This is a genomic window from Carnobacterium viridans, assembly GCF_900102725.1.
GTDB lineage: Bacteria > Bacillota > Bacilli > Lactobacillales > Carnobacteriaceae > Carnobacterium_B > Carnobacterium_B viridans.
On record NZ_FNJW01000008.1, the window covers coordinates 1,762,501 to 1,877,843 of the forward strand.

98 protein-coding genes, 16 tRNA genes, 6 rRNA genes, 1 other RNA gene, 3 riboswitches and 1 other annotated feature (2 of these 125 only partly in view) are annotated in these 115,343 nt (G+C 36.9%); of the genes, 98 read left to right on the plus strand and 23 right to left on the minus strand.

From position 1 onward, the window contains the following. The 13 genes from BLT48_RS09925 to BLT48_RS09985 form a co-directional block, all read left to right on the plus strand. Window positions 1-1,536: ribosomal RNA gene (locus BLT48_RS09925) — 23S ribosomal RNA — on the plus strand; it begins 1,385 nt to the left of the window's first position. Between the two features lie 90 nt (window positions 1,537-1,626). Beyond that, window positions 1,627-1,742: ribosomal RNA gene (rrf, locus tag BLT48_RS09930) — 5S ribosomal RNA — on the plus strand. A gap of 27 nt (window positions 1,743-1,769) precedes the next feature. Further along, window positions 1,770-1,845: transfer RNA gene (locus tag BLT48_RS09935), tRNA-Val, on the plus strand. Window position 1,846: 1 nt separating this feature from the next. After that, window positions 1,847-1,919 (plus strand) — tRNA-Lys (locus tag BLT48_RS09940). Between the two features lie 41 nt (window positions 1,920-1,960). Continuing rightward, window positions 1,961-2,045 (plus strand) — tRNA-Leu (locus BLT48_RS09945). Window positions 2,046-2,080: 35 nt separating this feature from the next. Beyond that, window positions 2,081-2,153, plus strand: a tRNA-Thr gene (locus tag BLT48_RS09950). 7 nt (window positions 2,154-2,160) lie between these two features. Continuing rightward, window positions 2,161-2,232, plus strand: a tRNA-Gly gene (locus BLT48_RS09955). Window positions 2,233-2,282: 50 nt separating this feature from the next. Next, window positions 2,283-2,371, plus strand: a tRNA-Leu gene (locus BLT48_RS09960). A 3-nt stretch (window positions 2,372-2,374) separates the two neighbouring features. Then, window positions 2,375-2,448 (plus strand) — tRNA-Arg (locus BLT48_RS09965). A 30-nt stretch (window positions 2,449-2,478) separates the two neighbouring features. After that, a tRNA-Pro gene (locus BLT48_RS09970) sits at window positions 2,479-2,552 on the plus strand. A gap of 375 nt (window positions 2,553-2,927) precedes the next feature. Beyond that, window positions 2,928-3,389, plus strand: coding sequence for a CtsR family transcriptional regulator (locus tag BLT48_RS09975; RefSeq protein ID WP_089977673.1), 462 nt, complete (start codon window positions 2,928-2,930; stop codon window positions 3,387-3,389). Between the two features lie 24 nt (window positions 3,390-3,413). After that, the gene (locus tag BLT48_RS09980) at window positions 3,414-5,906 is read left to right on the plus strand and encodes an ATP-dependent Clp protease ATP-binding subunit (RefSeq protein ID WP_035021186.1); all 2,493 of its coding nucleotides are present in this window, start codon (window positions 3,414-3,416) and stop codon (window positions 5,904-5,906) included. A 127-nt stretch (window positions 5,907-6,033) separates the two neighbouring features. Beyond that, complete coding sequence (locus BLT48_RS09985; protein WP_035021187.1) at window positions 6,034-6,417, plus strand: hypothetical protein; 384 nt, start codon at window positions 6,034-6,036, stop codon at window positions 6,415-6,417. A gap of 68 nt (window positions 6,418-6,485) precedes the next feature. On the opposite strand, the gene BLT48_RS09990 is transcribed toward BLT48_RS09985, so the two are convergent. Beyond that, window positions 6,486-7,349 (minus strand): helix-turn-helix domain-containing protein, encoded by an 864-nt coding sequence (locus tag BLT48_RS09990; protein WP_089977676.1) that lies wholly within the window; start codon window positions 7,347-7,349, stop codon window positions 6,486-6,488. A gap of 123 nt (window positions 7,350-7,472) precedes the next feature. On the opposite strand from BLT48_RS09990, the gene tadA reads away from it, so the two are divergent. After that, window positions 7,473-7,997 (plus strand): tRNA adenosine(34) deaminase TadA, encoded by a 525-nt coding sequence (gene tadA, locus BLT48_RS09995; protein ID WP_089977679.1) that lies wholly within the window; start codon window positions 7,473-7,475, stop codon window positions 7,995-7,997. Window positions 7,998-8,031: 34 nt separating this feature from the next. On the opposite strand, the gene proC is transcribed toward tadA, so the two are convergent. Further along, window positions 8,032-8,844, minus strand: a complete 813-nt coding sequence (proC, locus tag BLT48_RS10000; protein ID WP_089977683.1) for a pyrroline-5-carboxylate reductase — start codon at window positions 8,842-8,844, stop codon at window positions 8,032-8,034. 624 nt (window positions 8,845-9,468) lie between these two features. Between proC and BLT48_RS10005 the strand changes: the two genes are divergently transcribed. The 5 genes from BLT48_RS10005 (at window position 9,469) to BLT48_RS10025 (ending at window position 14,216) form a co-directional block, all read left to right on the plus strand. After that, complete coding sequence (locus tag BLT48_RS10005; protein ID WP_089977687.1) at window positions 9,469-10,437, plus strand: tocopherol cyclase family protein; 969 nt, start codon at window positions 9,469-9,471, stop codon at window positions 10,435-10,437. 17 nt (window positions 10,438-10,454) lie between these two features. Continuing rightward, window positions 10,455-10,991: a methylated-DNA--[protein]-cysteine S-methyltransferase gene (locus tag BLT48_RS10010; RefSeq protein WP_035021199.1), complete on the plus strand. Its 537-nt coding sequence runs from the start codon at window positions 10,455-10,457 to the stop codon at window positions 10,989-10,991. Window positions 10,992-11,150: 159 nt separating this feature from the next. Next, entirely contained in the window at window positions 11,151-13,352 is a 2,202-nt protein-coding gene (gene nrdD / locus BLT48_RS10015; RefSeq protein ID WP_089977690.1) for an anaerobic ribonucleoside-triphosphate reductase, read from the plus strand. A 1-nt stretch (window position 13,353) separates the two neighbouring features. Beyond that, complete coding sequence (nrdG, locus tag BLT48_RS10020) at window positions 13,354-13,914, plus strand: anaerobic ribonucleoside-triphosphate reductase activating protein (RefSeq protein WP_081896465.1); 561 nt, start codon at window positions 13,354-13,356, stop codon at window positions 13,912-13,914. A gap of 92 nt (window positions 13,915-14,006) precedes the next feature. Next, entirely contained in the window at window positions 14,007-14,216 is a 210-nt protein-coding gene (locus BLT48_RS10025; RefSeq protein ID WP_035021206.1) for a YwbE family protein, read from the plus strand. A 94-nt stretch (window positions 14,217-14,310) separates the two neighbouring features. Here the strand turns inward: BLT48_RS10025 and BLT48_RS10030 are convergent, their stop codons facing one another. Together BLT48_RS10030 and BLT48_RS10035 are read right to left on the minus strand one after the other, a co-directional pair. Beyond that, entirely contained in the window at window positions 14,311-14,841 is a 531-nt protein-coding gene (locus tag BLT48_RS10030; protein ID WP_226776739.1) for a biotin transporter BioY, read from the minus strand. A 29-nt stretch (window positions 14,842-14,870) separates the two neighbouring features. Beyond that, a complete protein-coding gene (locus tag BLT48_RS10035; protein ID WP_035021208.1) occupies window positions 14,871-15,857 on the minus strand; it encodes a biotin--[acetyl-CoA-carboxylase] ligase in 987 nt (328 codons plus the stop codon). A gap of 209 nt (window positions 15,858-16,066) precedes the next feature. Between BLT48_RS10035 and BLT48_RS10040 the strand changes: the two genes are divergently transcribed. Continuing rightward, on the plus strand, window positions 16,067-18,025 hold the full coding sequence (locus BLT48_RS10040; RefSeq protein ID WP_089977692.1) for an ABC transporter ATP-binding protein/permease: 1,959 nt from the start codon (window positions 16,067-16,069) through the stop codon (window positions 18,023-18,025). A 119-nt stretch (window positions 18,026-18,144) separates the two neighbouring features. Here the strand turns inward: BLT48_RS10040 and alr are convergent, their stop codons facing one another. Beyond that, entirely contained in the window at window positions 18,145-19,317 is a 1,173-nt protein-coding gene (gene alr, locus BLT48_RS10045) for an alanine racemase (RefSeq protein ID WP_089977695.1), read from the minus strand. 255 nt (window positions 19,318-19,572) lie between these two features. Here alr and BLT48_RS10050 point away from each other — a divergent pair, with 255 nt between their 5' ends. The 17 genes from BLT48_RS10050 to rsmI all read left to right on the plus strand — a co-directional run bounded on the left by BLT48_RS10050 (window position 19,573) and on the right by rsmI (window position 31,165). Further along, window positions 19,573-19,806, plus strand: a complete 234-nt coding sequence (locus BLT48_RS10050; RefSeq protein WP_035021216.1) for a hypothetical protein — start codon at window positions 19,573-19,575, stop codon at window positions 19,804-19,806. 73 nt (window positions 19,807-19,879) lie between these two features. Further along, window positions 19,880-20,248, plus strand: coding sequence for a polysaccharide deacetylase family protein (locus tag BLT48_RS10055; protein ID WP_176944113.1), 369 nt, complete (start codon window positions 19,880-19,882; stop codon window positions 20,246-20,248). Then, window positions 20,245-20,469: a hypothetical protein gene (locus BLT48_RS10060; RefSeq protein WP_035021218.1), complete on the plus strand. Its 225-nt coding sequence runs from the start codon at window positions 20,245-20,247 to the stop codon at window positions 20,467-20,469. Before BLT48_RS10055 ends, BLT48_RS10060 begins: the two co-directional genes overlap by 4 nt. Window positions 20,470-20,602: 133 nt before the next feature. Beyond that, window positions 20,603-20,689: signal recognition particle sRNA small type (gene ffs, locus BLT48_RS10065), an RNA gene on the plus strand. Window positions 20,690-20,885: 196 nt separating this feature from the next. Then, entirely contained in the window at window positions 20,886-22,703 is a 1,818-nt protein-coding gene (dnaX, locus tag BLT48_RS10070) for a DNA polymerase III subunit gamma/tau (RefSeq protein WP_089977698.1), read from the plus strand. 29 nt (window positions 22,704-22,732) lie between these two features. Beyond that, window positions 22,733-23,044: a YbaB/EbfC family nucleoid-associated protein gene (locus BLT48_RS10075; RefSeq protein ID WP_013709924.1), complete on the plus strand. Its 312-nt coding sequence runs from the start codon at window positions 22,733-22,735 to the stop codon at window positions 23,042-23,044. Window positions 23,045-23,144: 100 nt separating this feature from the next. Continuing rightward, entirely contained in the window at window positions 23,145-23,741 is a 597-nt protein-coding gene (gene recR, locus BLT48_RS10080) for a recombination mediator RecR (protein ID WP_013709925.1), read from the plus strand. A 28-nt stretch (window positions 23,742-23,769) separates the two neighbouring features. Continuing rightward, window positions 23,770-24,009 (plus strand): YaaL family protein, encoded by a 240-nt coding sequence (locus BLT48_RS10085; protein ID WP_035021222.1) that lies wholly within the window; start codon window positions 23,770-23,772, stop codon window positions 24,007-24,009. Between the two features lie 23 nt (window positions 24,010-24,032). Next, window positions 24,033-25,463 carry an aminotransferase class I/II-fold pyridoxal phosphate-dependent enzyme gene (locus BLT48_RS10090; RefSeq protein ID WP_089977701.1) on the plus strand — a complete coding sequence of 477 codons (1,431 nt, stop codon included), beginning with the start codon at window positions 24,033-24,035 and terminating at the stop codon, window positions 25,461-25,463. Window positions 25,464-25,566: 103 nt separating this feature from the next. After that, a complete protein-coding gene (gene tmk, locus BLT48_RS10095; protein ID WP_035021225.1) occupies window positions 25,567-26,202 on the plus strand; it encodes a dTMP kinase in 636 nt (211 codons plus the stop codon). 20 nt (window positions 26,203-26,222) lie between these two features. Continuing rightward, window positions 26,223-26,552: a cyclic di-AMP receptor DarA gene (gene darA, locus BLT48_RS10100; protein WP_035024045.1), complete on the plus strand. Its 330-nt coding sequence runs from the start codon at window positions 26,223-26,225 to the stop codon at window positions 26,550-26,552. 12 nt (window positions 26,553-26,564) lie between these two features. Beyond that, window positions 26,565-27,551: a DNA polymerase III subunit delta' gene (gene holB / locus BLT48_RS10105; protein WP_089977704.1), complete on the plus strand. Its 987-nt coding sequence runs from the start codon at window positions 26,565-26,567 to the stop codon at window positions 27,549-27,551. Between the two features lie 53 nt (window positions 27,552-27,604). Next, window positions 27,605-27,949 (plus strand): initiation-control protein YabA, encoded by a 345-nt coding sequence (locus tag BLT48_RS10110; protein WP_035021230.1) that lies wholly within the window; start codon window positions 27,605-27,607, stop codon window positions 27,947-27,949. A 187-nt stretch (window positions 27,950-28,136) separates the two neighbouring features. Further along, a complete protein-coding gene (locus tag BLT48_RS10115) occupies window positions 28,137-29,123 on the plus strand; it encodes an NAD(P)H-quinone oxidoreductase (RefSeq protein WP_089977706.1) in 987 nt (328 codons plus the stop codon). Between the two features lie 120 nt (window positions 29,124-29,243). Beyond that, window positions 29,244-29,966, plus strand: a complete 723-nt coding sequence (locus BLT48_RS10120) for a tRNA1(Val) (adenine(37)-N6)-methyltransferase (RefSeq protein WP_089978755.1) — start codon at window positions 29,244-29,246, stop codon at window positions 29,964-29,966. Further along, entirely contained in the window at window positions 29,953-30,309 is a 357-nt protein-coding gene (locus BLT48_RS10125; protein ID WP_089977709.1) for a GIY-YIG nuclease family protein, read from the plus strand. The genes BLT48_RS10120 and BLT48_RS10125 overlap by 14 nt, the downstream gene beginning before the upstream one ends. After that, window positions 30,287-31,165, plus strand: a complete 879-nt coding sequence (rsmI, locus tag BLT48_RS10130) for a 16S rRNA (cytidine(1402)-2'-O)-methyltransferase (protein ID WP_089977712.1) — start codon at window positions 30,287-30,289, stop codon at window positions 31,163-31,165. Before BLT48_RS10125 ends, rsmI begins: the two co-directional genes overlap by 23 nt. 115 nt (window positions 31,166-31,280) lie before the next feature. Here the strand turns inward: rsmI and mscL are convergent, their stop codons facing one another. After that, on the minus strand, window positions 31,281-31,688 hold the full coding sequence (mscL, locus tag BLT48_RS10135; protein WP_089977715.1) for a large conductance mechanosensitive channel protein MscL: 408 nt from the start codon (window positions 31,686-31,688) through the stop codon (window positions 31,281-31,283). Window positions 31,689-31,925: 237 nt separating this feature from the next. Here mscL and BLT48_RS10140 point away from each other — a divergent pair, with 237 nt between their 5' ends. After that, complete coding sequence (locus tag BLT48_RS10140) at window positions 31,926-32,786, plus strand: hypothetical protein (protein ID WP_089977718.1); 861 nt, start codon at window positions 31,926-31,928, stop codon at window positions 32,784-32,786. 32 nt (window positions 32,787-32,818) lie between these two features. On the opposite strand, the gene BLT48_RS10145 is transcribed toward BLT48_RS10140, so the two are convergent. Then, window positions 32,819-33,949 (minus strand): NAD(P)/FAD-dependent oxidoreductase, encoded by a 1,131-nt coding sequence (locus BLT48_RS10145; protein WP_089977721.1) that lies wholly within the window; start codon window positions 33,947-33,949, stop codon window positions 32,819-32,821. A gap of 219 nt (window positions 33,950-34,168) precedes the next feature. Then, complete coding sequence (locus tag BLT48_RS10150) at window positions 34,169-35,590, minus strand: aspartate ammonia-lyase (RefSeq protein WP_089977724.1); 1,422 nt, start codon at window positions 35,588-35,590, stop codon at window positions 34,169-34,171. A 262-nt stretch (window positions 35,591-35,852) separates the two neighbouring features. Between BLT48_RS10150 and BLT48_RS10155 the strand changes: the two genes are divergently transcribed. After that, the gene (locus BLT48_RS10155; RefSeq protein WP_035021249.1) at window positions 35,853-36,290 is read left to right on the plus strand and encodes an Lrp/AsnC family transcriptional regulator; all 438 of its coding nucleotides are present in this window, start codon (window positions 35,853-35,855) and stop codon (window positions 36,288-36,290) included. A gap of 66 nt (window positions 36,291-36,356) precedes the next feature. Here the strand turns inward: BLT48_RS10155 and BLT48_RS10160 are convergent, their stop codons facing one another. The 4 genes from BLT48_RS10160 to BLT48_RS10175 all read right to left on the minus strand — a co-directional run bounded on the left by BLT48_RS10160 (window position 36,357) and on the right by BLT48_RS10175 (window position 42,970). Beyond that, complete coding sequence (locus BLT48_RS10160) at window positions 36,357-37,601, minus strand: glutamate-5-semialdehyde dehydrogenase (protein WP_089977726.1); 1,245 nt, start codon at window positions 37,599-37,601, stop codon at window positions 36,357-36,359. Between the two features lie 18 nt (window positions 37,602-37,619). Next, complete coding sequence (proB, locus tag BLT48_RS10165; protein WP_089977728.1) at window positions 37,620-38,441, minus strand: glutamate 5-kinase; 822 nt, start codon at window positions 38,439-38,441, stop codon at window positions 37,620-37,622. 835 nt (window positions 38,442-39,276) lie between these two features. Continuing rightward, window positions 39,277-41,919 (minus strand): cation-translocating P-type ATPase, encoded by a 2,643-nt coding sequence (locus BLT48_RS10170; RefSeq protein WP_089977731.1) that lies wholly within the window; start codon window positions 41,917-41,919, stop codon window positions 39,277-39,279. A gap of 532 nt (window positions 41,920-42,451) precedes the next feature. Continuing rightward, window positions 42,452-42,970: a type 1 glutamine amidotransferase domain-containing protein gene (locus tag BLT48_RS10175; protein ID WP_089977734.1), complete on the minus strand. Its 519-nt coding sequence runs from the start codon at window positions 42,968-42,970 to the stop codon at window positions 42,452-42,454. Window positions 42,971-43,139: 169 nt separating this feature from the next. Between BLT48_RS10175 and mgsA the strand changes: the two genes are divergently transcribed. Continuing rightward, window positions 43,140-43,568 (plus strand): methylglyoxal synthase, encoded by a 429-nt coding sequence (mgsA, locus tag BLT48_RS10180; protein WP_035021260.1) that lies wholly within the window; start codon window positions 43,140-43,142, stop codon window positions 43,566-43,568. A 41-nt stretch (window positions 43,569-43,609) separates the two neighbouring features. Here the strand turns inward: mgsA and BLT48_RS10185 are convergent, their stop codons facing one another. The 5 genes from BLT48_RS10185 to BLT48_RS10205 form a co-directional block, all read right to left on the minus strand. After that, window positions 43,610-46,159 carry a vitamin B12-dependent ribonucleotide reductase gene (locus tag BLT48_RS10185; protein ID WP_089977736.1) on the minus strand — a complete coding sequence of 850 codons (2,550 nt, stop codon included), beginning with the start codon at window positions 46,157-46,159 and terminating at the stop codon, window positions 43,610-43,612. A gap of 212 nt (window positions 46,160-46,371) precedes the next feature. Further along, entirely contained in the window at window positions 46,372-47,571 is a 1,200-nt protein-coding gene (locus BLT48_RS10190) for an amidohydrolase (RefSeq protein ID WP_089977739.1), read from the minus strand. Window positions 47,572-47,619: 48 nt separating this feature from the next. After that, a complete protein-coding gene (locus BLT48_RS10195; protein ID WP_089977740.1) occupies window positions 47,620-48,444 on the minus strand; it encodes a MetQ/NlpA family ABC transporter substrate-binding protein in 825 nt (274 codons plus the stop codon). Window positions 48,445-48,465: 21 nt separating this feature from the next. Then, entirely contained in the window at window positions 48,466-49,146 is a 681-nt protein-coding gene (locus tag BLT48_RS10200; RefSeq protein WP_089977743.1) for a methionine ABC transporter permease, read from the minus strand. Window positions 49,147-49,159: 13 nt separating this feature from the next. Beyond that, on the minus strand, window positions 49,160-50,233 hold the full coding sequence (locus BLT48_RS10205) for a methionine ABC transporter ATP-binding protein (RefSeq protein ID WP_035021272.1): 1,074 nt from the start codon (window positions 50,231-50,233) through the stop codon (window positions 49,160-49,162). Between the two features lie 56 nt (window positions 50,234-50,289). Next, window positions 50,290-50,545 (minus strand) — a binding site (T-box leader). Between the two features lie 514 nt (window positions 50,546-51,059). Further along, window positions 51,060-51,162: riboswitch (THF riboswitch) on the plus strand. A gap of 41 nt (window positions 51,163-51,203) precedes the next feature. Here BLT48_RS10205 and BLT48_RS10210 point away from each other — a divergent pair. Together BLT48_RS10210 and BLT48_RS10215 are read left to right on the plus strand one after the other, a co-directional pair. After that, window positions 51,204-51,719 carry a folate family ECF transporter S component gene (locus BLT48_RS10210; protein ID WP_035021273.1) on the plus strand — a complete coding sequence of 172 codons (516 nt, stop codon included), beginning with the start codon at window positions 51,204-51,206 and terminating at the stop codon, window positions 51,717-51,719. A gap of 126 nt (window positions 51,720-51,845) precedes the next feature. Then, window positions 51,846-52,313 (plus strand): NUDIX hydrolase, encoded by a 468-nt coding sequence (locus BLT48_RS10215; RefSeq protein WP_089977745.1) that lies wholly within the window; start codon window positions 51,846-51,848, stop codon window positions 52,311-52,313. Window positions 52,314-52,370: 57 nt separating this feature from the next. Here BLT48_RS10215 and BLT48_RS10220 read toward each other — a convergent pair whose 3' ends face one another. Further along, window positions 52,371-52,811 carry an organic hydroperoxide resistance protein gene (locus tag BLT48_RS10220; protein ID WP_089977747.1) on the minus strand — a complete coding sequence of 147 codons (441 nt, stop codon included), beginning with the start codon at window positions 52,809-52,811 and terminating at the stop codon, window positions 52,371-52,373. Between the two features lie 165 nt (window positions 52,812-52,976). On the opposite strand from BLT48_RS10220, the gene thmT reads away from it, so the two are divergent. Beyond that, the gene (gene thmT, locus BLT48_RS10225) at window positions 52,977-53,156 is read left to right on the plus strand and encodes a 2-hydroxymuconate tautomerase (RefSeq protein WP_035021281.1); all 180 of its coding nucleotides are present in this window, start codon (window positions 52,977-52,979) and stop codon (window positions 53,154-53,156) included. A 41-nt stretch (window positions 53,157-53,197) separates the two neighbouring features. Here the strand turns inward: thmT and yidA are convergent, their stop codons facing one another. Genes yidA through BLT48_RS10240 form a run of 3 tightly spaced genes read right to left on the minus strand, consistent with a single transcriptional unit; the run spans window position 53,198 to window position 56,294 of the window. After that, the gene (yidA, locus tag BLT48_RS10230) at window positions 53,198-54,037 is read right to left on the minus strand and encodes a sugar-phosphatase (protein ID WP_035021284.1); all 840 of its coding nucleotides are present in this window, start codon (window positions 54,035-54,037) and stop codon (window positions 53,198-53,200) included. Further along, window positions 54,034-55,428 (minus strand): HD domain-containing protein, encoded by a 1,395-nt coding sequence (locus BLT48_RS10235; RefSeq protein ID WP_089977750.1) that lies wholly within the window; start codon window positions 55,426-55,428, stop codon window positions 54,034-54,036. The genes yidA and BLT48_RS10235 overlap by 4 nt, the downstream gene beginning before the upstream one ends. Next, the gene (locus BLT48_RS10240; RefSeq protein WP_089977753.1) at window positions 55,425-56,294 is read right to left on the minus strand and encodes a lipoate--protein ligase family protein; all 870 of its coding nucleotides are present in this window, start codon (window positions 56,292-56,294) and stop codon (window positions 55,425-55,427) included. The genes BLT48_RS10235 and BLT48_RS10240 overlap by 4 nt, the downstream gene beginning before the upstream one ends. A gap of 207 nt (window positions 56,295-56,501) precedes the next feature. Between BLT48_RS10240 and BLT48_RS10245 the strand changes: the two genes are divergently transcribed. From BLT48_RS10245 to BLT48_RS10320, 16 genes are all read left to right on the plus strand, one after another. Beyond that, a complete protein-coding gene (locus BLT48_RS10245) occupies window positions 56,502-56,933 on the plus strand; it encodes a YwiB family protein (RefSeq protein ID WP_035021291.1) in 432 nt (143 codons plus the stop codon). Window positions 56,934-56,977: 44 nt separating this feature from the next. Then, window positions 56,978-57,595: a DNA-directed RNA polymerase subunit delta gene (gene rpoE, locus BLT48_RS10250; protein ID WP_035021294.1), complete on the plus strand. Its 618-nt coding sequence runs from the start codon at window positions 56,978-56,980 to the stop codon at window positions 57,593-57,595. 255 nt (window positions 57,596-57,850) lie between these two features. After that, the gene (pyrG, locus tag BLT48_RS10255; protein ID WP_035021296.1) at window positions 57,851-59,449 is read left to right on the plus strand and encodes a CTP synthase; all 1,599 of its coding nucleotides are present in this window, start codon (window positions 57,851-57,853) and stop codon (window positions 59,447-59,449) included. A gap of 133 nt (window positions 59,450-59,582) precedes the next feature. Further along, on the plus strand, window positions 59,583-60,440 hold the full coding sequence (gene fba, locus BLT48_RS10260) for a class II fructose-1,6-bisphosphate aldolase (protein ID WP_035021298.1): 858 nt from the start codon (window positions 59,583-59,585) through the stop codon (window positions 60,438-60,440). A 272-nt stretch (window positions 60,441-60,712) separates the two neighbouring features. Next, the gene (murA, locus tag BLT48_RS10265; protein WP_089977755.1) at window positions 60,713-61,981 is read left to right on the plus strand and encodes a UDP-N-acetylglucosamine 1-carboxyvinyltransferase; all 1,269 of its coding nucleotides are present in this window, start codon (window positions 60,713-60,715) and stop codon (window positions 61,979-61,981) included. 13 nt (window positions 61,982-61,994) lie between these two features. Continuing rightward, on the plus strand, window positions 61,995-63,290 hold the full coding sequence (gene rho, locus BLT48_RS10270; protein WP_035021303.1) for a transcription termination factor Rho: 1,296 nt from the start codon (window positions 61,995-61,997) through the stop codon (window positions 63,288-63,290). Window positions 63,291-63,431: 141 nt separating this feature from the next. Next, the gene (locus BLT48_RS10275; RefSeq protein WP_035021306.1) at window positions 63,432-63,701 is read left to right on the plus strand and encodes a type B 50S ribosomal protein L31; all 270 of its coding nucleotides are present in this window, start codon (window positions 63,432-63,434) and stop codon (window positions 63,699-63,701) included. 589 nt (window positions 63,702-64,290) lie between these two features. Beyond that, window positions 64,291-64,989: a hypothetical protein gene (locus BLT48_RS10280; protein ID WP_244885818.1), complete on the plus strand. Its 699-nt coding sequence runs from the start codon at window positions 64,291-64,293 to the stop codon at window positions 64,987-64,989. A gap of 854 nt (window positions 64,990-65,843) precedes the next feature. Next, window positions 65,844-66,941 (plus strand): D-alanine--D-alanine ligase, encoded by a 1,098-nt coding sequence (locus BLT48_RS10285; protein ID WP_089977761.1) that lies wholly within the window; start codon window positions 65,844-65,846, stop codon window positions 66,939-66,941. A 106-nt stretch (window positions 66,942-67,047) separates the two neighbouring features. Further along, on the plus strand, window positions 67,048-68,436 hold the full coding sequence (locus BLT48_RS10290; protein WP_089977764.1) for a UDP-N-acetylmuramoyl-tripeptide--D-alanyl-D-alanine ligase: 1,389 nt from the start codon (window positions 67,048-67,050) through the stop codon (window positions 68,434-68,436). Between the two features lie 86 nt (window positions 68,437-68,522). Then, on the plus strand, window positions 68,523-69,233 hold the full coding sequence (locus BLT48_RS10295; protein ID WP_035021315.1) for a Bax inhibitor-1/YccA family protein: 711 nt from the start codon (window positions 68,523-68,525) through the stop codon (window positions 69,231-69,233). A gap of 844 nt (window positions 69,234-70,077) precedes the next feature. Then, window positions 70,078-71,658 carry a degradosome RNA helicase CshA gene (gene cshA, locus BLT48_RS10300; protein ID WP_035021318.1) on the plus strand — a complete coding sequence of 527 codons (1,581 nt, stop codon included), beginning with the start codon at window positions 70,078-70,080 and terminating at the stop codon, window positions 71,656-71,658. Window positions 71,659-71,894: 236 nt separating this feature from the next. Beyond that, window positions 71,895-72,245, plus strand: a complete 351-nt coding sequence (gene acpS, locus BLT48_RS10305) for a holo-ACP synthase (RefSeq protein WP_035021320.1) — start codon at window positions 71,895-71,897, stop codon at window positions 72,243-72,245. A gap of 283 nt (window positions 72,246-72,528) precedes the next feature. Next, window positions 72,529-72,777, plus strand: coding sequence for a hypothetical protein (locus tag BLT48_RS10310; RefSeq protein ID WP_035021322.1), 249 nt, complete (start codon window positions 72,529-72,531; stop codon window positions 72,775-72,777). A 27-nt stretch (window positions 72,778-72,804) separates the two neighbouring features. After that, window positions 72,805-73,155 carry a type II toxin-antitoxin system PemK/MazF family toxin gene (locus BLT48_RS10315; RefSeq protein WP_035021324.1) on the plus strand — a complete coding sequence of 117 codons (351 nt, stop codon included), beginning with the start codon at window positions 72,805-72,807 and terminating at the stop codon, window positions 73,153-73,155. 109 nt (window positions 73,156-73,264) lie between these two features. Then, window positions 73,265-73,310: riboswitch (PreQ1 riboswitch) on the plus strand. Window positions 73,311-73,319: 9 nt separating this feature from the next. After that, on the plus strand, window positions 73,320-73,811 hold the full coding sequence (locus BLT48_RS10320; protein WP_089977766.1) for a QueT transporter family protein: 492 nt from the start codon (window positions 73,320-73,322) through the stop codon (window positions 73,809-73,811). Window positions 73,812-73,860: 49 nt separating this feature from the next. On the opposite strand, the gene cbpA is transcribed toward BLT48_RS10320, so the two are convergent. After that, window positions 73,861-74,502: a cyclic di-AMP binding protein CbpA gene (cbpA, locus tag BLT48_RS10325; RefSeq protein WP_089977769.1), complete on the minus strand. Its 642-nt coding sequence runs from the start codon at window positions 74,500-74,502 to the stop codon at window positions 73,861-73,863. 231 nt (window positions 74,503-74,733) lie between these two features. Here cbpA and BLT48_RS10330 point away from each other — a divergent pair, with 231 nt between their 5' ends. From BLT48_RS10330 to BLT48_RS10430, 21 genes are all read left to right on the plus strand, one after another. After that, window positions 74,734-75,438 carry an O-methyltransferase gene (locus tag BLT48_RS10330; RefSeq protein WP_089977772.1) on the plus strand — a complete coding sequence of 235 codons (705 nt, stop codon included), beginning with the start codon at window positions 74,734-74,736 and terminating at the stop codon, window positions 75,436-75,438. Between the two features lie 461 nt (window positions 75,439-75,899). Further along, window positions 75,900-77,461 (plus strand): 16S ribosomal RNA (locus BLT48_RS10335). A gap of 103 nt (window positions 77,462-77,564) precedes the next feature. Further along, window positions 77,565-77,637: transfer RNA gene (locus BLT48_RS10340), tRNA-Ala, on the plus strand. Window positions 77,638-77,799: 162 nt separating this feature from the next. Continuing rightward, a 23S ribosomal RNA gene (locus tag BLT48_RS10345) occupies window positions 77,800-80,720 on the plus strand. A gap of 91 nt (window positions 80,721-80,811) precedes the next feature. Then, a 5S ribosomal RNA gene (rrf, locus tag BLT48_RS10350) occupies window positions 80,812-80,927 on the plus strand. The 16S, 23S and 5S rRNA genes sit together here with 3 tRNA genes alongside, the layout of an rRNA operon. A gap of 12 nt (window positions 80,928-80,939) precedes the next feature. Then, window positions 80,940-81,013 (plus strand) — tRNA-Asn (locus tag BLT48_RS10355). A gap of 38 nt (window positions 81,014-81,051) precedes the next feature. After that, window positions 81,052-81,124 (plus strand) — tRNA-Thr (locus BLT48_RS10360). Between the two features lie 171 nt (window positions 81,125-81,295). Next, complete coding sequence (locus BLT48_RS10365) at window positions 81,296-82,291, plus strand: zinc-dependent alcohol dehydrogenase family protein (RefSeq protein WP_035021332.1); 996 nt, start codon at window positions 81,296-81,298, stop codon at window positions 82,289-82,291. Window positions 82,292-82,381: 90 nt separating this feature from the next. Beyond that, a complete protein-coding gene (locus tag BLT48_RS10370; RefSeq protein WP_035021334.1) occupies window positions 82,382-82,660 on the plus strand; it encodes a GNAT family N-acetyltransferase in 279 nt (92 codons plus the stop codon). A gap of 207 nt (window positions 82,661-82,867) precedes the next feature. Beyond that, window positions 82,868-82,939 (plus strand) — tRNA-Glu (locus BLT48_RS10375). Between the two features lie 22 nt (window positions 82,940-82,961). Next, window positions 82,962-83,034 (plus strand) — tRNA-Thr (locus tag BLT48_RS10380). A gap of 41 nt (window positions 83,035-83,075) precedes the next feature. Beyond that, a tRNA-Tyr gene (locus BLT48_RS10385) sits at window positions 83,076-83,159 on the plus strand. 4 nt (window positions 83,160-83,163) lie between these two features. Then, window positions 83,164-83,235 (plus strand) — tRNA-Gln (locus BLT48_RS10390). A gap of 39 nt (window positions 83,236-83,274) precedes the next feature. Next, a 5S ribosomal RNA gene (gene rrf, locus BLT48_RS10395) occupies window positions 83,275-83,390 on the plus strand. A 17-nt stretch (window positions 83,391-83,407) separates the two neighbouring features. After that, window positions 83,408-83,480: transfer RNA gene (locus BLT48_RS10400), tRNA-Lys, on the plus strand. A gap of 435 nt (window positions 83,481-83,915) precedes the next feature. Then, on the plus strand, window positions 83,916-84,755 hold the full coding sequence (gene cdaA, locus BLT48_RS10405; protein ID WP_035021336.1) for a diadenylate cyclase CdaA: 840 nt from the start codon (window positions 83,916-83,918) through the stop codon (window positions 84,753-84,755). Continuing rightward, window positions 84,755-85,915, plus strand: a complete 1,161-nt coding sequence (locus tag BLT48_RS10410) for a CdaR family protein (protein ID WP_051923359.1) — start codon at window positions 84,755-84,757, stop codon at window positions 85,913-85,915. Before cdaA ends, BLT48_RS10410 begins: the two co-directional genes overlap by 1 nt. A gap of 53 nt (window positions 85,916-85,968) precedes the next feature. Further along, entirely contained in the window at window positions 85,969-87,327 is a 1,359-nt protein-coding gene (glmM, locus tag BLT48_RS10415; RefSeq protein ID WP_089977775.1) for a phosphoglucosamine mutase, read from the plus strand. Window positions 87,328-87,550: 223 nt separating this feature from the next. Continuing rightward, window positions 87,551-88,237 (plus strand): DUF554 domain-containing protein, encoded by a 687-nt coding sequence (locus tag BLT48_RS10420; protein WP_089977778.1) that lies wholly within the window; start codon window positions 87,551-87,553, stop codon window positions 88,235-88,237. Window positions 88,238-88,322: 85 nt separating this feature from the next. After that, a riboswitch (Lysine riboswitch) is annotated at window positions 88,323-88,502 on the plus strand. 99 nt (window positions 88,503-88,601) lie between these two features. Next, a complete protein-coding gene (locus tag BLT48_RS10425; RefSeq protein WP_089977781.1) occupies window positions 88,602-90,323 on the plus strand; it encodes a Na+/H+ antiporter NhaC family protein in 1,722 nt (573 codons plus the stop codon). Window positions 90,324-90,456: 133 nt separating this feature from the next. After that, window positions 90,457-90,882: a hypothetical protein gene (locus tag BLT48_RS10430; RefSeq protein ID WP_089977784.1), complete on the plus strand. Its 426-nt coding sequence runs from the start codon at window positions 90,457-90,459 to the stop codon at window positions 90,880-90,882. 235 nt (window positions 90,883-91,117) lie between these two features. Here the strand turns inward: BLT48_RS10430 and BLT48_RS10435 are convergent, their stop codons facing one another. Further along, window positions 91,118-91,807: a zinc metallopeptidase gene (locus BLT48_RS10435; RefSeq protein WP_035024051.1), complete on the minus strand. Its 690-nt coding sequence runs from the start codon at window positions 91,805-91,807 to the stop codon at window positions 91,118-91,120. A gap of 225 nt (window positions 91,808-92,032) precedes the next feature. Here BLT48_RS10435 and BLT48_RS10440 point away from each other — a divergent pair, with 225 nt between their 5' ends. The 18 genes from BLT48_RS10440 to BLT48_RS10525 all read left to right on the plus strand — a co-directional run. After that, window positions 92,033-94,705 (plus strand): cation-translocating P-type ATPase, encoded by a 2,673-nt coding sequence (locus BLT48_RS10440; RefSeq protein WP_089977787.1) that lies wholly within the window; start codon window positions 92,033-92,035, stop codon window positions 94,703-94,705. A 195-nt stretch (window positions 94,706-94,900) separates the two neighbouring features. After that, window positions 94,901-96,265 (plus strand): DUF1576 domain-containing protein, encoded by a 1,365-nt coding sequence (locus BLT48_RS10445; protein WP_226776735.1) that lies wholly within the window; start codon window positions 94,901-94,903, stop codon window positions 96,263-96,265. A gap of 279 nt (window positions 96,266-96,544) precedes the next feature. After that, window positions 96,545-97,936 carry an L-cystine transporter gene (locus BLT48_RS10450; RefSeq protein ID WP_089977793.1) on the plus strand — a complete coding sequence of 464 codons (1,392 nt, stop codon included), beginning with the start codon at window positions 96,545-96,547 and terminating at the stop codon, window positions 97,934-97,936. Between the two features lie 240 nt (window positions 97,937-98,176). Continuing rightward, complete coding sequence (locus BLT48_RS10455; RefSeq protein ID WP_034538156.1) at window positions 98,177-98,911, plus strand: metallophosphoesterase; 735 nt, start codon at window positions 98,177-98,179, stop codon at window positions 98,909-98,911. A gap of 35 nt (window positions 98,912-98,946) precedes the next feature. After that, the gene (locus BLT48_RS10460) at window positions 98,947-99,927 is read left to right on the plus strand and encodes an ABC transporter ATP-binding protein (protein ID WP_034538157.1); all 981 of its coding nucleotides are present in this window, start codon (window positions 98,947-98,949) and stop codon (window positions 99,925-99,927) included. Window position 99,928: 1 nt separating this feature from the next. Further along, window positions 99,929-101,446 carry an ABC transporter permease/substrate-binding protein gene (locus BLT48_RS10465; RefSeq protein WP_023176777.1) on the plus strand — a complete coding sequence of 506 codons (1,518 nt, stop codon included), beginning with the start codon at window positions 99,929-99,931 and terminating at the stop codon, window positions 101,444-101,446. Window positions 101,447-101,496: 50 nt separating this feature from the next. Further along, complete coding sequence (locus tag BLT48_RS10470; protein ID WP_035021353.1) at window positions 101,497-102,324, plus strand: metallophosphoesterase; 828 nt, start codon at window positions 101,497-101,499, stop codon at window positions 102,322-102,324. 144 nt (window positions 102,325-102,468) lie between these two features. After that, window positions 102,469-104,646 (plus strand): Tex family protein, encoded by a 2,178-nt coding sequence (locus BLT48_RS10475; RefSeq protein WP_035021355.1) that lies wholly within the window; start codon window positions 102,469-102,471, stop codon window positions 104,644-104,646. Between the two features lie 165 nt (window positions 104,647-104,811). Continuing rightward, window positions 104,812-105,291: a SprT family protein gene (locus tag BLT48_RS10480; RefSeq protein WP_023176783.1), complete on the plus strand. Its 480-nt coding sequence runs from the start codon at window positions 104,812-104,814 to the stop codon at window positions 105,289-105,291. 5 nt (window positions 105,292-105,296) lie between these two features. Then, window positions 105,297-106,715 carry a glycosyl hydrolase family 28-related protein gene (locus BLT48_RS10485; protein ID WP_035021357.1) on the plus strand — a complete coding sequence of 473 codons (1,419 nt, stop codon included), beginning with the start codon at window positions 105,297-105,299 and terminating at the stop codon, window positions 106,713-106,715. 87 nt (window positions 106,716-106,802) lie between these two features. Next, window positions 106,803-108,269 carry a nicotinate phosphoribosyltransferase gene (locus BLT48_RS10490; RefSeq protein WP_034538167.1) on the plus strand — a complete coding sequence of 489 codons (1,467 nt, stop codon included), beginning with the start codon at window positions 106,803-106,805 and terminating at the stop codon, window positions 108,267-108,269. A 119-nt stretch (window positions 108,270-108,388) separates the two neighbouring features. Then, window positions 108,389-109,216 (plus strand): NAD(+) synthase, encoded by an 828-nt coding sequence (nadE, locus tag BLT48_RS10495; protein ID WP_035021361.1) that lies wholly within the window; start codon window positions 108,389-108,391, stop codon window positions 109,214-109,216. Window positions 109,217-109,343: 127 nt separating this feature from the next. Beyond that, window positions 109,344-110,312 carry a glycosyltransferase family 2 protein gene (locus tag BLT48_RS10500; RefSeq protein ID WP_034538795.1) on the plus strand — a complete coding sequence of 323 codons (969 nt, stop codon included), beginning with the start codon at window positions 109,344-109,346 and terminating at the stop codon, window positions 110,310-110,312. Window positions 110,313-110,321: 9 nt separating this feature from the next. Beyond that, the gene (locus tag BLT48_RS10505; protein WP_035021362.1) at window positions 110,322-112,223 is read left to right on the plus strand and encodes an LTA synthase family protein; all 1,902 of its coding nucleotides are present in this window, start codon (window positions 110,322-110,324) and stop codon (window positions 112,221-112,223) included. A gap of 72 nt (window positions 112,224-112,295) precedes the next feature. Continuing rightward, window positions 112,296-113,426: an N-acetylglucosamine-6-phosphate deacetylase gene (nagA, locus tag BLT48_RS10510; RefSeq protein ID WP_089977797.1), complete on the plus strand. Its 1,131-nt coding sequence runs from the start codon at window positions 112,296-112,298 to the stop codon at window positions 113,424-113,426. A 33-nt stretch (window positions 113,427-113,459) separates the two neighbouring features. Further along, window positions 113,460-114,167, plus strand: coding sequence for a glucosamine-6-phosphate deaminase (nagB, locus tag BLT48_RS10515; protein ID WP_089977800.1), 708 nt, complete (start codon window positions 113,460-113,462; stop codon window positions 114,165-114,167). Window positions 114,168-114,177: 10 nt separating this feature from the next. Beyond that, entirely contained in the window at window positions 114,178-114,894 is a 717-nt protein-coding gene (locus tag BLT48_RS10520) for a GntR family transcriptional regulator (protein ID WP_089977804.1), read from the plus strand. Window positions 114,895-115,034: 140 nt separating this feature from the next. Beyond that, window positions 115,035-115,343 carry the 5' end (the start) of a glycosyltransferase family 4 protein gene (locus BLT48_RS10525; protein ID WP_280513135.1) on the plus strand. The gene runs 771 nt beyond the window's last position, so 309 of the gene's 1,080 nt are visible here — the first part of the coding sequence; its start codon is at window positions 115,035-115,037; its stop codon lies off the right edge, out of view.

Consider the following 115,343-nt stretch of genomic DNA (forward strand, 5'->3'; position numbering starts at 1 on the left):
CGGGACCTAAGTCGAGGCCGAATGGCGTAGACGATGGACAACAGGTTGAGATTCCTGTACCAGTTGGTTTTGTTTGAACAATGGAGGGACACAGTAGGCTAAGGAATACGCGCTGTTGGATATGCGCGTCCAAGCAACAAGTTTTGAAGTGAGTCAAATGCTTGCTTCTTTAAGAACAAGTTGTGATGGGGAGGGAAATTAAGTACCGAAGTTCCCGATGTCACACTGTCAAGAAAAGCTTCTAGTTAGAAACCAACTGCCCGTACCGCAAACCGACACAGGTAGTCGAGGAGAGAATCCTAAGGTGTGCGAGAGAACTCTCGTTAAGGAACTCGGCAAAATGACCCCGTAACTTCGGGAGAAGGGGTGCTGACCAATTGGTCAGCCGCAGTGAATAGGCCCAGGCGACTGTTTATCAAAAACACAGGTCTCTGCAAAATCGTAAGATGACGTATAGGGGCTGACGCCTGCCCGGTGCTGGAAGGTTAAGAGGATGGGTTAGCTCTCGGGCGAAGCTCAGAATTGAAGCCCCAGTAAACGGCGGCCGTAACTATAACGGTCCTAAGGTAGCGAAATTCCTTGTCGGGTAAGTTCCGACCCGCACGAAAGGCGTAACGATCTGGGCACTGTCTCAACGAGAGACTCGGTGAAATTATAGTACCTGTGAAGATGCAGGTTACCCGCGACAGGACGGAAAGACCCCATGGAGCTTTACTGCAGTTTGATATTGAGTGTTTGTACAGCTTGTACAGGATAGGTAGGAGCCATTGAAGCCAGGACGCCAGTCTTGGTGGAGGCGTTGGTGGGATACTACCCTTGCTGTATGACCACTCTAACCCACAGCCCTTATCGGGCTGGGAGACAGTGTCTGACGGGCAGTTTGACTGGGGCGGTCGCCTCCTAAAGTGTAACGGAGGCGCCCAAAGGTTCCCTCAGAATGGTTGGAAATCATTCGCAGAGTGTAAAGGCATAAGGGAGCTTGACTGCGAGACCTACAAGTCGAGCAGGGACGAAAGTCGGGCTTAGTGATCCGGTGGTTCCGCATGGAAGGGCCATCGCTCAACGGATAAAAGCTACCCTGGGGATAACAGGCTTATCTCCCCCAAGAGTCCACATCGACGGGGAGGTTTGGCACCTCGATGTCGGCTCATCGCATCCTGGGGCTGTAGTCGGTCCCAAGGGTTGGGCTGTTCGCCCATTAAAGCGGTACGCGAGCTGGGTTCAGAACGTCGTGAGACAGTTCGGTCCCTATCCGTCGCGGGCGTAGGAAATTTGAGAGGAGCTGTCCTTAGTACGAGAGGACCGGGATGGACACACCTCTGGTGTACCAGTTGTTCTGCCAAGGGCATTGCTGGGTAGCTATGTGTGGACGGGATAAACGCTGAAAGCATCTAAGCGTGAAGCCCCCCTCAAGATGAGATTTCCCATCACGTAAGTGAGTAAGACCCCTGAGAGATGATCAGGTAGATAGGTTGGAAGTGGAAGTATAGCGATATACGGAGCGGACCAATACTAATCGGTCGAGGACTTAACCAAAGCAATACCCGGTGTACGAAGGTAAGCAAACGAAAGACACTTTAGACTTTATCCAGTTTTGAGAGTCCAACGGACTTTCGATTGAAATTGTGTGGTGATGAGGGCAAGAAGGTCACACCTGTTCCCATGCCGAACACAGAAGTTAAGCTTCTTAGCGCCGATGGTAGTGAAGGGTTTCCCTTTGTGAGAGTAGGACGTTGCCACGCAGATTCAATTAAAATTTTATTTCCCATGGAGGTTTAGCTCAGCTGGGAGAGCATCTGCCTTACAAGCAGAGGGTCGGCGGTTCGATCCCGTCAACCTCCACCATGAGTCATTAGCTCAGTTGGTAGAGCATCTGACTTTTAATCAGAGGGTCGCAGGTTCGAATCCTGCATGACTCATAACTAATCATTCAAGTAAGGTTAGTTATGCCAGACTTTATGCGGGTGTGGCGGAATTGGCAGACGCACTAGATTTAGGATCTAGCGTCGAGAGACGTGGGGGTTCAAGTCCCTTCACCCGCACCATTTTTTAGTTGAATGATTAGTGAAGTACCACTTTAGCCGGCTTAGCTCAGTTGGTAGAGCATCTGATTTGTAATCAGAGGGTCGAGGGTTCAACTCCTTTAGCCGGCATTTTTTTGCGAAAGTAGTTCAGTGGTAGAACATCACCTTGCCAAGGTGGGGGTCGCGGGTTCGAATCCCGTCTTTCGCTTACTAGTTCAACTAGTGAGGTCATTTGTAAGAATGAAAAGCTGTTCTAATGCCGGGGTGGCGGAACAGGTAGACGCACAGGACTTAAAATCCTGCGGTGAGTGATCACCGTGCCGGTTCGATTCCGGCCCTCGGCACCATTTGCACCCATAGCTCAATTGGATAGAGTACTTGACTACGAATCAAGGGGTTAGAGGTTCAAGTCCTCTTGGGTGCATTTCTTTTGAAAAAAAGAACAACTCAGTAACGGGAAGTAGCTCAGCTTGGTAGAGCACTTGGTTTGGGACCAAGGGGTCGCAGGTTCGAATCCTGTCTTCCCGATAAATATTTAAAAAGATAATTTCTCTAATATTAGAGAAATTATCTTTTTTTGTCTATTTTTTATATGAGTATGATTGTGAACAGAGGGGATTTACAAGCAGAATTAGGAGAAAGTGAGTAGAGATGCTTTTCAAATCTTCTTATTTCTCGTATAATAAAAGTCAGTATTAGTCAAGAATGCTCCAGAAGCTAACTGGCAGCATCCTCCACTATTAGTTTAATTTGCTTTTAGCAATTTTAAGGGTAAGCTAAATAATACGTCTAGTGTTAGGACTAAAAGAAAAGGAGTGTTACTAAAAAAACACCATTGCAATGTAGAGTAATTAGAGCTAAAATTCTTACCATACATTAACATGTTTTAGTAACAAGTACCCCATGCACAATCAAAACATGTCGGATATCATTGAAGCTTATTTAAAAAAAGTTTTAGGCCAAGATGAACAAGTCGAAATTAGGCGGAGTGAAATGGCAGATCGCTTTAATTGTGTTCCTTCTCAAATAAATTATGTGATAAATACTCGCTTTACGGTACAACAAGGCTATTTAGTTGAAAGTAAACGTGGTGGCGGCGGGTATATAAGAATCATTAAAGTGAAATTGTTAGATGAAGCTGAAATGCTGGATATGATGATCGATATTATTGGAAAAAAAATTTCTCAAAAGAATGCATATTCTATTATAGAAAGATTATTTGAATCTGAAATGTTGATTAAGCGAGAGGCAAATATCATGTTAGCAGTAATGGAAAAGTCACTCCTGAATTCTAGCGGAGCAGATGAAAATGAATTAAGAGCTAGATTACTAATAGCTTTTTTAAACAATTTAAAATATGAGTAAAGTATAAAAACGGAGGCGAAATGAATGGATGAATTATTTTCTGAAAAAGCAAGAATGGTTTTAATCATGGCGCAAGAAGAAGCAAAAGGATTTCGTCACCATTCTGTAGGAACTGAGCACATTCTTTTAGGATTGATTATGGAGCAAAATGGTATCGCAGGAAAAACGTTGAGACAATTTTCTGTTACTGAAATGGATATTCGTGAAGAAATTGAACACTTTACTGGTTATGGAACGATGAAGTATCTTTCTAAAAATGCGATTCTTCCTTATTCGCCAAGAGCCAAACAAGCTATTACGTTTGCAACAGATGAAGCAAGGCGTATGGGCTCAGACCTTGTTGGCACAGAACATTTATTGTTAGGATTATTGCGTGAAGAAGATATTTTATCCTCTAAGATTTTAAACAACTTAGACATTAATCTAAATAAAGCTCGTCAAATCGTATTGAAAAAAATCGGTTTGAGTGATGTAACAAATGGTAAAGGAAGAAAAGCCAAGCCAACTGCTAAACAAGTCGCCGGTACACCTACTTTGGACTCACTAGCTCGTGATCTAACAGCAGTCGCAAGAGAAGGGAAGCTGGATCCAGTTGTTGGTCGTCACAAGGAAATCCAACGTATTATCCAAGTTTTAAGCCGCCGAACAAAAAACAATCCTGTTTTAGTTGGGGAACCGGGTGTTGGTAAAACAGCGATTGCAGAAGGTTTAGCGCAAAAGATTATTGATGGAGAAGTTCCCGCTGCATTAGCCAATAAGCGGTTAATGATGTTAGATATGGGTTCATTGGTAGCAGGCACAAAATATCGTGGTGAGTTTGAAGAACGAATGAAAAAAGTGATTGATGAGATTTATCAAGATGGCGAAGTTGTCTTATTTATAGATGAGTTGCATACTTTAATTGGTGCTGGTGGAGCAGAAGGTGCAATCGATGCATCTAATATTTTGAAACCTGCATTAGCTCGTGGCGAGTTGCAAACGATTGGGGCAACAACTTTAGATGAATACCAAAAGTATATTGAAAAAGATGCAGCTCTAGAAAGACGGTTTGCACCCATTCATGTGGATGCTCCTTCAGAAGAAGAAGCTGAAGAGATATTGTTAGGCTTACGTTCTCGTTATGAAGAACATCATGGCGTTGAAATTACAGATGAGGCAGTACATGCTGCTGTTAAGTACTCATCGCGTTATATTACATCAAGACAACTACCAGATAAAGCCATTGATTTGATAGATGAATCAGCTTCGAAAGTACGATTAGATGTATCGAGTAAACCTTCGCCAGTTGCAGCTGCAGTTACAGATTTAGAAGCTTTAATACAAGAAAAAGAAGAAGCTATTCAATTACAAGATTTTGAAAAAGCAGCAAAAATTCGTTCAAAAGAAATGAAGCAGCGTAAAAAGATTGAAAGTTTCATTCAAAAACAAGAAGGAAAAGCTGCTTCAAATTCTTTACAAGTAACGGAAAGAGATATTGCGGAAGTTGTCGCTTTATGGACAGGTATTCCAATTCATCAAATGGAACAAAAAGAATCAGACCGTTTGATGAATTTAGAAAAAGTGTTGCATAAACGTGTAATTGGACAAGAGCAAGCTGTGGGTTCAGTTTCTAGAGCGATTAGACGATCTAGAAGTGGTTTGAAAGATCCAAACCGTCCTATTGGGTCATTTATGTTCTTAGGACCTACAGGTGTCGGTAAAACAGAATTGGCTAAGGCACTTGCGGAAGCTATGTTTGGAAATGAAGAAGCTCTAGTTCGAGTAGATATGTCTGAGTTTATGGAAAAATATAGTACGAGTCGTTTAATTGGTTCACCTCCCGGATATGTAGGTTATGATGAAGGTGGTCAATTAACTGAGAAAATTCGTCAAAAACCTTATTCCGTTATTCTATTTGATGAAGTTGAAAAAGCTCATCCGGATGTATTTAATATTCTATTACAAGTCTTGGATGATGGTCATTTAACAGATGCTAAAGGACGAAAAGTTGATTTCAAAAATACGGTAATGATTATGACATCTAATTTAGGCGCAACAGCATTAAGAGATGAAAAAGCTGTTGGGTTTGGTACAGCAAGCAATAAAAAAGACCATTCAGCTATGGAAAAACGAATCATGGAAGAATTGAAAAAAACGTTTAAACCTGAGTTTATCAATCGGATTGATGATTCGATTGTTTTCCATTCTCTAGAAAAAGAAGATTTAACTCAAATTGTTAAATTAATGGCACATACCATTATTAAACGATTGAAAGATATGGATATTGAAGTCAAAATCACTCAAGCGGCTATTGATGTGATTGCTAAAGCTGGGTATGATCCTGAGTATGGAGCACGTCCAATTCGTCGTGCACTTCAGAAAGAAGTAGAAGATCGATTGAGTGAAGAGTTATTGAGCGGCCGAGTTAAAATTGGTGATCAAGTCACAATAGGTGCTTCAAAAGGAACGATTCGGATTACAGTAAAAGATCCAAAAAAAGCAAACGAAAAATTGTTGGCTACCAGTGAGAACGTATAATTCGATTGTTAACAAGAAAATAAAAACATCTGCTATCTCTTAAAGATAGTAGATGTTTTTATTCGTGTTTTAATTTTCTTTCTGCTATGATGAAAATAAAGAAATGACGAAAGGAAAGTGGCTATTCATGAAAAATTCAACGAAAGCTTTATTAATAGGAGTTGGAACAGTCGTTGCAGTGGGAGCAATTATTGTTTCTTCTTCAAACATGGCAATGGAAAAAATCGAGTCTAAAATCAATCGTAAAAGAGCAAGATACTTTGTAAAAGAAAAATTAAAAGGAAACGAAAAAGCAATGACTGTTGTAGATGACTTATCAGATATGGAAGTAGCAAACTTATTGAGTGTCGTAGACAAGGTTTCAGATTTAAGAGGTAGCGTAAGCTCTTATGGAGATCATTTCAAAGACACGACTAGTGATTTTAGAGATGCTTTCATGGAAAAAAAACAGGATTGGAAACATGAACTTAAACACCATAAAAAAGATTTAAAACATAAATTAAAAAAATAAACTAAATTTTCATTCATAAAAAAGAAGACTCTTGCGTAAAGTTATGGCTTTACGCAAAAGTCTTCTTTTTAGATTGTTAATAAGTAACAAAGAAGTAAATCATTTCTATTTTTTAATGAAAAACCGGATTCTTCATAGAAACGATCTAACCGGTATTGCAAAGTATTTCGATGGATAAAAAGATATTTTGCTGCCAAGCTAATATTTCCTTGGTTTAACCATATGGCGGTGATCAATTCTTTAGTCTCTGGATGTGAGATCAGGTCTTTTTTTAAGTGTTGGATAATAGAACTTTTTGAGAGAGCATCTGAAGCATAATAACTAAGAGCAACATCAGGTAATGAAAAGATTTGTTTGTTTCCTTTCAGTTGATTAAAAAATATCGCTTGTTCTTCTTTAAAAAAACGTTTGAAGTCTATAGAAATGGGCCAATGTTGCCCGATATAGCCACTAGTTTTAGTAGAAAAATCATCATCTAAGGTTTGTAAAATCCCAATTGTTTCGTCTTGGGTGATTGAATAATCTGAATAACGGTGGATCAATAGCCCGTAGTGATCATTAATAAAAAAAGCCTCTTGTACATCTTTAAAAAAGCTTTTAAAAGAACTTAGCCATAGTTTCTTATCAAATCGTGTATCTTTTTTATTAATATCAAATTGAATAATTCGATAAACTCCGGTTTCGACAGGCAAGTGCAGCTGATCATCTAATAAAAAGTCCGACCATTTTGATTGCGGATTACCTGTATTTTCGTTAGAAACCGTTTTGTTAAAGACAAGGTAAAGTAATTTTATTTCTGAAGAGGTTAATTGTTTTTTATCAAAGTGAATCCATTGATTATCGTAAGGAAACGTTAAATAATTCGGATCATTTTTTGTGTCATCGGTTAAAAAGGCAGACGGGTAAATAGATTTAAACTGATTAAAATTCATAAAAGCACTCCTTTAAATGAAAACCATTACAATTAGTCTATAGTGCTATTCTATCATTTTTTTCATAAGTTTGTAGATAAATTATGCTATGATAAAGAAAAGAACAGGTAAAGGAATGGGAAGATGTTAACCACAGAAGATAAAGCGTATTTTATGCAAGAAGCGATTAAAGAAGCTTACAAAGCCAAAGAAAAATTAGAAGTTCCCATTGGTGCAGTCGTTGTATTAAATGGAAAAATCATTGGTCGTGGACACAATAGAAGAGAAGAATCGAATGATGCAACGACACACGCTGAAATGTTAGCTATTCAAGAAGCCAATCGAAATTTAGGGAATTGGCGATTGGAAGAAACTCAGTTATTCGTGACATTGGAACCTTGTCCTATGTGTAGTGGCGCAATGATATTATCTCGTGTAAAAGAGCTTTATTATGGAGCTAGTGATCCTAAAGGTGGTACAGCGGGCACATTGATGAATTTACTGACGGATGAACGGTTTAATCATCAAGTTCAAATTGAATCAGGTCTTTTAGAACAAGAATGCGGCGAATTGCTAAGCAACTTTTTCAGAGAATTAAGAAAGCGTAAAAAAGAAGAAAAGTTACAAAGAAAAGCTAAACAAAACAAAACAGACGGTAACCAAGTATAATACAAGGTTACCGTCTGTTTTGTGTTAAATGAGTTTACTGTTGCATCATATCTTGATCTTTTGTAATGACTGCTTGAGTCGCTTTAGTGATAGCAGATATAAAACCAGTATCTTCTAAGGTTAGAATCCCTTCAACGGTTGTTCCACCAGGAGAAGAAACCTGGTCAATCAAATTCCATGGTGTTTCTTTACTGTCTAATACTAATTTTCCACTTCCAAGAACAGCTTGAGCAGCAATTTTAGTTGCTACGTCTTTAGACATTCCATTTTTTACAGCGGCTCTTGCTAATGAATCGATAAATAAAAAGACAAATGCGGGTGAACTCCCAGCAATCGCTGTGAAGGTACTAAAGTCCTTTTCAGGTAATACAATTGTTTCGCCAATCGCTTGGAACATATTTAAAACGAATGCTAACTGTTCCGGAGTAGTATAGTCATTTCCACAAAGGGCAGTCATCCCTTCACCAACTTGTGAGTTTAGGTTTGGCATTGCTCGTATGATAGGCGTTTGATGGCCTTCATTCAATAAGTCGGATAGCTTTTGAAGTGTGGTTCCAGCAGCAATAGAAACCACTACTGGTTGATGAGCAGCAATTTCCTCTTTTATGTCTGCTAAAATAGATGGAAAAACATTAGGTTTAGCTGCAAGTACTAACACATCAACTTTTGCTGCTAATTCTTTATTCGATGAACAAGCTTGTGTTCCAGTTTCACCAGTAAACTGCGTTAATTTTTCTGGAGTTGTATTGTGTACATAAATATCTTGATTCGAGGTATGTCCATTTTGTATCATTCCTTTAATAATGGCACCAGCCATATTTCCAATACCAATGAATCCTACTTTCATAGTCAACACTCCTCCATTTTCATTTTCATTGTATATTTTACCATAGATAGAGAAATTGTTTTATCGTATCTTCGTCAAATGGTGTTGATAGAAGAAAATAAAATTTCTTCTGGAATAGACGGGGTTGCTTGTGGAGAGCCATGGAATCGTCTCAAGCTGCTCTATTCTAGAACGTGTTTCAAAGAGCAGTCCTGACGTCCACTTTGTCATGGCTGTAGTTGCTTTAGCTACGTACAGACATGATACACTTAGGCACAAGCCTACAGTGCTTCTATGTAATAATCGATGGTCGTTGACCATACTGCGCTTATTCGCTCCAGTTGCCCTAGCTCTTGCGGCTTCAGTCGCTTAGAGATAAGGTATGCGTTAGAAGATTCAGGTCTAAACGCTTTTAGTCACACTCCCAATGAAGCGCCAACGCTTTGTAATTCGCATTGAATTCAATGCATGGCTACAAGCAAATCTTATTCCTCCAAAAATTTCGGCCATTAATTTAACTAAGCTATCAACACTAAGAAGCATAAAGCCTTTTTATCTATCCCTTACAATAGCTAAGTAGAATTTTATTAGTAGTTAATAGTATGATAATATACAGGTATAGAAGCAGAAGTAGGGGGTTAGCTGATGTTTGACAAGATACGCAATCCAATTCTTTTTCAAGGCACGTTAACCAAAAAGAACTATTTTGAGGGCTGGTACTATAAACAAGTTTCAATAGACGAAAAAGTCAGTATCAGTTTTATTCCAGGAGTGAGTTTAGTTAAAGGTGATGAGCATAGTTTTATCCAATATATCTATGTAACGTTAAGTGAACAAAATGAGCTAGTTACAAAAACAGGGTATATTCGGTACCGTTTAGATGAATTTAACTACCAACACAAACCATTTTCAGTTCAAATTGGAGATAATACATTCACAGAATCGTTTGTGTCGATCCAACTCAAGGATGAACAGGTAACTATCCAAGGAAAATTAACATTAAATGATTTTCAAGACATAAAAAGGACTGTGTTTTCCCCTTCCATTATGGGTGGGTTTGCCTATATTCCAAAAATGGAGTGCTACCATGGTGTAATCAGTATGAATCATACTTTAAAAGGTTTTTTGAATATAAATAATCAAAAAATTGATTTTACGATGGGGAAAGGCTACATTGAAAAAGACTGGGGTACTTCTTTTCCAAAGGAATACACATGGATACAATCCAATCATTTTAAAAATCCAAGTACTAGTCTCTTTTTTTCAGTAGCACATATTCCATTTCATGTGATAACATTTAAAGGATTTATCTGTGCTCTAGTAGTAAAGGATAAAGAGTACCGATTTGCAACATACAATAACAGTAAAATTTCAATAAAAGATCAAAAAAGTGACACAATAACTATTTTTCTTGAAAATAAAGAAGCTGAACTAACTATCAAAGGCACTATCACAACTGCTGGTGAATTGATTGCTCCAAAAGAGGGCATTATGACTAAAGTGATAAAAGAAGGCTTATCTGGCGAAGTTGAAATTTTTCTGAAGGATAAGAAAAGTCAAACCGTGTACCAAGATTTTAGTAAATTAGCAGGTATAGAAATAGTAGAACCTTAAACGAAAGGGATGGAAAAATGACAAGCGACAAAAAGAAAATCTTTTATCATTTTTTTAATTATGAACTAGGAACGCTTTCTTTAGCTGCAACTGAAAATGGACTGTGTTTTGTAGGATCTTTAAACGAACCCTTGAGTGAACTGGAATTAGGAATCGCAAGAATATTCCCAAAGGCCATTTTAATTGAAGATGACATAAAACTAGAGATATATCATCATCAACTCATGGAATATTTTACGGAATCTAGAACCACGTTTACTTTTCCGATAGATGTTGATGGAACGCTTTTTCAACAAAAAGTATGGAGAGCTTTAAAAGGCATCCCATATGGCGAAACAAAATCATATGGAGAAATCGCTGCTCAAATTGGACAGCCGGGTTCTTATCGAGCTGTAGGAACAGCAATAGGAAGAAATCCATTGTTGATTGTCGTTCCTTGTCATCGAGTGATTCACAAAAATGGGAAATTATCTGGGTACCGAGGAACAGTAGAGATGAAAGAAAAATTATTGATGCTAGAAAAAACTGCTTTAAGTAGGCCCACTATGAACTAATCTAAACTATGGAATCATGCAATTTTCAATGTATGATTCTTTTTTTTCGATCCATGAAAAGAATGGACGAAATTGCAAGTTACGTATATACTATATGTAGAGTATATTTTTTAAAAATACTATATGTAGTATTTAGTGGAAAGAAGAGGGTGTAAACGTATGAGTTATGAAAAGAGTGTGAATATTTGTGAAACGTTGAACAAAACGGGGCTTAAAGTGTTGAAAAGAGATGGCCGTGAAGTTGAATTTAAGGAAGAAAAAATCTTTTTGGCGTTGTTGAAAGCACATCAGTCATTAGAAAAAGAGACAGATAAAGAAACGGTGCAAGTATTAAATGGAATTGTCACAAAAGTAAAAGAGGAAATTACAAAACGGTTTTCAGCAGATATCAAGATCTATGAAATTCAAAGTATCGTAGAACATACTTTATTAGAGGCTCACGAACATGATTTAGCAGAAGCTTATCTACTTTATCGGTCTCGTCGTGATTTGGAAAGAAGTCAGTCAACGGATATCAATTACGCTATACACCATCTATTGCGCAAAGAACAAACTCTAGTTAATGAAAATGCGAATAAAGACAGCAATATCTTTAATACGCAAAGAGATCTAACAGCTGGGGTGGTTGCTAAATCTATTGGCCTTAAACTATTACCAAATCATGTAGCTAATGCTCATCAAAAAGGAGATATTCATTATCATGACTTAGATTACCAACCCTATTCCCCAATGACAAACTGTTGTCTGATTGATTTTAAAAGTATGTTCAATGATGGATTTAAAATTGGAAATGCAGATGTAGAAAGTCCTCGTTCCATCCAAACAGCTGCAGCTCAAATGGCTCAAATTATTGCTAACGTAGCTTCTAGTCAATATGGCGGATGTAGTGCCGACCGAATTGATGAAGTGTTGGCTCCATACAGCCGTTTAAATTATCAGAAACATTTAGAAACAGCTAAAGAATGGATTATTGGTGAAGAAAAACAGCAGCAGTATGCAAAAGACAAAACAAAAAAAGATATTTATGATGCAATGCAAAGCTTAGAATATGAAATCAATACGCTTTATTCATCTCAAGGTCAAACACCTTTTACAACATTAGGATTTGGCCTAGGAACAGATTGGTTTGAAAGAGAAATTCAGCGTTCCATCTTACTTGTGCGCATTAATGGGTTAGGCAAAGAAAAAAGAACCGCTATTTTCCCAAAGCTGGTGTTTTCGCTTCAACGAGGGGTTAATTTAAATCCGGAAGATAAGAATTACGATCTGAAAAAATTAGCTTTAACTTGTTCAACGAAAAGAATGTATCCTGATGTCTTGATGTACGATAAAATTGTCGCCTTAACGGGTAGTTTTAAAGCTCCAATGGGGTGTCGCTCTTTTTTACAAGGATGGATAGATACAGAAGGAAATGAAGTGAACTCTGGGAGAATGAATTTAGGTGTGGTTACCATGAATTTACCGCGTATAGCCTTGGAGTCTAATGGGAATGTAGATTTGTTTTGGGAGATATTGAATGAACGACTACTGGTTTGTCGTGATGCACTAGTTTATCGTGTTCAACGGACAAAAGAAGCTACACCTGAAAATGCACCCATTTTATATCAGCATGGAGCTTTTGGAAAGCGACTCAAAAAAGATGCTCAGGTCGATGACTTGTTTAAAGACAAACGTGCTACGGTATCTTTAGGGTATATCGGATTATACGAAACAGCAACGGTATTTTTTGGGCCCAATTGGGAAAAGAATGAAGAAGCTAAAACATTTACTTTAATGATCCTCAAAAAAATGAAACAGAACGCAGATAAGTGGGGAGAAGAACAAGGCTACCATTTTAGTGTGTATTCAACTCCAAGTGAGAGTTTAACCGATCGCTTTTGTCGCTTGGATACGAAAAAGTTTGGCATAATAGAGAATGTTACAGATAAAGAATATTATACAAATAGTTTTCATTATGATGTTCGCAAAAAACCAACACCATTCGAAAAAATTGAATTTGAAAAAGATTATCCAGAATTTACTTCTGGCGGGTTCATTCACTATTGTGAGTACCCAAATATGCAACAGAATCCAAAAGCGTTGGAAGCCGTTTGGGATTACGCATATGATCGTATTGGATACCTAGGAACCAATACGCCAATTGATCATTGTTACGATTGTGGATTTGATGGCGATTTTGATCCAACTGAACGAGGATTTAAATGTCCTGAATGCGGCAATACAAATCCAGAAACGTGTGACGTTGTAAAAAGAACCTGTGGCTATCTAGGTAATCCTCAAGCTAGACCAATGGTTCACGGAAGACATAAAGAAATCTTAGCTCGTGTGAAACATATACCGAATAATGAGGAAGAGAAATAATATGAGAAATCCTAAACCAAAAGAGTGGCTGGCTAAGGACTACAGCCAAAGCCGAATCGCAGACTATAAACCGTTTAACTTTGTTGATGGAGAAGGTGTGAGATGCAGTTTGTATATGAGTGGATGTTTGTTTGCATGTAAAGGATGTTACAACAAAATCGCTCAAAATTTTGCATACGGGTTTGAGTATACAACAGAACTGGAAGATATCATTATAGAAGATTTACGACAACCTTACGTCCAAGGTTTAACGCTTTTAGGTGGAGAGCCATTTTTAAATACTCAAGTAGCTGTTCCACTAGCCAAAAGAATTCGTTCAGAATATGGTGAAACAAAAGATATCTGGTCATGGACAGGATATACTTGGCAAGAATTGATGCAAGAATCTGACGACAAGATAGAATTGCTTTCTTTGCTAGATGTTGTGGTAGATGGACGTTTTGAATTGGCAAAAAAAGATTTGACCTTACAGTTTAGAGGAAGTTCAAATCAGCGCATTATTGATGTACAAGCATCATTGAAACAGAATGAAGTTATTTTATGGGAAAATCAGTTTATTTGAATAGAGAAGCGAGATATCCTTTATCTTGGGGAGAAGTAGCATGAAATGAAGAGAATGTGCTACACTACAACTAGTTAAAGGAGCGGATAGCAATGGATGGAAAATCAAGAGCGAATATTAAAATTGATGGATTAGTCGATATTGTTTTAAAAAAGGATCAGCGCACGAATAAACTAACTAGAGGACATGTGAAACGTATTTTAACAAATAGTGCTCAGCATCCACATGGCATTAAAGTGATGTTGAAAGAAGGAGACCAAGTTGGTCGCGTGCAAAAAATAGTAACAGATGAGACTAAATAAACAAGCTGAAAAGGGTACCAAGAGAATGTGAAGACATTCTTGGTACCCTTTTTAGTTTATGTAATAGTTACTTAAACTGTCTTATTGTTTCCAATTAGTTGGGCAGTCGGCGCACAAAAGGCTGCAAACGTGAACCAATAAGAAAAGCGAAAACAGCCTTAAGGATATCTCCTGGAATAAATAATAAAAATCCGGTTTTTAAAATAAGACTCGTGCTCATTGTCAAATGAAGATAACCTCTTACAATAAGAGCCATATAAGGTAAGCCAAACAAATAAAAAATACTTGAACCAATGAGGAGAGCTCCTATAGCAGATTTTGTTGTAAATCCTCTGCTTTCTAAAAACCAAGCCATCACATAAGCTCCAATAATAAAACCAAGTACAAATCCAAAACTAGGACTTAAAAAGGATTGAAATCCTTTAAAGATCAAGATTAAAAATAAATGCAATACTTGTGCTGTAACAGCTGCTCGTTTTGGTAAAATCAGACCTGTTAACAAGACAAATAGAGTTTGCAATGTAAACGGGACTGGCCCTAAAGGTAAACTGATAAAGCTGCTAATATAAGTTAATGCTGCCATAAGACTGCAAAAAGTTATTTCTCGTATAGTTAATTTTGACATATGAGTCTCCTTTTAATTGCACCAATAAATTAGTGGAATGGTTTTTTCATAACAATCTCTCCGTAAGACAACGTCCGTTGATGGCCATCAGCCATTTGGATTACTAGCCCTCCTTGGGAATCAATATCAATTGGAATAGCTTCAAATTCTTGTTTGCGTTCTTTAAATGTTATCTTTTTGCCGATCACAAAACATCGCTTTTTATATTCATCCAGAAAAGAACGATCTTCAATAGTTTGGTAAATGTCATAGAAATGATTCATAATTTCAGCCACTAAAAGGTTTCGGTCAAAATGTTCTGTTTCTGCAGAAGAAAGAAGGGATCCTGCAATAGTAGTCAACTCATCTGGGAAACCAGTGGAAGGTTCTTTAACATTTATCCCTATACCAACAATCAATGTCTCTACTTTTCCACTTTCGAAATCGGAGACAGCTTCTGTTAAAATCCCACATATTTTTGTTTCATCAAGATAGATATCGTTTACCCATTTAATTTGGGGTTGTTTAGTGGTTATTTTTTCAATAGCTAAGCAAACAGCCACAGCCGCTGCCGTAGTAACAAGAGCAGCATCGGCCATATTTAAATTAGGTTTTAGAAAAAAACTCAAGTATACTCCAGTTTGATTAGGCGAATAAAATGATTTACCTAGTCGTCCTCGTCCGTTTGTTTGTTCTTCAGATACAACAAGTCCTTGATGTGTAGAATCCAGCATGGCAAGTTTTCGAGCTTCACTATTTGTAGAATCAATTGTTTTAAACGGGTAGATTGGAAAATGTTGTAATGTAGGTTGTAAATAAGATTGAATCGCATCAGTAGAAATAATATCTGATTTTAAAGAAAGTTGGTAGCCTTTATTTGTGACCGCTTCAATAATATACCCTTCTTCTTGCAAAGCTTTGATACCTTTCCAAATAGAAGTCCTTGATAGACCCAAGCTATTTGCTAAGGATTGTCCAGAAATGCTGTTTCCTTTTTGTTCTTCTAATAAAGAAAGAATGCGTAATTTTGTAGACATCAGTTCACCTCTTTTTTTAGTATAAGGGGTTAAAAACCAATTGTCAACTTAAAATAATTAAAAAGGTAACAATGGGAAGGGTAGTTGGAATTATTTATTTCATTTAGGATGTAAAAAGGAGGAGTAATGCTTGTTTAAACGTTACAAAAGTAGTAATATTAGAACATTCTACAAAAAATAAAACATACAAGAATTAAAGGAGAATAAAAATGCCTGTAATGGAATTAAAACACGTGAATAAGTCCTATAAAATTAGTGGTGGAGAAACATTTCAAGCATTGAAGGATGTTAATTTGTCTTTTGAAAAAGGGGAATTGGTTTCCATCATTGGAGAATCAGGTAGTGGAAAATCGACACTGATGAATGTAATCGGCGGATTAGATTCTGATTTTCAAGGAGAAATTGTTGTTGATGGAGACAACATCGGCGAGTATTCTGAAAAAAATTTAGTACAGTACCATAAAGAAAAAGTCGGATTTGTATTTCAAAGTTTTAATCTGATCTCACATTTGTCGGTTCTAGACAATGTAACTTTAGCAATGACGCTGTCGAACGTATCGAAGGCAGACCGCGAAAAAAGAGCCAAGGAAATTTTAAGCGCTGTAGGCCTGCAAGATCAATTATACAAAAAACCTGATGCGATATCTGGAGGACAGAAACAACGTGTAGCTATTGCTCGTGCGTTAGTGAATGATCCAGATATTATTATTGCAGATGAACCAACTGGAGCATTGGATTCAGAAACAACGGAACAAGTTTTAGAAATGATCAAAGAAATTGCCGAAAATGGAAAACTTGTCATTATGGTAACCCATTCTGAAAGAGTAGCAGCTTATTCTAGTCGAGTTGTGACGATTGACGATGGACGAGTAATCAATGATCAAGTAAAAAATACCCTAACTGTTACAGACAATAAATACAAAACGAGCAAACCAAACCGTAATAAGAATTTGAGTTTGTTTGGAGCAATGAAATTAGCATTGCTAAACATGAAAGAAAAGTTATCTCGTAATATTTTGATAGCACTAGGTGGAAGTATCGGAATCATGAGTGTTATTTTGATGCTTTCTCTAGGTAGCGGAGTAAACGCCTATTTAACGGACACCATGAATAGTCAAGTGAATCCGTTAGTTAGTGAAGTTCATATGCCAGATGAAGAAACAGGAAATCAGACAGATATAAATGAAATACAAGATCAAAATCCTATGTTAGGGTTATCTAGCGCAGCATCATTTGAAACTGAAAATATTGAAGAACTAGCTGGAATTAATCATGTAGAGGCTGTTGAAGAGGGCTTTACCAATTTTTCTATTGGAACAAACAAAGCAACGTTTGATGAAAACACTGCTCAATTTATGAGTGTAACAACTGTTTCTTCCATGATTACTAGTGCAGATATTATAGAAGGATCATTGCCTAAAGACGGCGAAGTTGTGATCACTCAAAACATGGCGGATACTTTAGGCGAAGATCTTGTAGGACAGGATATTCAGGTAGAAACAATTGTTAATGAAGAGTCCCTTGATCTAACCATGACTGTCAGCGGTATTTATGGTTCTGAAGGAGGATTAGACGCGGTATATTTGACCTATGAAGATTTAAAATCATTTGTAGAAGAAGCTGGTGGCGAACTAGATCCTAATATCGTTTACCTTGTTTCAGATAATGCAGCTAATACAGAGTCTATCAAAGCTGAAGTTGAGGATTTAAACTATAAGGGTTCAACAACAGAAGCATTGGCTGATACGTTTAGTCAAATGTTGGATATTTTCACGTATGTACTAGCAGGAGTTGCTGGTATCTCGTTAATTGTATCAGCTATTATGATTTTAACTGTTCTTTATATCAGTGTAGTTGAACGTACAAAAGAAATTGGGGTCATCAAAGCAATTGGAGGGCGTAAAAAAGACATTCGCCGCATTTTTGTATCTGAATCATTCTTAATTGGTTTATTTAGCGGACTGTTTGGAGTTGGCATTGCTTGGGGATTATCACTAGCTGCTAACGCTGTAAGTACAAACTACTTCGAAATTGATATCATTGATTTGACACCAATGTATGCTGTGTCTGGTATTGTGCTGAGTATTTTCATCAGTATGGTAGCCGGTTTAATGCCTGCAGCAAAAGCAGCCAAATTAGATCCGGTAGAGTCACTAAGAAGAGACTAAGATGACAGTGGTAAAAGAAATAGAATAATCAGCCCTACGCTGGTATAAAACCACCAAATAAAGCCTAGTGCATACTGTGAATCAACAGTATGCACTAGGCTTTTTATTTTTATAGCTAGCTAATAGTGAATCAAACCAGCAATAGCTGTTTTCTTATTGTGATTGAGGTATACTCTAGGCACTCTTTTGCCAATTAAACAAGCAACTTCATAATGAATTGTATTCATTTGTGCAGCGACTTCGCCAATTGAAATGCAGTTATCTTTAGGATCTCCAAAAAGAACGATTTCGTTATCAAAATAGACTGGATCAATTTCAGTAAGATCTACCATTGACTGATCCATGCACACTCGTCCGACAATAGGTGCTTTATGCCCGTTTAGCGTGACATTTCCATTATTTGATAAGGCTCTTGAAAAACCATCTGCATAGCCTACAGGAATAGTTGCAATAATTGAATCCGTTGTTGTGGTATAGGTTCGTCCATAACTGACACTTTGTCCGGCTGACACTCTTTTGATTAAAATCGGCTTCGTTTTAAAAGTCATCGCGGGTTTCAATTCAATGTGATCTTGTAAGTGTTGCTCTGGATACAATCCATAAAGCCCGATGCCGATTCGAACCATATCTAGGTGCATTTCAGGAAAAGCAATGGTTGCTGCGGTATTGCAGCAATGTTTTATTGGAACTGTATATCCTGCTTCTTGGATTTTAGAAGCAACATGCATGAAGTGGTCAAACTGTTCGTGAACAAAGGTAGATTCAATAGCGTCAGCATCAGCAAAATGAGTGAAAATACCTTCCAAAAGCACATAATTTGAAGTAATGGATGCTACAACTTGCAATGCTTCTTCTGCAGTTCGTACGCCAATCCGGTTCATCCCACTATCAATTTTCAAATGAATGCGACAAACTTTTTTCTTTTGCTCAGCTAACTCTTGAATACTTTCAATAGCTTCTTTAGAGTATATTGTTAATGTAAGATCATAGTCGATTGCTTTTTCTATGGTTTCAATATCTAAACTCGTGTAACCAAGGATTAGAATCGGAGTGGAGAATCCGGCCTTTCGTAAAACCACTGCTTCATCTAGAAAAGCTACAGCCAAATAAGTTGCCCCGGATTTAATAGCCGTTTCAGCAACTTCTTTTGCTCCATGCCCATATCCGTCAGCTTTTACAACAGCCATCAAAGCTGTATCTGATGAGAGGATTTTTTTGAAATTTTTTATATTGGTTTCTACGTTATCAAGAGATATCTCAACCCAAGTCTCTCTAGAGCTTCCTATTTTCATTCGTTCACTTCCTAAAAGTATCTAGTACGTTTTTTATAATGATACCACTTAACATTAGATTAATGTACTTTAAAAAATAAATTTAAGACAATTTCAAGAAAAAGAGTAATTTATTTAAAAGCTCTATTGCTGACTAAAATAAAAAAAGTATACGCAAAATACATGGTATACTAGTGTGGGAAATGTGCAATATAGGTTAATAAAGTAATACATAAAGGTGTTCTATTATCACTGGTCAAAGATAGGGTGAATTACATGGGGAATATACAAGATTTTCGGAAAAACTATTTAGCTATTCTTAAATCGACAAAACTAGATCAAAGCAAAAAAGACGAATTATTAACAGCCATTTTGAGTCAAATGGATCAAATTTTTGAAATCCGAACAGGTGAAATAGAGAAATACAATGCAGATAATTATGATGCGATTACTTTATATTTAGAAATTAAAGCGGCTTTAAAAATTCAAAACGAAAAGAAGAATGTATAGAAGATAAAAAGAGTAAAGAAATTCTCTTTTACACTAGCGTAAAGAAAAAGGCAGATCTACCATCTCTAAGGTTATGAGCAAGCAAGAATTGGAAGAGATGTTAGATGTAGTCGAATTGACTAATCACACAACGAATCTTCATAAGCGATACCTTGATGGAACGAGCAAAAAGCAGGTGACTTCTCTACAAGAATTGAAAAAAGATTTAGCAGAGTGTGGAGAGTATGTGTCTTGCCCAGATGTATTTGCGTATTCATTTGGCATTTATGTACCTAAGGAGATAGAACGGTTAGCTGAAGCTGGTATAAATTATGCGTTTACGACGGTTCGGGGTGTGGATACATTAAGTACACCAGTACTCGAACTGCACCGGGATACTGTTATTCTTGGTTGTACAGTAGAAACATTTAAAAAAATTGTAGAACAAGGAGCGAGAAAATGAAAAAGTTGGTTAGACTACTCATAGTACTGATACTATTATGGGTAGCCGCGTTAGTACTTGCGGCTTGTTCAAATGGTAATGAAGCAGTTCAAAAGAGTGAAACAAGTTCTTCAGAAAGTTCAAATGCGCTGTTTAGATTAGGCGCCTTACCAGCAGAATCGGCTATTCCAAGGATATTAGCAAAAGAAAATACGAACGAATTGGGAGTAATTAAGTCATGATTTAATCAATTCAGAATCGTATTTGATTTGAGTGGAGATAAAGAACTCAGCAGGTTTTGAAAATGGAGCTTGCTAAATTAAAAAAACACTGGCTTTTCGTTTGATATTCCTTTATAATAAGAAATGCCGCAAGGCCGTATGGCAATGATGAACTTTCGAATCGTGTCAGATCCGGAAGGAAGCAGCACTAAGGATGTTTCATCATGTGCCGTATGTACATAGAACAAACAAAGAAACCGTTGATTATCTAATCAATGGTTTTTTTGTTTGTTTGCGATGATGGTTTAAGGGAAAGGCAATACAATAGACAAATGATCAATGAAACAAAAAAGAGTCACTGTCTAGCTGTTTAAATTTCCCTTCAAATAACGTATAATAAAGAGTAATAATAAACGGTTCAAGAAAGGGAGAAATGCATGAGTTATCAAGCACTTTATCGAGTATGGCGTCCACAACGATTTCAAGATATTGCTGGGCAAAAAGCGATTACACAAACGTTAAGAAATGCTTTAGCCCAAGAGAAAACAAGCCATGCTTATCTCTTTACTGGGCCACGCGGAACAGGAAAAACGAGTGCAGCAAAAATTTTTGCTAAAGCAATCAATTGCCCCAACTTAAAAGATGGCGAACCTTGTAATGAGTGTGACATGTGTCAGTCTATTACACAAGGTCAGCTAAATGATGTGATTGAGATTGATGCGGCCAGCAACAATGGAGTAGAAGAAATTCGAGATATTCGGGATAAAGCTAAATACGCTCCCACTAGTGCAGAATATAAGGTTTATATTATTGATGAAGTCCATATGTTAACTACTGGAGCTTTCAATGCGTTATTAAAAACACTAGAAGAACCGCCTAAAAATGTTATTTTTATATTAGCTACAACAGAGCCTCATAAAATTCCATTAACTATTATTTCTCGAACACAGCGTTTTGATTTCAAACGGATCAGTGTTCGAGATAGTTGCGAACGCATGGCTTATATCTTAGGCCAAGAAAAAATAGATTACCAAGAAGAGGCGTTAACCGTCATTGCTAGAGCTGCTGAGGGTGGCATGCGAGATGCATTGAGTATACTAGACCAAGCTATCTCATATGGAGACGATTCAGTGACCGTTGAAAATGCAATGAGTGTGACTGGAAGTTTGACGCAAGAATTAGTTTTAGATTATTTCGATTCTATTATTCAACACAATACGGAAAAAGGATTGTCTCTTTTGCAGAGTATCTTAGCAGAAGGAAAAGATGCCAGTCGTTTTGTAGAGGATTTGATTCTATTTAGTCGAGATTTGTTGGTTTATCAACAAGCTCCTCAGATGACTGATTTACTGGAAGGCGCAAATGTTGATGAAGGATTTAAAAGCCTAAGTCAAACGATTACAGCTCAACAGCTGTATAAAGTGATTGAACTTTTAAATGATACTCAACAAGAGATACGGTTTACGAACCATGCAGAAGTTTATTTAGAAGTTGCTACTGTAAAATTGACCCAATTAACGGATATTCAAGTATCAAACAATGTGTCAGTTGAAAAAACAAATGGCAATGAACTCGGGCAAGATGAGCAGCAAAAAATGATAGATATGGAAAAAGAACTCAGTCAAATGAGGAAACAACTTAAAGAACTGGCTAAGAATGGCAATACGCCTCAACCAGCAAAGAAAGCGCCTAAAGCGACTGCCAAACCTGGAAATAATCAATTTAAAACAAATACAACAATTATCTACAAAGTATTGAGTGAAGCCACAAAGGGAAATTTAGCACAGTTGATTGATATTTGGCCTGATTTATTAAATATGCTATCTGTCACTCAAAGAGCCATAATGAAAGCTTCTACACCAGTTGCAGCGAGTCCTAATGGCTTGATTGTTTCATTTGAATATGATATTTTGTGTCAAAAGGCCACTAATGATAATGAATTGCTTGAAGCCGTGAGAGAAGATTTAAGACGGTTAGTGGGCTATTCTCCACAGATGATCTGTGTTCCATCAGAACAATGGCCCGTTATTCGAGAACAATTCTTAAAGCAAAATAAAGAGTTGTTGAAGAATCGTCCAGCTGAAAAAGTCGATTCTTCTGCTACTAAAAAGTCTAACCAAACGGCCTCAGATTTTGAGCAAGAGAATTTGAATAGCTTAGAGTCGGCCTTGCCTGAGCCTGATGAGGAAGAAACGATTGTTACGGAAGCTATGCAGTTATTTGGAGAAGAAATAGTTGAAGTGAAAAATGATTAAAAAAATAACCAATTGAGAGGAAGAATACAATGCGCGGAATGGGAAATATGCAAGGTATGATGAAACAAATGCAAAAAATGCAAAAAGATATGGCGAAAGCTCAAGAAGATTTAAATGCAAAAGAATTTATGGGAACATCTAATGGGGACTTAGTCACAGTAACGTTAACAGGAGAAAAGAAAATGAAAGATATCTCTATTAAACCTGAAGCAGTGGATCCTGAAGATATTGAAATGTTGCAAGATTTGATTATATTAGCAACAAATGATGCTTTAGAAAAAGTAGAAGTAGAAACACAAGCTACTATGGGGAAATACACTAAAGGGATTCCAGGACTTTAAACTAATGAACCAAACAGATAATGATCAAAATGGGATTCCTTGTGGGTCCCGTTTTTTGAATCCTATAATGTCCGCCTAAGGATTAAGAAAGGAAATGACTATGCAATATCCAGAACCGATATCAAAATTAATGGACAGTTACATGAAATTACCTGGAATTGGAGCTAAAACAGCTGCGCGATTAGCCTTTTTTACGATTGATATGCGTGAAGAAGATGTAACAGATTTTGCTAAATCATTGATCAGTGCGAAAAGAGATTTGCATTATTGTTCCAATTGCGGCCAGATTACTGAAGATGATCCCTGTCAAATATGCCAAGATAAATCACGTGATAGAAGTACCGTTTTAGTTGTAGAAGATCCAAAAGATGTTATGGCATTAGAAAAAATGCGTGAATATCACGGACTATACCATGTGTTACATGGTGTTCTTTCTCCGATAGAAGGAACCGGTCCAGAAGATATCAATATACCAAGTTTAATCAAGAGGTTGCAGTCTGATGAAATAAATGAAGTGATTATTGCAACGAATGCATCTGCTGAAGGCGAAGCTACAGCGATGTATCTATCAAGGTTGATCAAACCAGCTGGAATTAAAGTAACCCGATTGGCTCATGGGCTTTCTGTAGGAAGTGACATCGAGTATGCCGATGAGATCACATTGCTGAAAGCAGTGGAAGGGCGTAGAGAACTTTAGACAGGATTTAGGAAGGAGGCTTAAAAAAATGCTATTTAAGAAAAAATACGCATTACGAAGAGAGTACGATGCAGCCTTGCTAAAATTGATGACGGAAACAAAAGGAAAATGGGAGTACTCTAAAAGAATTGAGCATTCCGTTATTGAAAAAGACAGTTTACTGTTTGCCCAAACCAAATTAGCTAAAGCGAAGTATTTTTATTTATTCAAAGAAGCAAAAAAAAGGAACATTAAAGGTGACACGTCTACTTTAGAATTCTTTAAGTAAACAAAAAATAAGGAGGAGCGAGGATGAGTAAGAAAACTAATGATGAAGAACAGCATCATCGCCCTCTATTTGAAGTTTTAAGTCAACATAGAAAGAGGGAAAAGGTTTCATTCCATGTACCTGGACACAAAAACGGTGTGAACTGGGATGAACACCTAACTTCTTTTCATACAATGCTTTCTTTTGACCAAACGGAAGTTTCAGAATTGGACTATTTGCATGAACCGGTTGGTGCTTTAAAAGAAAGTCAAGATTTATTAGGTAAACTGTATGGCAGCAAGAAAAGTTATTATTTGATTAATGGCTCGACTGTAGGTAATTTAGCAATGATTATGGGGTCAACAACTAAGGGAGATCAAGTATTTGTTGATCGAAACTGCCATCAATCCGTTATTCATGCATTAGAATTAGCAGAATTGCGTCCTATTTTTTTAACACCTGAACTGACAGACTCAGATACAACGCCTCTAGGAATTACTTTAGCATTGCTGGAAGAAGCTTTTACACACTATCCATCTGTAACAGCATTGATCATTACTTATCCTACATATGATGGAATGGTTTATCCTCTTGAAGAGTTAGTTGCCTATGCAAAAAAAAGAAAGTGCTTCGTTTTAGTAGATGAAGCTCATGGGCCGCACTTTACGCTAGGAGAACCATTTCCTGCATCAGCATTAGATTTAGGAGCAGATGTAGTGGTACAATCGGCACATAAGATGCTGCCTTCTCTTACACAAACAGCTTATCTACATCTTGGACATCATGTACCCTCTCATATAAAATACAAAATTGAACACTATTTGCATGTGTTTCAATCGAGCAGTCCATCTTATCCAATGATGCTCTCCTTAGAATACGCCCGCTATTTTCTAGCCTTTTTTAATGAAAATGACTTGAGAGCTACTTTAGCATATCGTGATTTGTGGAAAATTCAATTTGAAAAGGCTGGTCTAAAAATTTTTCAGAGTAGTGACCCGCTGAAACTAAGGGTATCTTGGGAAAATCATAGTGGTGAAGTGCTAGCGGCACAACTAGAAAAACAAGGTGTTTATAGTGAAAAGGTAGACCAGTTTACAGTTTTGCTAACCTTTCCATTATTAAAGCAAACGACCGAAGTAAGAGAGCCTTTTTCTATCCAATTACCGCAACACTCAAAAATTAGTGAAATCGAAAACAAAAAAATTGAATTCCCAATAGCTTCTTATACGGAACTAGACTTGAGTTATGAGAGTCAAGCGAGCAGTAGGATGAAGCGTGTTCTTTTAGTGGATGCTGAAGGGCAAATTGCTGCACAAAATATAACGCCCTATCCACCAGGCATCCCCTTTGTCTTAAAAGGGGAAAGAATTACAATTGAGCAGATCAGACAACTGAACCATTTTATCAAGCAGTCAATGAGAGTGGTTGGACTCGGAAATAAAATGGAACTCACTGTTTTTTCTGAAAATGACTGATTCTATGGTGAACAATAAAGAAAAGCTATTAGACTGTCAGCCATAGATACAGTATAATGAAAGTAGCTATAAAGCTAAATTAAGAAGTTAGGGGCTTAGAATAGTGAAAGGCACATTTATTACAATTGAAGGTCCCGATGGTGCAGGTAAAACCAGCGTTATAAAGAAATTGATCCCAATGTTGGTACAAGCAGTTCAACAAGAGATTGTTGCAACAAGAGAACCTGGCGGAAGTCGGATCGCCGAAGAAATTCGTGAACTTATTTTAAATCCAACGAATACTGAAATGGATATACGTACAGAGGCATTATTGTATGCAGCCGGTAGAAGGCAGCATTTAGTAGAAAAAATCATTCCAGCTTTAAAAGCCGGAAAAGTAGTGGTTTGTGATCGCTTTGTAGATAGTTCATTGGCTTATCAAGGAGTCGCTCGTGGTATTGGAACCTCTGAGGTAGCTGAAATAAACCAATTTGCAACAGAAAATCTTTCTCCTGACTTAACGCTTTATTTAGATATTGAAGCTCATGCGGGTTTAGAACGGATCAACCAAAATAAAAATAATCGCCAATTTGATCGTTTGGATCAAGAGACACTGGAATTTCATGAAAAGGTTCGATCGGCATATTTAACGATTGCAAAAGAGCAGTCTGAGAGAATTGTTCAGATTGATGCAAGCCAAGATTTAGAAACAGTTGTAGAACAATGTTACCATGTTATTATTGAGAAACTAAGAGTATAAAAAAGAGGGGTTGATGTGTGATGAAATTAATATTAGCGATAGTTCAAGATAAAGACGGAGGACGTCTGTCTAATGAATTTGTAGATGCAGGCATACGTGCAACCAAGCTTTCAACAACTGGAGGCTTTTTAAAAGCAGGAAACACAACTTTTATTATAGGTGTTGAGGAAGAACGTGTAGATGACGTGTTAGACCTTATTCGTAAAAATTGTCAATCTAGAGAACAATTTATGACTCCTCCTGTCAGTTTAGATGTTTCTATGGAAACAAATATGCCTTATCCAGTGGAAGTTCAAGTCGGTGGAGCTACTGTCTTTGTATTACCAGTTGATCAGTTTCAACAATTTTAAATCCGGGTCGTGATGAAAATCGAAGAAAAATTAATTTGGCTACAGCCTTTATTACTTAAGCAATTCAAAAAGACAGCACAACAAAAGCAATTAGCTCATGCGTACCTTTTTGAAGGCGTTTCAGGAACCGGTAAAAAAGAGATGAGTTTGTGGTTAGCAGCTAGTTTACTTTGCAAAGAAGGTTCTGAAAATCTCCCTTGTGAAAACTGCCAAAACTGCCGACGCGTCTTTGATCATCAACATCCAGATGTGATAGAAATTGTGCCAGATGGCTTATCTATAAAAGTAGAACAAGTTCGTAATTTAAAAGCGGAGTTTTCAAAAAGCGGAGTAGAAAGTCAACAGAAGATCTTCATTGTTGAAGATGTTGAAAAAATGACTCCAGGGGCTGCGAATAGTTTGCTCAAATTTTTAGAAGAACCTGAAGGTAGCGCCGTAGCATTTTTATTGACAACTGCTAAGAACCGGATACTCCCAACTATTTTATCGAGATGTCAGTTGGTTCATTTTCAATCTTTAACTAAAAAGAAATTGATGACTGAACTTGAAGCTAAAGGACTTTCAACTAATCAGGCATCATTGTTGGTGCAATTGACCAATAGTGTAGAAGAAGCGCTGGAACTGAATGAAGATGAGTGGTTTCAAGAAGCTAAAACAATTATTTGGAAATGGTTTACACTGATTACAAATAAAGATAATCAAAGTTTTGTTTATGTACAAACAACGATTATGCCTCATTTTAAGGATCGCGATGCACATCGAAGGTTAGTAGATTTAATTTTGTTAGCCTACCGAGATATATTGATGCTCCATTATGGTACAGTTGATGTATTAGCATATGCACGGTACCAAAAAGAATTAGATCACATTAAAACACAGTATTCAAGTAAAGCCATTGTGCAAGCTATTGAAGCAGTCTTACTCAGTCGCAAAAAACTAGAGAGCAATGTTAATGCTCAAGGTGTTTTTGAACAACTAGTTTTACAATTAATGAAGTAAAAAAGTATAAGATGGCTAAAACGATGATCCTAGCAAAGAGTGGGTGAAAATGGATGGACAAAAAAACTTTATATGATAGTTTTACTCAAATAGAACTTGATACGGATACTACTCTTCATCAAATTTCTAAAATTAAAAAAGAGGTTGAAACATTGGTCGAAGAGAATGCTACTCTTCGTATTGAAAATCAACACTTGAGAGACCGGTTAAGTGATCTTGAAAAGCTGCAACGATCAGATGAGGAAGTTGTGGAACCAGAAATGAGTAAATCGCGTTTAAATCTTGAAAAATTGTATGAAGACGGATTTCATGTGTGTAATGTATTTTATGGTTCAAGAAGAGTAAATGACGAGCCTTGCGCTTTTTGTTTAGATGTTATTTATGGCGAAAGAAGATAACCGCGAACTGAATAAAAAAGACTTGTAACCGTATGGATGAAATGGCTACAAGTTTTTTGTGTTTATCCTCGATTTTGATCATACAGCCGTTAGTTTAGTGGATGAGTAGTTAAAGAAGGTTCATATAAAAGACAACCGTTCCATGTTATAGTGAAATTAACTGAAAACGAAGGAGGAATTGCAGATAATGAAAGCTGTATCCATTAAAAATCCAGGTGGTAGCGAAGCATTAGAGATCCAAGAAAAACCAATTCCGGAAGCCAAAGAAGGTCAGTTGTTAGTTAAGGTTAAAGCCAGTGCTATAAATAGAACCGATATCATGACGCGCGAAAATAAACAATTGTCTAAGCCGTATCCAATATTAGGAGTGGAAGTTGCAGGGGTTGTAATTGAAAATAATAATGTGAATCATAAAGAATTGGTTCCTGGAACACGCGTTGCAGGACTAGTGAATCATGGTGGTTATGCAGAGTATGTAGCAATGCCTTCAGATCGCGCCATTATCATACCGGATAATATGAGCGATGAAGAAGCAGCAGCTATCCCAGAAGTTTTTCTAACGGCCTACCAAACCCTTTATTGGTTAGGGAATTTAAAACCAGAAGAAACGGTTTTGATTCATGCAGGAGCAAGTGGTGTAGGAACAGCGGTTATTCAGTTGGCAAAAAAGATGACCAAAGCACAAGTCATTGTTACTGCTGGTTCGGATGAGAAATTGCAGTTTTGTAAGGAACTGGGTGCAGATAAACTAATTAATTATAAAGAAGAAGAGTTTGATCAAATCGTACTAGACTACACTAAACAAAAAGGTGTTGATTTGATACTAGATTTCATTGGGGCTTCATATTGGAAAAAGAATTTTAACAGCATAAAAACCGATGGACGATGGATTGTTATCGGCGTATTAGGTGGAGCAATAGTCGAAAATGTCAATTTAGGTATGTTATTGCAAAAACGAATCACCCTAAAAGGTACGTTGCTAACACCGAGAAGCGATGAGTATAAAGCTCAGTTAACCAATGAATTTATTGAAAATGTTATGCCTTATTTTGAAAAAAAATTAATCAAACCTATTGTAGATACTATTTTTATGCTTGAGGATGTAGCCAAAGCTCATCGTTATATGGAAGAAAGTAAAAATACAGGAAAAATTATTTTGAAAATTAAAGAATAAACGAGTCACAAATAGAAAATTACTTACAACCTGTTGGGGAAAATACTATTTTATACAGTCAAAACGAAGATAATTGAAGGAAGTGTCATAGTGAATCAGTGGTTACAAGGTGATGAACGGATGGATCAGTTGCTCAGTCACAACTTATCCATCATCCAGAGCCCATCAGTCTTTTCATTTTCATTAGATGCAGTATTGTTAGCGGATTTTGCTCAACCTGCTAAACACAATCGCGCCAAAGTGGTTGATTTATGTGCAGGCAATGGAGTTGTTGGTTTATTGCTCAGTCAAAAAACAAGTAGTCCGATTATTGGAATTGAAATACAAGAAAGACTGGTTGGCATGGCAAAAAGAACGATCCAATTAAATGAACTAGAACACCAAGTTTCTATTCTCCATGGAAATTTAAGTGACGCAACCAAGTGGATTCAAAAAGATACTGTGGATACAGTGACGTGTAACCCACCATACTTTGCTGTGGGAGAAAAAAGTATAAAAAATCCTAATTCTCATTTAGCAATTGCCAGACATGAGTTGCATACGAATTTAGATGAGGTCATGAAAGTTTCGAGCGATCTATTGAAAATGAATGGGAAAGCTTACTTTGTCCATCGTCCTGATCGATTAATTGAAATTTTGGAAACCATGAAAAAACACCGAATTGCTCCTAAAAAGATGCGTTTGGTTTACCCTAAAGTTGGGAAAGAAGCCAATACATTGCTGATTGAAGGGATAAAAGATGGGAAAGATACAGGCTTTCGTGTTTTACCTCCGTTATTTGTATATAGTGAGGATAACAATTATCTACCAGAAGTGAGTGCGATGCTGCATGGAATCCGTTAGTTACTTTTATGTCTTATATTGTCAAGATGGTAGTTTGTATGGCGGATATACGACAGATCTTGAGAGAAGAGAATCAGAGCACAATCAAGGTGTTGGGGCTAAGTATACTAAGCCCCAAACGAGAAGACCGGTAAAAATGATTTATGCAGAAGGGTACTATTCTAGAAGCGAAGCGACAAAAGCAGAATATGCTTTTAAAAAACAAACAAGGAAAAATAAACTCATTTATTTAACCAATCAAGGAATTACGTTTCCCATTGAATCAACAAATCCTTGTTTAATAAATATGGAACAAATGAACATAAAGGAAGGTGAAAAAAATGCAGAGTCAAAAGAGTTTTGAGCAATCTCAAGGTGGAAGTTTATACCTTGTCCCTACGCCTATTGGCAATTTGGAAGATATGACGTTTAGAGGAGTAAGATTGTTAAAAGAAGTGGATTTGATTGCTTCTGAAGACACACGTACAACACAAAAATTGTTGAATCACTATGAAATAAAAACTCCTCAAATCAGTTTTCATGAGCACAATACACAAGAAAGAATCCATCAACTGATTGAAAAATTAGAAACGGGAATGATGATTGCGCAAGTAAGTGATGCAGGAATGCCTTCTATTAGTGATCCTGGTCATGAATTAGTGGTAGCTTGTATCCAAGCTGGGATTCCAGTTATTCCTTTGCCTGGAGCAAATGCTGGACTAACAGCATTGATTGCTTCAGGGATAAGCCCTCAGCCGTTTTATTTCTTTGGCTTTTTACCGCGTAAGAAAAAAGATCAACTCTTTGCTTTAGAAGAGTTGAATCATCGCCCTGAAACGATTATTTTATATGAATCGCCACACCGTTTAAAAGAAGTTTTGAAAAATATGTCAACCGTTTTTGGAATGAATCGCCGTATTGTTTGTTGCCGTGAATTAACGAAACGCTATGAAGAATTTATCAGAGGAACGATTGAAGAAGCGATTGAATGGTCTATGACAAATGAAATTAGAGGCGAGTTTTGTTTAATTATTGAAGGAAATAGTGAAGGAACTCTGCTAGCAGAAGAAGACACTAGTTGGGAAGATTTATCACTAAAAGAGCATGTTGATGTAATGATAAGCGACAGAGATATTACTAGTAAAGAGGCTATTAAAGAAGTTGCTAAATTACGAGGGTTAAAAAAACAAGAAGTCTATGCAGCATTTCATGAATTTTAGAGTTCTAAAAATAAGTTTAAAAAAGCATTTGCCTTCTTCATGGAATAGTCTTCCAGAGGAAAGCAAATGCTTTTTAATGCTATTAGTGCTTAAGTGCTAAGCTATTACCTAAAACCTAGCTGTTACGATTTTTTTTATCTTCTGCTAATAAATCGCGAATTTCTTTAAGGTATTGTTCCGCTACCGGAATTTCAACTTCATCAACAACTTCTTCGGCTTTTTTAAATTTATTTGCAGCATTATTAATGAGTTTAATAAAGATAAAAATAACAAGTGCAATTAGAATGAAATCCACAACTGCTTGCAAGAAAGCACCATATTCTAATTTAGCGCCTCCAACTTCGATGGATAGATTTTGGATATCCGTTCCACCGGTTAAAATACCTACAAGAGGCATAATAATAAAGTTGACAAGAGCAGTAACAATGGCAGTAAAGGCAGAACCAATAACAACACCGACGGCTAAATCAAGAACATTTCCTTTGAAAGCAAATTCTTTAAATTCGTCCATAAATTTTTTCATATTTCACCTCCATATAAGGATAAAACAAACATCTTTTAGCATTCAACTATCCTGTTCATTCATTTAACTATAACAGAAGGTTTGTTTTATTGTCAACCATCATGCAGAACACTTCATAAAATCAAATGAAATAATGCTTAAATAATAAAATTTCACTAAATTATTTTAAATGAATGAGGAGTTAGATGAAATAAGATATAATAACAGTAAGAAAAAGTTTTACAAGGAGGAAAAGAAATGAAAAAAAATTGGAGTCGTCTATTAATCATCTCTTTAAGCATGGTGGCATTAAGTGCTTGTGGAACGAATAATGAAAATGAAGGAGCAACTTCTGAAGCAACACAATCAGAGTCTGTTGTATCAGAATCAACTGTATCGGAGTCAACTGTATCCGAATCAACATCCTCACAAGCAACAGATTCATCAACAGAAGAAGTTTCATTACAAGAAACCTATAATAAAATGTATACAGATGGATTAGCTCAGTATGATGCTGAAAAATATGATGAAGCTGCAGGTACAATTGGCCTATTGCTACAAAATGACTTATCTGAGTACAATGATATCGAAACAAAAGCTACAAGTTTAAAAGAAGACATAACGTTTGCTCAAGCCCAAAAAGCTAAAGCAGATAAAGCTACAGCGCTTATTGAAAATTCTACTTATAAAACGGAACGAACTTCTGATTTAGCTGCTGAGGAATTTACAACAGCTACAGGTAAGGATATCAAAACTGCTTCAGATGACGAAATTGGTAGTTGGTTAACAGAAAAAGACACAGCTGCTAAGAAAGCAGCAGAAGAAGCTAGTAAAGAAACCACTGAAGCAACACCGACACCTGAAGAAGAGCTGAATACAGTATTAGATAAAGTTGTTTCGATTACTGGAATATCGCCAGAAGATAATCAGTTTTATGCAACGAAAACAACGGAACAAATCTATACAATTGAAATTCGTCATTCACATGAGGTGGATGGAGTAGGAATCTCAAATATGGTGGGCATGTTCGAATACAATTTAGCAACAAATGAATTGAAAAAAATGGATCCATTAACAGGTGAATACTCTGTATTCACTGGAACAGATTCTACTCTTTAGATACTAAAAAATAAGGAATTGAGATAACTATCTCAAGTCCTTATTTTTTTAATGTAATGTTCAACTGGATAGTTAGAGAGTGGTAAGTCAGTAGCTTCACCTGAGATAATTTGGCTTAACATGTGACCAATCAACGGGCCAGAAGTTAAACCTGAAGACCCTAAACCACTAGCTGTAAAAAGGTTAGGGTACTCGGGAACAACGCCAAAAAAAGGTGCAAAGTCAGACGTATAGGCTCTTGTCCCTACTCGTATTCCCGTAATGGTGGCATTTTTTAATCCAGGAGCAATATCTATCGCTTCTTCTAGCATGAGCTCTAATTTTTCTGTAGTAGGAGTTAAATCATAGCCGCCATCATTTTCATGTGTAGCTCCTACAATAATTTTTCCATTTGCGAAAGGTATGATATCCTTTTCACCATCAGGCATGATAACAGGCCAATTTGACATCTCTTCTTGTAAATGAAGTTGAATTAACTGTCCTTTTTGTGGACGAATATCAACGTTTAAACCAAGTGGAGCTAATAATTCGGGTAGCCAGGCACCAACTGCTAAAACAACAGTATCATACGTTTTAGCATGGGTTTTGGTATGGATAACATATTCACTTGAATTTGTGGAAGAAAGGGTGACTTTTTCTGAATAATACCCAAGACCATTAGATTGAGCTTGAGTGATCAGCTTTTCTGTCAATAAAGAGCCGTCAACTCGCGCACCACCTGAAGCAAATAAAGCCGAGTCTTCAGAGTCATATAATGGGAACTTAGCTTTGATTTCTTTCGGAGATAGAAGAGCCAGTTCCCCAATCTCTGAAGCGGTTTCTAAACGTTTGAGCGCTGTTTTTTCTAACTTTTTTAATAAACCAAGATTTTTTTTAAAGACTAAAGCACCTACTTGTTGATAAATATCTGAATGAGTAAGCGATTCGCCTAAATCATCCATTAGTTGTGGATAAAAAGCAGCTCCTTTTGAAGCCAGTTGGTACCATTCTTTATTGCGCCTTTGAGATAGCCATGGGCATATGATCCCAGCTGCAGCAGAAGTGGCTTGTCCTACACCATCGTCATAAAGAGTTACTTCATAATTTTTTTGACTAAGGTAAAATGCAGCGGTCGCGCCTACGATACCACCGCCGACTAGTGCAATTCGTTTACGTTGTGTCATTAATCCTCATCCTTTTCATTACAACCGTACTTTGCGTATAGGTATAAAAAAATTCTTTATATCATTCTTGGATCAACTATCCAAGACCAATAAAAAGAATCATAATATGACTAAGTATAAAACAAATAGTAATTTTTATAAATGAGATTTACTGAAAGAATGGAAAAACTTATCGTTCATTATGAAAAGTGGTCACTTTTAACGAGTATCTCAAACTAGTTAAACTATTATGGAGATTGGGACATGATTTGATGAAACAATACCTTTAGCTATTTTTTCTAAATCAAGAAGTTCATTGATTTTTTCTGGTGATAGCCAATTCTTTTCAAGGAGAATATGGCGAATGGAACGTCCAGTTTGTAAAGATTCTTTTGCTAATTCACTTGCCTTTTGATAACCGATCAAAGGACAAAGAGCGGTAACGATTCCGGGACTTTGTTCAACTTGATTCCGACAGTGTGCTTCATTGGCAGTAATGCCGATAATGCAGTTATCTGTTAAGGTCATCACGGCATTTGTCAGCAGTTCTATAGAGCTGAAAAGATTCCGGAAAATAATAGGTTCAAATGGATTTAGTTCAAGTTGACCAGATTCGGCAGCCATGGTAATCGTAAGATCATTTCCTATAATTTGAAAAGCTACTTGAGAGACGACTTCTGGAATGACCGGGTTAACTTTTCCAGGCATGATTGAAGAGCCATTTTGCATTGCGGGCAAATTGATTTCTCCGAAACCCGTTTTTGGGCCGCTAGACAATAAACGGAGGTCATGGCACATTTTAGAGAGAGTAACAGCAGCTGTTTTTACAACTCCTGAAACACGAACGAATCCATCAACGTTTTGAGTAGCATCGTATAAATCATCAGCTTGCTGTAAGGGCAACTTCAGTTCATGGGCAAGATTTTTGGCAATTGTCGCTGAATAACCTGCTGAGGCATTAATGCTATTTCCAATAGCTGTAGCGCCAATGTTAAGAGTATACATCTCACTTGTTATCGTAGTTAACTGTTGAATGTCACGTTGAACAGCGGATTGATAGGCTTTGAAAGAACGTCCCAAAGTTGTAGGTACAGCATCTTGCAATTGCGTTCTTCCCATTTTAATAACGTTTGAAAATTCTGTTGCTTTTCGCTCCAATGTTTTTTCTAAAGAGGTAAGAGTTGAGATGAGTTGTGGCAGCAGTTCTAAGACCGTTAGCTTTCCGGCTGTTGGAAAAACATCATTCGTTGATTGAGAACAGTTCACGTGATCATTAGGGTGTACCAGTTCATAAGTTTCTTTTGTTCCTCCAAGAATTTCACTGGCACGGTGTGCAATAACTTCATTCATATTCATATTTGCTGAAGTTCCGGCACCTCCTTGAATAGCATCAACAATAAAATCATCTTGAAAGTGTCCCGCAATAATTTCATCACTTGCTTTACAGATAGCTTCTGCAATTGAAGCGGATAGGTTTTTTTCTTGATAATTAGTGAGTGCAGCTATTTTTTTTATGAGTGCTAATTTTTTTATGAGGATAGGATGCAGCATTTCACCAGATAAGGAAAAATTTTTTTTTGCTCTTAGAGATTGTACTCCGTAATAAGCTTCATTTGGAATGGGTAAGCTGCCGATTGAGTCAAATTCTATTCGTGTATTCATTTCTGTCACACTCCTCAAATGTAGGGTAAAAGACTTTTGTAAAAATCTATTTTTAAAAGATACCATGCTGGAACCGAGGAGTAAATAGCCAAAGAATAAGAAAAAACAAATGATTGGTATAGGTGTTTTTTAAATTAGATAATACGATATTTGACTGATTAAACTTTGTTTTATTAAGCGTAAAGTTTTTTAAGTTTGAAATGTCTACCTCAATCTGTATAATCTAAATAGAAAGAAAATCTTAAGAAAAGGATGGGATAAAATGGATAGTATTGATAAACAGATTATTCAATTATTGGGAGATAATGCACGAGCATCATTAAAAGAGATTGCTGCTGAAACATTTTTATCCTCTCCAGCCGTCTCTGCACGGATTGCTCGTTTAGAGAATGAAGGGATTATTACAGGCTATTCAGCTCAAATAAATTTACATAAGTTAGGTTATCATATTACTGCGTTCATCAATTTGGAATTGAGCCCTAAGCAAAAACCAACATTTTATCCATTTGTAAAAGCGTGTCCTAATATTCTTGAATGCAATTGTGTAACCGGAGAGTACTCCATGCTTTTAAAAGTAGCTTTTCCATCTACAGTTGAGCTGGATGGGTTTATCGGTGAATTACAGCAGTTTGGAAAAACTTATACACAGATTGTTTTTTCAACTAGCATAGAACCAAGAGGGATTCAGTTAAAAGAATAGAAGGACATAAAAAAGATCTCGCTTTCTATGGGAAAGTGAGATCTTTTTTTATTTTATGGCTAAGTTTTATCGAATCTGTCCTTCACCAAAGATAATGTATTTGGATGAAGTCAGTTCATTTAGACCCATTGGTCCACGGGCATGTAATTTTTGAGTGCTTATTCCAATTTCTGCACCAAATCCAAATTCGAAACCATCCGTAAAACGAGTAGAAGCATTAATGTAAACAGCAGCAGAGTCAACTTCGCGATGAAATTGGAGACCTGAAGCATAATCATCTGTCACGATGGCTTCAGAATGGCCAGTACTGTAACGGTCAATGTGTTCAATCGCTTCATCTAGAGAAGAAACGACCTTAACAGCTAAGATAAAGTCTAAGAATTCTGTTTCCCAGTCTTCTTGAGTAGCTGGTATGGCTTTTTTTAAATAGGATAAGGCTTTTTCATCTGCTCTTAATTCAACATTCCACGGAGCTAAAGCTTTTTCAATTACAGGCAAAAAGCTTTCCGCTACGTCTTCATGAATCAATAAGGTTTCAGCAGCATTGCATACAGAAGGTCTAGAACATTTGGCGTTTACAATAATATCAGTTGCCATTGCTAATTGAGCATCTTTATCAATATAGATATGGCAATTTCCTGTTCCAGTCTCAATTACAGGGACGGTAGCTGTTTCTAAAACGGCTTGAATTAATTTTGCTCCACCACGTGGAATCAAAACATCCAAATAACGATTTAATCGCATCATTTCGTTAGAACTTTCGCGTGTGATATCTTCAACCAATTGAATCGTTGTAGCAGGAAAAACTGTTGTTTCAAGTGCATCTTGCAAGATGCGAACGAGCGCTTTATTTGAATGGATGGCTTCCTTACCGCCCCGTAAAATGACCGCGTTACCGGCCTTGAAACACAATGATCCTGCGTCGGTCGTTACATTTGGACGAGATTCATAAATGATCCCAATGACTCCTAATGGAACACGTTGTTTTCCAATCGTCAATCCAGCTTCGTTTTTCCACATTCCATCAACTTTTCCAATTGGATCGGGTAAGTCGGCTATTTTAAGGATTCCATCAGCCATAGCTTCGATGCGTTCCTTAGTTAAGATTAAACGATCCATCATATTTTCTGATATTCCGTTTTCTTTAGCAGCTGTTAAATCTACCTTATTTGCTGTAAGAATAGTGTCTGTGTGAGCAATCAAAGCTAGGCTCATTAATTTTAATGCTTCATTTTTTTCAGGTGAAGTAGCTCTTGCAAGCGAGCGTGCCGCTTTCTTTGCTTTTTCACCTAATTGAATCAATGTTTCCATAAAAACACTCCTTCTAATTTAGTCAGCTGAGAATAAGGTTCCTATTTGTTTGCCATCAATAATATCAAAAATAATCGTGGGGTCTTCACCATTAGCCAATACCATTTGACTGGTATTTTTTAAAATATGATTAGCAGCAATCAACTTGGTAGACATTCCGCCAGTTCCATAGCTAGATCCTTTTCCACCCGCAAGAGCGTATAAGTCATCCGTAATGGTGTGAATTTCGTGAAAGAGAACAGCGTCAGGCTCATCGTTTGGGTTTTTATCATAAAACCCGTCAATATCTGATAACATAATCAGCAAATCAGCGTCCGTAATTTCTGCAACAATAGCGGATAGACGATCGTTATCACCGAATTTAGTTAAGTGATCCAATTCATCAACTGCAACAGTATCATTTTCATTTACGATTGGAATAATACCTTTTACAAGCAATTGTTCAAAAGTGTTAATTGCGTTTAGACGGCTAGTTGGAAATTCTACAATATCACGTGTCATTAAAACTTGGCCGATGATTTGTCCATAGCCGTAAAAGAATTTACTGTATAAATTCATCAATTCGGTTTGGCCTACAGAAGCTACAGCTTGTTGTTCGGGAATTGTTCTTGGTCGCTCACTAAGATGCAGACGAGAGATACCTACTCCCACAGCTCCAGAAGATACTAGAATTACTTCTTTACCTTGGTTTTTTAAATCAGATAAGACAAAAGCTAATTTTTCTAAACGTTGTAAATTAATAGTACCATTAGGATACATGATTGTGCTGGTTCCAACTTTTACAACGATCCGTTTACAAGAAGATAATAATTGTCGAGAAGTAGTCGTCATTTTTTTCATCCATTCTATACTTGATAAACCTGAAATAGTTGTTTTGATTTAACCAATAACGTCATTAAATCATCATCTACTCTATTCCTTTTATTTTACCAGTTTCTAAGACAAAAAACTAATTTTTCTCATTTTTGTACTTTCTGAGGTAGAAGAGTTTTTTTCATTTAAGGGACATTAATGTGTAAAAGAATTTGATGAAACTTGTACTTGAGAACAGCACTCTATCACCGTACCGTAAATGCTCTATACGTACTGTATGTGCCAACTAAAACGAAGCATACGGTACTTAAAAGCCCTATACGTACCATAAGCGTCAATTAAAACGAATCATATGGTACTTAAAAGCCCTATACATACTGTATGTGCCAATTAAAACGGATCATACGGTACTTAAAAGCCCTAAACGTACCGTAAGCGTCAATTAAAACGAATCATATGGTACTTAAAAGCCCTATACATACTGTATGTGCCAATTAAAACGAATCATATGGTACTTAAAAGCCCTATACATACTGTATGTGCCAATTAAAACGGATCATACGGTACTTAAAAGCCCTAAACGTACCGTAAGTGCCAATTAAAACGAAACATACGGTACTTAAAAGCCCTATACGTACCATAAGCGCCAATTAAAACGGATCATACGGTACTTAAAAGCCCTAAACGTACCGTAAGTGCCAATTAAAATGAAGCATACGGTACTTAAGAGCATTATACGTACCAAAAGCTAAAAAAATCGCCAAGCAGAAAGGCTGTTTCCAGTCTTTCACTTGACGATTTTTATTTTTAGAGTTTTTTATAAGAGTTTAGGGAATCAAAAATCATTTATTTAACAACCGCTTTAAAACGTTTTATTCATTTTACGCATAATGAATTTTTGTAGTTCAACTACTATAAGAATAGTAAGTGATAGTCCAATAGCGATCAACCAATGCATCATACTGATAGCAACTAAGTTAAAAATACCAGCTAAGAATGGTACAGTAGCCACTAGAGTAATCAATGCAATTGAGAGCATTGCTAACCAGAACAAGTTCATGTTGGATGTGATCCCAACTTTGAAAATAGATTCTTTGCTACGTGCATTGAAAATATGCAGTACAGAAGACCAACCAAGAATTAAAAATGCCATTGTTTGACCAACTTCATGACTTGCGGTAATCGAAGAATCAATATCAATAAATGAGCCAACATAGAAACCAATAAGAGTCGTAATGGTGAACGTTAGAGCTGCAATCGCAATATTTCGATAGCCGCCTTTAGCGAAGATGCTTTCACCTTTAGCTGTTGGTTCATTAGTCATAATAGTTGGATCAGCTTTTTCTCTGCTTAATGCAAAACCAGGAATTCCATCCGCTACTACATTAACAAATAGTAGTTGGATAGCAATGACTGGTAAGCCCCAGCCCATAATAACAGCAATTAACATAATGAGAATTTCTGAAATGTTACATGATAATAGGAAATAAACGGTTTTTTTGATGTTTTCATAAACACGTCTACCTTCTTCAACAGCATGAACAATGGTATCAAATTTGTCATCGGTCAAGATCATGTCCGAAGCACTTTTAGCAACCTCAGTACCGGTAATTCCCATAGCAGTACCAACATCAGCTGCTTTTAAGGCGGGTGCATCATTGACACCGTCTCCGGTCATGGCTACAACTTCTCCATGTGATTGCCAAGCTTTAACGATTCGAATCTTGTCTTCAGGAGACACACGTGCATAAACGGAATAATCACGAATGGTTTCTTTTAATTTTTCATCTGAAAGTTTACCTAATTCAGCACCTGTGATGGCTTTATCGCCTTCTTCAAAAATACCGATTTGATTAGCAATAGCAGAAGCTGTAGCAGCATGGTCACCAGTAATCATAATGGTTTTAATACCAGCGGACTTGGCTTCTTTAACGGCTTGGATACTTTCTTCTCTTGGAGGATCAATCATTCCAACGATCCCAGCAAATGTAATCCCATCTTCAAGTTCTTCGGGACTTAAATCTTCTGGAAGTGTGTCGTATGTTTTATATCCAACAGCAATAACACGTAAAGCATCATTAGCAAATGAGTCATGGATATCTCGTGCATTTTGACCTACTTCATCTGTAATAGACGAAAATTCAACGGGTAAACGATCAAAAGCTCCCTTAGTAATGGAAATGTAATGCCCATCTATCTCATGAACAGTCGTCATCAACTTACGACTAGAATCAAAAGGGATTTCGTGTACACGTGGATAAGACGCATCTAAATCATCTTTTTGCAGTCCTTTTTTCTGTAGCAAGCGGATAATCGCTGTTTCAGTAGGATCTCCACTAATAACTTCCTCGCCATCACGATCTTCAATAGCCGCATTTGAGGCTAGGCTCATCATCTTAAGAACCCATTTTTCATCATCGCCAAACTCATTTTTTACATTTATTGGTTTATGAGGAAAAGCCCAAAGCTTTTGAATGGTCATTTGATTTTGAGTTAATGTTCCTGTTTTATCTGAAGCAATAACAGAAGCACTACCTAAAGTTTCAACGGAAGGGATGGTCCGGATGATCGCATTACGATCTACCATGTTTTTCACACCATTAGCTAATGAAATAGTGACGATAACAGGTAAGGTTTCAGGAACGGCTGCAACAGCAAGTGATACAGCTGTCATTAGGCTAAGGATAAAAGCTTCTCCTTGAAGGAAGCTTAAAGTGAAAATAATGATCCCAGCAATTAAAGCTATAACACTTACTTGTTTTCCTAAACCATCCATTCTAGATTGTAAAGGTGTTTTTCCTTGTTTGGTACTGTTCAATAAGTTTGCAACAGAACCCATTTCTGTTTCCATACCAGTTGTTACAACGATAGCTTTTGCTCGTCCATTGGTAACTAAGGTTCCAGAAAAAACCGTATTAAATACGTCACCAACAGGGCTGTCTTCTTCAATTTCGGCGTTTTCGTCTTTTTCAACGGGCACACTTTCGCCAGTTAAAGCAGACTCTTCGACTTGTAAATCACCACTAGAAATTAAGCGAGCATCTGCAGGTATTTGATCACCTGCTTCTAATAGTATAATGTCTCCTGGTACTAACTCGATAGCGTCAACAACGTCTTCTTGACCATCTCGTATAACGCGCGCTTGTGGAGCAGATAAACTCTGCAGCGAAGCCAAAGCTTTTTCCGCTTTTCCTTCCTGTCTTAGAGCAATAACAACGTTGATGACAATAATAGAGAAGATGACAATAGGTTCTGAGAAATCGTCGGGGTGTTCAGTGATGGCAATATACGTGGAGATAATTCCGGCAAGGATCAAGATAATAACGGTGACATCTTTTAGTTGATCAAGAATCTTTGAAAATAAAGAAACACTTTCCTCTTCATCAAATTGGTTGGCACCAAATTGTTTTTTGTGTTCTTCTACTTCCTTCGGGGATAACCCTGTTTCTGCGTTACTGTTGAACTGTGATATAATGGAATCTAATTTTTTTGTTCTAAAATCCATAACATTCCTCCTAATAAGTATTTTTAACAAAATGGATGTAACAAGTAAGTTAGACAAGCAACCACTTGTTTGTTTATATAAGTATACCAATTTTTTTTTGTTTTTGTCAAGTTAGGAGCTTGAAAAAAAGTAAGTAATATTAAAAAATTAGTAGGGCAATATTAATTTAGGCAAAAAAAAACCCACCCATATAAAAAGGGTGGTAGAGGAGTCATTGCCATTTACTTTGGAGGAGAAAAGGCAATATAAAAAAGTTGGTTGTTATTGGTATAAGTAAACTATAACGATAAGTTATGAAGAAAATGTGATGAAAGTTTTATATATCTCTTAAGGTAATGGTAAAAATAAAAAAGCTACCTCAATTAAGAGATAGCTAGGGGATAAGACTCTTTTCAATAGGGGGAGAAAAGAGAGTGAAAATAAATTCAGTTTATTTTAACAACACCTATAATTTATCATAACCAACTAAATATCCTATGATAAACAAGTAAAAAATTTAATGGAATTAAATTAAAAATTAATTATTTAATCCTTAATCCGCTAAAGCATTCACGATTGCTTTATTAAAAGCGGGAAGATCTTCTGGTGTACGGCTGGAGATAATGCCGCTTTCGTCTTCTACAACTTCGCTGTCCTCAAATAATGCACCTGCATTTTTTAAGTCGACGCCCACTTGTTTAACAGCCGTCATTTTTTTGCCTTTAACAACTTCAGCGTTAATAAGAAGTTGTGGACCGTGGCAAATTGAAAAAATAGGTTTTTTAGCATCAGCGAATGCCTTGGTAAACGCTAAAAATCGATCATCTGATCTTAATTGATCTGGTGAAAAACCACCGGGAATCAATAGTGCATCGAACTCTTCCGGTGAAACATCATCAATACCTTTATCAATGGTAATGGTGGTTTCTCCTTTTTTACCGGTAACAGTATTTCCTTCTTTTTTCTCGATAGTGATCACTTGATGACCGGCATTTGTTAAAGCCTCTTTTGGAGAAGTGAATTCGACATCTTCAAATAAATTGGTCACAACTGTTGCAATTTTCTTTCCCATGTATAATCCCTCTTTCCTTAAAATTTAACTACAATAAGTGTAACGCAGATGAAAAGTGTCTTCAAGTAATAGGCTTTTCTACGTAAAGTAATCGCTAACATAGTCTTATCTTTTTTATCAAGTACATGTTATCATTAAATAATAAAAGGTAGAATGGAGTTGGAAAGAGATGAATATTGCATTTATTGCTCATGATAAGAAAAAAGACGAAATGGTAAAATTAACTACAGCTTATCGAGAAATTATCAAGGATCACCAAATATTTGCGACAGGAACTACTGGACAGCGGATTATTGAAGCAACTGGTTTAGATGTTCATCGCTTTAAATCAGGCCCACTTGGTGGAGACCAACAAATCGGGGCATATGTATCGGACAATAAAATTGATTTAGTTATATTTTTGAGAGATCCGTTAACGGCACAACCGCATGAACCAGATATTTCAGCATTGCTTAGGTTATGTGATGTCTATGAGATACCTTTAGCAACAAACCTCGGAACAAGTGAAATTTTATTACGAGGCTTAGGAAATGGCTTTATGGAATGGCGCAAAGTACAACGGGAAGCCCAATTAAAAGAGCTAGAAGAATATGAATAAAAAGATGGAGCTGGGACAATTTCCTAGCTCCATCTTTTTATTTACAAGCCACATTTTAATTGAGCATTGCAGTTAGTACAAGTATTGCAACCGCCTAAATCTTCTACTGTTCCTTGTCGACAGATGGGACAAGTATCTCCAACTTCATTTCCATACTTGTTTTGTTCGCTAATAGGAGCGACTTGAACCGTTTTTTGTGCTGAGGGTGACAATTCTTCTTTGGTTTCTTCATCCCATATTGTTTCTTCAGCTTTTAAGGTCAAGACTTGTGTATCACGGCTACCATCTACATAAACTGTGCCGCCTTTTGCTCCGCCTTTATAAAGACGCTCATAAATGGACTGAACTTGTTCCACTGTATACCCTCTAGGAGCATTGACTGTTTTAGAAATAGAACTGTCAATCCATCGTTGAATCGTACATTGAACATCAACATGAGCTTCCGGTTTTAGGCTCATTGCAGAAACAAATTGTTTAGGCAACCGTTCAGGATCCGTTTCTGGATGATAATCTAGGTATTCTTGAACGATATCAGCCTTTACTTCGATAAATTTACCCAAGCGTCCGCTTCTAAAATAACTGAAAGAATAGTAGGGTTCAAGACCAGTGGAAACACCAACCATGGTACCTGTCGAACCTGTTGGAGCGACCGTTAATAAATGTGAATTGCGTATCCCATGTCTCATAATCCCTTCATGGATATGTCTTGGCATTTTCTTCATATAACCAGATTGAAGGAACTTTTCCCTTAGACTAGTGGTCTCTGCTTCAGTTTTTCCAATTAGAAATGGAAAGCTGCCTCGTTCTTTTGCTAACTCGATAGAAGCCTCATAGGCAGAAACCGCAATAACTTCAAATAGCTTATCTACTAACTGATTTCCTTCTTGAGAACCGTATTCTGCGCCACAGTAAATCAATAAGTCAGCGAGCCCCATAATGCCTAAACCAACACGGCGTTCGCCTAAAGCTTGTTTTTCGTTTTCTGCTAAGAAGTAAGGAGTGGCATCAATCACGTTATCTTGCATACGTACACCGACTTGAACGGTTTGCTTTAATTTATCAAAGTCAATTGTTCCAGATTTCTTATTTGCCATTTCAGCTAGATTGACAGCTGCTAAATTACAAACAGAATAAGGAGCAAGAGGCTGTTCGCCACACGGATTTGTAGCAACGATTTTTTGACCATAAGCAGAAGCATTCGTCATCTGATTTGCATTATCGATAAAGAAAATGCCAGGTTCAGCAGCGTAAGTCGCACAAATAGTAATGAGTTTCCATAATTCACGAGCAGGGATGGTTCGATACGTATGAACACGATGCCCTGAAGCTTCCCATTCACGGACATCGCCAACTTCTGACCAACGAGCATTGTATTCTTCCATTTCCTTTGAGCTGTATGTTTCGACGGCAGGGAAGCGAAGAGGGTAGTCTGCGTCTTTTTCAACAGCCTCCATAAAATCAGTTGTTAGACAAACTGAAATATTTGCTCCAGATAAAAAGTCTGGATCGTGTACACTGTATGTGCCGCCTTCGTTTAATTTAGCCGCCGCTTCTTTTATTAAAGTTGCATCAAATCCACCATAACCAGGTACATTTTTATAATTTAAAATGCTTTGATACATAGCGATTTCACGTTCAGTAAAAGGTGTGAACTGTAACTTATCGGTAGCTAATTTCTTTATTTGATCGTCTGTTGTATTTTCAATCAAATAACGTAGAATACGAGGGTTTTGCATTTTTGAAATAATGAATTCAAGAATATCTGGATGCCAATCAGCTAACATAATCATTTGAGCTCCGCGACGACTGCCTCCTTGTTCCACCAAATGAGTCAACTTAGCGATGTCATCTAACCAAGAAACAGCTCCTGAGGATTTGCCATTCACCCCACGTGCTAGCGTATGACGTGGGCGAAGTGTAGAACCGTTTGTTCCAACGCCGCCGCCACGGCTCATGATTTCCATTACTTGTTTTCGATGATCTGAAATACCTTCGCGTGAGTCAGGGACAAAGGGCATCACATAACAATTGAAGTAAGTGACGTCAGTTTCTGAGCCCGCGCCATATAAAACGCGACCTGCCGGAACAAAATTCAAATTCTTTAGTTCTTCATAAAAAGCAGTGTAAGCATCCTTTCTTTTTTCGGGAGTTGATTCGATAGCCGCTAAACCTGTTGCGTTTCGTTTTGCAATTTGTTCGTAAAAGATTTCAAGTGGTTTTTCAATCACATCTAAGCTGCAAGTGATCAGCCCTGTTTTTTGTTCATGCTCCTCTTCAATGGATCCTCGGAATTCCTCATCAATTAAAATTGAAGCAGTGTGGTTAGAATAGTTGATGCTTGTAACAAATCCAGTGCCTCTTGTAGGGTATTGAGGGTCAGCTTTAATCGTTAAAACAACTAAGTCTCCGATAGAAAGAGTAGACTTAGAAATGTCTTTAAATGAATAACGATCTAACATAACTAAACGGGAAACACCTTTATAGGTTAAACTCATATCATCCGTTATTGGATGGACTTGTGGGAAAGCTTGTATAGCCTCATTTAATTTGTCGATATTTAGGTGCACATTTGTAGAGGTATTTGCAATCATGGGTATCACTCCTTAATAATGTATGTAAATCAATAGATAGAAATGAAAATACTATATGTCGTTATACGATTCTTATATTACACTATATGTAGTGTTTTTGCATTAAAAAAGAGAATGAAAAATCATGAAAAGTAAAAATATTGAAGCGAAAACAACTCGCTTCAATCTTTTACAAAACTTTTTCAAAAAATAAATTAAAAAAATAGTTGACGTTACTGTTCGCCATTTAAAAAATCAAGTGCATAGTTGACATGTAATTCTGTAGCGATAGCTAATCCGCGTTCATCAATATCAAAATTTTCGTGGTGATGTCCATACCACGTCTCCGGATTAGAAGGGTCTTTTGTTCCAACACGAGCATAAACGCCTTCTGCAACAGCCAAAAAGTCAGCGAAATCATCTGCTCCTAAGCTTTTTGGATTATCTTGAATGATATTTTTTGCGCCTACAATGTCAGCTCCAACACGAGCTGCACGACTTGCCGCAGTTTGGTGATTGATAAGTGGAGCAGCCGCATCGTAATTTTCAAATTCAACTGTAGTACGATGGGCTGTTGCCACATCTCGTGCCACACGTTCAACAGCCTCTAAGACAAATTGACGTGTTGTGTGGCTGAAAGTACGAACTGTTCCTTCAAGAGAAGCTTCATTGGCAATAATATTGTAACGAGTTCCGGCATTTAATACGCCTACAGCAACTACGACATTATCTAAGGGACTAACTTCGCGAGCAACAATGCTTTGTAATTCGACAGTAATAGCAGCAGCAGTCAGTAAAGCATCTCTTCCTAAATCTGGTCTAGCAGCATGCCCACTTTCGCCAGTCACTTTAATTTTAAAAATATCACAAGATGCATTCGTTGGACCAGCAGTAGAAACGATTTTTCCAGTTTCAATAGAAGAGTCGACATGGATACCAAAAACTTGATCGACATTGTGAACAAACCCGCCAGATACAAATTGTCTTGCACCAGCGCCGATTTCTTCAGCTTGTTGGAAAGCTAATTTGATAGTGCCTGCAAAATCTGCTTCGTGATTTTTTAAAATTTTTGCGGCCCCTAATAAAGCTGAGGTATGGCCATCATGACCGCAAGCATGATGTAAGCCTTCATTAAGTGACTTGTAGGGTTTATCTTTTGCGTCTTCTAATTCAAGAGCATCAATATCAGCTCTTAAAAGAATGGTTTTTCCAGGTCCTTTCTGGCCATTTATTATTCCGATAGCTCCTGTTTCACCAACAGATTCGTAAGGGATTTCTAATTTATCTAATTGATTTTTGATGAATTTAATCGTTTCATATTCTTTTAAGCTTGGTTCAGGATGTTGGTGAAGATAACGACGCAATGCAATAACCTCTTGAGCTCCTTGTTGAACTTCTTCGTGTATTGTAGATTGAGTAAGTAGTGTTGACATTAATGATCATCCTCTCTAATTTAGTTGACACTTTCTATTTGTATCTAATTACCAAACTGGAATAGAAGAACCTTTTGATGTTTCTGCGATGACTTCTTTTGTATCTTCTGCTTGATAAGCTTCTATAATTTTTTGGAACACTTCATTATCTTTATCTTCTTCTCTTGAAACAATCGTATTGTAATAAGGATCAGATGATTCAGTAACCGGTTCTAAGAAAACTGCATCTTCAGTTGGAATGAAGCCAGCATCAACGGCCATTCCGCTATTAATAACGGAAGCAGTCACATCTTCTAAAGCACGAGCAGTTTGAGAAGAGTCCAATGTTTCAAATGTTAAATTCAAAGGGTTGGAAGTAATATCTTCGACTACAGGGATTTGTTTTTTTGCAGGATCAACTTCAATTAAACCGGCTGTTTGAAGTAATAGTAAAGCTCTTCCTTCGTTAGATACATCATTTGGAATAGCAATCACATCATTTTCTTTTATTTCAGATACGTCTTTAATCGTTGATGAATAAATACCAAGAGGAGCGATAACCGTATCAGCTATAGCGACTAAATTTTCTCCATGGTCTTCATTAAATGAATCCATAAAAATTTTAGTTTGAAACGAGTTTAAATCTAATTCTCCTTCAGCAAGAGCGACATTTGGTGTAGCGTAATCCGTAAATTTAACTAATTCAATCTCAACGCCGTCCGAGGCTAATTTTTCTTTCACAAAATCCCAAACTTCATTCACTTCACCAACTACTCCAATTTTAATGGGTTCAGATGCTTTAGCATCTGAAGTCGCATCCGTTCCACAAGCTGTTGTTACCAGAAGTCCTAATGCTAATGTTAATCCTAAAAATCCTTTTTTTAATCTTTTCATGTTATTTTCCTCCAATGTCATCTAGTGACTCGTTTTTTTAACTAACGTATTTCCTATAAATTGACTAATAAAAACAATCAGTAAAATAATAATGGTTGCGACTAATGTCACATCGTTCTGGAAACGATTGTACCCTCGAGAGATGGCTAAATTTCCTAACCCGCCGCCTCCAATGGCTCCAGCCATGGCTGTTAAACCAATCAAGTTAATAATGGTTACTGAAGAGACACGAATAATGGCTGTCAGTCCTTCTTTTAAATACACACGAAAAATGATTTCTAAAGGGCTGGAACCCATAGATTCTGCAGCCTCTATAACGCCAGGATCAACTTCTAGAAGAGCATTTTGAATTTGTCTTGCAAAGAAAGGCACAGTTCCAATGACCAAAGGGACAATAGCCGCGGTTGTTCCAATTGATGTATCAACAAGAAAACGGGTAAAGGGAACAACTAGAGCCATCATAATAATGAATGGCAAAGAACGAAAGAGATTAACGATTTGATCGAGTAAACGGTAAAGGCGCGGTCTTTCTAAAATGCCACCGCGGTCTGTGACAACAAGAATAACGCCTAAAATTAAACCAAGGATACCTGCAATAAATCCTGTAACAGTTACCATGTACAATGTTTGTAAAGTACTTTCAATAATTTCCTCTTTTAACGGAATAACATTTTCAAAATAGGTTGTAAGAAATTCAGTCATAGTCGTTCACTCCTTAAACAATATAGTGTTCTTTTTTTAATGGAATAACTCGTTGATGATGGTGGATCAAGGTTACTTTTACATTTTTTGACTGTAGATAAGCTAAGGCTTTGTCTCTGCGCCCTGGTTCGCCACTTAAAACAACAATCAGATTACCAACAGGCGTTTCTTGTAAAATCTCAACATTCCCAAATAGAATATTGGTGGTAATTCCAAAACGAGTAGTCAATGTAGCAATTAGTGGATCACTTGTACTTGCACCAACGTAAGAAATGTTAGCCAAGACATCATTAGTCTGCAAATCGAGTAGAGTAGGGTGTTTTAAAATGCTTTCCAATGCTTGATCAACATGAGTTGAAGTGTTGATAAAGTCTTTTGTAATCCTTTCTTTAGGTTCGGTGAAAATAGAAACCAAATCGCCTTCTTCAACAACATGACCGTTTTCCATAACAGCTACTTTGTTGCAAATTTCTTTTACGACTTGCATCTCATGTGTGATGATGACGATTGTCAGTGCTAATTTTTTGTTCAACTCCTTCAATAATTCTAGAATCGAAAGGGTTGTTTTTGGATCTAAGGCACTTGTGGCTTCATCACATAATAAAACTTCAGGATCATTGGCTAAAGAACGAGCAATAGCTACACGTTGTTTTTGTCCACCAGATAATTGAGAAGGGTACGCGGAACTTTTATCCGTTAATCCTACCAGCTGCAATAATGCGGCAACTTTTTCTTTAATTTGCGGTTTAGTTAAACCTGATTTTCTTAAAGGATAAGCAACATTTTCAGCAATCGTGCGAGAGCCCATTAGGTTGAAATGTTGAAAGATCATTCCAATTTTTTTTCGCGCAGCTCGTAATTCCTTGGGTTTTAAACTTAATAAATCTTGACCTGAAACAATTACTGATCCTTCTGATGGTCGTTGAAGAAGGTTGATGGTACGAACTAAAGTGCTTTTCCCAGCACCACTATAGCCGACAATACCAAAAACATCTCCTTTTTCAATCGTTAACTGAACATTTTCTACTGCTTTTATAGTTGTTTCTTTACCTTTAAACGTAACGCTGACATTGTTTAGTGTAATCATCTATATTCCTCCTTAAAATAGAAAAAAGCATTCGCCCATTAACCTACTGCTGTAGATTAAAGGACGAACGCTTTACCGCCGTGTTACCACCTTTATTTGAGTTGTTCTCACAAACAACCCCTTATCAAGTACGAGAAGAAAACTTCTGATACTTTAGCACTGTAATGGGTGCACCCATGATAGCCTAATGTTTAAAACACTTGGTATCCCACTCAGAGGCCATTTTCTTTTTACTTCTGCAAACCTGTTCTCAGCATTCAGGCTCTCTGTTTTTGCATTCTGTAAAAATACTTTTCTCTTCATTGCGTTTAGTTATGTAATTTTAAAAATAAAAAAAGTCCTCACAAAGAAACGAAATCGTTTCTTTGTAAGGACGAAAGTCAGTTATCTGCTTCGTGTTACCACCTTAGTTTATAAGTACATTGCTATACTTACCTTATCCAGTACGTCAAGCATAGGTTGCTTTTTTTATACTGTGACACTGTAACGGGTGTTCCCGTAGAAAGCTGACACATTTAAAAAGTGTTTCGCTAACTCCACTCAAAGACCATCTTCGGTTCAATCTGACTAACCCATTTTCAGCAACTTACTGGGTTCTCTAAAGTAGACAGGTATAAAACGTACTCTTCTTTTCATAGTGTTTTATCATTTAATTATCATATTTATTAACTTGTTCTTAATATACAGAAGATAAAAATGATTGTCAATAACTAAATTTAATTTTAAAGAATAGAGTTTAATTAACTGTATTCGCTACTATCCGAAATGGATAGAATGTGCTATAGTGAATTTGCCTAAAATACCGGCTAAATAGTTTAGGTAATATACCAGAGTAGGAGACAAAGCGTTAAGTGTCGTAGGGATGGGATGTTGCCCACGGACGAAAAATTGTTTAGGCAATTTGCGGTTTTGTTTTTGCATTCGCTGCATAAAATTTTATGTGTGGAGCTCTTCAAAGGAGATCTTCAAAATGAGTGAGAACAAGTACGATGCAAGAAGTATTTCTAAAATTGGGTTATTGATGGCATTAGAAATCGTATTGACCCAATTTATTTCAATTGAAACACCGATAGTCCGCATTGGTTTTGGTTTTTTACCAATAGCTATTATTGGGATGCTGTACGGCCCTTGGATAGCTGGAATGGCTTCGGCTATCACAGACATAGTAGGGACGATATTATTTGGGGGAGGAGTCTTTTTCCCAGGATTTATCTTATCTGCATTTATCGGAGGAATGATTTATGGTCTAATTCTTTACAAGAAACCAAAATCATTAAAGAGGATCATTATCGCGATTCTGTTGGTTACCGTGTTTGTAAATTTAGGAATGAACACAATCTGGTTAACCATCATGCTAGATAAAGCTATTCTAGTAATTTTCCCGACACGACTAGTGCAAAATCTTGTTCTAGCACCGGTTAATATCCTGTTGCTATACTTTGTTGTTCAAAATAAGACTTTGCGAAAAGCAATCGGAATTGATTAAGGTTTAATATAGAAACAAGCTACAACATCCAATCAAAAGACAGTTCAAATTTGAGCTGTCTTTTTTTCCTATATAGAATATAATAAGATTGGAAGATGAGATTTTGATGAGGGTGAGGAATGCGGAATGGGAGTAAAAACATTTGGTATGAAGATTGAGAATCAGATTTATCGCACGCGTATAGGTGTACACTTTGTGATTTTTGACCAAGAGAGAAAACAAATTTTAATTGTTTCACCACCGAATGGTTCTTTTTTACTGCCAGGTGGAGAAATTGAAGCAAATGAAACACAGGAAGAAACTGCAAAACGGGAATCTATGGAGGAGCTAGGTTTTGAAATAGAGCTCGGGGAGTTTATCGGTGAAGCTGAGGATTACTATTATTCTAAACATCGTAAGCAGCATTACCATAATCCTGCATATTTTTATACAGTTAAGTCTTGGAAATCCATCTGTGTTCCGCTAGAGGATTTTAATCGGTTAGAATGGATGACTATCCCTGAAGCGTTAACTAAGTTAAAAAGAGGTAGCCATAAATGGGCCGTGCAACAATATGAAAAAATGTATGTAGAGATGAGTCAAACAATAGAATGATAAACACACAAAAGGGAGGTGCGACAAAAGTCCCACCTCCCACTTAAGAATAGAGTATTAGTTGCCTGCTTCGTAATCAACAGCAGTGACAGTTACGTCGATATTGCCACTTGTAGCTTTTGAGTAAGGACAAAAAGCATGAGCTTTCTCTGCTAATTTTTGTGTAGTTGCTTCATCTTGTCCTTCAATTCCAACATCTAATTTTACTGCGAGCTTAAACCCATTATCAGTTGGGTCTGAATGCAATTCAACAGTTGCGGTAACTTGGCTTTTACCAGTTACTTTTTCTTCTTTCATCATATGTTCTAAAGCTGAATTGAAACAAGCGCTATAGCCTAGTGCGAATAATTGTTCTGGGTTGCTTCCTTGTCCAGGACCACCCATATCTTTTGGAGTTGAAACACGTACAGAAAATGACTTATCTGGTAAATGGCTTTCTCCATTTCGTCCACCAGTATTAATCGCTGTAGTTTGATACATTAATTTTGAATCTGCCATATTTGTAATTCTCCTCTCTAAATTATCGTACACACTAAGTATACTAATAGTAAGGCTAAAACTCTAATAATCTGTTTGCAGCAGTTTAAAAGTAAAAAACTAGTTGAAAATTAAAAAGTGTATCGCTAAAATTGAAAGAAGAACACATGGAAAGGAGAGAACTTTATGCCATTTGTACATGTTGAATTAGTTGAAGGTCGGACTGCAGAACAAAAAGCAGGTCTAGTTAAAGACATTACGCAAGCAGTAGTAAAGAATACCGGAGCAACAGAAGATCGAGTTCATGTTATTATAGAAGACATGAAAAAAACGAATTACGCTGTTGGTGGGAAATTACTGGGTTAAATAAAAAATAAGCTATGAGTTTCTATACTCATAGCTTATTTTTATTTAGTATAGTTCTCAGCAGGAAGTGTTTCAAAAGCAATGGCTTCAATAGCCGTAGCAACTCCATCGTGTTCGTTTGTATCAGTAACGTAATTACTGATTTCTTTTACGCTGGCGATTGCATTTCCCATAGCTACACCCATACCAGCATATTCAATCATGTCTTTGTCGTTTTCATTATCGCCAATGGCCATGATGTTTTCTCTTGGTATGCCTAAAATTTCTCCCAGATCTTTTAGTGCTTGTCCTTTACTAGCAGACTTATTTAAAACTTCTAGATAAAAAGGTTCGCTTTTTAAAATAGTGTACTCATCATAAAAATCTTCTGGGAACTTGGCAATAGCTGCATCTAAAATGTCAGGTTCGTCGATCATCATCATTTTACTGATTTCAAGACTTGGATTCATTTCTTCAACTGTGCGGTAACGAATAGGCATATTGACTAAAAATGACTCTCTAACGCTGTAAGGACTGATGTCTCTGTTGGTAGTATAAATATATTTTTCGTCGATTGTATGGCAGTGTACGTCGACTTGACGACTCATTTCTTCAATTCTTAAAAAATCCTTATGGCTTAAAGTATGGTGTGCGATAGCTTTACCGTTATGTGATTGTTGGACTAATGCGCCATTATACGTAATCACATAATCGCCCTCTTCTTCTAGATTTAAGGCTTCTAAGATGGGTGACACTCCTGGTAATGGACGGCCAGTACAAACAACAACTTTGATGCCTTTGGTTTTAGCAATCTCAATCGTTTCTTTTACTTTAGTCGTTATTTTTCTTTCCGGGGTTAATAATGTACCGTCTAAATCGATAGCAATTAATTCGATAGTCATTTAAGTGAATCCTCCACTGGTTTATTTGGGTCTGTAATAGTCCCATTTTTAATATAACGATTAAATTCATGATACAAGTCTTCAAATAACGTGATTTCTTCAGAACTTCTAGGTTTTAAAAATTCTTTTGGTACATAAAAACGTTCGTCGCCACGAACTTTTCCTGTGATAGATGACACGATTTCGCTGACTTTAGATAGTTCTACTAATGTACCATCTTGATAGACCAATTCAATTTGCGTACGATTCGTATCCTGATTTGGTCGATAAAAGTCATAGGGTAAATCATAGCTGTTATTAATCGCTGTATAATAATCTGTATCGTAACCAGCTTCACGAATAATAACTTTTAAATCTTCAATCAAATTCATGTCTGTTTTACTAGAAAATTTAATGGACTTGAAAGGGTGTCGATCAAGAAAACGTGTAGCTAAATCGCTTAATATAGGATCTTTTTCATCTTTCCATAACGTAAAGTAAGTAGCCAAAACACCGTCGTCCAGTTTTAAATAATCTTTAAGTGTAAACTTCTTTTCAAAAAAAGGAATGAGTAGATTTAGTTGGTCGTTAAATTGAATCTCTGGGTTAAGGTACATTTCTTTTGCGCGTTTCAGTAAATGATCTAAAATGACCTCCATACCTCGTGAAACAGGATGAAAATAAACTTGCATATACATTTGATAGCGACTCACAATGTAATCTTCAACAGCATGCATACCAGATAACTGGAAATAGATGCCGTCTTTGTAAGGACGAATCACCCTAAGGATACGAGTTAAGTCAAATGTACCATAATTCACACCTGTATGGTAGGCATCTCTTAACAAATAGTCCATACGATCAGCGTCTATTTGACTAGAAATAAGTTGGACCACTTGTGGATTAGGATACGTTTTTTGAATGACACTGGCAACTTGTGCTGGAAAATCTTCACTAATTTTAGCTAACACTTTGAAAACTTCAGTTTCTGGAGAGGTGATAATGGCTACCGTAATTTCTTCGTGATTGGTTTTAAAGATATGTTCAAATGTATGAGAATAAGGTCCGTGTCCAATGTCGTGTAAAAGTGCTGCGCATAAGGCAACCAAGCGCTCATTGTCATCCCAACCGCCATCATCTGGTGTTTGAGTAGCATAATTTCGCTGGAATTTATCACAGATTCGACGAGTAATCTCGTATACACCTAACGAATGAGTGAAACGGGTATGTTCTGCACCATGAAATGTTAAGGAAGAAGTACCCAATTGTTTTATTCGACGTAAGCGCTGAAATTCACTTGAATTAATTAAATCTAAAATAATTTGATGTTGCACATGAATATAATCATGGACTGGGTCGCGAAAAACATGTTCTATTGGTAATGAAAAATTGACATCGTATAGGTTGCTCATTCGATTAACTCCTTATCAATAGAATTGCCAAGCATTTGTTGGTTGCGCCGAATCATTTTTTCAAATCCTTCACTATAGTCGGCTAATAGTTCTGAAGAATAAACGCCTGGTGAAATGGTACAGTTCTTTTGAAGCAGAGTATTTAAGATCAACTGTTTCATTTCATCCACAGTTAAAGAAATAGACAGCAACTCTTCTAAGGTAGCCATAACAGACGGATCGACTGATGGGAAGTGCCATTTGACTGATTCACCTTTTAGACCTGCTTGGTAAAAATCACGAATCATTTCAGCTCTTTTTTCTTGGTTACCGTTTACACTGATGTAGATCATGATTGCTACGCCATTTTTTAAGCGTCTTTGCGAAATGCCTGCAAATTTTTTACCATCAATACTTAAATCAAAATCTCCAGGACAGTAAGAATCTTTGATTTCATAGGCCTCACTTATTTTTCCGAAAGGTTTGATAGCTTCATTAATTAAATGAAACATAAATTCATATCCAGTATTAATTGGCATTTTTTGTTGAGGATGTTCAGGCAATATAAGAGAAAAATTCAATACGCCTTCATCTCCTACTACAGCTAATCCACCTGAATTTCGTACGATAAATGAATGGTCATAGTTTTTTATAATCTCTAGCGCATCTTTGAAGTAAGGCAATTTTGTATCCATCATACCTAAGATAACCAAATTCGACGTTGGCCAAAAATGCAAACTATTTTTTTTATACTTTCCTACATAATGCAATAAACTATCTGTTAATGCGAAGTGAGAAATGGTTTTATTTGTAAAGGGCATTGTTGTTGATTCATAAAGTTCATAAGAATGACTGGTTAAAAAGTCTTTAGTTTCAGTAGTATTCATTGGTTTTACTTCCTTTATTTAATTAGAAATAATAATTCTTCCTTATTATAGCAAATATTGTTGTCGTGTTCTCCTTTTACCGTTTTAAAAAAGCATAATAATCTTACAATTTATGATAAGATAGATATGCAATAAGGTGAAATCAACTAGCTAAAATTATTGGCTTATAGTTAATAGACAGGAATAAAAAATATGAGGTGAAATAAATTGGATTTATCAAAAGGAAGAGTAGCTCAGGTACATTTAGAGACAATTATCTCTCAAGGCAATGAAACCGAAAAACATGTGTTTGATGAAGTCGGTAAAGTCGTTCAAATGAATTCATCGTATTACATTCGTTTTCAAGAAACTTATGAAACAGGAGTTGTTCCTGTGACAGTTAAAATCGACCCTGCTGGTATTGTGACTCTTACGCGTAAAGGTGAGACAACTACACGCATGAGATTTGATAAAGGTGAACGATTTGAAACGCTTTATCGTACGCCTCAAGGTACAGTGAATATAGAGACCATGACAAAAGATTTGCAGATCAGTTATACAGATAAACCTTTTTCTGGAAGTGTCTCTATTGAATATGATTTATTTTTAGGAAAAGAAAAATTAGGAGATTACAAATTACAATTGCTTTTTACTATTTAAATATTGTATGATAAAGAATAGACTGTTGAAAGGACGTGGCTTTCGTGAAATTAACACAATTTGACGGGCAAAACAAAAATGAATTGTCAATGATTGAAGTAGCTCATGCCATCTTAGATCAAAAAGGAGAGATCCTTGATTTCTCAGCTTTACTAAAAGAAGTACAAGAATTTTTAAACATAAACTCTAAAGAACTTGCTAATGCAACTTCTCAATTTTATACAGACTTAAATATTGACGGTAGTTTTATTTCCTTAGGAGAAAACCGTTGGGGACTACGTTCATGGTATCCAATCGATTTTATCGATGAAGAAGTAACTCAAGGAAATGAAGATGAAGCTCCACGTCGTAAAAAACGTAAAAAGGCTAGCGCATTTGTTACAGGGGAAGATGATATTGATTACAATGATGATGATCCTGAAGACGATGATTCTCCTGAAGAGGAAGAAGATGACGATGCTACTACTTACGGTGGTCGTGTAACGGTTGATGACCATGGTGTAATGATCGACGATGAAGACAAAGAAGATCTAGGCGAATACAAGGCAGATTTATCTGAATTAGGTACCGATGATGAAGAAGATGAATTGCCTGACGGTGTTGAAGGAGATCTTACAATCATTGAAGACGAAGATGAGGACGATTCTGAAGAAGAGTATTAGCAGACAATTTGCTAATGGTTTTCTGGGTGAAAAAGTCTGTCTTTAAAAATTACTTGACGGTTCTCGCAGAGCTGTGTATTATGTATACTGGGCTCCCTTAAATTCATTTTTAAGGGACAAGAACGGAAAGTAATTAAAAAAGCTCCCTATTCTACTATGAATAGGGAGCTTTGTTTTTTCATTATCCAAGTGAGAAGCAATAAAAGTTACAATTGTTTCTTTTACCCTAATTAAGATTAGAAGGAGTCGGTAAAAATGACAAAGTATATTTTTGTGACAGGCGGAGTAGTTTCTTCCATAGGTAAAGGAATTGCAGCAGCTTCTCTTGGGAGGTTGTTGAAAAATAGAGGATTAAAAGTAACGATTCAAAAATTTGATCCGTATATCAATGTTGATCCGGGAACAATGAGTCCTTACCAGCATGGCGAAGTTTTCGTAACAGATGATGGAGCTGAAACCGACTTAGATTTAGGTCACTATGAACGTTTTATCGACATCAATCTAAATCAATATTCTAATGTAACAACAGGGAAAATTTATTCAGAAGTTATACGTAAAGAGCGTAAGGGAGAGTATTTGGGAGCAACGGTACAAGTTATCCCGCACATTACTAATGAGATCAAAGAAAAAATTATGCGTGCAGGACAAACAACGGATTCTGATATCGTTATAACAGAAGTTGGCGGTACAGTAGGAGATATCGAGTCGTTACCCTTTTTAGAAGCATTGCGCCAAATGAAAAGCGATGTTGGTTCTGATAATGTGATGTACATCCATACAACCCTGATTCCTTACCTTGGCGCAGCTGGTGAAATGAAAACAAAACCTACGCAACATAGTGTGAAGGAATTACGCGGACTAGGAATCCAACCGAATCTTTTGGTTATCCGGACAGAAAAACCTGTTCCACAAAGCTTGAAAGACAAATTGGCTTCATTTTGTGATGTTGATTCTGAAGCCGTTATTGAATCGCGTGATGTAGATACTCTCTATTCTATTCCATTAAATTTACAAAAACAAAATATGGATCAAATCGTTTGTGATCATCTGAAAATAGATGCACCGCCTGCAGATATGTCAGAGTGGATTGCATTAGAACAAAAAGTATTGCACCTATCTAAGAAAACAAAAATTGCATTAGTTGGAAAATATGTTGAGTTACCAGATGCTTATTTATCAGTTATTGAATCATTAAATCATGCAGGATATGCACTAGATTCTGAAATCGAAGTCGAGTGGATCAATGCAGAGGAAGTGAGAGCTGATAATGTTGAGAGTAAATTGGAAAATGTAGATGGTATTTTAGTTCCAGGAGGTTTCGGAGATCGTGGCTTAGAAGGTAAAATTTTAGCCATTCAATATGCACGTGAAAATAAGGTTCCGTTCTTAGGAATTTGCTTAGGGATGCAATTAGCTTGTGTAGAATTTGCGCGCAACGTTGCAGGACTAGAAGGAGCGCATTCTGCAGAAACAAACCCAGAAACACCACATAATATCATTGATTTAATGTTAGATCAAAAAGATGTGGTAAATATGGGAGGAACACAGCGTCTTGGGCTGTATCCTTGTAAATTAAAACCAGGTTCTGTAACAGCAAAAGTATATGATAATGCTGAAGTGGTTCAAGAACGTCACCGTCATCGTTATGAGTTTAACAATAACTACCGGACTCAACTAGAAGAAAAAGGTTTAGTCTTTTCAGGAGTTTCACCAGACAATCGTTTAGTTGAAATAGTAGAATTACCCAACCATCCATTTTATGTGGCTTGCCAATTTCACCCAGAATTTATATCTCGTCCAAACCGCCCACAAAAGTTATTTTTAGGTTTTATAACTGCAACATTAAATAAATAATTATGAAAAGGTTATGAAAACTAGATAAGTATTATAATATTTATGGATATTTTAGCGTGTGTTTGGTATAATAACAACGTTGACTAAGAGCATCTTAGTAAATAAAAAGATTTCCTTAAGGAGGAAAAGATATATGAGTCGTTTAGTTAGTATGACAGATATGTTAAATAAAGCATTAGAGGGTAAATATGCTGTAGGTCAATTCAACATCAACAACCTTGAATGGACACAAGCTGTATTGGAAGCTGCAGAAGCAGAAAAATCACCAGTTATTTTAGGTGTTTCTGAAGGAGCAGGTAAATACATGGGTGGCGTTAAAGTTGTATCAGCAATGGTTGAAGCTTTGATGGAAACAATGAACATTACAGTCCCAGTTGCATTACACTTAGACCATGGTTCTTCTTTTGAAAATTGTAAATCTGCAATAGATGCTGGTTTTTCTTCTGTAATGATTGATAACTCTGCATTTGTAATTGATAAAAATATTGAGGAAACTAAAAAAGTTGTAGAATACGCTCATTCAAAAGGTGCATCAGTAGAAGCAGAAGTTGGAACTGTTGGTGGTACTGAAGATGGCGTTACTGGTGGAGTAAACTACGCAGACGCACAAGAATGTCTACGTATGGTAACTGAAGCTAAGATTGATGCTTTAGCTGCAGCTTTAGGATCAGTACATGGTGACTATGAAGGCGAACCTGTTCTAGGTTTTGACGAAATGAAAATCATCTCTGATTTAACTAAAACTCCTTTAGTATTACATGGCGGATCTGGAATTCCAGAATTCCAAATTAAAAAAGCTATTGAAAATGGACATTCTAAAATTAACGTAAATACTGAATTACAACAAGTTTGGACAAAAGCTGTACGTGAAAAATTAAGCTCTGACGCTAAAGTTTACGATCCACGTAAAGTTATTGCACCTGGTAAAGATGCAATCATTGCAACAGTTAAAACTACAATGCAAAGATTTGGATCTTCTAACCAAGCTTAATCGAATAAACTAAAAAACCTTGCCCTTAATAAAGGGCAAGGTTTTTTTAGTTTGGTAAAGGATATAGTAATTGTAAGTTGTTACAAGGTATAGTAAGATTAGAACAGCTTATTTCACATGAAAAAAGAGCTGGAATCATCAAATCTCTTTCTGAAATAAAATTATCTGAATACAATAAAAAGCAACCACTCAAACTAAATAGATAAAAATGCAAGATGATTTTTAACGTTTTTGATTTACAAGTAAATTTTAGAAGATAATGGAGGTATAACATGAAGAAATTAGTCATTAATGGTGGCAAGAAATTATCCGGTGAAGTAACCATCAATGGGGCAAAAAATAGTACGGTTGCTTTGATACCAGCAGCAATACTGGCAGATTCACCTGTTATTTTAGAGGGTGTACCAGATATTCAAGATGTCCATTCATTAATTGATATTCTGAATGTAATGAAGGTAGAAACGACTTTTGATGGCTCGACACTTACGATTGACCCTACAAATATCGTTTCTATTCCTATGCCGAATGGAAAAATCAAAAGTTTACGAGCATCGTATTACTTCATGGGAGCGCTACTCACTAAATTTGGTAAAGGTGTCGTTGGATTACCTGGTGGATGCTTTTTAGGACCACGTCCGATAGATCAGCATTTAAAAGGATTTCGCGCTTTAGGAGCTAGTGTAGAGAATGAGATGGGCGCTATGTACCTAAGAACCGATGAAGCACGTTTGGTAGGTACAAGAATGTATCTAGATGTTGTATCCATTGGTGCGACCATTAATATTATGCTTGCTGCAGTAAAAGCAAAAGGAAAAACAATCATTGAAAATGCCGCACGTGAACCTGAAATCATTGATGTTGCAACTCTACTAAATAATATGGGTGCTAAAGTGAGAGGTGCAGGCACCGACATTATTCGTATAGATGGCGTTGATGAATTGCATGGATGCCGTCATACGATTATACCAGACCGAATCGAAGCGGGCACTTATCTTGCGCTAGCGGGAGCTGTGGGTACAGATATCACGATTAAAAATGTTATCGTTGAACATTTGGAAGGTCTATTGGCTAAAATGGAAGAAATGGGTGTCCCAATGGAAATTGGAGAAGACAGCATTCGCATAAAGGAAGCCAAGAGTTTAAAAGCTGTAAATGTCAAAACGCTTCCTTATCCTGGATTTGCAACGGATTTACAACAACCTTTAACACCTCTTCTGTTAAAAGCAACTGGCACTTCTTTAATTACGGATACAATCTACCCTAAACGTGTTAAGCACATCCCAGAGTTGGTTCGTATGGGTGCAAAAGCGCGGGTTGAAAGTGATATGATTTTAATTGAAGGTCCGAATCAATTGCAAGGTGTAGAAGTAGAAGCAAGTGATCTAAGAGCTGGAGCATGTTTGATAACAGCTGGATTAATGGCACAAGGGACCACAACCATTACTGGTGTTGAAAATATTTTACGCGGATATGATCAAATCGTAGAAAAATTAACAGCTTTAGGTGCAGATGTTCAAATGATTACAGATGACAACAAATAGGAGTTAACCAAATATGAGTGATTTAGTAACATTAGTCGAGTTAGAAGGAAAAACATTAAAAGAAATTTATAATTATGCAAAGGAACTTAAGATTCCTTATTATAGCCAAATGAATAAAAAAGAATTAGCGTTAGCCGTTATACGCGCGCAAGAAGAAAAACAAGGATTTTTTATTGTCGAAGGTGTATTGGATATTATGGCGCAACAGGATTTTGGTTTCTTGCGCCCTATAAACTACACGCCAAGTAAAGAAGATATCTATATTTCTTCTTCTCAAATCAAGCGTTTTGGGCTGAGAAATGGAGATAAGGTATCGGGTAAAGCCAGACCACCAAAACCTTCAGAGCGTTATTATGGTTTGATGCAAGTTAATTTTGTAAATGGAAAAAATCCAGAAGATGCAAAAGAACGTCCCCATTTTCCAGCATTAACGCCTCTTTATCCTGAGAGACAAATTTCTCTCGAAACAACGCAAACAAAAATTTCCAATCGCATGATTGATATTTTAGCTCCTGTAGGCTTTGGCCAGCGTGGATTGATTGTAGCTCCTCCAAAAGCTGGTAAGACAAGTTTGTTAAAAGAAATTGCAAATGGGATTGCTGAAAATTATCCTGATGCTGAATTGATTATTTTATTGATTGATGAACGTCCAGAAGAAGTGACGGATATTGAAAGAAGCGTTAAAGGTGAAGTTGTTTCTTCAACATTCGATCAACAGCCACAAAACCATGTGCGTGTAACAGAATTGGTTCTAGAAAGAGCGATGCGATTAGTAGAAGATAAACGAGACGTCATTATCTTAATGGACAGTATTACCCGATTAGCTCGTGCTTATAACTTAGTTCTTCCACCAAGCGGAAGAACGTTGAGCGGAGGACTTGATCCAGCAGCTTTGTACCGACCTAAGCGCTTCTTTGGAGCGGCGAGAAATATTGAAGAAGGCGGAAGTTTAACTATTTTAGCAACTGCATTAATCGATACTGGAAGTCGAATGGATGATATGATTTATGAAGAATTTAAAGGTACAGGGAATTCTGAGTTGCATTTATCAAGAGAACTTTCTGAACGTCGTATCTTTCCAGCAATTGATATCAAGAAATCAAGTACTCGAAAAGAAGAACTTCTATTGGAAAGCAGCAAGTTAGAAGTAATTTGGAAATTGCGTCACGCAATGATCGGAGATTCCTTAGATTTAACAGATCAGTTTATAAAAAAATTGCAAAAGTCAGAAAATAATCAACACTTTTTTGCTAATTTTACAGATAATACACTTACTCAAACGAAAAAAACAAGAAATTCTCATCGCTAAAAGACAATCAGTCGCATGTAAAATTCCCAATAAAAAGAATTGCTTTGCTAATAAAAATATGCTATTATGCTAATGTTGTCTAAAGACAAAAAAACAACTCTGATTCAGCAGATGTATCAGGGCATAAGGAGAGATTTATATATGAAACAAGCAATTCATCCAGATTACAGACAAGTTGTGTTTATGGATACTACAACAGGTTATAAATTCTTATCAGGATCTACTAAAAATTCAAGCGAAACAGTTGAATGGGAAGACGGTTCTACTTACCCAATGATTCGTGTTGAAATCTCATCTGACTCACACCCATTCTACACAGGACGTCAAAAATTTACACAAGCAGACGGACGTGTGGACCGTTTCAACAAAAAATACGGTATTGCAGACGCAAACAAAAAAGAAGAAGTATAATAGCTATCTACTTTTTAAAAGAGACCAGACAACTGTCTGGTTTCTTTTTTTTGGTTGAAGTTAGTTAACGTATTAATGGGACTCTTAGTCAAACCCGGCTATTCCTCCAGAATTTTCGTGCTATTAATTTAACTAAACTATCAACACTAAAAAATATAGAGCCATTAGTGGCAGATGATAGGATAATTGTGCTTTCTCTTATTTAAGAGTACTTTAATTTGTGCTAACAGATTACGTGCTTTTCAACAGCTAATTTGGTACGATACTAAAAAGAGACAGTCAAAGTTAGTTTTACTCTAATTGAAAGTTGCCTCTATTCAAAGGCCAGTGAAAATCTAACAAGCCTATTTAAAATCGCTTGTTTTGAAATAGATTTCCCGTAATGTGACAATTGTCACATGGTTGTCTTAGTAAAGCGGATACAGCAGTTGATTGTCATTAGATTATTACCTAAATGATACAGATAAATTGTTGTTTAAATAGTACAATGTAAGGATAAAAAATAAGGGGAGAATATGTCGTGCCTTCAGAGTTCACTTATATTCATTTGGATACTATTACAAATGCTGTTTTGAGTAAAGGTATTACAATGAATGAATACAAAGATGTTGTTAAGAAACCGCCAAAAAATATTTTGCTGCTGAATGCTCCTCAAGGCATAGGTGAATATGACTCTCATACTGGATTTCGTATGATTAGGGGAAGCGTTAAAATCCAAGAATACTTCGAAAAAAGCCAATATATAAGTGAAATTCCTTCTAAATGGATAGATTTTGATAGTGTTGAATTAATGAGGCAATTAACACCGGTTGAAATTGCTGAACTACTGTATATTGCTCACGCCCATACGCATCTACATTCGCCTTTTTATTACAAGTTACAAAACAATTTTATCCATTTAACATTGCCTAAAGGGATGACAAAGGTTTACCATCGACATTTAGAACAATTTTATAGTCTTTTGTCTGTCAATATCACAAATAATCTAGAAAAAAAAGTAAATGATAAGAGAGGCTTATTTAACTTTAAAAAAACTAAAAAGATTACTCGTATACCCGTTTCTGAGATAAAAAATTTATTGCCTTTGCTCAGAGAAGGTGTCGTCTTTTCATATAAACAGATAAGCATATTTCAAGAAGTTTATGAGATCCCAATCTACCTAGCCGAAGATCGGTTAACGTTTGAAAGTGGAAAATTTTCCAATAAAGATTTGTTAGGAAGTATCTGTTTTAATGAGATAGATCAAAAATGGTTTTTTAAAGAAGAAGCCATTGTACAACCATCGTAAAGGGAAGCCTTGCTAGTTAACTAGGGTCGTTTTTAGATTATGTTCTTTTTTTAGATATTCATCAAATGGTGTGGATAGAACAAACCAAAATTTCTTCTGGAATAGACGATTTTGCTTGTGGAGGGCCATGGGAACGTCTGAAGCTGCTCTATTCTAGAACGTGTTTCAAAAAGCAAACCTGACGTCCACTTCACAAATAATGCTCGATGGTCGGTGACCATACTGCGCTTATTCGCTCCAGTGATTCAGGTCTAAACGCTTTTAGTCACACTCCCGATGAAGCACTAACGCTTTATCATTCGCATTGAATCCAATGCATGGCTACAAGCAAACCCTATTCCTCCAGAAATATCCGGTAATCAATTTAGCTAAGCAATCAACACTAAAAAGTGTAGAGCCTTTATTTTTAACCTAGCAGGCGTGTAGATAGCTCGGAAGGCTTTTTTTCAGCGCTGAAAAGTGAATAATTGTGGTTCTGCAACATTTGACGTTGGTCAGTAATTAATTGAGTTTCTTTTAACACATTCCAGAAATTTTCGGAGGAATAGGAGGAGCTTGCAGCCATGAAAGAGGATGCATTGAGAATTACTTAACGTTCGGCTTTAGCCGCTACGTTAAGTTAGTTTGACGCTTGCAAGTTTTGAGACGCGTTCTTCGGCTCAAAATGGTCCCATGGCTTTCCGCAAGCTATCCCGTAATCTGGAGGAAATTTCCTTATCAACGCCAGAAAATGAAGAACCATAATTGTTTCTTCTAAAGAGGTGTGCTATTTTTCTATAAAAAAATATGGTACAATAATTTTTGAATTATAAGACTAAGATAAAGAGACCTAAGTAAATTCGGAGGATAACTAAATGAAAATCTTTCTAGTATATGGTGGAAAAAGTGCAGAGCACGATATTTCAATTTTGACTGCCTTTTCTATTATAAAAGAAGTATATTATGATTATTATGAAGTAGAACCTATCTATATCACCAAAAGTGGTCAATGGGTAAAAGGTACACTTGTTAAACATGCCAACGAAGTTAAAGATTCAGATGCGTTAAAATTAAGCATTTCCAATAGCGCCAAATTTGCAACTAATGAAAATCAAGAATCAGAAGGTACTCTTATTCAACCATCTGATTTAAAAGAAGAAAATGCTGTGATTTTCCCAGTTTTACATGGACCTAATGGAGAAGACGGAACCGTTCAAGGGCTGTTTGAAGTTATTGGAATGCCTTATGTTGGGGCGGGTGTTCTAGCTAGTGCATGTGGAATGGATAAAATTATTAGTAAGCAGCTTTTTCAACAAGCTGGGTTGCCACAAGTTCCTTATGTACCTGTAAGGAAAGCTGAATGGTTAAACGATAAAGAGACTGTTTTCAAACATTGTGAAGGTACGTTATTTTACCCTATGTATGTAAAGCCAGCAAATCTCGGATCTAGTGTTGGAATCAGCAAAGCTGAAAATAGAGATGAATTACTTGAAGCAATTGAATTAGCTTTGCGTTATGATCGAAGAGTCGTTGTTGAGCAAGGCATTGAAGCTAGAGAAATTGAAGTGGCTATTTTAGGAAATGATGATATTCATATCTCAGTTCCAGGAGAATTAGTAAAAAACGTTGATTTTTATGACTATGAATCAAAATACCTTAATAATGAAGTTGTATTGCAAATTCCTGCTTTAGTTCCAGAGGATGTTAACTTACGTTTGAGAGATTATGCTGTTCGTGCTTTTCAAGCACTTGATGGCAGCGGGTTAAGTCGATGTGATTTCTTTTTAACAAGCAACGATGAATTGTTTATTAATGAAGTTAATACAATGCCTGGTTTTACACAGTTCAGTATGTATCCTACTTTATGGAAAAATACTGGATTGAATTACGGTGATTTAGTTGAAGAGTTGATTCAGCTAGCATTAAGAAGACATCAAGAACGTATGTCTTTTCAGAATGAAAACGATAAATAATAAAATGAGCTATTAAGAACAGAGGTTGGGCTATGTGCCTAGTCTCTGTTTCTTTCAGGAAGTATGGATGATAGGCTTTTTTTGTTGAACTTGAAGGAGGATAATGATGATTTCTTTAACCGTGAAAGAAATTGCAATAGCAGTTGGAGCAATAAATGATACGAATCAATGGTCTGACCGAGAAATAACATCCGTTAATTTTGATACTCGAAAATTAGTTAAAGGCTCATTGTTTGTACCATTATTAGGAACGAATGATGGACATCATTTTATTTTAAAAGCTGTTGAAAATGGAGCAGCCGTTTCTTTGTGGAGCAAATCTTTAAATGACTTACCGCTTGAGTTGGAACAGGAGTTTCCTGTCATTCAAGTAAATGATACATTGAAAGCATTGCAGGATCTAGCTGCATTTTATTTAACTAAAGTTGCTCCAAAAGTTGTTGGTATCACTGGGAGTAATGGGAAGACAACTACGAAAGATATGACGGATGCTGTTTTATCTAGTCAATACCGTGTGCATAAAACACAAGGGAATTTTAACAATCATATTGGACTTCCGATAACGATTCTTGAAATGCCGATTGAGACTGAAGTTGTTATTTTAGAAATGGGTATGAGTCGTGCTGGTGAAATCAAAGTGTTATCAGATTTAGCTAAGCCAGATGTCGCTATTATAACTATGATTGGGGAGTCCCATATTGAGTTTTTTGGTTCAAGAGCTGGAATTGCGGACGCAAAAATGGAAATTTGCTCAGGTTTAAAAGAAAATGGTGTGCTGATATATCCTGGGGAAGAACCATTACTACAAGAAAAAGTAACGGTTTTAAAAGAATCACAATTAAAGACCTTTGGAACATCTCCTGAAAATGATTTGTATCCACTAGAAATAGATGCTCAAATGAATCGAACAAGTTTTATAACCAATGAAAGACCGGATTTAGTGGTAAATTTACCTGTTTTAGGAACATATAATGTGAACAATGCGTTAGCTGCGTTAATGGCAGGAATGACTTTAGGGATTCCAATTGAGAAATCTGCGCCAAAACTAGCCCAATTTCAATTAACTAAAAACAGAACAGAATGGCTAAAAGGGATAAATGAAAGCAGTATTTTAAACGATGCTTATAATGCGAACCCTACAGCTATGAGAGCTGTTTTGGATAATTTTAGTACATTTACAAATACAGGAAAAAAAATAGTTGTTTTAGGAGACATGTTAGAGTTAGGAGATCAGTCATCAGAACTGCATCTAAGGGTTAAAGATTCGCTTGATCCAGCTCGAATTGAAAAAGTCATTCTTTATGGTGAACAAATGACTGTATTATATGAAGCTTTAAAAGGAACATTCGATGAAGAAAGCCTTTTTCATTTTATTGGAGCTAAAGAACCACTGATTAAATTTGTGGAAAAACAAATTAATCCTGGAGATTATATTCTTATAAAATCAAGTTTAGGAACGGATTTGCTTTCAGTTGTAAGATCACTTCAAGTGTAAGCTGAAAATATGTCTAAAGACTGAGTGATTAATTCAGAAAATTTGTTATACTGTTACTATAAGAATAAGTTAAGGGGATGGATAATATGAACACAACAAGAAAAGAAGTGTCCAATCAAACGATTAATACTGCTGGCTTATCTAAGTTTTTTGCGTCGATCTATAGTTATATGGCAGTGGGATTGACTATTACAGGAATAACAGCTTTTTATGCGTCTCAAAGCCCGTTTATTTTAAATTTAGTTTTTGGAACGCGTTTCGGATTTTTAGTTTTTTTAATTGCTGAAATTGCATTGGTAATGAAATTATCTGCAAATGGAGCTAAATTAAAATCAGCAGGCGCATCTATTGTCGGGTTTATTGCATTTGCGCTTATTAATGGAATCACACTTTCTTCTATTTTTCTGATGTATGATTTAGGCAGTATTGGTGCAGCATTCATCTCTACAGCAGCATCATTTGCAGGTATGAGCATAGTAGGTTTTACAACTAAAAAAGATTTGACATCTTTAGGAGGACAATTAAGAGGGGCTTTGATTGGTTTAATCATCGCTATGTTAGTAAATGGCTTCTTCCTCCAAAGTGGACCAGCCGATATGGTGCTATCTTTTATCACAGTTGTGATTTTCATTGGTTTTACAGCTTATGATACTCAAAAATTAAAAGAACTTTATGTTCACTATTCAGGAGAACAAAATTTAGGCGCGCTAGCTATCAGTGGAGCATTAAGTTTATACCTAGATTTTATTAATATTTTTCTTGGCTTGTTGCGTATCTTTGGTGGCGGAAGAGATTAATCCATTTTTAACGACCAAAATAAAAAATGAATATCCCCATAAAACTAAGGCTCTATACTTTTTAGTGTTGATAGCTTAGTTAAATAAAGGGCACAAAAATTCTGGAGGAATAGGGTTTGCTTGTAGCCATGCATTGAATTCAATGCGAATGACAAAGCGTTGGCGCTTCAGTGGGAGTGTGACTAAAAGCGTTTAGACCTGAATCACTGGAGCGAATAAGCGCAGTATGGTCACCGACCATCGAGCATTATTCGTGAAGTGGACGTCAGGTCTGCTTTTTGAAACACGTTCTAGAATAGAGCAGCTTCAGGCGATTCCACGGCTCTCCACAAGCAAACCCGTCTATTCCAGAAGAAATTTTATTTTCTTCTATCAACACCATTGACGAAGAGTCAAAACTAAAAGCATCGTGTGCAAACACAGCTTTTAGTTTTTTTTTTGGAAAAATTATGTCAGTTAGATGAGCAAAGAAAGTTGAAAACGCAACCTAAAATAGGTAAATTCACAGATTGAAAAGAAAATTGAAAAAGGAAACGTGTTCATTGAAACAAAAGGTCAAATCAATTGATAAACTAAAATATACATGATAGAATGAACTGGATTGAAGAATAATCTTTAATAAAAAAATGAAACCATCGAGGGTTTTGTGAAACTAGATAAGCAGATAAACTTGAAAAAAATTCAAGTTTTTTATATGAAATGAGAAACTTGGTGTACATTCAACTGAACGAACATCGAGTTTTTATATGGAGTTACAGCAACAGGTGCATTGATTAAACTAATGAAGGTGCCTGTATTTCGCAAAAATCTCTCTTTAAAGGTTTTAAAATTGGGAGGAAATATATTGAAATTTACAGAATTAGGTTTAGCACCTGAGTTATTAAAATCAGTAGAACGTTTAGGATTTGAGGAAGCAACACCAATCCAATCACAAACGATTCCATTGGCACTTGAAGGAAAAGACGTTATTGGGCAAGCACAAACAGGAACTGGTAAAACAGCTGCATTTGGTTTACCAATGTTACAAAAAATTGATGTAAATAACCGTAATGTACAAGGATTAGTTATTGCACCTACTCGTGAGTTAGCTATCCAAACACAAGAAGAATTATTCCGTTTGAGTCGCGATAAAAAAATTCGTGTTCAAGTTGTTTATGGTGGAGCTGACATCAGTCGCCAAATTCGTGCTTTAAAAGACGCACCACACATTGTGGTAGGTACACCGGGTCGTTTATTAGATCATATCAAACGTAAAACATTGAAATTAGGACATGTTGAAACGTTAGTATTGGACGAAGCGGATGAAATGTTGAACATGGGATTCATTGATGACATTGAAACAATCATTCACGAAGTTCCAGCTGAACGTCAAACATTATTATTCTCTGCTACAATGCCACCTGCTATCAAACGCATTGGTGTACGCTTTATGAAAGACCCTGAACATGTACAAATCAAAGCAACAACAATGTCTGATAGTTTGATTGAACAATTCTTCGTACGTTGTAAAGACTTCGAAAAATTTGATATTATGACTCGTTTATTTGATGTTCAAACACCAGAATTAACGATCATTTTTGGTCGTACAAAACGTCGCGTAGACGAATTAGCTCGTGGATTAGAAGCTCGCGGATACCGTGCAGAAGGAATCCATGGTGACCTTTCTCAACAAAAACGTATGAGTGTTTTGAAATCATTTAAAACTGGTAAGTTAGACGTTTTAGTAGCAACTGACGTAGCTGCTCGTGGATTAGATATTTCCGGAGTGACACACGTATACAACTATGATATTCCTCAAGATCCAGAGAGCTATGTTCACCGTATTGGACGTACTGGTCGTGCTGGAAAAGAGGGTGTTTCTGTAACATTCATTACACCTAATGAAATGGGATATTTACGTGTTATTGAAAATTTGACTAAAAAAGCTATGACACCATTACGTCCACCAACAAATGCAGAGGCTTTTGAAGGACAAATCAAAGCTTCAATTGAAGAAGTAGGTTCTATTATTGACGCTAATGGTTTAGACCGTTATGAAAAAGCTGCTGCACAATTATTGGAAACTTATACAGCTGAAGATCTTGCTGCTGCATTCCTTAAGAGTGTGACAAAAGACGCTGACGAAGTACCAGTTAAAATCACTCCAGAACGTCCATTACCTGGCCGTAAAGGCGGAAGTCATGGTGGCGGAAGCAACCGTGGTGGAAGTGCAAGTAAAGGTGGATACCGTGGTGGAAGCAGCCGTAGTGGCAAACCTTCTGAACGTCGTGGTGGCGGAAGTGGCACTGGCGGAAGCGGAAAATGGAATAAAGATTCAAGTCGTGGTGGAAGTGACAGCCGTCGTAAAGATAGCCGTGGCAAATCTACTGATAACCGTCGTAAGGCTGGCGGAGAACGTAAATTTACGATTCGCGATAAAGACTAAAAGTGTAAGTAGAAAAGGTTGGGACATTGTCTCAGCCTTTTTTTGTGGTTGAATAGTTACTAAATAGAGGCTCTTCGTCAAAATGGTGTGGAAGCCAAAAAAGAAAAAACTAAGTTAAAATTTTTTTCTTATTCTTTAGAAGTGACATAAGAACGATTATTTGATAAAATTAGCATAATATTATACAATTTAGTTTACAGGACTAAAAAAATAGCCTAGTGTAAATGAGGTGTAAAGTGATAATAGGAATCGGTTTGGATATAACAGAAATCTTACGTATAGAAGAAGCTTATTTAAAAAGGGAAACTTTTTCCAAGCGAGTGCTGACTCCGGTAGAATGGGAAATGTTTTCTGGTTTAACAGGCTCTCGAAAAATTGAATTTTTAGCTGGTAGATATGCTGCAAAAGAGGCTTTCTCAAAAGCGATGGGTACTGGAATCGGGAAATTAGGTTTTCAAGATATTGAAATTTTGCCCGATCGTTACGGGAAACCAATTGTTGGAAAATCTCCTTTTAATGGACAAGTGTTTTTGTCTATTACGCACACGGACACCATTGCAGCAGCGCAAGTGATTTTAGAACAATAGAAGCAATAGAAAAGGAGACTATTAAAGTAACTATAATTGAAACTTAAATATACATACAATTGTGTTGCAAAAACTAATTGGAATCATTCCAATTAGTAAATAAGAAAATAGCTTAGCTGATGCTTGAAAATACTTAAATGTAAGATCAAATTTGTCGATAAAATGAAACTTGTTTTTAAATCTTATCTACAGTTTCAATGCTTTTCAATTCATGGTACCATGTTCTTGAAGCGAATCCTTTTTATGGGGTATGAAAAGGTAATCTTTTAGGGGGTATGGGGTAATGGTTGAGAATGAAAACATAATGAAAGTTAATTTAGCACCGGGAATATACAAAGAAGTTAAAGAGTATTGCATGATTGCAAATATTGACGAAAATGAATTTGTTAATTCGGTAGTGAATTATTTTTTAGATGAAAATTTATTAATCTATGATACCATGCGTAAAGGATATGCAGAGATGTCTCGTATCAATCTTGATATTTGTGATGAATTTGAAGTTTGTGAAAAAGAGGTCGGTGCCCAATTCTAACCAGGTGTTATAAGGAGGAAAATACCTATGGTAAGACGGGGAGAGATTTATTATGCTGATTTATCGCCAGTTATAGGTTCGGAGCAAGGTGGAATGCGGCCGGTTTTGATTATTCAAAATAATGTAGGCAACCACTATAGTCCAACCGTTATTATTGCAGCGATAACAGCGAAAATCCAAAAGGCTAAAATGCCTACCCATGTTGAAATATCAGCAGAAGAGTATAATCTTGAAAAAAATTCTGTTGTTTTGTTAGAACAAATAAGAACAATTGATAAACAACGTTTACGAGAAAAAGTAACTCAATTAGATTTTAAAATGATGAAAAAAATAGATGAAGCTCTTGAGATAAGTATCGGATTATCAAGACAAGTCTAATAAAAAATGTACCTAGCTTCTAGCGTTCGTTCGTTTGCGAATGCTTTTTCATGTGTTTATTTAAACGAAATTGAATAAATTAAAGTAAAATGGTATGCTATAAAAGTTGTGAAACGTGGTTCGTTGACCATCCCACGAAAAAAAACTAGGAGGAAGTAGAAGAAATGAAAATAAGAAACTTGGTAATAAATGCTGTAGTCGCAGCTTTATATGTGGCGATTACTTCGGCATTTGCTTTTATGTCTTTTGGAGCAATTCAGTTTCGAGTAGCCGAAATGTTAAATCATTTAGCTGTATTTAATAAAAAGTATATTATAGGAATAGTTGGTGGAGTGTTTATTTCTAACCTTCTTTTCTCAACTATGGTTGTTTATGACATAGTATTTGGCGTTGCACACTCATTGTTGTCGTTACTTATAATGAGTGGGATAACAAGGAAAATAACAAATGATTGGGTGAAAATGAGTGTCAATACGATAGTGTTTACTATTGGTTCAGCCTTAATTGCATGGGAGTTATATCTAGCGCTACAATTACCGTTCTGGTTTAGTTACTTAACAGTTGCGATTGGTGAATTCGTTGTTATGGGAATTGGTATGCCAATCATGATGTGTATCGATAAAAAAATTCACTTTAGTAAACGGATAGAAGGATAGAAAAAAAGCTAAATGCATCAGCATTTAGCTTTTTTTAGATAGTAACACATTAACCGATATTTTTTAAATCTTCTATTTCAACTACGCGAAATCCCTTTTTGCTTAAAGTGGTAGTTAATTCCTTCAGAGTATCCTTTGTCATGCCAGATTCTAAAGTGATCATTGTGCGACGAACTAAATCATCTTGCTCAACATCTAATGTAATACAACTTGAAATTGAACAAAAGCGGCTAATGATTTTTGCCATGTTTGCTAAATCACCTTTTTGGCCAGTGGAAGCAATTGTTAAGACGTAACTCCCTGTGTTCACGTTCCAAGATTGTTGTAACATGTTTAACAACGAACTATGAGTTAAAATACCATAAAATCGATTATCTTCATCCAATACAGAAATGTACGGCAATTCTTTGATCGAGAAAAATACTTTGAAAAAAGAGGCGTCAATAGAAATGAACTTAGTAGCATTTTTTAATAAATGGGTTACTGGTAAGTTCATATCTCCGCCATTAGCTTTATGACGATAAATATGCATTTTGTAAATATTTCCTCTGAATATTGTTCCAGTTTCATCTAGAATAGGTATACAGCGAAAGCCAGATTTTTCAAGAATATCAATTGCTTCTTGAAGGGTAACCGTTTCGCTTACAGTAGTAAGTTTGTTTTTAGGAATACAAAGAGATTTTATAAGCATGTCATATCCTCCTTTAAGGATCGAGATAGATTTATTTAATTTGATAATAACATATAGCGCTTAAGGTATCCAATGCTTTTGAAAACGGATGAAAATTTATTTAATGAAAAAGTAGTTAAGCATTAACAACATTAACTTGTCTGAAAGTAGTTGGCATTCTATAATAAAAAAACAAATGGAAATTAAAATTAAAAAAAGACTGATAGAAAATAGAAATGCGAGGGAAATGCAGTGAGAAATGAAATGATGTACAGACCAGTTGTGGATAAAGAAGTAGTGGAGTTTCTTCGAAACGAACAAAAGCCGCTTGAGGGAAGACTAGGAGAGATTGAACGTCAAGCAAATGAAGATGGTGTGCCGATCATACCGCATGAAACAGTGGTATTTTTAAACTTACTGCTAGGGCAGATAAAGCCAAAACAAATTTTAGAAATTGGAGCAGCTATCGGCTTCTCGTCAAGTTTGATGGCCCGACATGTTGGAGATGATGGGCACGTTACAACAATTGATCGTTTTGACGTTATGATAAAAAAAGCAAGAAAAAATTATGAAGTGTTGGGACTAACAGATAAAGTGACTCTCTTAGAAGGGCAAGCAGCAGATATTCTTTCTACGTTAGAAGGACCATATGATTTTATTTTTATGGATAGTGCGAAATCCAAGTATTATGATTTTTTTCCAGATTGTATGCGTTTGTTGAAAAAAGGTGGAATGTTGATTGTTGATGATGTTTTACAAGGTGGAACAATTCTTACTCCCAAAGAGGAAATACCTAAGAATAGAAGAACGATACACCGCAAATTAAATGCATTTTTAGATGTAGTTATGCATCATCCGTCATTAGAATCAAGTATCGTCCCCTTAGGCGATGGTTTGTTAATGGTAGTGAAACAAGATGACACTGATTTTTCTTATATGATAGAAGAAAAGGTTTAAGTATAAATATAAAGCGCAATTCAGTAAAAATACCACGATGTATATTTTTTACTGAATTGTTTGTAAAATTAACAAAAGAATTAGGTGTTTAGTATTGACGAAAAAGAAAAATCTTGGTATAGTAGAACACGTTGTTGCGATAGCGATAGCAAGAAAAGAGAATAAAAAGTAATTCTTGACAAATACAGTGCTAAAGTGGTATTATATTGTGGTCATCGAAATTACGATGTAGCGGTTACTTGGATAATTATACAGAATAAAAAATAATTATTTAAAAATCGTTGACAACTTATTTAGAGGGTGTTATACTTCAGTAGTTGTCAGATGAAGTGATTGACCTTTGAAAACTAAACAAAGTAAGACGAACCAAATGTGAGGGTGACTTAGCAGTGCTAAGTCAACAGTAACAAAATTAGTGAATAATTATTCGCTAGCAATCAATATGAGCTTCAAGCATCATTTTATATGAGAGTTTGATCCTGGCTCAGGACGAACGCTGGCGGCATGCCTAATACATGCAAGTCGAACGCTTTGATTTCACCGGGTGCTTGCACCCACCGAAGTCAAAGAGTGGCGGACGGGTGAGTAACACGTGGGTAACCTGCCCATAAGAGGGGGATAACATTCGGAAACGGATGCTAATACCGCATACTTCTAATCGCCTCCTGGCGAATGGAAAAAAGGTGGCTTCGGCTACCGCTTATGGATGGACCCGCGGCGTATTAGCTAGTTGGTGAGGTAATGGCTCACCAAGGCGATGATACGTAGCCGACCTGAGAGGGTGATCGGCCACACTGGGACTGAGACACGGCCCAGACTCCTACGGGAGGCAGCAGTAGGGAATCTTCCGCAATGGACGAAAGTCTGACGGAGCAATGCCGCGTGAGTGAAGAAGGTTTTCGGATCGTAAAACTCTGTTGTTAGAGAAGAACAAGGATGAGAGTAACTGCTCATCCCCTGACGGTATCTAACCAGAAAGCCACGGCTAACTACGTGCCAGCAGCCGCGGTAATACGTAGGTGGCAAGCGTTGTCCGGATTTATTGGGCGTAAAGCGAGCGCAGGCGGTTCTTTAAGTCTGATGTGAAAGCCCCCGGCTCAACCGGGGAGGGTCATTGGAAACTGGAGAACTTGAGTGCAGAAGAGGAGAGTGGAATTCCACGTGTAGCGGTGAAATGCGTAGATATGTGGAGGAACACCAGTGGCGAAGGCGACTCTCTGGTCTGTAACTGACGCTGAGGCTCGAAAGCGTGGGGAGCAAACAGGATTAGATACCCTGGTAGTCCACGCCGTAAACGATGAGTGCTAAGTGTTGGAGGGTTTCCGCCCTTCAGTGCTGCAGCTAACGCATTAAGCACTCCGCCTGGGGAGTACGACCGCAAGGTTGAAACTCAAAGGAATTGACGGGGACCCGCACAAGCGGTGGAGCATGTGGTTTAATTCGAAGCAACGCGAAGAACCTTACCAGGTCTTGACATCCTTTGACCACCCTAGAGATAGGGCTTTCCCTTCGGGGACAAAGTGACAGGTGGTGCATGGTTGTCGTCAGCTCGTGTCGTGAGATGTTGGGTTAAGTCCCGCAACGAGCGCAACCCCTATTATTAGTTGCCAGCATTCAGTTGGGCACTCTAGTGAGACTGCCGGTGATAAACCGGAGGAAGGTGGGGATGACGTCAAATCATCATGCCCCTTATGACCTGGGCTACACACGTGCTACAATGGATGGTACAACGAGTCGCAAGGTCGCGAGGCCAAGCTAATCTCTTAAAGCCATTCTCAGTTCGGATTGTAGGCTGCAACTCGCCTACATGAAGCCGGAATCGCTAGTAATCGCGGATCAGCACGCCGCGGTGAATACGTTCCCGGGTCTTGTACACACCGCCCGTCACACCACGAGAGTTTGTAACACCCGAAGTCGGTGAGGTAACCCTTTTGGGAGCCAGCCGCCTAAGGTGGGACAGATAATTGGGGTGAAGTCGTAACAAGGTAGCCGTATCGGAAGGTGCGGCTGGATCACCTCCTTTCTAAGGAAACTAACGGAAACCCACACATTCGTCTTTACTTTGTTTAGTTTTGAGAGGTTAATAAACTTTCTCAATAATCAAATATATAAATAGAAATGCTCTTGGGGCCTTAGCTCAGCTGGGAGAGCGCCTGCCTTGCACGCAGGAGGTCAGCGGTTCGATCCCGCTAGGCTCCATTGCAACTTTTTGTTGCGAAAATAAGTTGTTCTTTGAAAACTGGATAAAGTTAAAAAGTGTAATTCAAGTAACAAACCAGAAACACACCGAAAAGTTTTAAAAATGAGTTTTTTTAAGGTTCTCATCGAAAGATGAGGTTTAAAAATTAACTGTTAACCATAGGTTAAGTTAATAAGGGCGCACGGTGAATGCCTTGGCACTAGGAGCCGATGAAGGACGGGACTAACGCCGATATGCTTTGGGGAGCTGTAAGTGAGCTTTGATCCAAAGATTTCCGAATGGGGGAACCCAGCATCTTTGATAGGATGTTACTGCTGACTGAATACATAGGTCAGTAGAGGTAGACGCAGAGAACTGAAACATCTAAGTACCTGCAGGAAGAGAAAGAAAAATCGATTCCCTGAGTAGCGGCGAGCGAAACGGGAATAGCCCAAACCAGAAAGCTTGCTTTCTGGGGTTGTAGGACTGAACACATAGAGTCATAAATGAGATTGGTAGAAGAAGCGACCTGGAAAGGTCTGCCGAAGAAGGTAAAAGCCCTGTAATCGAAACCAATTTCACTCTGATCAGTATCCTGAGTACGGCGGAACACGAGAAATTCCGTCGGAATCCGGGAGGACCATCTCCCAAGGCTAAATACTCCCTAGTGACCGATAGTGAACCAGTACCGTGAGGGAAAGGTGAAAAGAACCTCGGAAGAGGAGTGAAATAGCCCCTGAAACCGTGTGCCTACAAATAGTTAAAGCCCGTTAATGGGTGATAGCGTGCCTTTTGTAGAATGAACCGGCGAGTTACGATCCCATGCGAGGTTAAGTTGATGAGACGGAGCCGCAGCGAAAGCGAGTCTGAATAGGGCGAATGAGTATGTGGTCGTAGACCCGAAACCAAGTGATCTACCCATGTCCAGGTTGAAGGTGCGGTAATACGCACTGGAGGACCGAACCCACGTATGTTGAAAAATGCGGGGATGAGGTGTGGGTAGCGGAGAAATTCCAATCGAACTTGGAGATAGCTGGTTCTCTCCGAAATAGCTTTAGGGCTAGCCTCGGAATTAGAATCATGGAGGTAGAGCAACTGTTTGGACTAGGGGCCCTTCTCGGGTTACCGAATTCAGATAAACTCCGAATGCCATTGATTTATATCCGGGAGTCAGACTGCGAGTGATAAGATCCGTAGTCGAAAGGGAAACAGCCCAGACCACCAGCTAAGGTCCCAAAGTTTATGTTAAGTGGAAAAGGATGTGGAGTTGCTTAGACAACTAGGATGTTGGCTCAGAAGCAGCCATCATTTAAAGAGTGCGTAATAGCTCACTAGTCGAGTGACCCTGCGCCGAAAATTTACCGGGGCTAAACATAACACCGAAGCTGTGGATAGAACCATTGGTTCTATGGTAGGAGAGCGTTCTAAGGGCGTTGAAGCTAGATCGTGAGGACTAGTGGAGCGCTTAGAAGTGAGAATGCCGGTATGAGTAGCGAAAGACGGGTGAGAATCCCGTCCACCGAATGACTAAGGTTTCCTGGGGAAGGCTCGTCCTCCCAGGGTTAGTCGGGACCTAAGTCGAGGCCGAATGGCGTAGACGATGGACAACAGGTTGAGATTCCTGTACCAGTTGGTTTTGTTTGAACAATGGAGGGACACAGTAGGCTAAGGAATACGCGCTGTTGGATATGCGCGTCCAAGCAACAAGTTTTGAAGTGAGTCAAATGCTTGCTTCTATAAGAACAAGTTGTGATGGGGAGGGAAATTAAGTACCGAAGTTCCCGATGTCACACTGTCAAGAAAAGCTTCTAGTTAGAAACCAACTGCCCGTACCGCAAACCGACACAGGTAGTCGAGGAGAGAATCCTAAGGTGTGCGAGAGAACTCTCGTTAAGGAACTCGGCAAAATGACCCCGTAACTTCGGGAGAAGGGGTGCTGACCAATTGGTCAGCCGCAGTGAATAGGCCCAGGCGACTGTTTATCAAAAACACAGGTCTCTGCAAAATCGTAAGATGACGTATAGGGGCTGACGCCTGCCCGGTGCTGGAAGGTTAAGAGGATGGGTTAGCTCTCGGGCGAAGCTCAGAATTGAAGCCCCAGTAAACGGCGGCCGTAACTATAACGGTCCTAAGGTAGCGAAATTCCTTGTCGGGTAAGTTCCGACCCGCACGAAAGGCGTAACGATCTGGGCACTGTCTCAACGAGAGACTCGGTGAAATTATAGTACCTGTGAAGATGCAGGTTACCCGCGACAGGACGGAAAGACCCCATGGAGCTTTACTGCAGTTTGATATTGAGTGTTTGTACAGCTTGTACAGGATAGGTAGGAGCCATTGAAGCCAGGACGCCAGTCTTGGTGGAGGCGTTGGTGGGATACTACCCTTGCTGTATGACCACTCTAACCCACAGCCCTTATCGGGCTGGGAGACAGTGTCTGACGGGCAGTTTGACTGGGGCGGTCGCCTCCTAAAGTGTAACGGAGGCGCCCAAAGGTTCCCTCAGAATGGTTGGAAATCATTCGCAGAGTGTAAAGGCATAAGGGAGCTTGACTGCGAGACCTACAAGTCGAGCAGGGACGAAAGTCGGGCTTAGTGATCCGGTGGTTCCGCATGGAAGGGCCATCGCTCAACGGATAAAAGCTACCCTGGGGATAACAGGCTTATCTCCCCCAAGAGTCCACATCGACGGGGAGGTTTGGCACCTCGATGTCGGCTCATCGCATCCTGGGGCTGTAGTCGGTCCCAAGGGTTGGGCTGTTCGCCCATTAAAGCGGTACGCGAGCTGGGTTCAGAACGTCGTGAGACAGTTCGGTCCCTATCCGTCGCGGGCGTAGGAAATTTGAGAGGAGCTGTCCTTAGTACGAGAGGACCGGGATGGACACACCTCTGGTGTACCAGTTGTTCTGCCAAGGGCATTGCTGGGTAGCTATGTGTGGACGGGATAAACGCTGAAAGCATCTAAGCGTGAAGCCCCCCTCAAGATGAGATTTCCCATCACGTAAGTGAGTAAGACCCCTGAGAGATGATCAGGTAGATAGGTTGGAAGTGGAAGTATAGCGATATACGGAGCGGACCAATACTAATCGGTCGAGGACTTAACCAAAGCAATACCCGGTGTACGAAGGTAAGTAAACGAAACACACTTTAGACTTTATCCAGTTTTGAGAGTCCAACGGACTTTCGATTGAAAATTGTGTGGTGATGAGGGCAAGAAGGTCACACCTGTTCCCATGCCGAACACAGAAGTTAAGCTTCTTAGCGCCGATGGTAGTGAAGGGATTCCCTTTGTGAGAGTAGGACGTTGCCACGCAGATTCAATTATTCCGCAATAGCTCAGTTGGTAGTAGCGCATGACTGTTAATCATGATGTCGTAGGTTCGAGTCCTACTTGCGGAGTTCTTTTTTTTTGCAAATAAATACTATGATTTAGTAGTGCCGCTTTAGCTCAGTCGGTAGAGCGCTTCCATGGTAAGGAAGAGGTCGCCGGTTCGAATCCGGCAAGTGGCTTCATTAACCAATAGAAATGAAATGGGAACCCTATGAATATAGGGTTTCTTTTTTTTACAAGTGCTTCAGAAGAAACTTCTCGCATTTATGCTATCGCTCTCTTTGAGTCTAAAGAATAGAACTGTTATACTTAATCCATTATAAAATGAATTTAATGAGAGGAAGATAAACATGAAAGCTTTAATTCATGAAGCAGTCAGTGGTATAAAAGGCCTAAGAATAAAAGAAGTTGAATCTAAAAAATTAGGCAACAAAGAAGTTCGTATTAAAGTGAAAATAGTAGGATTGAATCACCGTGATTTGGCAACAATTAATGGACGTGATAAAACAAGTAAACCTTTAATAATTGGATCAGATGGAGCAGGTATTATAAGTGAAATAGGTTCAGAAGTGACCTTATTTAATGTAGGAGATGAAGTCATTGTAAATCCTAGTATAGGGTGGTTAAACAATACACCAGCGCCACCAGACAATTTTCAAATAATAGGAAATCCGACGCATGGAACATTCTCAGAAGAATTTATCATTAATGAAAATTTTGTTGCGTTAAAACCAAGTTATCTGACTTGGGAAGAAGCGGGAGTCCTTTCACTAGGGGCATTAACAGCATATAGGGCTCTTTTTACAAAAGGGGAAGTAAATGGTCAGCAAACGATTTTAATACCAGGAATAGGTGGAGGAGTGGCGACCAACTTGCTTCAATTCAGTAAAGCAGTGGGCGCAAAAGTTTACGTCACATCACGTTCAAAAGAAAAATTAAATAAAGCAGAAAAACTAGGAGCTGACAAAGGGATTAACAGCGAAAATGATTGGGAAAAAGAATTAAATAGTGAGAAAGTGGACGTAGTTATCGAATCAGTAGGAGCAGCAACCTTCAATCAATCATTGAAACAATTAAAAAAGGGCGGAAAATTAGTCTTATTTGGTTCATCTACAGGCGATATTGTTGATTTGAATTTGAGAGAGTTCTTTTATGGTCAATATACAATGCTGGGAACCACGATGGGAAGTAGGGAAGAATACCTGGAAATGCTTAAATTTATTGAAGGTCACTCAATTAAACCAATTGTTGATACTATTTATGATTTTGAGGATTATGAAGCTGCATTTGATAGATTGGAAACAGCAAAGCAAATGGGTAAAATAGGAATACGTGTGAGTAAATAAGTCGAATTTTATTTTTCTGTAAGGCTTTTCTTGGTATCTAATTTAATAAGTGTTAAACTTAATGAAGCAAATGTAAAAGGAAGTGTTAGCATGGAATTTGAAAAAAATGGAAATGGTTTCTTTAAAAATGATGATACTGGGAAATTGATTGCGGAAGTAACTTATGTTCCTTCTGGTGAAGATAAAGTGATTTTAGACCATACTTTTGTTGATCCTTCTTTGAGAGGACAAGGAATTGCTTCCCAATTGGTTGATAAAGTTGTTGAAGAGATGGAAAAAGAAGGGAAAAAGATTGTTCCACTTTGTCCATATGCAAAAGAATTATTTGATAGAAAACCTGAAAAATATAAGCACATTGAAGCTGAATAAGTATTAGGCTATTGAAAAAACAGACATTTATTGGTAAAGTGATTAAGAAGTTCCATAATTCTTGATCACTTTTTATTCATTCGATCGATGTAAGAACTCTTAAGATTATAAAATGATTAAAAATACAAGAAAATGGAAGAATAGCCTTTACTTTTCTGTGAATTATTTATATACTATTTCTTGTGCTTGAATAATTTTAAACACTATGGCCCGTTGGTCAAGCGGTTAAGACACCGCCCTTTCACGGCGGTATCACGGGTTCGATTCCCGTACGGGTCATATTCTTTTTTTATTAAATTTTGCCGGCTTAGCTCAGTTGGTAGAGCATCTGAATCGTAATCAGAGGGTCGAGGGTTCAACTCCTTTAGCCGGCATGTATTTAGTTGTTCGTTTAATAGAAAAGATAATTTTATTTGGAGGGGTAGCGAAGTGGCTAAACGCGGCGGACTGTAAATCCGCTCCTTCGGGTTCGGCAGTTCGAATCTGCCCCCCTCCACCATTTATGGGCTATAGCCAAGCGGTAAGGCAAGGGACTTTGACTCCCTCACGCGTTGGTTCGAATCCAGCTAGCCCAGTTGCATGAATATGCAAGAAACATATAAAAATGATAATTGTGTGGTGATGATGGCAAGAAGGTCACACCTGTTCCCATGCCGAACACAGAAGTTAAGCTTCTTAGCGCCGATGGTAGTGAAGGGATTCCCTTTGTGAGAGTAGGACGTTGCCATGCAAGTTCATTTTTAAGTTGAGTCATTAGCTCAGTTGGTAGAGCATCTGACTTTTAATCAGAGGGTCGCAGGTTCGAATCCTGCATGACTCATAATAGAAGCTTGCAACGTTAATCGTTGTAAGCTTTTTTTTTATTGAAAATTTGGAATAGCTAATTAAGACTCTTCGTCAAAATAGTGTTGATAGAAAAAAATTCTTCTGGAATAGACGGGTTTGTTTGTGGAGAACCATGGGAACGTCTGAAGCCTGTAGTCTTCAGAGCTTTCAAGCCTCAAATAAAGATTAATCGCTGAAGCGCTAACGCTATATAATTCGCATTGAATCCAATGCAAGTTACAAGCAAACCCCATTCCTTCAGAATTTTCGTGCCATTAATTTAATTAAGCTATCAACACTAAAAAGTATAGAGCCCTAATTAATTAATAATGATAGGTTCTATTAATTGGGTGGATTAATGCTATTCATAGGAAATATTATGGTATAATACACAATGGGTGACAATCAGAACATTATCGGAGGTGCGCGTATGTCTATAGATTGGTCACAATTAGTAACGTGGCGAAATTTTCTTAACGTGGTAGATATATTAGTGGTTACATTTTTTATTTATCAGTTGATAAATATTTTACGTGGGAGCAGAGCTGTTCAACTATTAAAGGGAATTGCTGTGATTATCTTAATAAAAGTAGCTAGTTTTTTTCTGGAATTGCAAACAGTTGATTGGATCGTTGATTTAGTTATTCAATGGAGTGTTCTTGCAATGATTATTATCTTCCAACCAGAAATGCGAAGAGGGTTAGAACATCTCGGCCGCGGTTCCATTTTTAATAGAGCAAAACGAAAAGTCAATCCTGGAGAAAATTTGGTCCAACAACTAGCAAAAGCTGTTCAATATATGGCGAAAAGAAGAATTGGAGCTTTAATTTCTATTCAAATGGACACAGAGCTAGATGAATTTATTGGAACAGGAATTTCACTAGATGCTGACATATCCAGTGAACTGTTGATTAATATTTTTATTCCCAATACACCACTGCATGATGGAGCAGTCATTATCAGAGATTATAAAATAGCCTCTGCTGCTAGTTATTTACCATTGTCAGAAAGCACGCTTATTTCTAAAGAATTAGGAACAAGGCATCGTGCGGCCATTGGATTAAGTGAAGTAACAGATGCCATAACCATTATTGTCTCTGAAGAAACCGGTGGAGTCAGCGTTTCATATAAAGGCGAGTTATTACGCGAATTATCCAAAGAGGATTTTGAGAAGTTCTTATCTAAAAATTTAATTGTCATTGAAAAAGAAGAAAAGAAAAATTCTTTTCAAGAAATGGTGGATAGTTTTAAAAAGGGGGCTTCTAAATAATGGAGAAACTTTACAACAATCCATGGTTTATGAAAATCGTTGCACTCGCATTTGCTATCCTTCTTTTTACTTATGTAAACAGTAGTAATAACCGGGTTCAAACAACTAGCGGTATTGATGGGTTAAGTGCATCTACAACAGAAACCATACTTGAAGTACCAATAGTAGTTGAAATTGATCAAGATAATTATTATGTAACTGGGTTTCCCGAAACAGTTTCAGTAGAAATATCAGGACCGTCAAGCCTTGTGTTAAATACAAAAACGACTAAGAATTTTGACGTTGTAGCAACTGATTTAGATAGTTTAGGGGTTGGTACTCATACTATTGAATTAGTTGCGGAAGGACTTTCACCTCAGCTAGATTATCAAATCTTGCCTGAAAAAGTCACGATAACCATTGAAGAAAAAAAAGTTGAAACTTTTAGTGTTGATGTTGAATTTGACGAGTCATTCATTAGTGATGAGTTTGAGACCGGCACACCAACGGTAAATTATGAAACGGTAGAACTAACAGGGACAGCTTCAACAATTGATCAAGTTGCAGATGTTAAAGTAGTTGTAGGTGAAGAAGAAAATGTTACAGAAGATATTGTTCAAACACTTCCAGTTATCGTTAGTGATGCTGAAGGCAATGAATTGGATGTTAATTTGAATCCTAGTGAGGTAACGGTGACCATACCTGTTGATCCAATTGCGAAGGAAGTACCTGTAGTATTAAATCAAACAGGTACGCCAAATGCGGACTTGAGTTATGAGTTAGGAATTAGTAATCAATCAGCTACGACGGTCTCAATAAAAGGCGCAAATGAATTGGTAAAGAAATTAAGCAGTTATCCAGTAGATGTTGATATCACGGATATAACTGAAACAGCGACGCAAACGATTGATCTGCCCTTACTTGAAGGCGTAACAGCTATAGACCCTGAAAAAATTGAAGTAACGATTACGGTTACTCAAAGTTCAAAGGGAAATGGACAAAGTAACAATAAAACTAGCAACGAAAGTTCAAGTTCGAGCTCAAGTTCGAGCGAATCTAGTTCATCGAGTGAATCAACACAAAAAGAAAGCGACTCATCAGAAAGTGACACTTCTTCTGAATCATCAAGCGAGTCATTAAATGAGTCATCAAGCGAATCCAGTGAAGAAGTAAGTGAATAGAAATAGCAAACCTAGATGAAGAAGGTTTGAAATTTGAAAAGGGGCATATTAGAATGGGAAAATATTTTGGAACAGATGGAGTAAGAGGAGTTGCTAATTCAGAACTAACTCCAGAATTGGCTTTTAAATTAGGGAGATATGGTGGATATGTATTAACTCAACACGCTGAAGGCGAAGAGCATCCACGTGTTCTAGTTGGAAGAGATACTCGTATTTCTGGAGAGATGCTAGAATCTGCATTAATTGCGGGACTTTTATCCGTTGGAATCGAAGTAATGAAATTAGGAGTACTATCTACTCCCGGAGTAGCATATTTAACTCGTGTTCAAGGCGCTGCAGCTGGTGTAATGATTTCAGCTTCACATAATCCTGCACCTGACAATGGTATTAAATTCTTTGGATCAGATGGGTTTAAGTTATCTGATGATACTGAATTAGAAATTGAAGCATTATTAGATGAAGAGAAAGATAATCTGCCTCGTCCTAGTGCAAATGGATTAGGTACGGTTGATGAATATCCAGAAGGTGCTTTAAAATACACTCAATTTTTACAACAAACAATTCCAAATGATTTAACTGGATTGCAAGTTTGTTTAGATGGTGCAAACGGAGCTACAAGTCCTCTTCTTAATCGACTATTTGCAGATTTAGAAACAGAGTTTGATGTGATGGCATCTACGCCAAATGGATTGAATATTAATGACGGTGTTGGTTCAACTCATCCTGAAGGTTTGGCTAAATTTGTAGTTGAAAAAGGAGCCGATGCTGGATTAGCATTTGATGGAGATGGAGATAGAGTAATTGCTGTTGATGAGTTAGGAAATATCATTGATGGAGATAAAATTATGTTTATCTGTGGCAAGTATTTACAAGAAAAAGGCCGTTTGAAAAAAGATACCATTGTTTCTACTGTCATGAGTAATTTAGGGTTCCATAAAGCGATTGAAGCTAACAATATGATTGCTCTTCAAACAAAAGTTGGAGATCGTTACGTAGTAGAAGAAATGCGCAAAAATGGTTATAACTTTGGTGGAGAACAATCAGGGCACATGGTGTTCCTCGATTATAATACAACTGGTGATGGAATCTTGTCAGGTATCCAGTTGCTGAATGTTATGAAAGAAACTGGGAAAAAACTTTCAGAGTTAGCAGCAGAAGTTCAAACATACCCGCAAAAATTAGTGAATATTCGTGTTAGTGATAAAAATGGCGCAATGGATGTTCCAGCAATAAAAGAAATCATTGATGAAGTTGAGAATGAAATGAATGGTGATGGACGTATTTTAGTTCGTCCTAGTGGAACTGAACCATTGTTACGTGTGATGGCAGAAGCTCCAACACAAGAAAAAGTAAATCTTTATGTTGATCGAATTGCTTCAGTTGTAAAACAAGAAATTGGTTTAGCTGAATAAAAGAATCAGCAAAAGTCTTTCTTAACTGCTGAATTGTAAGTATAACTAAAAAAAGAGTTCTAAATCATTGATTTAGAACTCTTTTTTTTAGCCTTTTATCATCAATAGACATAAGACCAAATAGTAAAAAGAAGAATCAAGGAAAAAAAGGTATGTTGACCAAAATAAGTATTGCTACTATACTTATTTCTAACTAGTTTTAGCGATAGAAAGGTGGGGTAAAATGATTTTAGTTGGAGCACTTGTAAATGGTTTGGCGGTTGTTCTTGGTGGCAGTTTAGGATTAATTTTAAATAAAGGATTATCTAAACGAATAAGTGCAGCTATTATGAATGGTTTAGCTCTTTGTGTATTATACATAGGTTTTAGTGGTGCGATGGCTGGAAAAAATATTATGATTACCATAGGTTCAATGGTAATTGGTGTGATTATTGGTGAAGGGCTGAATTTAGAGGAAAAGGTAAATCACCTAGGAAACTTAATGGAAACTAAATTTCAAACAAAAGATGATACAGTATCCATTTCTAAAGGTTTTGTAACAGCCAGTTTATTAGTATGTGTAGGGGCAATGTCAATTGTAGGAGCATTACAAAGCGGACTAACAGGTAATCATGAAACCTTATTTGCTAAATCGCTGATTGATGCCATAGCAGCGCTTGTGTTGGCTTCTAGCTTAGGTGTAGGTGTTTTACTGGCAGGAGGTTTAGTGCTGATCTATGAAGGAAGTATCTCTTTGCTAGCTAGTGTAGTAGCTCCTTTGTTAACAGAAAGTGTGATTAATGAAATGACGTGTGTGGGATCTCTTTTGATAATCGGTCTAGCATTAAATATGTTGAAAATTACAGACTTGAAAATTATGAACTATGCTCCAGCAGCATTTATTCCAATCATTTTTGGATTGTTTTATTAATCGAATTAACGAATTGTAAAAAGAATTAATTGTGTTAGTGTTGCTTCATTACCGCTAATATAGTATATTTAAAGACGTAATTTAATAGCAAGATAGAGGCGCAGTTTTTAAGAGTACAGTTATTGTGAAGGCACAAGCGGATAACTGGAAAGGAGAAATTGCCGAAGTTTAGAGTATTGCCAAGTACTTTATGCTGGGGTTAAGTATAATATGCTTAACACTGTCGTGAATTTCAATAAGAAATTTTCGGAGGGCTATCAACAAAAGGGTTAATGGGACATTACATATGGAACTATTTTAGCGCCTTGAGTTGTATAGCACTCAAGGTGTTTTTTTGTGCGCACAAATAGAGAGGGAGTTTAAAATGAAAAAGAAGGTTATCATTGGTTTATTTATTAGTGCATTTATTTTATTTTTAGTAAATGGAGAGTTTCGAGAGTCAACAAGCTCCACAGTCAATTTTGGATGGTTTTCTCTGGTACCTCCAGTAGTATCTATTATTTTAGCTTTTATCTCAAAAGACGTGATCATTTCGTTGTTTTTGGGTATTTTTGCAGGAGGTTTTGTCTTGCATTTAGCAGACGGCTCAATTTTTTACGCTTTTGTTCAATCTTTTTTAAGTATAATCGACTACACATTGAATTCATTAGCTGATCCTTGGAATGCAGGAATTATCTTACAAGTGTTAACAATTGGTGGATTGATTGCGCTGATGACAAAAATGGGAGGGGCTAAAGCAGTTGCAAATGCACTATCTAAAAAAGCTAAAGGTCCTATCAGTACCCAAGTTATTACTTGGATTTTAGGCATTTTGCTGTTTTTTGATGACTATGCAAACTCATTGATCGTTGGACCGGTCATGCGTCCAGTAACAGATGAAAAGAAAGTTTCGCGTGAAAAGTTGTCTTTTATTGTTGATGCTACAGCAGCTCCTATTGCGGGTATCGCATTGATCTCTACTTGGGTTGGTTATGAAGTAGGATTGATTAAAGATGGATATGAAGCTATTGGACAAGAAGTCAACGCATATAGTATTTTTGTTGAAACGATTCCTTATCGATTTTATAACATTTTAATGCTTTTATTTGTACTGTGTACAGCTGTCATGTTAAAAGAATTTGGTCCGATGTTGACAGCTGAAAGAAGAGCGAGAAAATACGATGAAAACAATCTAGAAGAACTAAATCCTAGTGCTTCTAATTCTAGTGAAATTGATGAGATGGAGCCTGTTGAGGGTGTACATTTAAGCATTTGGAATGCGATTGTTCCAATCGGTACTTTGATCGTTGTTGCTATAATCGGGTTTTATCTTAATGGATACAATGGCATTTTAGCAGGAGACAATACAACATTGATCAACTTGTTAAAAGAAAGTCCGTATTCATTTACTGCAATTCAAGAGGCTTTTGGAGCCTCTGATGCGAGTATTGTATTGTTTCAAGCCGCTTTATTAGCAAGTCTTGTAGCGATGGCTATGGGCGTGTATCAAAAGACATTTACTTGGGGAAAAGCAGTTGAAACATGGATAAATGGAATGAAATCACTTATTATCACTGGAGCGATTTTATTGCTTGCATGGTCATTAAGTGAAATCATAACTGATCTAGGGACTGCTCAATTCTTGGTTTCATTATTGTCAGATTCTATGCCTGCCTTTTTATTGCCGTCTGTTATTTTTGTGTTAGGCTCAATTATTTCTTTTGCAACTGGAACATCTTATGGAACGATGGGGATCTTAATGCCACTAGCGATACCGCTAGCAGCAGCGCTGTCTCCAGATCCTGGGTTTATTGTTATGTCAGCAGGGGCTGTATTGACAGGAGCGATTTTTGGAGACCACTGTTCTCCAATCTCAGATACAACGATTCTCTCTTCGATGGGAGCAGGTGTGAATCATATGGAGCATGTGAAGACACAATTGCCTTATGCACTTGTAGTTGGTGTAATTACTGTTCTCTTTGGTTTTCTTCCTGTTGGTTTAGGAATGCCAATATGGATCGTACTTCCAGTTTCAATGATCGTCATTATCTTAGTTGTTTATTTCTTTGGTAAGTCTGTTGAAGAAAAAAACACAGAAAAGGTATAAACTAGTGATTCTTACTAGAAAAAGATTTTCGCGGATATGCTATAATTAAGTATAAAAAGAAGTAGGAGTTCTTGCTTTCAGTCAATTGTCTAATGGTTTCTTTTGAAACGAAAGTAGAAATGAGGGAGCAACAATGACAGATAAACGAAAGAAATCTGTCTTAATAGCTGTTGTTGTAATGTTATTTATTGCTTGGAATTTTCTTATGATTCCGCTATTTTTATATGGCTCATTTGGTAGCGATGCTCTTTTAGAACTTACTCCTATCGGGAAAGTTATTAACCTATTGCTGACTGCTTGGATAGTTCTCTTGGTTCCAAACTTTCCGCTGATTGGCATACTCGTTTCTTTAATCAGAGAACAAATGAAAAAAACGTATTACCATCTAGGTGCATTTATTGGTATTGTGATAGGCAGTATCTTTTTCTTTCAAGGCAACAGTATAATAGCGTTGATTCTAACTGAAGTAAGTGGTCTATTTTCGCTTGGATTGCTGATAAGCCAGCTGTTTTCAAAAAGAAATCAGAAACTACCTTCAGCCAATAAAAAAAATCAATAACTTGAACAAAATAAGAGACTCTTCGTCAAATGGTATTGTATAAAAGAAAATAACATTTCTTCTGGAATAGACGAATTTGCTTGTGGAGATTCATGGAATCCTTCGCATGGATAAAAGCGAAACCTATTCCTCCAGAATTTTCGTGCCCTTAATTTAACTAAGCTATCAACACTAAAAAGTATAGAGCAAAAAAAGAATCCAAATTACTGGATTCTTTTTTTCGTTCAATAAATCATTAGTCGTTTCTTCTCCCACTGAATAATAAAACTAATCTGAGCACTTGTAAGAAAGAAGCGATGGCTGCTGCAACGTAAGTAAGCGCTGCGGCACTTAAGACTTTCTTAGCTTGTGGAACCTCAGTAACATTTAAAATCTGTTGATCTCTCAAAATAGAAATCGCTCGGTTAGAAGCATTGAATTCTACTGGCAATGTGACCAATTGGAAAATCAATGTTACAGAAAAGAAAATGATTCCTAAGTTGATTAGCGTTTGGTTATAACCAAAAATAACGCCTAATAAAATCATGGGAAAAGAGATTTTTTGTCCAAAATTGGTTGCTGGAACCAAAGCACTTCTTAGTTTTAATGGAAGATAATTTTTTTGATCTTGGATAGCATGCCCTACTTCATGAGCAGCAACACCAATAGCTGCAACAGATTGGGAGTTACGTGTAGCATCTGAAAGACGTAAAATGTCTGTACTTGAATCATAATGATCTGTTAAATCGCCTCTAACAGCTTCGATTTTCACGTGTTGCAATCCTGCATTATCTAAAATAAGACGTGAAACTTCAGTGGCAGTATATCCTTTTGAATTATTTACGTGACTGTATTTTTCATACGTGCTTTTGACGAAAGAGCTGGCAATTCCAGACAGTATAACGCCAATAATGATTAAAATGTAAGTTTGGTCAAAGAAAAACATATCGGTTTCCACCTTTCTACTTCCTTTTGATTAGTATAACATAAGCAATGAATACCATATATGAAGATTTTCGTAATTTTATTAACAAAACAAATTCTAAAAAGAACAATCGGTAAACTCATATACTTTGCTTAAAAAAACAGCAAAAGTTATAATCAGATTTATAGAGAGAGTCTAAAATTTCTTGTCTCAATAATGCTTTTACTCAGAGAGGATGGATGGAAAATGGAAAGAAAGCAGCAGCTTAAAGAAGCTTTTTTTGCTCAAGATGAAGAAACTATTTTAAAAAAAATGGAAACGACCCAAAAAGGGCTCACATCGAGTGAAGCGGAAAAGCGCATCGCTGAATATGGGCCAAATGAATTGAATCAAGGAAAATCGAAGAGTATATTCGTCAAATTTCTTGAACAGTTTAAAGATTTTATGATTATTGTCTTACTAGCTGCAGCACTCATTTCAGCTGTTTTTGGAGATGTTACAGATGCTATTATTATTTTAGTAGTTGTTGTTTTAAATGCTGTACTTGGTGTTTATCAAGAAGCAAAAGCAGAAGAAGCTATTGATGCTTTAAAAAAAATGTCTTCTCCGGAAGCAAGAGTTAAACGAGATGGCAACGTTGTTTCTTTGAAAAGTGATCAACTAGTTCCAGGGGACATAATATTATTAGAAGCAGGAGATGTAGTAGCTGCTGATGTGCGATTGATCGAAATTGCTTCACTTAAAATAGAAGAGTCCGCACTAACGGGTGAATCTGAAGCAGTAACAAAAGATATTGCAGTGATCACAGATGAAAAAGTAGGCATTGGTGATCGAGTCAATATGGCTTTCATGAATAGTAATGTTACTTATGGACGTGGAGAAGGAATTGTTGTAGGAACCGGCATGAATACAGAAGTAGGTAAAATTGCAGATATGCTGGCAACTTCTGAAGAAACTATGACACCTTTACAAGAAAATTTAAATCGCTTAGGAAAATACTTAACGATTGCAATTTTAGTTGTTGCTGTAGTGATGTTTGTTGTAGGTATGTACAATGGACGTGAATGGCTAGATATGTTGTTGACATCGATTTCTTTAGCCGTTGCAGCTATACCAGAAGGATTACCAGCAATCGTAACGATTATATTAGCGCTAGGAACGCAAAAAATGGCAAAACGCAAAGCATTGATTCGAAATTTACCAGCAGTTGAAACATTAGGCAGTACAGATATTATTTGCACAGATAAGACGGGAACACTGACCATGAATAAAATGACGATTGAAAAAGTTTATGTTAATGGAGCAATTCAATTGGTTGGTGCTGAGATTGATTTACAAACTCCAGTTGTTCGAGTGATGACGTATAGCAATGATACACAGATTGCAAATGATGGAACATTGATTGGTGATCCAACGGAAACAGCTATGGTTCAATATGCTATAAACAAAGGAATGAACGTTAAAGAAGAATTGGCCAAAGAACCGCGAGTGGCTGAAGTTCCTTTTGAGTCCGATCGTAAACTGATGTCAACGATCCATCAGCTGCCAGATGGGAAGTTTTTCGTTGGGACCAAAGGAGCACCGGATGAACTGCTGAAAAGATGTACGCAAATAGATAATAATGGGAAGATAGAGTCACTAGATGAAAAAACTAAAAAAATCCTATTAGATACAAACCATGATTTAGCTACTCAAGCTTTAAGAGTCTTGGCAATGGCATACAAAATTGTGGACCAAGTCCCAACGGATATAACCACACAAGGAGTCGAGCAAGACTTAATTTTTGCTGGTATGATTGGTATGATTGATCCGGAAAGGGCCGAAGCAAAAGATGCCGTTAAAGTTGCCAGAGAAGCTGGAATTCGCCCTGTAATGATTACAGGAGACCATAGAGATACAGCAGAAGCTATTGCACGTCGTTTAGGTATTCTAGAAGCAGACCAAAAGGGTGGTGTACTAACGGGAGCTGAATTAGATCAAATTGATGATAAGGATTTTGCCACTAAGGTAAAAGATTATTCCGTATACGCTAGGGTTTCTCCAGAACATAAAGTTCGTATTGTTAAAGCATGGCAAAAGGCTGGTAAGATAGTAGCTATGACTGGTGATGGTGTCAACGATGCACCAGCCCTTAAAACAGCTGATATAGGTATTGGAATGGGAATCACCGGTACAGAAGTTTCAAAAGGCGCAAGTGATATGGTTTTAGCAGATGACAACTTTTCAACGATTGTTGTTTCAGTAGAAGAAGGGCGTAAAGTATTTTCAAATATTCAAAAAGCCATTCAATTTCTATTATCAGCTAACTTAGGCGAAGTGCTTACGTTATTTATTGCAACTTTACTAGGTTGGAATATTTTAGCTCCAGTTCATATTTTGTGGATCAATCTTGTGACCGATACTTTTCCAGCGATTGCACTAGGTTTAGAACCAGCAGAAGCAGACGCGATGAAAAAACCGCCAAGAGGAAGAAAAGCAACGTTCTTTTCAAATGGCGTTTTACCCAGCTTGATTTATCAAGGGATTTTTGAAGGCGGAATTACGTTATTTGTTTATTGGTGGGCAACGCACAACCCAGCACATCCAAATGATTTAAACTTAGTCCATGCAGATGCCTTGACTATGGCGTTTGCTACATTAGGCCTACTTCAATTATTCCATGCATTCAATGTGAAATCTATCAAGAAATCATTGTTTACAGTGGGCTTTTTCAAAAACAAAACGTTTAACTTAGCTATTTTATTATCAGCCGCATTACTAAGTGTAGTTATTTTAATACCTGGGCTAAATGATGCATTTAGTGTATCCCAATTAAATGTTGAACAATGGTTACTGGTATTTGGAGCAGCCGTTTCAATTATTCCATTAGTGGAAATAGTGAAGTTCTTTATGCGAAGGTTCTCTAAGAATAAAAATTGATGAAAGAGAATAAACTAAATAGAAAAAAGCATTCCTGATTTTAGGGATGCTTTTTTTAGAAAGATGACATACTATTTAAAAAATAAATTGTGCTTGCAAAAAATGCGTGTTATTATTTTTGAATAGCAAGTACTCGCTTTTTTTAAATGAATTTTAAGATCTAATCGGATTATTAAAGAAAAGAGGTTGATGCTTATGGAAAAACTATGGTTTCCACCTTTACAGGAAGAAGATCCATTGATAACAGAAAAAATAAAATATAGTATTGCTTTTCTATTCTCTCTTATGCTAGTTGGACTAGCTCTTCACTTCAATACACTTGAAGAAATTTGGCAGGGAAGTCTTAAAATCCTTATTTCTCCGGCTAATCTAGTAACGGATTATTTCAAACTAGCAAATGTTGGCGCGGCATTTATTAATGCGGCTTTGATGATCATAAAAAGTCTGTTCATTATCCGGTCAACGAAAGTATCGTTATCGGGTCCCTTGTTTGCTGCTATCTTCACGATAGCAGGATTCTCTTTATTTGGTAAAAATTTGTTTAATTCTATTCCAATTATTGTTGGAGTATTATTGTATGCTAAATTGACTCGTACACCATTTAAAAATTATTTATTATCTGCTTTATACGGTACTGCTTTAGGGCCATTAGTGAGTGAAGTAGCATTCAATAGCGGATTTTCGTTTTTCACAGGGATTTTTTTAGGATGTACAGCAGGCGTTATTGTGGGACTGATTTTGCCACCATTATCACGTCATTTTGCTAGTTTTCATAAAGGATTTAGTCTTTATAATATTGGATTTACTGCTGGAATTATTGGTATGGCTTTTATTGCATTTTTTAGAGCCTATGGTATAGAAGTAGATACGGTTTATTTAGTATCAAATGGTTATAATCAACCTTTATCCATTTATCTTTATAGTTTGTTTATTTTATTATTTAGTGGCGGAATTTATCTTAATGGCGGTTCGTTTTCGGGGTACTCTAATTTTTTGAATGAAGATGGAAGAGGCGGACCTGATTTTATGGAACGCCATGGATTAGGACTAACCTTGTTAAATATGGCTTTGTTAGGTGTGCTAACCACTACCTTTGTGTTAATAGTAAGAGGAGAATTAAATGGACCAGTTATTGGAGGAATATTTACAGTAGTTGGTTTTGGAGCTTTTGGAAAACACGTGAAAAACGTTTTTCCTATTCTTTTAGGAGTATTGCTTGTAGGCTGGTTAACATCCACTGAATTATCGAGTACTAGTTTTTTACTTACTGCATTATTTGGAACAACTTTAGCCCCTGTTAGCGGACATTATGGAGTGATTGCTGGAATTTTAGCAGGCAGTTTGCATATGGTTATCGTAACGAATATAAGTTATTTGCATGCAGGTATGAATCTTTATAACAATGGTTTTTCAGGAGGGTTTACAGCAGCTATAATCGTTCCTTTATTAGAAGTCGTTTTCTTCCATAAAAATAACCGGAAAAATAAAGAACTGATAAAGCCTATAATCAATACTGAACCTGTTGAAGACCTGGAAAAGACAAAAAATAGTCCGGAATAGTACAATGAAAATAATAATTTTTTGTTTATCATTTTTCAAGATAAGGCATTATATCAAAAGGTTTTTCCTATATGAAGAGGTAAGTTTTCAATGTAATTGGCTGGATGTTATTTTTTCGCTTGATTTCCTTACAAAAGTAAAGTAATATTTATTAGTCACTAAAAATCTGAGGAAAATCCTCAATTTTAGGGTAGTCACTTTGGAATGGGCTACTTGAGACCTTTAATCTTATGATGGATCTGCTTTCTTATTAAGAGAGCAAAAAAAGGGAGGATTATTATGACAAATCTTTATATTGGTATTGTATTAGTATTATTCGTTGCAATACTAGTGGGATTCTGGCAATTACAAAAGAGACACATCAAATTTTCAACACGTGTTTTTATTGCTTTAGGATCAGGTGTTTTATTCGGAGCTGTTTTACAATTGATATTCGGTTCAAGCAGTGAAGTAACAACAAAATCTATTGAGTGGATCAGTATAGTCGGTACAGGCTATGTTAAATTTTTACAAATGCTGATCATGCCGTTGATTTTTGTATCCATTGTAGGAGCTTTTACAAAAATTGAAGGGTCTAAAGACCTTGGTAAAATTAGTTTTAACGTACTAGCAACCTTGCTTGCTACCACAGCGATAGCTGCCTTAATAGGGATAGCTAGTGTGATGGTGTTTAACCTAGACGGAGCAGAATTTAGTCAAGGTGCTGTTGAAACTGCACGTATTGCAGAATTAAGTGAAAGAGAAGCACAAGTAGCGGATCTAAGTATCCCAGAACAAATTTTAGAATTTATTCCAGTTAATTTCTTTGCTGATTTATCGAATGCTCGTTCTACAAGTACAATTGCTGTGGTTATTTTCTCTGCTTTTGTGGGAGTAGCTTATTTAGGAGTTCATCGTAAAGATAAAGAAGCCGGCGAATTTTTTGCAAAGATCATTCATAGTTTATATGCTATTGTGATGCGTATTGTTACGTTGGTATTGCGTTTAACACCTTATGGGATCTTCGCATTAATGACTAAAGCATTAGCAACAAGTGATTTTAATGCATTAGTTAATCTAGGTGTTTTTGTCATTGCTTCATACGCAGCAATTATTGTGATGTTTTTAATTCATATGCTCATTTTACTTGGGTTAAAAGTTAGCCCAATCCAATATTTGAAAAAATCTTTTACAGTATTGAGTTTTGCATTTACTGCACGTTCTAGTGCGGGTGCATTACCATTGAATATCGAAACACAAACAAAAGCTTTAGGTGTAGATGAAGCTTCTGCAAACTTCTCTGGAACATTTGGTTTATCTATCGGACAAAACGGATGTGCTGGAATTTATCCAGCAATGTTGGCTGCTATCGTAGCTCCAGCTGCAGGAATAGATATTTTTAGCCCAGCTTATATTCTTACAATCATGGCTGTTGTTACGATCAGTTCATTTGGTGTTGCAGGTGTAGGTGGCGGAGCAACATTTGCTGCTTTAATTGTCTTAGGATCATTAAACTTACCTGTAGCAATTGTTGGATTAGTTATTTCTGTTGAACCAATTATTGATATGGCTCGTACATTGTTGAATGTAAATGACAGTATGATTGCTGGTATCGTATCATCTAAACGATTAAAAACATTCAATGAAGAAATTTTCAATGATGACTCTGCAGTTGTAAAGTCTGATATCTAAACTAAAAAATGAAGTAAAAAAAGACTGAGACAGCAGTTTCAGCAATTCAAAAAAACGTTCATTGCATTTTTTGCAGTGAACGTTTTTTTGTTTATTTAAAGGTATAAAGCTGATTTTCTGGACTAAACATCCTTGATAAAAAGAAGAATGCGAATTAACTTCAAGGTTAAAAAACAATATTTTATCTAATTTGTCGACCAACTGGTATACTAATGAAAAGACCCAAAGAGGTGTTTGAAGATGAAAAAGGAATTATTTGCATTAGGAGATGTACATGGGCAAATTTCTTTATTTAAAAAGATGCTGACCAATTGGAATGAAGATACACAACAGCTGCTTTTAATTGGAGATCTAGGAGATCGTGGCGAAAATCCAAAAGAATGTCTGCTGTTGGCGAAAATATTGGTAGAAGAAAAGGGAGCCATTTATTTAAAAGGCAATCATGAAGAGATGTTGCTTAATTTTATGAATGACCCTGAAAGAAATTATGAACTTTACTGTTTAAATGGCGGGATGAAGACACTTGAAACTTTTTTGCATCCAGGTTTAGATGCTGAATATTCTCCGACAGAGATCGGAATGTTTCTGGCTAGTCGCTACCCCGCATTAAAACCATTTCTTGAAACACTGCCCCTTTATTATGAATGGGGAGATTTTTTGTTTGTGCATGCTGGAGTCGATTTGTCTAAGCGTGACTGGCGTCAAACATCTGATGAGGATTATGTCTGGATTCGAGACTCTTTTCATAAAGAGAAAAATAATACTGGGAAGATAATTGTATTTGGACACACGATCACGCCAGCTTTATACGGTGATAATCATACAACTGATCTGTGGATAAAAGATAATAAAATCGGCATAGATGGAGGAGCTGTATATGGAGGCGCGCTTCATGGAGTTTTATTCAATGAGACAAATTTAGTGAAAGATATTAAAATAGATAATATTGGATATGTTTGGGATGGAAGAGTATAAGTCAAAAATAATCAGTTAATCAAAGGAGAGATAAAATGATTCTGTTTGAAAATGTTTCTAAAGAATATGAAAAAGGAAAAGCGGTTGTTTCAGAACTGGATTTGGAAATAAAGGATGGCGAGTTTTTTGTGCTGATTGGACCAAGCGGCAGCGGAAAGACAACCACACTAAAAATGATCAATCGATTGATTCCATTGACTGAAGGGTTTATTCGAATAAACGACAAACCAATTAGCGATTACAATTTGCAAGAGTTACGATGGAATATTGGGTATGTGCTCCAACAAATTGCTTTATTTCCTAATATGACAGTTGAAGAAAATATTACGGTCGTACCGGAAATGAAGAAGTGGTCTAAAGCTGAAATGCAACAAAGAGTCACAGAGTTGCTTGCCAGTGTCGGTTTAGATCCAGATACTTATCGCAACCGTAAAACAGCTGAATTATCAGGTGGAGAGCAACAAAGAGTCGGAGTAGTACGGGCGTTAGCAGCCAACCCTGACATTATTTTAATGGATGAGCCTTTTAGTGCGTTGGATCCGATCAGTAAAAGTAATTTACAGCGAGATGTGGCCAAATTACAAAAAAAATTAAATAAGACGATTGTTTTTGTCACACATGATATGCAAGAAGCTTTAGCTTTGGGAGACCGTATCTGCTTGATGAACAAAGGGAAAATCGAACAAATAGGAACTCCGGATGAAATCCGAAGCCATCCTAAAAATGATTTTGTTCGCAACTTTTTACAAACAGGTACGATCGCTCTTAAAGAAGACCAAACAATCCAACAGGTGATAGCAGCTGGACTATTCGAACCGCTTGAAGTAACTGATGAAATTGGATTTTACTTAGTTCCTGAAGATACTATTGATGCCTTGATCGTTGCTTTAGCTGAAAAAGAATTTGTCATCATCAAAGGAAATGAAGAAAATGTGATCGGTAGAATTACGAAGCAACAGTTACTGACCTATTTGGCTCAAGAAATTTCTGTCGAACAAGAAAGTGTGGTGAAATAGAATGAGTGCATTTATTGCCACTTTACAAGAACGTAAAGGTGAATTATTAACGGCCTTGATCGAACACATGCAATTATCGTTTATTTCATTGTTTATAGCGGTTATTATAGCGATTCCATTAGCAATTTACTTAACCAGACATAAAAAACTGGCAGCCGTCATGATCCAAATCACCTCAATATTTCAAACTATCCCATCTCTTGCTCTTTTAGGATTGATGATTCCATTAGTAGGAATAGGTTCTGTGCCGGCCGTTATAGCATTAGTGATTTATGCCTTACTGCCTATTCTAAGAAATGCCTACACAGGATTAAATGAAATTGACCCTTCACTAAACGAAGCGGCGGATGCAATGGGGATGAGTCGTTGGAGGAAACTAATCAAAGTTCAGATTCCAATCGCTATGCCAATCATTATGGCTGGGATTCGCAATGCCATGGTGTTGATCATTGGAACCGGAACGATTGCGGCTCTAATTGGTGCGGGTGGTTTAGGAAGTCTTATTTTATTAGGGATCGATCGTGGAAACAATCATTTGATTTTATTAGGTGCTATTCCAGCGGCCTTATTAGCTATTTTATTTGATTATCTTCTAAGCTTATTTGAAAAAATCTCGTTTAAGAAAACGGTTATCACATTAGGGATTCTTAGTGTACTTATTTTAGGTTTGTTGATTGCTCCATTATTGACAAAAGACAAAGAAGAACTGATTATAGCTGGTAAATTAGGCGCAGAACCTGAAATTATTATGAATATGTACAAATATTTGATTGAAGACCAAACGGATGTAGAGGTTACTCTAGAACCTAATATGGGGAAAACAACATTTGTATTTAACGCATTAGAATCAGGCGATATCGATGTTTATACAGAGTATACCGGAACGATCTTAGCTACTTTTTTAAATGAAGAAATTACATCTTCAGATGAACAAGAAGTTTTCCAACAAGCAAAAGAAGGGTTAGCTGAACAATATGATATGTCTTTATTAGAACCTATGGCATTCAATAATACGTATACGCTTGCGGTCACGAAAGAACTAGCAGAAGAGTATCAACTTGAAACCATATCTGATTTAATTCCTATTGCGGATGAGATCAAAGCTGGTTTTACATTAGAATTTTCTGATCGTCAAGATGGTTACTTAGGGATTCAAGATTTATACGGCCTAACTTTTGGGGAAGTCCAAACAATGGAACCTAAACTCCGTTATACAGCGATTGAAACAGGAGACATCAATTTAGTAGATGCGTATTCAACCGATAGTGAACTTGCTCAGTATGACTTGGTTGTTTTGGAAGACGATCGCGGTTTGTTTCCACCTTACCAAGGAGCTCCATTGATGTTGAACGAGACAATAGAGGATTTTCCAGAAGTTGAAAACAGTTTAAATCAGCTATCTGGTAAAATTACAGATGCTGAAATGCGAGAAATGAATTTTGCAGTTAATGTGACGGGGAAAAGTGCAAGTGAAGTGGCACAGCAATTCTTAACTGAAAATGGTTTGCTAGCCGAATAAAAATAGGAGTGAACGAATCATTTAAACAAGATGCAATAAAGGAGAATAGTATGAAAATTGGGGTGCTATCAGATTTACACATTGATACCAATAGAAAGAAACTAAAAGAAAATGAAACCTATGCAGAAATACTCATAAAGCAGATCAAGCATCAAAAAATTGACGTGTTATTGCTAGCCGGGGATATCAGTAGTGATTACTTAGAATCGCAAAAGTTCTTAGATGAGGTAACGCAAAAAAGCGGTATTCCTATTCTATTTGTTCCAGGCAATCATGATTTCTGGTCAATAAAAAATGGTGAGACTGACACTAAAAAAATCTATCAATTCTTTAAAAATCAGCCAAACAATTTAGTGGATCAACCCTATATTCTAAATGATGACTGGGCCATTGTGGGAAATCCCGGATGGTATGATTATGGGTATGGAGACCAAAGCAAATATACTGAAGAAGAGTTTAATGAAATGAAATTAAGATTTGGCGTGTGGCAAGATAAGCGCTATGTTCATTGGGGAAAAGAAAATAAACAGGTGGCTCAATGGATGCTGGGTCAGTTAGAGTCAGACCTTCAGTCCGTTGGAGAGAGAAAAATTATCTTGATGACGCATGTGGTCACCCATCCTAGATTTGTGGTTCCGTTGCCGCATAAAATTTATGATTATTTTAATGCTTTTCTAGGAAGCTCTTCTTATGAAAAGCTCTACCAAAAATACCCGATAGCTTACAGCGTTATGGGACATGTTCATTTCAGAAAAACGTTAGTCGATAACCAAATCAATTACATTTGTGCTTGCTTAGGAGGATCAAAACATTGGTTGACCAAAGATCCAGAAGCAGAAATCGTAAATGCACTTCTTACGTTTCATTTGCCAGAATAAAAAAGATAGGCGAAAAGGATAAAAACCTTTTGCCTATCTTTTTTTATTGTACATGCTCTTACCTATATTTAAGAGTGAGTTGGTTAGCCTCTTATGTTTATGGTAAAATAACTAAGTAAAGTGGAACGAGAGAGGAAGAAATAAATGACTGAAACAAATGAAACGATTGTCTTAGACTTATTAAAAAACGAATTGAAAAGTTACTCTAAAAAGCAATTAACAACTGTGTTAGATTTATTAGCTGAAGGGAATACAGTCCCTTTTATAGCTCGTTACCGGAAAGAAATGACGGGGACGTTGGATGAAGTTCAAATACGCGAAATAGAAGAGCGTCACAGCTATTTGACCAATCTAGAAAAACGTAAAAATGACGTGTTAAGAAGCATTGAAGACCAAGGGAAGTTAACATCTGAACTTGAAGGGAAAATCAAAAAAGCAGCAAAAATGCAATTAGTGGAAGATCTGTATCGTCCATTTAAACAAAAACGTCGTACAAAAGCAACGATAGCAAAAGAAAGCGGCTTGGAACCCTTAGCGCAATGGTTGCTGACTTTTCCAACAGAAGACATAATTGCTGAAGCAGAGAAGTATGTGAGTGACGAAAATCAAGTTGCAACAAGTGCAGATGCATTAGCTGGTGCTCATGAAATTCTTGCTGAACTTATCGGAGACGAACCAAAATACCGTACGTGGATCCGCGAGTACAGTTCTAAAAACGGAGCGATTACAGCTAAAGTCAAAAATGCTGATAAAGATGAAAAAGGGACTTTTGAGATGTATTACGACTATAGTGAACCCTTGTCAAAAGTTGCCTCACACCGTATTTTGGCTATGAATCGCGGCGAAAAAGAAGATATTTTGAAAGTTTCTTTTGATCTGGATGAAAGAAGGATCCATGATTATTTAGAAAAGCAATTGATTGAACAACCGCAATCAACAGCTGCTCCTTTTATAACAGCAGCATATGAAGACAGCTACAAACGGTTTATCGGACCATCGATCGAACGTGAGATCCGTGCCGAATTAACGGAAACAGCTGGAGAACAAGCCATTCATATTTTTGGTGAAAATTTACGTAATTTATTATTGCAAGCTCCTTTAAAAGGTAAAATTGTTTTAGGCTTAGATCCAGCTTATCGTACAGGTTGTAAGTTAGCGGTCATTGACCCTACAGGGAAAGTATTAGCTATTGATGTGATCTATCCGCATAAACCAGCAGGTGCAGCTGCACGTGCTGAAGCAGCTGATAAATTCAAACAGTTGGTTGAGTCTTATGAAGTTGAAATGATCGCGATAGGAAATGGAACAGCTAGTCGTGAATCTGAAACATTCGTTGCTGAAAACTTAAAAGAACTAGATCGACAAGTCTTTTATGTCATTGTCAATGAAGCAGGGGCATCCGTTTATTCAGCAAGTAAAACGGCTAGAGAAGAATTTCCGGATTTACAGGTTGAACAAAGAAGTGCAGTTAGTATCGCTCGACGATTGCAAGATCCATTAGCCGAACTTGTAAAAATCGACCCTAAATCAGTTGGTGTAGGTCAATATCAACACGATGTTTCTCAAAAACGCTTAGAAGAACGCCTTGATTTTGTAGTAGAAACGGCGGTTAACCAAGTGGGTGTCAATGTGAACACTGCAAGTGCACCTTTATTGCAGCATGTTGCCGGTCTAAATAAAACAACAGCAACGAATGTCGTAGCTTACCGTGAAGAAAATGGCCGATTTGCAAGTCGTGCTCAATTGAAAAAAGTTTCTCGTTTAGGCCCTAAAGCGTATGAACAAGCGGTTGGATTCTTACGGATCATCGATGGGAAAAATGTATTGGACAATACAGGTATTCATCCTGAAACGTATAAAGAAGCTAAAGAAATTCTTGAATTAGCTGAACTTTCATTGGCGAAAGTTGGCAGTATGGAAGCCAAGAAGGCGTTAGAAAAATTAGATTTAGCGCTGCTGGCAGAACAAGTTGGCTTAGGAAAAGAAACCGTAAAAGATATGGTGCAAGCTTTATCACAACCTGGTCGCGATTTGCGAGATGAATTGTCTGCTCCATTGTTACGCACAGATGTCTTAAGTATGGAAGACTTAGTGCCAGGTATGGAATTAGAAGGAACCGTTAGAAACGTAGTCGATTTTGGTGCATTTGTGGATATAGGGGTCAAACAAGATGGAATGGTCCATATCTCTAAATTAAGCAAAGGTTATATCCAACATCCGACAAATGTCGTTTCAGTTGGAGATGTCGTGACCGTTTGGGTCGATGATGTAGATTTGAAAAAAGGGCGCATTGCGTTAACGATGTTAAAACCAAAAGAATAAAAAAATACGAAAAAAGTGAAGAATTCGGGACATTTTCCCAAACTCTTCGCTTTTTGTTTAATGTCTTTTAGTTGTCGAATAGTTTGTAAACTTGTAAAATAAGCTATAAGTTAATCTAAGGAAAAGTAAAAAGGAAACGGACTTACTAAAAAAGGAAGAACAAAAATGAATCAAGCAGAATTACAGCAATTGGTGCAAGAAACGTCATTAGCGTATTTTGGATTACCCTTCAAACACCAAGCCGTATTTAATCGTCGTTTGCGGACTACTGGAGGGCGTTATCATTTAACGTCCCATAATTTAGATTTTAATCCACTCATTCTAGAGACTTTTGGATCAGAAGAATTTTTAGGCGTTATTAAACATGAGCTTTGTCACTATCATTTGCATTTAACGAACCAAGGGTTTCAGCACAAAGATAAGGAATTTAAACAATTATTAAAAGAAGTTGGCGGATCAAGATTTGTAAAGTCGTTAAGTAAATCTAAACCAGCTAAGAGCTTAGTGCTTTACCAATGCCAAGGATGTTCTCAGTTGATTTATCGGCAGCGCAGAGTCAATACCGAAAAGTATGTGTGTGGTCAGTGTAAAGGAAAGTTGATGTACATTGGGATAAGGAACGAAACAGTGAACCTTAAGGGGTGAAAATAATGAATCAAGAACAAATGATCCGGCAAAAAATAGCATTTATCTTTCCATCTTATGCTAGTCCAATAAAAAAACAAAATGCTATTGATGAAACAGAAAAAATATTTCGAACGTTAGCTGGCAAATTAGCCGAACAAAAAAAAGGCTGGTTGACAGTAAATGGATTTAGCAATAGGAAAACAGATTTTACAACGGAACCGCCTGTTTTAGTCAGTAAAGAAGGGGAAATTTTTCCACTTTGGAAAATGGTATTGGACGTTGAAATGGATTGGCTGAAAAAGAACATAAAAACGGTATCTGTGCTTGATTATGGTGCACTGGGAGATGGAAGAACAGATTGCACCTTAGCATTTAAAAAAGCTGTTTCTTCAGGTTACAGACGTGTGATTGTGCCCCCAGGTAACTATGTGGTAAAAGGAATCAGACTCCCTTCTCATACCGAACTGATCGGCAGCGGGCCGAATCAAACCGTTCTGACCTTGCATAAAAAAGCGCCTAAAAAAACACGATTGATCACCAACCAACACCATGTAAAAGGTAACCACCATATTCGAATTGAAGGAATGACTCTGGACTGGAATAGTGCTAGGCTGAGCAGCACAGAAAAAACAGCGAGCGGCGGAACTTATTCCAGCGGCATTACTTTAGCCCAAGTTAAATATGGCATAGTTCGAAACGTGAACGTCATTGATCCTGGATTGCACGGAATCGATGTCACATCTCCTATGTACAATTATTTTGGCGATGGTCTTAGAGCAAAAGGCGGCAGTCAATTTGTCTGGCTAGATGGCATTGAGACGAGCGGATTTGGCGACGATGGCATAACGACGCATCACAGCGATCATATCTTTATATCTAATTCTTATGCGCATCATCCCAGCGGCCGTGCTCACAAAAAAGGTTATTCAAATTCTAATGGCATCGAAATAGATGATGGTTCACAACATGTTACTCTGGCAAATAACTTCACTGCTTTTTGCTTTGGCGGAATAGAAATAAAAGCGCATCAAACCAGTTCGGCAGCATCAGACGTACAAATCATTGGTCATTATTCCAGACAAGATAATCGTTCCTATAACTTTAGGCACATTGGTCATCATCAAGGAGAAGATGAGTATTCTGTTTCGGCATTTGGCATCCGAGCAACATTTCTTGCAGCAGACTGCCCTCAAAAAACGGATCTCTATGCAGCTTCAACGCCAAGAGCACTCGTTGTATCTGCTTATCAAAAAGTAGCCATCAATCATTTTTTTGCTTTAACAAAGATAGATGAATCTTCAGATAAAATTGCATTATCTATTCAATACCGAGCGGGGGAAGTAGCTGTAAGACATATTGAACTGAAAAATTATGAGCGTTCAATCAAGCCGATTCGCATAGGAAAAGAAACTGGACGAGTCCAAATAGATCAATTGGAATAATCGGCTAAGCACACCGATGAAACTACCCTATTTTTCATGGTTTTATGTTATGATTAACGGGAATAAATAAGAGATAGGGGAAGAGTAATGAATACTATTTATCCAGATGACAGTTGGGCATTACACACTGATCTATACCAAATCAATATGATGAAAACGTATTGGGAGTTAGGAAAAGCAGACACTCATGCGGTTTTTGAATCGTATTACAGAAGTAATCCCTTTGACAGCGGCTATGCTATTTTCGCTGGTTTAGAGCGTGTTGTGCACTACATTCAAAGTTTGAAGTTTACAAAAAGCGATATCGATTATTTGAGAAGTTTAGATACTTACCCGGAGGCATTTTTAGAATATCTGAAGAATTTTAAATTTAGAGGAACGATTCGTTCGATGGTAGAAGGGGAAGTGGTATTTGCTGGAGAACCCTTACTACAAGTTGAAGGGCCTTTAGCCGATTGTCAATTAGTTGAGACAGCAATCTTGAACATACTTAATTACCAAACGCTTATCGCTACTAAGGCATCTGCAATCAAGGCAATCGTAAAAGATGAACCTGTCTTAGAGTTTGGAACAAGGAGAGCTCAAGAGATGGATGCAGCTATTTGGGGAACAAGAGCAGCTTATATTGGCGGATGTGATGCAACCAGTAATACGCGTGCGGGCAAAATCTTTGGCATTCCGGTCAGCGGAACACATGCTCATTCATTAGTCCAAGTCTACCGAAATGATTACGATGCTTTCATGGCTTATGGAACAACGCATAAAGACTGTGTCTTTTTAGTAGATACTTATGACACATTAAAATCTGGTGTGCCTAATGCTATTCGAGTAGCAAAAGAACTTGGCAATAAGATTAACTTCCAAGGCGTTCGTATCGACAGCGGCGATATGGCTTACATTTCAAAACGTGTACGTCAACAGCTTGATGATGCAGGTTTCACTGAAGCCAAAATATATGCATCTAATGATTTAGATGATAAAACGATTTTAAACTTGAAAATGCAAGGTGCTAGAATCGATGTATGGGGCGTGGGAACAAAATTAATCACAGCTTACGACCAACCGGCTCTTGGAGCAGTGTATAAATTAGTTTCCATTGAAGATGAACAAGGAAACATGGTAGACACATTGAAGCTTTCCAGCAATGCTGAAAAAGTTTCAACACCAGGTAAAAAACAAGTTTGGCGCATCACCAAAAATGATGATGGGAAATCTGAAGGAGATTACATTACGCTCTGGGAAGAAAGACCCGATCAAAAAGAAGAATTGTTTATGTTTCATCCTGTGCACACGTATATCAATAAAACGGTCAAGAATTTTAGTGCTAGACCGCTCTTAAAAGAAATTTTTGTTGACGGTACTTTGGTTTATGATTTGCCAAAATTACCAGAGATCAAAGCTTATGCAGAAATCAGTTTAGGTATGCTTTGGGAAGAATATAAGCGCAGTTTAAATCCTGAGGCTTATCCCGTCGATTTATCGCAAGCGGCTTATGACCATAAGATCAAATCGATTGAAAAAGTACGCGATGAAGTAAATAGTTTGGCTAAATAAGTAATCAAAAAAAGAATCGAAGTTGGATTCTTTTTTTTGAAAACAGAATTATTAGAGCCCTAAAAAAAACTATGCTATACTACATTTAACCACTAAATGAAGAAAAGAGGATAAGAAATATGACTGAATTAAGAAACCAAATCATAAAAGCAATGCAAGTCAAACCATCTATTGATCCAAAAGAAGAAATACGTAAAAGTGTCGATTTTTTAAAAGCGTATTTAAAAAAACATTCCTTTTTAAAAACGCTGGTATTAGGGATCAGTGGAGGCCAAGATTCTACCTTAGTCGGTAAATTAGGCCAAATAGCTGTGAATGAATTGCGTGAAGAAACAGGAGATATTTCTTATCAGTTTATTGCAATACGTCTTCCTTATGGAGAACAAGCAGATGAAAAAGATGCTATGGATGCCATTGAGTTTATTGGTGCAGACAAGGTAGTGAAAGTAAATGTAAAACCTGGAGTGGATGCAACAGTACAAACACTGGAAGAATCAGGTACTCCAATCAAAGATTTTGTTAAAGGAAATATTAAAGCTCGTCAACGCATGATCATCCAATATGCAATAGCTGGAAGCAACAATGGAGCAGTATTAGGAACCGATCATTCTGCAGAATCAATTACTGGATTTTACACAAAATTCGGAGACGGCGGAACGGATATCAATCCTATATTTAGATTAAACAAACGTCAAGGAAAAGCCTTATTAAAAGAATTAGGAGCTCCTAAACATTTGTATGAAAAAGTTCCAACGGCTGATTTAGAAGAAGACAAACCTTCTTTACCAGATGAAATGGCGTTAGGTGTAACGTATGATCAAATTGATGATTACCTAGAAGGAAAAGAAATTGCTGAAGCAGCAGCTCAAACTATTGAGAGTTGGTATGTGAAAACAGAACATAAACGCCATTTGCCGATTACGATTTTTGATGATTTTTGGAAATAACAGTACTTGTAATAAAAGGAAATAAAACACTAAAAGGCTGGAAAATTTATTCCAGCTTTTTTCTGTTACTAGGTAGCATTAGATTTAAGTGATTGTACATTTAGAATGAGAGGTGAAAACAGTGGAAATGGAAAAATTGTCACTTGTCATTCCTTGTTATAACGAGGAACAGACGATTCCCCTTTTTTTTGATGCAGTTGAAAAGATACAGTCACTATTAGAGAATACAACTATTGAATATATCTTTGTCAATGATGGTTCAAAGGATCATACGTTGACTATTTTACGCGAAATGGTTCAACAACATCCAACGACCATTAGATATCTGTCTTTTTCGCGAAACTTTGGCAAAGAAGCTGCTTTATATGCTGGCTTAGAACATGCTACAGGAGATTATGTAGCAGTGATGGATGTTGACTTACAAGATCCACCTGAATTGCTGCCTCAAATGCTTCGTCTGATACGTGAAGAAGCATACGATTGTGTAGGGACAAGGAGAGTGAGCCGAAAAGGCGAACCGCCGCTCCGTTCTTTTTTAGCAAAAGAGTTTTATCGAATCATGAATCGCATTTCTGCAGTTGAATTTGTAGACGGTGCGCGAGATTATCGGTTAATGACTCGTCAAATGGTTGAGGCTATTCTTTCTATGACTGAGGTAAATCGTTTTTCGAAAGGGATTTTTAGTTGGGTAGGCTTTGACACCAAATATTTAGAGTTTGAAAATAAAGAACGATCCGCAGGTAAATCTACGTGGTCTATTTGGACATTATTTAAATATTCATTAGATGCCATTGTGGATTTTTCAGATATTCCGTTGGCAATAGCTTCTTTTGTAGGACTTTTTTCGTTTGTTGCAGCTGTTTTCTTTATGATCGTGATTGTTATCCGAACGGTTTTATTTGATGATCCTACAGCAGGTTGGCCATCATTAGTAACCATAATATTAGCTATTGGAGGGTTGCAGCTATTTTGTTTAGGGATCGTTGGGAAATATTTAGGAAAAACATATTTAGAAACGAAGAAAAGACCTATTTATATTTTAAAAGAAACAGATAACAATCAAAAAAACGAAAAGAAACAAAAGAAAGTTCTTTAATAAAGGTGAATGAAAATGAGAAAAATAAAGAAGAAAAAAAAATGGGCATTTTCATATAAGGCTCAAACGATTTTAACAGGTTGCTTGAAAACGATTCTGGTTGGGCTGATAATGTCAATCGCAGGGAATTTTTTACTGCAATTTTTTCAAAACCAATACAGCTTTTCCTTAGCAATGAATTTTGCTTTCAATTGGCATACAGAATTATTTTTATTCGGAGCGTTTTTACTATTTGTTTTGTACATATGGATGACGTCTCTTTTCGGATCTCGCTGGTTGAGTGCTCTTATCTTGCTTTTAGGTGTACTAGTGATTGGCGTTACAACACAACAGAAAATGGCGTTACGTGGAGAACCATTGTACCCTTCTGATTTTTCGATGATTCGAGAATTGCCTTTTTTGATTCGTATGATTGATAGCAAACTTATTTTAGCAATGGGTATTTTTTTACTTTGTGTAGTAAGTATAGCTGTCTTTATTTTAGTTAGAAAAAAAAGAAAGTACCAATGGGAAAGACCAGTACAAACTAAAGCAAGTTGGCTAATAAGAGGAAGTACATTTCTAGTAGCTAGTTTCATTCTTTTTTACAGTTCTTGTTTTAATCAAACAGGGAATGTATTTAAGGCTGCTTATGATCGGTATGCTTACTGGATTCCTTATAGTCAGCAAATGAATTATTACAACAATGGATTTATCGGAGGGTTTCTATACAATCTTGGTATAAACGCTATGACAAAACCAATAAATTATTCAAAACAACAAGTGGCGGATATTGTTCACAAATATGAAGAAAAAGCTGCAGAGATAAATGAAAGTAGGAAGGCTGCATTAAATGATGTAAATATTATTTATATGATGAATGAAAGTTTTTCAGATCCTTTAGATCTTGAAGGAATAACCCTTTCAAAAGATCCTATTCCCAAGATCCGCGAGTTAGAAAAAACAACTTTAAGCGGAAAAATTCTATCACAAGGGTATGGAGGCGGAACAGCCAATATTGAATTTGAAGCATTAACTGGATTATCAATGGAACCAATGGCAGCTAGTTTAACAACACCATATACACAATTGGTTTCTAGAATGAGTAAATTGCCTTCTATTGTGTCTTATTTGAACCAACAAAATTATGCTACGTCTGCTATCCATCCGTACAATACAACCATGTACAAACGCAAGGAAGTGTATCAAAAGCTTGGATTTAAAACATTTCTAAATGAAACAAATATGGAGTTTGTCGAAAAGAATGATCGAAATCCGTATATTTCAGACCAGTCAGCCTATCAAGAAGTTTTAAAACAAATGAAACACACAAAAGAATCTGATTTTATCCACTTGGTAAGTATGCAAAATCATATGAGTTATAGTGGTAAATACCCAAATACAGATTTTTCAACGCAAGGAACAGGGAACGCTAAAGAAGCTGCTAATTATCTACAAGACTTAGAATATAGTGATGATGCATTAGATGATTTTTTAACAACTATCGAACAATTACCGGAAAAAACGATCGTGGTTTTTTGGGGAGATCATTTGCCTAGTTTTTACAGTGAGAGCATTGTAGAAACCAATGGAAGTTTAAAGATGCATCAGACTCCGCTGATTATCTATTCTAATTTTGCGGGAAACGAGGGTACATTAGGAACAATCAGTCCTATTTATTTCATGAATCATATTTTAACTATTGCAAATGCACAGGTTACTCCTTTTTACGCATTTTTAATGGAATTAGAAGAAGGGTTACCGGCTTTTGAAAAAGGACTATATCTTGAAAATAATACAGAAACAATCATTACTGAACGGAAAGATCTTTTAAAAGAAACTCAAGATTTACTAAATGTATACGATATGATTCAATACGATGTAACAGTAGGAGAAAATTATAGCCAAGTACTTAATTTTTTTGAAAATTGAGTGCTTGTTTTTTACTTGTATTTTTGGTCTATACCATTTATAATGGAATAAAAGAGCAAAGGAGACAAAAAAATGGCTAATGTACTAACAAATGTGACGGTTTATACTGGAGAAGAAAAAATAGAAGAAGCATTTATTCGCTTTTCTGAAGAAGTTCTTGCTGTAGGCAAAATGAGTGACTATAAAAAAGAAACATCTGATCAAGAACAAGACGCTTCTGGGAAAATTGTTTTACCTGGGTTTATTGATGTTCACAGTCATGGTGGATACAGCTATGATAATATGGATGCTAATTCAGAAGAAATCAATCAAATGATCCAAAAAATGCATAAAGAAGGAATCACTTCTTACTTTGCTACAACGATGACGCAATCTTACGATGCTATTGATAAAGCTCTTATTGCTATAAACGAAGCTGCAATGAAAAATCCAGTGATTCAAGGTATTCATTTAGAAGGACCTTTTGTATCTGTGGATTTTAAAGGAGCACAACCTGAGGAGTATATCCGTGTACCAGACGCAAAACAAATGGAGAAATGGAACAAGTTAAGTGGAAATCGTATTCGCTTAGTCACTTATGCTTCTGAAACAAGTGATGCGTCAGAATTTGAAGATTATTGTATGAGTCATAACATTGTTCTTTCAATCGGGCACAGCAACGCAACTAGAGCTCAGCTGATGGACTCTAAAGCTTCTCATATTACACATTTGTACAATGCACAAAGAGGATTGCATCATCGTGAGCCGGGAGTAACAGGGCATGCCTTTTTAGAAGATGCTATCTATACAGAAATGATTGTTGACGGCTATCATATTCATCCTGATATGGTCAACTTAGCTTATAAAATTAAAGGACCAGACCGAATTGAAGTCATCACGGATTCGATGCGTGCAAAAGGTTTGCCTGATGGTGAAAGCGAATTAGGCGGGCAAAAAGTCTTAGTAAAAAATAATCAAGCAAGATTAGAAGATGGAACGTTAGCAGGAAGTGTATTGACGTTTAATGATGCATTTAAAAACATAATAGCTTTTACAAGTTGTTCCATTGAAGACGCCGTAAAAATGACTTCTGTCAATCAAGCAAGAGAATTTGGTTTAAGTCAAAAGGGCAGCCTTGAAGCGGGTAAAGATGCCGATATAATCGTAATGACTAGTGAATTTGATATAAAGCATACATTTAGTTACGGGAAAATGGTTTATTAAACGAGAATCGAAAAGAAAAGGTGGAAATTACAAATGGAAATAATTATTGTGAAAGATAACGTAGAGGGCGGAAAGAAAGCATTCGAATTGATTAAAGAAGGTATGGATCAAGGAGCAAAAGTACTTGGTTTGGCTACAGGAAGTACACCTGTTTCGTTGTACCATGAAATGATTCAAAGTGACATAGATTTTTCAGAAATGACTGCTCTTAATTTGGATGAGTATGTTGGACTTGCTCCTACAAATCCTCAAAGCTACCATTATTTTATGGAAGAACAGTTATTTTCTAAAAAACCCTTCAAAGAAACGTTTGTGCCCGATGGAATGGCTAAAGATGCAAAACAAGAATGTGAACGCTATGATCAAATTATTGAAACACATCCGATTGATATTCAAGTTTTAGGTGTTGGAAGCAACGCACATATTGGATTTAATGAACCTGGAACTTCTTTTGAGTTAACAACACATAAAGTAGAGTTATTGCCATCTACTATTGAAGCGAATAAACGATTTTTTGATCATGTCGAAGATGTTCCGCGTTTAGCTTATTCAATGGGAATCAAATCAATTATGCAATCTGAAAAAATTATTTTAATGGCTTATGGTGAAACAAAAGCAGAAGCTATTAAAAAAGCTGTAGAAGGACCTGTAACAGAAGAAGTTCCGGTAAGCATCTTGCAAAATCATAAAAATGTGATTATGATTGTGGATGAGGAAGCAGCGAAATTAATGCAACGATAGGAGCGAAATCATGGCTAAGGCGACACCAATTTATATTCAAATTCATAATCAAATACGAAAAATGATAGAACGAGAAGTTTGGAAAATAGGAGAGCGTATTCCTTCTGAAAGAGATTTAGCTATCCACTTTAATGTCAGCCGAATGACCTTGAGGCAAGCCGTACAAACTCTGGTAGATGAAGGAATATTAGAGCGGAAAGTAGGCTCTGGAACCTATGTATCCAATAAAAAAGTACAAGAAAAAATGGCTGGTATTCAAAGCTTTACCGATATTATGACTTCACAAGGAAGAAAACCCACAAGTAAAACGATTTCCTATCATGTCAAGCCTGCGAGTGTAAGTGAAGCCGAAAATTTAAAGCTTGAATCAGAAGAAATGGTTTTAAGAATGGAACGTATTCGATATGCAGATGATATTCCTATTTGTTTTGAAGTGGCAACGATTCCGTATCACCTTGTTGAATCATTAGGAAAACAAGAAATTACTAAATCACTTTACAAAGTTTTAGAAGCGGAACAAGGAATTACGGTTAAACGAGCAGAACAAACGATTTCTGCTATGCGTGCTTCTGAAAAAATTGCGGAGTATTTATCAATCAAACGAGGTGAATCAATTCTTCAGTTGAAACAAATCAGTTACTCAGAAGAAAACTTGCCCTTTGAGTATGTTCGTACTCAATATGTTGGAGAAAGATTTGAATTTTATTTAGAAAAGGATTTACGCTAATTGTTGTTTAGCGTAAATTTTTTTTGCTGTTAAAGGTCGTTAGTCCAGTCAAAATTAACTTGCAATTGTATTTTAGCCATTAAGTTTGTATAATGAGAGCAAGAATGGCTTTGAAAGTAGGTTTCTCTTTTATGTATGATATGTTTCAAGTATTGGTGTTTTGCTTATTAACGATCATAATTAGTTTTATGCTGACACCGCTAATAAAAAAATTGGCATTAAAAGTAAATGCTATAGACAAACCTGGCGAAAGACGAGTAAATGTAAAGGCGATGCCAACTTTAGGTGGATTGGCGATCTACTTGTCTTTTTATTTTTCCCTATTTTTTTTGCAGCCAATTCCATTTAAACAAGTTCTGCCGTTATTTGTTGCTTCTACTGTCATTATTATTACTGGAATGATTGATGATTTAATCGAGATCTCCCCAAAAATGAAATTATTGGGTATC

What these genes read in the sequence shown, in the direction of transcription:
- BLT48_RS09975 (WP_089977673.1), top strand. Translation starts at nt 2,928, where the DNA reads ATGCACAATCAAAACATGTCGGATATCATTGAAGCTTATTTAAAAAAA.
- BLT48_RS09980 (WP_035021186.1), top strand. Translation starts at nt 3,414, where the DNA reads ATGGATGAATTATTTTCTGAAAAAGCAAGAATGGTTTTAATCATGGCG.
- BLT48_RS09985 (WP_035021187.1), top strand. Translation starts at nt 6,034, where the DNA reads ATGAAAAATTCAACGAAAGCTTTATTAATAGGAGTTGGAACAGTCGTT.
- BLT48_RS09990 (WP_089977676.1), bottom strand. Translation starts at nt 7,349, where the DNA reads ATGAATTTTAATCAGTTTAAATCTATTTACCCGTCTGCCTTTTTAACC.
- tadA (WP_089977679.1), top strand. Translation starts at nt 7,473, where the DNA reads ATGTTAACCACAGAAGATAAAGCGTATTTTATGCAAGAAGCGATTAAA.
- proC (WP_089977683.1), bottom strand. Translation starts at nt 8,844, where the DNA reads ATGAAAGTAGGATTCATTGGTATTGGAAATATGGCTGGTGCCATTATT.
- BLT48_RS10005 (WP_089977687.1), top strand. Translation starts at nt 9,469, where the DNA reads ATGTTTGACAAGATACGCAATCCAATTCTTTTTCAAGGCACGTTAACC.
- BLT48_RS10010 (WP_035021199.1), top strand. Translation starts at nt 10,455, where the DNA reads ATGACAAGCGACAAAAAGAAAATCTTTTATCATTTTTTTAATTATGAA.
- nrdD (WP_089977690.1), top strand. Translation starts at nt 11,151, where the DNA reads ATGAGTTATGAAAAGAGTGTGAATATTTGTGAAACGTTGAACAAAACG.
- nrdG (WP_081896465.1), top strand. Translation starts at nt 13,354, where the DNA reads ATGAGAAATCCTAAACCAAAAGAGTGGCTGGCTAAGGACTACAGCCAA.
- BLT48_RS10025 (WP_035021206.1), top strand. Translation starts at nt 14,007, where the DNA reads ATGGATGGAAAATCAAGAGCGAATATTAAAATTGATGGATTAGTCGAT.
- BLT48_RS10030 (WP_226776739.1), bottom strand. Translation starts at nt 14,841, where the DNA reads ATGTCAAAATTAACTATACGAGAAATAACTTTTTGCAGTCTTATGGCA.
- BLT48_RS10035 (WP_035021208.1), bottom strand. Translation starts at nt 15,857, where the DNA reads ATGTCTACAAAATTACGCATTCTTTCTTTATTAGAAGAACAAAAAGGA.
- BLT48_RS10040 (WP_089977692.1), top strand. Translation starts at nt 16,067, where the DNA reads ATGCCTGTAATGGAATTAAAACACGTGAATAAGTCCTATAAAATTAGT.
- alr (WP_089977695.1), bottom strand. Translation starts at nt 19,317, where the DNA reads ATGAAAATAGGAAGCTCTAGAGAGACTTGGGTTGAGATATCTCTTGAT.
- BLT48_RS10050 (WP_035021216.1), top strand. Translation starts at nt 19,573, where the DNA reads ATGGGGAATATACAAGATTTTCGGAAAAACTATTTAGCTATTCTTAAA.
- BLT48_RS10055 (WP_176944113.1), top strand. Translation starts at nt 19,880, where the DNA reads ATGAGCAAGCAAGAATTGGAAGAGATGTTAGATGTAGTCGAATTGACT.
- BLT48_RS10060 (WP_035021218.1), top strand. Translation starts at nt 20,245, where the DNA reads ATGAAAAAGTTGGTTAGACTACTCATAGTACTGATACTATTATGGGTA.
- dnaX (WP_089977698.1), top strand. Translation starts at nt 20,886, where the DNA reads ATGAGTTATCAAGCACTTTATCGAGTATGGCGTCCACAACGATTTCAA.
- BLT48_RS10075 (WP_013709924.1), top strand. Translation starts at nt 22,733, where the DNA reads ATGCGCGGAATGGGAAATATGCAAGGTATGATGAAACAAATGCAAAAA.
- recR (WP_013709925.1), top strand. Translation starts at nt 23,145, where the DNA reads ATGCAATATCCAGAACCGATATCAAAATTAATGGACAGTTACATGAAA.
- BLT48_RS10085 (WP_035021222.1), top strand. Translation starts at nt 23,770, where the DNA reads ATGCTATTTAAGAAAAAATACGCATTACGAAGAGAGTACGATGCAGCC.
- BLT48_RS10090 (WP_089977701.1), top strand. Translation starts at nt 24,033, where the DNA reads ATGAGTAAGAAAACTAATGATGAAGAACAGCATCATCGCCCTCTATTT.
- darA (WP_035024045.1), top strand. Translation starts at nt 26,223, where the DNA reads ATGAAATTAATATTAGCGATAGTTCAAGATAAAGACGGAGGACGTCTG.
- holB (WP_089977704.1), top strand. Translation starts at nt 26,565, where the DNA reads ATGAAAATCGAAGAAAAATTAATTTGGCTACAGCCTTTATTACTTAAG.
- BLT48_RS10110 (WP_035021230.1), top strand. Translation starts at nt 27,605, where the DNA reads ATGGACAAAAAAACTTTATATGATAGTTTTACTCAAATAGAACTTGAT.
- BLT48_RS10115 (WP_089977706.1), top strand. Translation starts at nt 28,137, where the DNA reads ATGAAAGCTGTATCCATTAAAAATCCAGGTGGTAGCGAAGCATTAGAG.
- BLT48_RS10120 (WP_089978755.1), top strand. Translation starts at nt 29,244, where the DNA reads ATGGATCAGTTGCTCAGTCACAACTTATCCATCATCCAGAGCCCATCA.
- BLT48_RS10125 (WP_089977709.1), top strand. Translation starts at nt 29,953, where the DNA reads ATGGAATCCGTTAGTTACTTTTATGTCTTATATTGTCAAGATGGTAGT.
- rsmI (WP_089977712.1), top strand. Translation starts at nt 30,287, where the DNA reads ATGCAGAGTCAAAAGAGTTTTGAGCAATCTCAAGGTGGAAGTTTATAC.
- mscL (WP_089977715.1), bottom strand. Translation starts at nt 31,688, where the DNA reads ATGAAAAAATTTATGGACGAATTTAAAGAATTTGCTTTCAAAGGAAAT.
- BLT48_RS10140 (WP_089977718.1), top strand. Translation starts at nt 31,926, where the DNA reads ATGAAAAAAAATTGGAGTCGTCTATTAATCATCTCTTTAAGCATGGTG.
- BLT48_RS10145 (WP_089977721.1), bottom strand. Translation starts at nt 33,949, where the DNA reads ATGACACAACGTAAACGAATTGCACTAGTCGGCGGTGGTATCGTAGGC.
- BLT48_RS10150 (WP_089977724.1), bottom strand. Translation starts at nt 35,590, where the DNA reads ATGAATACACGAATAGAATTTGACTCAATCGGCAGCTTACCCATTCCA.
- BLT48_RS10155 (WP_035021249.1), top strand. Translation starts at nt 35,853, where the DNA reads ATGGATAGTATTGATAAACAGATTATTCAATTATTGGGAGATAATGCA.
- BLT48_RS10160 (WP_089977726.1), bottom strand. Translation starts at nt 37,601, where the DNA reads ATGGAAACATTGATTCAATTAGGTGAAAAAGCAAAGAAAGCGGCACGC.
- proB (WP_089977728.1), bottom strand. Translation starts at nt 38,441, where the DNA reads ATGAAAAAAATGACGACTACTTCTCGACAATTATTATCTTCTTGTAAA.
- BLT48_RS10170 (WP_089977731.1), bottom strand. Translation starts at nt 41,919, where the DNA reads ATGGATTTTAGAACAAAAAAATTAGATTCCATTATATCACAGTTCAAC.
- BLT48_RS10175 (WP_089977734.1), bottom strand. Translation starts at nt 42,970, where the DNA reads ATGGGAAAGAAAATTGCAACAGTTGTGACCAATTTATTTGAAGATGTC.
- mgsA (WP_035021260.1), top strand. Translation starts at nt 43,140, where the DNA reads ATGAATATTGCATTTATTGCTCATGATAAGAAAAAAGACGAAATGGTA.
- BLT48_RS10185 (WP_089977736.1), bottom strand. Translation starts at nt 46,159, where the DNA reads ATGATTGCAAATACCTCTACAAATGTGCACCTAAATATCGACAAATTA.
- BLT48_RS10190 (WP_089977739.1), bottom strand. Translation starts at nt 47,571, where the DNA reads ATGTCAACACTACTTACTCAATCTACAATACACGAAGAAGTTCAACAA.
- BLT48_RS10195 (WP_089977740.1), bottom strand. Translation starts at nt 48,444, where the DNA reads ATGAAAAGATTAAAAAAAGGATTTTTAGGATTAACATTAGCATTAGGA.
- BLT48_RS10200 (WP_089977743.1), bottom strand. Translation starts at nt 49,146, where the DNA reads ATGACTGAATTTCTTACAACCTATTTTGAAAATGTTATTCCGTTAAAA.
- BLT48_RS10205 (WP_035021272.1), bottom strand. Translation starts at nt 50,233, where the DNA reads ATGATTACACTAAACAATGTCAGCGTTACGTTTAAAGGTAAAGAAACA.
- BLT48_RS10210 (WP_035021273.1), top strand. Translation starts at nt 51,204, where the DNA reads ATGAGTGAGAACAAGTACGATGCAAGAAGTATTTCTAAAATTGGGTTA.
- BLT48_RS10215 (WP_089977745.1), top strand. Translation starts at nt 51,846, where the DNA reads ATGGGAGTAAAAACATTTGGTATGAAGATTGAGAATCAGATTTATCGC.
- BLT48_RS10220 (WP_089977747.1), bottom strand. Translation starts at nt 52,811, where the DNA reads ATGGCAGATTCAAAATTAATGTATCAAACTACAGCGATTAATACTGGT.
- thmT (WP_035021281.1), top strand. Translation starts at nt 52,977, where the DNA reads ATGCCATTTGTACATGTTGAATTAGTTGAAGGTCGGACTGCAGAACAA.
- yidA (WP_035021284.1), bottom strand. Translation starts at nt 54,037, where the DNA reads ATGACTATCGAATTAATTGCTATCGATTTAGACGGTACATTATTAACC.
- BLT48_RS10235 (WP_089977750.1), bottom strand. Translation starts at nt 55,428, where the DNA reads ATGAGCAACCTATACGATGTCAATTTTTCATTACCAATAGAACATGTT.
- BLT48_RS10240 (WP_089977753.1), bottom strand. Translation starts at nt 56,294, where the DNA reads ATGAATACTACTGAAACTAAAGACTTTTTAACCAGTCATTCTTATGAA.
- pyrG (WP_035021296.1), top strand. Translation starts at nt 57,851, where the DNA reads ATGACAAAGTATATTTTTGTGACAGGCGGAGTAGTTTCTTCCATAGGT.
- fba (WP_035021298.1), top strand. Translation starts at nt 59,583, where the DNA reads ATGAGTCGTTTAGTTAGTATGACAGATATGTTAAATAAAGCATTAGAG.
- murA (WP_089977755.1), top strand. Translation starts at nt 60,713, where the DNA reads ATGAAGAAATTAGTCATTAATGGTGGCAAGAAATTATCCGGTGAAGTA.
- rho (WP_035021303.1), top strand. Translation starts at nt 61,995, where the DNA reads ATGAGTGATTTAGTAACATTAGTCGAGTTAGAAGGAAAAACATTAAAA.
- BLT48_RS10275 (WP_035021306.1), top strand. Translation starts at nt 63,432, where the DNA reads ATGAAACAAGCAATTCATCCAGATTACAGACAAGTTGTGTTTATGGAT.
- BLT48_RS10280 (WP_244885818.1), top strand. Translation starts at nt 64,291, where the DNA reads ATGAATGAATACAAAGATGTTGTTAAGAAACCGCCAAAAAATATTTTG.
- BLT48_RS10285 (WP_089977761.1), top strand. Translation starts at nt 65,844, where the DNA reads ATGAAAATCTTTCTAGTATATGGTGGAAAAAGTGCAGAGCACGATATT.
- BLT48_RS10290 (WP_089977764.1), top strand. Translation starts at nt 67,048, where the DNA reads ATGATTTCTTTAACCGTGAAAGAAATTGCAATAGCAGTTGGAGCAATA.
- BLT48_RS10295 (WP_035021315.1), top strand. Translation starts at nt 68,523, where the DNA reads ATGAACACAACAAGAAAAGAAGTGTCCAATCAAACGATTAATACTGCT.
- BLT48_RS10310 (WP_035021322.1), top strand. Translation starts at nt 72,529, where the DNA reads ATGGTTGAGAATGAAAACATAATGAAAGTTAATTTAGCACCGGGAATA.
- BLT48_RS10315 (WP_035021324.1), top strand. Translation starts at nt 72,805, where the DNA reads ATGGTAAGACGGGGAGAGATTTATTATGCTGATTTATCGCCAGTTATA.
- BLT48_RS10320 (WP_089977766.1), top strand. Translation starts at nt 73,320, where the DNA reads ATGAAAATAAGAAACTTGGTAATAAATGCTGTAGTCGCAGCTTTATAT.
- cbpA (WP_089977769.1), bottom strand. Translation starts at nt 74,502, where the DNA reads ATGCTTATAAAATCTCTTTGTATTCCTAAAAACAAACTTACTACTGTA.
- BLT48_RS10365 (WP_035021332.1), top strand. Translation starts at nt 81,296, where the DNA reads ATGAAAGCTTTAATTCATGAAGCAGTCAGTGGTATAAAAGGCCTAAGA.
- BLT48_RS10370 (WP_035021334.1), top strand. Translation starts at nt 82,382, where the DNA reads ATGGAATTTGAAAAAAATGGAAATGGTTTCTTTAAAAATGATGATACT.
- cdaA (WP_035021336.1), top strand. Translation starts at nt 83,916, where the DNA reads ATGTCTATAGATTGGTCACAATTAGTAACGTGGCGAAATTTTCTTAAC.
- BLT48_RS10410 (WP_051923359.1), top strand. Translation starts at nt 84,755, where the DNA reads ATGGAGAAACTTTACAACAATCCATGGTTTATGAAAATCGTTGCACTC.
- glmM (WP_089977775.1), top strand. Translation starts at nt 85,969, where the DNA reads ATGGGAAAATATTTTGGAACAGATGGAGTAAGAGGAGTTGCTAATTCA.
- BLT48_RS10420 (WP_089977778.1), top strand. Translation starts at nt 87,551, where the DNA reads ATGATTTTAGTTGGAGCACTTGTAAATGGTTTGGCGGTTGTTCTTGGT.
- BLT48_RS10425 (WP_089977781.1), top strand. Translation starts at nt 88,602, where the DNA reads ATGAAAAAGAAGGTTATCATTGGTTTATTTATTAGTGCATTTATTTTA.
- BLT48_RS10430 (WP_089977784.1), top strand. Translation starts at nt 90,457, where the DNA reads ATGACAGATAAACGAAAGAAATCTGTCTTAATAGCTGTTGTTGTAATG.
- BLT48_RS10435 (WP_035024051.1), bottom strand. Translation starts at nt 91,807, where the DNA reads ATGTTTTTCTTTGACCAAACTTACATTTTAATCATTATTGGCGTTATA.
- BLT48_RS10440 (WP_089977787.1), top strand. Translation starts at nt 92,033, where the DNA reads ATGGAAAGAAAGCAGCAGCTTAAAGAAGCTTTTTTTGCTCAAGATGAA.
- BLT48_RS10445 (WP_226776735.1), top strand. Translation starts at nt 94,901, where the DNA reads ATGGAAAAACTATGGTTTCCACCTTTACAGGAAGAAGATCCATTGATA.
- BLT48_RS10450 (WP_089977793.1), top strand. Translation starts at nt 96,545, where the DNA reads ATGACAAATCTTTATATTGGTATTGTATTAGTATTATTCGTTGCAATA.
- BLT48_RS10455 (WP_034538156.1), top strand. Translation starts at nt 98,177, where the DNA reads ATGAAAAAGGAATTATTTGCATTAGGAGATGTACATGGGCAAATTTCT.
- BLT48_RS10460 (WP_034538157.1), top strand. Translation starts at nt 98,947, where the DNA reads ATGATTCTGTTTGAAAATGTTTCTAAAGAATATGAAAAAGGAAAAGCG.
- BLT48_RS10465 (WP_023176777.1), top strand. Translation starts at nt 99,929, where the DNA reads ATGAGTGCATTTATTGCCACTTTACAAGAACGTAAAGGTGAATTATTA.
- BLT48_RS10470 (WP_035021353.1), top strand. Translation starts at nt 101,497, where the DNA reads ATGAAAATTGGGGTGCTATCAGATTTACACATTGATACCAATAGAAAG.
- BLT48_RS10475 (WP_035021355.1), top strand. Translation starts at nt 102,469, where the DNA reads ATGACTGAAACAAATGAAACGATTGTCTTAGACTTATTAAAAAACGAA.
- BLT48_RS10480 (WP_023176783.1), top strand. Translation starts at nt 104,812, where the DNA reads ATGAATCAAGCAGAATTACAGCAATTGGTGCAAGAAACGTCATTAGCG.
- BLT48_RS10485 (WP_035021357.1), top strand. Translation starts at nt 105,297, where the DNA reads ATGAATCAAGAACAAATGATCCGGCAAAAAATAGCATTTATCTTTCCA.
- BLT48_RS10490 (WP_034538167.1), top strand. Translation starts at nt 106,803, where the DNA reads ATGAATACTATTTATCCAGATGACAGTTGGGCATTACACACTGATCTA.
- nadE (WP_035021361.1), top strand. Translation starts at nt 108,389, where the DNA reads ATGACTGAATTAAGAAACCAAATCATAAAAGCAATGCAAGTCAAACCA.
- BLT48_RS10500 (WP_034538795.1), top strand. Translation starts at nt 109,344, where the DNA reads ATGGAAAAATTGTCACTTGTCATTCCTTGTTATAACGAGGAACAGACG.
- BLT48_RS10505 (WP_035021362.1), top strand. Translation starts at nt 110,322, where the DNA reads ATGAAAATGAGAAAAATAAAGAAGAAAAAAAAATGGGCATTTTCATAT.
- nagA (WP_089977797.1), top strand. Translation starts at nt 112,296, where the DNA reads ATGGCTAATGTACTAACAAATGTGACGGTTTATACTGGAGAAGAAAAA.
- nagB (WP_089977800.1), top strand. Translation starts at nt 113,460, where the DNA reads ATGGAAATAATTATTGTGAAAGATAACGTAGAGGGCGGAAAGAAAGCA.
- BLT48_RS10520 (WP_089977804.1), top strand. Translation starts at nt 114,178, where the DNA reads ATGGCTAAGGCGACACCAATTTATATTCAAATTCATAATCAAATACGA.